The organism is Micromonospora sp. NPDC005173 (genome assembly GCF_040608515.1).
In the GTDB taxonomy this organism is placed as follows: Bacteria; Actinomycetota; Actinomycetes; order Mycobacteriales; family Micromonosporaceae; genus Micromonospora.
Genome location: NZ_JBEXIK010000010.1, coordinates 1 through 113347, shown reverse-complemented (window position 1 = coordinate 113347; position 113347 = coordinate 1). Strand labels below are relative to the sequence as shown.

Below are 113347 nucleotides of genomic sequence, written 5' to 3'. Positions count from 1 at the left end.
TGAAGCCCATCCGGTTGACCACGGCCTCGCTGGCCGGCAGCCGGAACAGCCGCGGCCGGGGGTTGCCCGGCTGTGCCCGCGCGGTGACCGTGCCGACCTCGACGAAGCCGAAGCCGAGCGCCGGCCAGGCCGGCAGCGCGGCCCCGTCCTTGTCCATCCCAGCGGCCAGCCCGACCGGGTTGGGGAACCGCACGCCGAACACCGTGCGCGGTGCCTGGACCGCGTACCGTGCCCGCAGCGCCGCCAACGCCATCGGCCGCCGGGACAGCACGGCCAGCCGCCGCAACGTCCACTCGTGCGCCGCCTCCGCGTCCCCACCGCCAACCCGGAACAACTGCGGCCGCACCACCCGCTCGAACACGGTCACTGGGCGGCTCGAAGGGTGGCGTGCAGGTCCTGCAGGGGGCGGACCTGCATGTCGCCGCGGATCCGCGCCTCGATGCCCATCACGGCCGCGGCGGCGCCGGGGACCGTGGTGATGCAGGGGATGTCCGCGGTGACCGCGGCACTGCGGATCTCGTACCCGTCCGAGCGGGCGCTGGCGCCCGAGCCCTGGGGCGTGTTGATCACCAGCGCCACGTGGCCGCCGAGGATCAGCGACACCGCGTCGTCGCCCTCGCCGGCCTGGTAGTGCTTGCGGATCTGCTCGCAGGCGATGCCGTGCCGACGCAGCACCTCGGCGGTGCCGGTGGTCGCCACGATCTCGAAGCCCAGATCGGCCAGGCGCTTGATCGGGAAGATCATGCCACGCTTGTCCCGGTTGGCCACCGAGACGAAGATCTTCCCGGCGGTCGGCAGCGAGCCGTACGCGGCCGACTGGCTCTTGGCGAAGGCGTGCCCGAAGTTGGTGTCGATCCCCATCACCTCGCCGGTCGACTTCATCTCCGGCCCGAGCAGCGAGTCGATCCCCTTGCCGGAACGGGTACGGAAGCGCTTGAACGGCAGCACCGCCTCCTTGACCGCGATCGGCGCGTCGGCGGGCATCGTGCCGCCGTCCCCGGTCGCCGGGAGCAGACCCTCGGCGCGCAACTCGGCGATGCTGGCGCCGAGCGCGATCCGGGCCGCCGCCTTGGCCAGTGGCACCGCGGTCGCCTTGGAGACGAACGGAACGGTCCGCGACGCGCGCGGGTTGGCCTCCAGCACGTAGAGCACGTCGTCCTTGAGCGCGTACTGCACGTTGAGCAGGCCGCGGACGCCGACGCCACGGGCGATCGCCTCGGTGTAGCGGCGAACCTCGGCCAGGTGCGAGCCCGCGAGGGTGATCGGCGGCAGCGCGCAGGACGAGTCGCCGGAGTGGATGCCGGCCTCCTCGATGTGCTCCATCACCCCGCCGATGTAGACCTCGCCGTCGGCGTCGCAGAGCGCGTCCACGTCGATCTCGATGGCGTCGTCCAGGAACCGGTCCACCAGCACGGGGTGGTCCGGGGAGATGTCGGTGGCCCGGCCGATGTAGTCGCGCAGCGTCGGGTCGTCGTAGACGATCTCCATCCCCCGCCCGCCCAGCACGTAGGACGGCCGGACCAGCACCGGGTAGCCGATCTCGTCGGCGATCGCCTTGGCCTCGTCGTAGGAGGTGGCCATGCCGTGCGCCGGTGCGCGCAGCCCGGCCCGGGCGAGCACCGCGCCGAACGCGCCGCGCTCCTCGGCGAGGTGGATCGACTCCGGGGAGGTGCCGACCACCGGTACTCCGGCGTTCTTGAGCCGCTGCGCCAGCCCCAGCGGCGTCTGCCCGCCCAGCTGCACGACCACCCCGACCACGCCCGGCCCGCCGGCCGCCCGGCCGGAGGACTCCTCGGCGTGCCAGACCTCCAGCACGTCCTCGAAGGTCAGCGGCTCGAAGTAGAGCCGGTCGGCGGTGTCGTAGTCGGTGGAGACGGTCTCCGGGTTGCAGTTGACCATGACGGTCTCGAAGCCGGCCGCCCGCAGCGCCTGCACCGCGTGCACGCACGAGTAGTCGAACTCGATGCCCTGCCCGATCCGGTTCGGGCCGGACCCCAGGATCAGCACCTTCGGCCGGTCCGACGGCACGACCTCGGTCTCCGAGTCGTAGCTGGAGTAGTGGTACGGCGTGGTCGCCTCGAACTCGGCGGCGCAGGTGTCCACGGTCTTGTAGACCGGGCGCACGTCGAGGCGGTGCCGCAGGGTCCGTACGCCGTCCTCGGCGGCCAGCTCCGGCCGCAGCGCGGCGAGCTGCCGGTCGGACAGGCCGGCCCGCTTGGCCCGGCGCAGCAGCTCGGCGTCGAGCACCGGCGCGTCCACGATCTCGGCGCGCAGCTCGACCAACGCGGCGACCTGGTCCAGGAACCACGGGTCGATCCCGCCGGAGGCGGCGGTGACCTCGGCGATCGACGCGCCCAGGCGCAGCGCCCGCTCGACGGTGTACAGCCGGCCGTCGTGCGGGATCCGCAGCGCGGCGAGGGTGTTCTCCGTCGTCGCGTCGGCCGGGTCCGGCACCGTCCAGAAGCCCGCTTCCTTCGTCTCCATCGAGCGCATCGCCTTGTTCAGCGCCTCGGTGAAGTTGCGCCCGAGGCTCATGGCCTCGCCCACCGACTTCATCGTGGTGGTCAGCTCCGGGTCGGCGCCGGGGAACTTCTCGAACGCGAACCGCGGGATCTTCACCACCACGTAGTCCAGGGTCGGCTCGAAGGCCGCCGGGGTCTTCAACGTGATGTCGTTGGGGATCTCGTCGAGGGTGTAGCCGATGGCCAGCTTGGCGGCGATCTTGGCGATCGGGAAGCCGGTCGCCTTGGAGGCCAGCGCCGAGGAGCGGGACACCCGAGGGTTCATCTCGATCACGACGATCCGGCCGTCGGCCGGGTTGACCGCGAACTGGATGTTGCAGCCGCCGGTGTCCACACCGACCTCGCGCAGCACCGCGATACCCAGGTCACGCAGGTGCTGGTACTCCCGGTCGGTGAGCGTCATGGCCGGGGCCACGGTGACGCTGTCGCCGGTGTGCACGCCCATCGGGTCGACGTTCTCGATCGAGCAGACCACCACCACGTTGTCGTGCCGGTCGCGCATCAGCTCCAGCTCGTACTCCTTCCAGCCGAGCACGCTCTCCTCGATGAGCACCTCGTGCACCGGGCTGGCGGAGAGACCGTCGCCGGCGATGCGGGCCAGGTCCTCCGGGGTGTGCGCCATGCCGGAGCCCAGGCCACCCATGGTGAACGACGGCCGGATCACCACCGGCAGGCCCAACTCGGCGACGGTCGCCTCGACCTCGTCCATCGAGTGGCAGACCCGCGAGCGGGGCACCAGCGCGGCCGGGTCCTCGATGCCGAGACGGACCCCGGCCTTGGCCACGATCTCCTTGAACAGCTGGCGGTCCTCGCCCCGGTTGATCGCGTCGATGTTCGCGCCGATCAGCTCCACGCCGTACTTCTCCAGCACGCCGGCCTCGTGCAGGGCGACCGCGGTGTTCAGCGCGGTCTGCCCGCCGAGGGTGGCCAGGATCGCGTCCGGCCGCTCCTTGGCGATGACCAGCTCCACGAACTCCGGGGTGATCGGCTCGACGTAGGTCGCGTCGGCGAACTCCGGGTCGGTCATGATCGTCGCCGGGTTGGAGTTGACCAGGCTGACCCGGATCCCCTCGCTGCGCAGCACCCGGCAGGCCTGGGTGCCGGAGTAGTCGAACTCGCAGGCCTGCCCGATCACGATCGGCCCGGAGCCGATCACCAGGATGTGCTTGAGATCGGTCCGCTTAGGCATTGCTGCGCCCCTCACTGTGCTGCGAGTCGAGGCCGCGGCCTTCGATCAGCTCGGCGAAACGGTCGAAGAGGTAGTCCGCGTCGTGCGGGCCGGCCGCCGCCTCCGGGTGGTACTGAACGGTGAAGGCGGGCACGTCCACGGCTCGCAGCCCCTCGACCACGTTGTCATTGAGGCAGACGTGGCTGACCCGAACTCCGCCGAAATCGGTGTCGATCACCTGGTCGGGGACCACCGCGCCCTGCCCCGCGCCAGGCACCTGGACGGCGAAGCCGTGGTTGTGGCTGGTCACCTCCACCTTGCCGGTGGCCCGGTCGAGCACCGGCTGGTTGATCCCCCGGTGGCCGTAGCCCAGCTTGTAGGTGCCGAAGCCGAGCGCCCGGCCGAGGATCTGGCTGCCGAAGCAGATGCCGAACAGCGGCACCCGCCGGACGAGCGCCTCCCGGGCCAGCGCCACCGGGCCGTCGGCGGTGGCCGGGTCGCCGGGGCCGGGCGACAGGAAGATCGCGTCGGCGCCGGTGGCGAGCAGCTCCTCGATGCTCGACCCGGCCGGCAACACGTGGGTGGTCACCCCACGCGCGGCGAGCCGGCGCGGCACGTTGCGCTTGATGCCCAGGTCCAGCGCCGCCACGGTGAACCGGTGCTCCCCGACCGCCTCGACGACGTACGGCTCGGCGGTGGTCACCTCGGCGGAGAGGTTCGCGCCGACCATCTGCGGCGACTGGCGAACCCGGGCCAGCAGGCCGCGCGGGTCGTCGTCGACGCTGGAGATGCCCACCCGCATGGCGCCCCGCTCCCGCAGGTGCCGGGTCAGCGCCCGGGTGTCCACTCCGCTGATGCCCACCACACCCTCGGTGGCGAGCCGGTCCTCAAGACTGCCGGTGGCCCGCCAGTTCGAACCGATCCGGGCCGGGTCGCGCACCACGTACCCAGCCACCCAGATCCGGCTGGACTCGTCGTCCTCACCGTTGACCCCGGTGTTGCCGATGTGCGGGGCGGTCTGCACCACCACCTGCCGGTGGTAGGACGGGTCGGTGAGGGTCTCCTGGTAGCCGGTCATGCCGGTGTTGAAGACCGCCTCGCCGAAGGTCTCCCCGACACTGCCGTACGCCTCGCCGTGGAACGTACGCCCGTCCTCGAGTACGAGGATCGCGGAACGTCTGCGGGTCACTTGATTGCCTTTCCGTCCAGGACCGTCGGCTCGCCACGCAGGAAGGTCGCCACGATGCGACCCGGCAGCGTCATGCGGGCGTACGGGGTGTTGCGACTGCGACTGGCCAGCTCCGCCGGGTCGATGGTGCGGCGGGCGGCCGGGTCGACCAGGGTCAGGTTGGCCGGCACACCGGGTGCCGGGTCGACACCGTGGCCGGCCAGCCCGGCGATCCGGGCCGGGGTCCGCGACATCCGCTCGGCGATCAGGTCCCACTCGGGGCCGAGCACGTCCAGCGCGATGGAGAGGGCCGTCTCCAGGCCGAGCATCCCCGGCCGGGCGTACGCCCACTCGCACTCCTTGTCCTCCACGGCGTGCGGGGCGTGGTCGGTGGCGATCACGTCGAGCACCCCGTCGGCGAGCGCGGCGCGCAGCGCGGCGATGTCCGCGGCGGTGCGCAGCGGCGGGTTGACCTTGAAGACCGGGTCGTAGCTCTCCGCCCGCTCGTCGGTGAGCAGCAGGTGGTGCGGGGTGACCTCGGCGGTGACCCGTACGCCGCGCGCCTTGGCCTGGCGCAGCACCTCGACGCTGCCGGCGGTGGAGACGTGGCAGACGTGCAGCCGGCTGCCCACGTGCTCGGCGAGCAGCACGTCCCGGGCGATGATCGCCTCCTCGGCGACCGCCGGCCAGCCGATCAGCCCGAGTCGGGTGGAGACCTCACCCTCGTGCATCTGGGCGCCCTCGGTGAGCCGGGGCTCCTCGGCGTGCTGGGCGATGATCCCGTCGAACGCCTTGACGTACTCCAGGGCCCGGCGCATCAGCTTCGGGTCGGCGACGCAGTGCCCGTCGTCGGAGAAGATCCGCACCCGGGCCGCGGAGTCTGCCATCGCGCCCAGCTCGGCCAGGCGCTCGCCGGCCAGCCCGACGGTGACCGCGCCGATCGGCTGCACGTCGACCAGCCCGGCCTCCCGGCCGAGCCGCCAGACCTGCTCGACCACGCCGGCAGTGTCCGCGACCGGGGAGGTGTTGGCCATCGCGCAGACCGCGGTGTAGCCGCCCAGCGCGGCCGCGCGGGAGCCGGACTCGACGGTCTCGGCGTCCTCCCGACCGGGCTCGCGCAGGTGGGTGTGCAGGTCGACCAGGCCGGGCAGGGCGACCAGGCCGGTGCCGTCGAGCACCGTGGCGTCCGGTGCGGACAGCCCCGGGCCGACCTCGGCGACCACGCCGTCGCGGATCAGCAGGTCGGTCGGTGCGGAGCCGACGACACTCACGCTGGTGATCAGGTACGCGGTCACCGGTTGTTCCCTCCGAGCAGCAGGTACAGGACGGCCATCCGCACGGAGACCCCGTTGGTGACCTGTTCGACGATGGTGGAGCGGGGAGAGTCGGCCACCTCGGGAGTGATCTCCATCCCCCGGTTCATCGGGCCGGGGTGCATGACGATCGCGTGCTCGGGCAGCCGGCGCATCCGCGGCCCGTCCAGGCCGTAGCGGCGGGCGTACTCGCGGGCGGAGGGGAAGTAGGAGTCGTTCATCCGCTCCCGCTGCACCCGCAGCATCATCACCACGTCGACGTTGGGCAGCACGGAGTCGAGGTCGTAGGAGACGTCGGTGCCGGGGGCGAGCGCCGCGGAGATGTCCACCGGGATGAGGGTGGGCGGGCCGACCAGGGTGACCTTGGCGCCGAGGGTGGAGAGCAGCAGCACGTTCGAGCGGGCCACCCGGGAGTGCAGCACGTCCCCGACGACCGCGACCGACAGACCGGCCAGCCGGCCCAGCCGGGCCCGCATGGTGTACGCGTCCAGCAGCGCCTGGGTGGGGTGCTCGTGGGTGCCGTCGCCGGCGTTGACCACCGACCCGTCCACCCAGTTGGCCAGCCGGTGCGGCGCACCGGAGGCAGGGTGCCGGACGACCACCGCGTCGGCGCCCATGGCCTGCAGAGTCAGCGCGGTGTCCTTCAGGCTCTCGCCCTTGGTGACGCTGGACCCCTTCGCGGAAAAGTTGATCACGTCAGCGCTGAGCCGCTTCGCCGCCGCCTCGAAGGAGATCCGGGTGCGGGTGGAGTCCTCGTAGAAGAGGTTCACCACGGTCCGGCCGCGCAGCGCGGGCAGCTTCTTGATCTCCCGGCCGGCGACCGTGGCCATCTCGGCGGCGGTGTCCAGGATCTCGGTGGCGGTGTCGGCGTCCAGGTCCGCACCGGAGAGCAGGTGCCTGATCATGACGTGGTCCCCCCGTACAGCTTGACCTCGTCGGCTCCGTCGGTCTCGGCGAGCGTGACCCTGACGCTCTCGACGAGCGAGGTCGGGATGTTCTTGCCGACGTAGTCGGCCCGGATCGGCAGCTCCCGGTGGCCGCGGTCGACCAGGACGGCGAGCTGCACGGACGCCGGGCGGCCCACGTCGTTGAGCGCGTCGAGCGCGGCCCGGACGGTGCGGCCGGAGAAGAGCACGTCGTCGACGAGGATGACCCGCTTGCCGTCGATGCCACCGGCCGGCAGCTCCGTCGGGCCGACCGCGCGGGTGGCGTGCCGGCGCAGGTCGTCGCGGTAGAGCGTGATGTCGAGCACACCGACCGGGACGGCGACGTCCTCGAAGGTGCTGATCCGGGCGGCGAGCCGCCGAGCGAGCGGGGCACCCCGGGTGGGAATCCCGAGCAGCACCGTGTCGGCGGCGCCCTGGGTCTTCTCCAGGATCTGGTGGGCGATGCGGTCGACCACGCGTTGCACGTCGGCGCTGGCGAGGATCACCTTCACCGAGGGTTGTCGCGGTGGTGACGAGCGGGCAGCCGGTGGGTATGCCACGGCGGACCTCCTTCCCCGCCTCACTGGACGGGTCGTTAAAGGATGTCGGGCACCTCCGGCCGGTCCGCGGACGGACCTGGGCCGGGGCTTCACGCCACGTTACCAGTGGTCACCGGGCCGATGGACGGCGGCCGCTGAGCATCGGATCAGGCCCGGCGAATGGGGATAACTCCCCCGGTGCTCCCCAACGGTAAGGTCACGACCACTTGACCAGGTGTCGCAATCCCCGTACCGTCACGCTCCGTAGCGATCGACGGGAGAACCCCGAGCAGCACTGGGAGTGTCCGAATGCCCTCTGAATACGCCAAGTCGCTGGGCGCCCGCCTGCGCTCCATCCGCCAGCAGCAGGGTCTCTCCCTGCAGGGCGTGGAAGAGAAGTCGAACGGGCGGTGGAAGGCCGTGGTGGTCGGCTCGTACGAGCGCGGCGACCGGGCCGTGACGGTGTCCCGCCTGGCCGAGCTGGCTGAGTTCTACCGCGTCCCCGTCTCGGAGCTGCTGCCCGACGGCAGTGGTGTCCGTCACGAGCCCACCAGCAAGATCGTCCTGGACCTGGAGCGGCTCTACGACGAGGCCTCCGAGGACCTGGCCTACGTCGCCCGCTACGCCCGCGCCATCCAGCAGCAGCGCGGCGACTACAACGGCCGGGTGCTCTCCATCCGCGCCGATGACCTGCGGGCGCTCGCGATCGTCTACGACGCCTCGCCGTCGGGTCTGATCGAGCGGCTCACCGAGCACGGTGTGCTGGTCGCCGACCCGCGGGCGTTCTTCGCGTCCTGAGCCGTCGATCCACAAGAAGGGCCCGTGCCATCCGGCACGGGCCCTTCTCGTGGTACGGGTGCTGAGCGGGTGCGCTCAGCGGGTGGCGTACTCGGCGATTCGGCCGAGGATGCCGTTGAGGAAGCGCGGCGAGTCGTCGGTGGACATCTGCCGGGCCAGCTCGACGGCCTCGCTGATCGCCACCGCGTCGTCGATCTCGTCGACGTAGAGCAGCTCGTAGACCGCGATCCGGGCGAGGTTGCGGTCGACCACCGGCATCCGCTCCAGCGTCCAACCCTCGGCGTAGCTGGCGATCAGCTCGTCGATCCGGTTCAGGTGCTCGGCGACCCCCTCGATCAGGCCCACCGCGTAGCCCAGGTGCTCCGGCCGGGGCTGCTCGATCCGCTGCAGGTAGCCGGCGAGCACCTCGACCGGGGGCCGGTCCCGAAGGTCAGCCTCGTAGAGGACGTCCAGCGCCCGCTTGCGCGCCTTGCGACGCGCGGGCATCTGCTGCTTGGGACCCTCAGCCATCAGGAGCGGCCGAGGTAACGGCCGTCGCGCGTGTCGACCTTGATCTTCTCGCCGGTGGTGATGAAGAGCGGCACCTGCACGGTCGCGCCGGTCTCGACGGTGGCCGGCTTGTTGCCGCCGGTCGACCGGTCACCCTGCAGACCCGGCTCGGTGTAGGTGACCTCCAGCACGACGCTGGTGGGCAGCTCGATGTAGAGCGGGACGCTCTCGTGCGTGGCGACGGTCGCCTCGGCCTCGGGGAGGAGGTAGTTGGCCGCCTCGCCGACGGTGCCCCCGGGAACGGTGATCTGGTCGAAGGTCTCCAGATCCATGAAGACGTAGTCCTCGCCGTCGGCGTACAGGTACTGCATCGTGCGCTTGTCCACGGTCGCGGTTTCGACCTTGGTGCCCGCGTTGAAGGTCTTGTCGACCACCTTCCCGGACAGCACGTTCTTCAGCGTGGTGCGCACGAACGCACCACCCTTACCGGGCTTGACGTGCTGGAACTCGACGACGGCCCAGAGCTCGCCGTCAAGGTTGAGTACCAGGCCGTTTTTGAGGTCGTTGGTGGAGGCCATTTCCTGCCTTGATCATCAATTGGCGGACAGACCCTACGAGTCTACTAGCTGCGTCGAATCGCCCGGCCCCCGCTCGGGACGGCCCCTCAGCGGGCGGCCAGATGGTGCAGGGCGAGGCGATAACCGTCAATGCCGAGCCCGCAGATCACCCCAGTGGCCACCGCGGACACCACCGAGTGCCGCCGGAAGTCCTCGCGGGCATGGATGTTGGAGATGTGCACCTCCACCAACGGCCCCCGCAGCATCGCGCAGGCGTCCCGCACCGCGTACGAGTAGTGCGACCAGGCGGCCGGGTTGAGCACCACCGCGGCGCCCTCGTCGGCGGCGGCGTGCAGCCAGCCGAGCAGCTCGTGCTCGGCGTCAGTCTGCCGGACCGTCACGTCGAGCCCCAACTCCTTGCCGGTGTGCTCGCAGAGCGCCACCAGGTCGGCGTAGCTGGCCGCGCCGTACACAGCAGGCTCGCGGGAGCCCAACCGGCGCAGGTTCGGCCCGTTGAGGACGTAGACCTTCACGCCGGGCCACCTTTCGTTCGCGACTGCGGGGCTCGCAAACCCGGCACACTCCTCGCGCTCACGCGACACCCACCTCCCGGTAGGCGGCCGCGAGCAACTCGTCGTCCGGACCCTCCAACATCGCCGGGCGGGCCAGCCCGTCCAGCACCACGAAGCGCAGCTGACTGCCCCGGGCCTTCTTGTCCACCCGCATCGCGGCCAGGAGCTGCGGCCAGGCGTCGGCCGGGTAGCTCACCGGCAGGCCGAGCGCGGCCAGGGCGCTCCGGTGCCGCTCGGCGGTCGGCGCGTCCAGCCGGCCGGCGAGCCGGGCCAGCGCGGCGGCGTACACCAGGCCGACGGCGACAGCGTGGCCGTGCCGCCAGCGGTAGCCCTCGACCCGCTCGATCGCGTGGGCCAGCGTGTGCCCGTAGTTGAGCACCTCCCGCAGGCCCGACTCACGCAGGTCGCCGGAGACCACGTCGGCCTTGACCCGGATCGCCCGCTCGATCAGCTCCCGGGCGACCGGCCCGCGCGGGTCGGTGGCCGCCGCCGGCTCACGCTCGACCAGGTCCAGAATCGCCGGGTCGGCGATGAAGCCGCACTTGACCACCTCGGCCAACCCGGCCGCCAGGTCGGTGGCGGGCAGGCTGTCCAGGGTGGCCAGGTCGGCCAGCACCCCGACGGGTGGGTGGAACGCGCCCACCAGGTTCTTGCCGGCGGCGGTGTTGATCCCGGTCTTGCCGCCCACCGCGGCGTCCACCATGCCCAGCAACGAGGTGGCCACCGGCACCCAACGCACGCCGCGCAGCCAGCAGGCCGCGACGAAGCCGGCCAGGTCGGTCACCGCGCCGCCGCCGACCCCGACCACCGCGTCGGTCCGGGTGAAACCGGCCGCACCGAGCCGGTCCCAGCACTCGGCGGCCACGTCGATCTGTTTGCCCGCCTCGGCGTCGGGCACCTCGATCGGCAGCGGCTCGACGCCGGCCGCGCGCAGCCGCTCGCCGATCGCGTCGGCCAGCGCCTTCAGCGGGGGCGCGTGCAGCACCGCCGCGCGGGTCGCGCCGGGCAGCAGCCCAGGCAGCGTGTCCAGCAGGTCTCGTCCGACCAGCACGTCGTACGGCCGCTCGCCGCCGACCGGGATCCGGGTCACCTCGTCCATCGCCGGCAGCCTAGTCCAGCGGAGGGCGCGGTGAGGGCAGCTGCCCACCTGCTGGCCGGGCGGCCCAGTCGGCCAGCAGGCGGGCATGCTCGGCCACCGCGGCGCGCAGCGCGTCCGGGTGCCGCACGGTGAACGGGCAGCCCAGCCCGGCGAGCAGCGCGGCCGCGCCGGGCAGGCTCTCCGCGCGGCCCCGCAGCAGCACCCCGTCGGTGGTGGCGGTCAGCTCGGCCACGCTGGGCGGGACGCGACGGCGGGCGGCGACCAGGTCGGTCTCCAGCAGCACCTCGATCTCGTGCGTGTACGGCACGCCGGCCAGCGACCGGGTCACCCGGGCCACCGGGTCGAAGCCGTCCGGCACGGTGAACGTCGCCGCGCCGGGCGTCACGGCGCCGATCCGGTCCAGCCGGAACGTGCGGATCTGCCCACGCCGGTGGTCGTGGCCGGTGACGTACCAGCGGCCGGCGTGGAAGACCAGCCCGTACGGGTCGAGCTCACGGTGCGACTGCTCGCCCCGCCAGGAGCGGTAGTCCAGCGCCACCCGCTGCCGGTGTCGGGCAGCCGCGGCCAGGGTGAGCAGGGTGCCCGACGTCGGCCCCCGCTGCGCCTCGGGGCGCCACAGGGTGAAGCCGAGGTGCTCCTGCACGGCGGCCAACCGGTCGGCGAGCGCCGCCGGCAGCACCCGCCGGATCTTCGCCAGCGCGGTGGCGGTGGCCGGCTGCTCGGTGCCCAGCCCGACCCGTTCGGCGACGACCAGGCCGAGCAGCACGGCCACCGCCTCGTCGTCGGTGAGCATCAGCGGCGGCAGCTTGAACCCGGGGTGCAGCCGGTAGCCGCCGTGGCGGCCCCGGTCGGCGGTGACCGGGATGCCCATCTCGACCAGGGTGGCCGCGTACCGGCGCACGGTGCGCTCGTCCACGCCGAGCCGGCCAGCCAGCTCGGCGGCGGTCGCCCGATGCCGCGTCTGCAGCAGTTCGAGCAGGGCCAGCACCCGAGCCGCAGGATGTGACACGGACCACTCCTCTAAACCGGGCGGATTCTGTCCGGTTGCAATCGTACGGTCGTGGCCACAACCGAGAGAAGGAGCGACAGATGGCGACGTTCGTGCTGGTACCGGGGTTCTGGTTGGGTGCCTGGGCATGGCGGGACGTGACCGGTGCGCTGCGCGCGCAGGGGCATGAGGTCTACCCGATGACGCTGACCGGGTTGGCCGAGCGGGCCCATCTCGCCGGGCCCGAGGTGAGCCTGGAGACGCACACCGTCGACATCGTCCGGTTGATCGAGGTCGAGGACCTGCGGGAGGTGCTGCTGGTCGGGCACTCCGGCGGTGGCATGCCGGTCGCTCAGGCGGCGGACCGCATCCCGGACCGGATCGCCCGGGTGGTCTACGTGGAGAGCGGGCCGCTGCCGGACGGCACGGCGCAGTTCGACACGGTGCCACCCGAGGAGCAGCAGGCGCTACGGGACGCCATCGGTGCTGGTCACCTGCTGCCGCCGCCGGCCTGGGATCCGGCGGCCGACCCGGCCAACCTGGCCGGGCTGGACGAGCCGACGCTGGCCCTGCTGCGCGCCCGGGCCACTGGGCAGCCGCTGCGGGCGGCGACCGACCCGGTGCGGCGCACCGGTGGTCGCCCGGTGCCGACCGCGCTGGTCGCCAGCACCTTCCCGCTGGCGGTGGTGGAGCAGATGATCGGACAGGGGCACCCGTTCTTCACCGGGCTGGCCGGTGGTCAGCTGTTCGAGCTGCCCACCGGGCACTGGCCGATGCTCAGCGAGCCCAAGGCCCTGGCCGACGTGCTCGACGCCATCGCCCGCAGCTGAGGCAGTGCCTGCCACCGGCCCGCCACACCCGACCATGAGGGGCGAAATGCGCCGGCCGGGGTGAAACGGCGGGCGGTGACAGGCCTGTGGGAGGGTGTGTCGGCGCGGTGATCGCGTCCATGGTGATGCCCGGCGGACAGTTGCGGGGCAGGGGTGAGGAGTTGGGCATGTCGACGGTGAAATGGGCTACCGGCGCGGCGATGTTGACGTGCGCCGGGGCGCTGGTGGCCTGCCAGGCCGAGCCGCCCGCAGACCCCGCCGCCTCCGCCGGGCCCTCCGCCTCGGCACCCGCGACGGCGACGGTGGCTGCACCGTCGCCGTCCACCCCGCCGCCGTCCACCTCGGCAGGTCCGACCGACGCCGTCCTGTCCGGTTCACGGGAGATCGCCATCGTCCGGGTGCAGTCATTCGAGTCCGGAGTGTCGCTCTACGGCCAGCTCGTCGAGGCCGACGACGACAGCGGCCGCCAACGGTTCGTCCCGACGCCGATCGGTGGCGACAGATACCTGATCAAGGCGTACGGCCAGCCCAACAGCCATCCCGCCAACGATGAGCCGTCCTGCTGGCAAGTGCGCAACCCTCGCACCACAGAGTCACTGACCGTCGAGGGGGCGGTCTGCGACACCGCCAACCCGGGTCAGCAGTTCACGATCACCGCCAGCGGCAAGGGTGCGTACGCGATCAGCAACGAGTCGGCGTACCTGCAGCACTCCGCCACCAGCGGCCTGATCCTCGAAGAGCTGGGCGACGCCCCGCTGCGGAGCACCTTCCGGTTCGTCGACAACGGCCCCGCCCGCCGTCCGGCCGGCGGCTGATCGGGTCAGCGGGGCAGCAGCGCGGCGATCTCGGCGACGATGTCCTCCGGGGCCCGACCGTCGGTGCGCACCGTCGCGGTGGCCACCTCGGTGTAGAGCGGCCGGCGCTGATCCATCAGATGCTTGAGGGTGGCCCGCGGGTTGATCGCCAGCAGCGGCCGACCGGCGCCGAGCCCGACCCGCTTGACCGCGTCGGGCAGCTCGACCGAGAGGTGCACCACCCGGTGCCCGACCAGGGCGGCGCGGTTCTCCTCGGCCAGCACCGCGCCCCCGCCGAGGGCGAGCACCCCGGTGCTGGCCGCCAGCGCCGCGGCCACCGCGGCCCGTTCGAGGGTACGGAAGTGCTCCTCGCCCTCGTCGATGAAGATCTCCGGGATGGGCTTGCCAGCCATCCGCTCGATGTCGGTGTCGGTGTCGCGGAACTCCACCCCGAGGGCCTCGGCGAGCACCCGCCCCACGGTGGTCTTGCCGCAGCCGGGCGCGCCGACCAGCACGATGACCGGCGCCATCAGCGGATGACCAGCGCGTCGAGGTAGCCGGTCAGGTTGCGGCGGATCTCGGCGACCGAGTCCCCGCCGAACTTCTCGGTGGCCGCCTCGGCCAGCACCAGCGCGACCATCGCCTCGGCGACCACCGCCGCGGCGGGCACCGCGCAGACGTCCGAGCGCTGGTTGATCGCGGTGGCCGGCTCGCCGGTGGTGACGTCCACGGTGGCCAGCGCCCGGTTCAGCGACGAGATCGGCTTCATCGCGGCACGGACCCGCAGCGGCTCGCCGGTGGTGATGCCGCCCTCGAGCCCGCCGGCCCGGTCGGTGACCCGGCGGACGCCGGTGGCCGACGGGATGATCTCGTCGTGCGCCTCCGAGCCGCGGGACCGAGCCTGTTGCCAGCCGTCGCCGATCTCCACGCCCTTGATCGCCTGGATCGACATCAACGCGGTGGCCAGCCGGGCGTCGAGCTTGCGGTCCCACTGCACGTGGCTGCCCAGCCCCGGCGGCACCCCGTACGCCAGCACCTCGACCACGCCGCCGAGGGTGTCGGCGTCCTTCTTCGCGGCGTCCACCTCGGCGACCATGAGGGCGCTGGCCTCCGGGTCGAGGCAGCGCAGCGGGTCGGCGTCGATCCGGGCGGCGTCCTCCGGGGTGGGGCGCAGCCCGGGCTTCGCGGCCACTGGACCCAGCTCGACGACGTGCGAGACGATCTCGATGCCGAGCGCCTGACGGATCAGTGCCTTGGCGACCGTGCCGACGGCGACCCGGGCCGCGGTCTCCCGGGCGCTGGCCCGCTCCAGGATCGGCCGGGCGTCGGTGTGGCCGTACTTCTGCATGCCGGCCAGGTCGGCGTGGCCGGGCCGGGGGCGGGTCAGCGGGGCGTTGCGCGCCTGCCGGGCGAGCTCGTCGGGGTCCACCGGATCGGCGGCCATCACCGTGCGCCACTTCGGCCACTCGGAGTTGCCCACCCGGATCGCCACCGGGCTGCCCAGGCTGACGCCGTGCCGCAGGCCGCCGAGCACCTCGACCTCGTCCCGCTCGAACGACATCCGGGCACCACGGCCATAGCCCAGCCGCCGGCGGGCCAGCTCGTCGGCGATCTCGGTGGAGGTCACCTCGATACCGGCCGGCACCCCCTCCAGCAGCGCGACGAGGGCGGGACCGTGCGATTCACCTGCAGTCAACCAGCGCAACACAGCGGTCAGTCTGTCACGACGGGCCACCGGCTCGGTGCGCTGCCCGCCGCGTCCCGCCCTGCGGACGCCTCCAGCTTGACGGGAAACCCTAAGATCAGGTCGGTGCGCCGGGAAGTCTGGTCGGCAGTGACTTCGTCGACCCCTGATTCAGGAGTTCCGGTGCTGCTCTTCGCGTTCGCCGCCGTCCTGCTGCTGGCTGTCCTGTTCTCCAGCCTGGCCCACCGGACCATCCAATCCACTGCGGTGCTCTTCCTGTTCGCCGGCTTCATGCTGGACCCGGAGACAACCGGGTTGCTGGAGGTCACCGCCCACACGCCGATCGTGTCGACCCCGGCCGAGCTGGCCCTGTTCACCGTGCTCTTCACCGCCGGCATGCGGGTCGGCTGGGCGGACCTGCGGTCGGCGGCCCCTGCCGACTGCCCGGCCCGGCGCTGGGTTGGTGCCTGCCGCTGACCCTGGTCATCACCGCGGTGCTGGCGTACTTCGTGGTGGGGTTGGACTGGCCGAAAGCGCTGCTGCTCGGGGCGATCCTCTCCCCCACAGACCCGGTCTTCGCCGCCGGCCTGGTCGGCAACGACCGGCTGCGCCACCTGCTCAACGTCGAGGCCACCAGGCCATGCCGTGGGAGGACAGTTTGCCGTAAGCGCGTCTTAACCGTCAGCTAAGGAAGTCGCTCCTGGTCGCGCTCCGCAGGGCGGCCCGCATCACCTCGACCGGGGCGACCACCCCGGTGAACTGCTCGAACTGGCCGACGGCCTGGGCCAGCAGCAGGTCCAACCCGGACACCACCCGCAGGCCGGCCGCGAGGGCGGAGGTGGCCAGTGGCGTCGGCCACGGGTCGTAGAGCGCGTCGAAGAACACGCCTCCCGGCCGCCAGGTCACCGCCTCGGCCAGCGAATCGGCGACGCCTTTCGGCACGGTGGAGACGACCACGTCGGCGACCAGGTGCCGGGGCGCGTCGGCCCAGCCCCCGGCGGTCATCGCGACGCCGAGCACGCCCGCCACCGTCCGCAGCTCGTCGACCGCCTCGGCCCGACGCGCCACCACCGTCACCGAGGAGCAGGCCAGCCGCGCGGCGGCGGCGAGCGCGGCGCGGGCCGTCCCCCCTGCGCCGAGGACCGTCATGGCGGCACCGGCGCCCACTCCGGCGTCGGTGAGCACCCGCACCATGCCGCCGACGTCGGTGTTGTCCGCGTACCAGGAGCCGTCCGGGCGGCGTACCAGCGTGTTGGCCGCGCCGACGGCGACGGCCACCGGCGAGGCATCCGCGGCCACCTCCAGCGCCGCCTCCTTGCCCGGCATGGTCACCGACAGCCCGGCCCACTCCGGTCCCAGGCCGGCGACCAGGGCCGGCAGCTCCGACGCCGCGCATTCGATCCGGGTGTACGACCATCCGGTCAGCCCGGCGGCGGCGTACCCGGCGGTGTGGATCACCGGGGAGAGGGAGTGCGCGATCGGCTTGCCCAGCACCGCGGCCCTACGGGAGGACACGACCACCGCCGGACACCTCACGAGCCCCTGTGTGGGTGCGCATCATTCCCCCGCCCTGCCGCCCATCTCAGCTCGACCCTACCCGGCAGCGCGGCCGGCCTCAGATGATGCCGGCCTCCCTGGCCTTGGCCTCGTTGCGCTGCTGTTCCTCGTAGGTCTCGGCGAAGGCGGAGTGGCCCTGCTTGTCGATCGCCACGAAGTAGAGCCACTTGCCCGTCGGCGGGTTCATGGCCCCTTCCAGGGCCTGCTTGCCCGGGTTGTTGATCGGGGTGGGGATCAGGCCCCGCAGCTTGCGGTTGTACGGGTTCTTCGGGTCGTCCAGCTCGGACTGCGTCATCTGCGCGGAGGTCTTGGTCGGTTTGCCGATCGACTCCAGGTAGTAGTTGACCGTGACGTCCATCTCCAGGCAGTTGCAGGGGAACTCGCCGTACACCCGGTTGTAGGCCACTCGGGCGACCTTGCCCAGGTCGTCCTTGTTGCCCGCCTCGGCCTGGGCCAGCGAGGCCACGATCAGCGCCTCGTACGGGCTGACCTTGCGTTCCTTCTGCACCCGGTCGGCGAACTTCATCTCGCCGCTCACCGAGAGGAAGTTGTCGACCATCAGCTTGAGGATGCTCTCCGCGGTGGCCTTCGGCGGGATCTCGTACGTGTCCGGGAAGAGGAAGCCCTCGACGGACTTGGGGACCTTCTTGCCGTCCTCGCGCGTGAACCACCAGTCCGGGATGCCGAGCTCCAGCGGGTTCTTCGCGGCGGTCTCGAAGTCCTTGACCGGGATCTTGGTCTTCTCGGAGAGCAGCTTGTAGATGTTCTTGCTGGTACGCCCCTCGGGGATGGTCAACCCGTTGACGATCTTGTTCTTCAGGTCGAGCATCGCGGTGACGGCACTCGCGCCGCTCATCTGCTTCCGCAGCTTGTACGTGCCCGGCTGGATGTTCTTGCTGCGCGAGTTGGCCTCGGCGGCCTCGATGAACGCCTTCTGGCTCTTCACCACGTCGGCGGCGACCAGGGCGTCGGCCATATCGGCGAGCAACGCGCCGTTCTTGATCTCGACGGTGATCTCGCCGGTCCCGGCGCCGTTGTAGTCGGGCGTGACGAAGTAGTTCTGAATCCGGTCGAAACCGTAGAACGCGCCGCCGCCGATGCCGCCCAGCAGGACCAGGGCCATCAGCAGTGCCAGGAACGTCTTGCCCCGGCCTCCGGAACCGGAGCCGCCCTTGCGCTTGCGGACGAAGCCGCGGCGGTGCCGGCCCTTCTCCCCCCGCTCCGGCTCGTCGAACCCAAGGTCCAGATCGTCGATCATTACGTCCGCCTCCGCTGCGCGTCCAGCCAGCTCTGCAGAATTTCCACCGCGGCCGCCTGGTCGACAACCGCTCGTTGACGCTTGCCCCGAACGCCACGCTCAGCAAGCCTACGAGAAGCGACCACGGTCGACATCCTCTCGTCAGTGAGCGTTACCGGGACGGGCGCTATCACGTCGACCAGTCGGTCAGCGTACGCCTTCACATGGATGGCTGCCGGGCCGTGTTTGCCGGCCAGATTGACCGGAAGGCCGACGACGACCTGCACGGCCTCATGTTCGGCCACCAGCGCGGCCAGCTCGGCGAGGTCACTGGGCACCGCGTCCGGCGCCGTCGTGAGGTCGCGGGCCAGGGTCACCAGCGGCGTGGCCAGCACGCCGTCCGGATCCGAACGGGACACCCCCACCCGGACCTGACCGACATCCACCCCGATCCGGACCCCGCGCGTCAGCTCAGTCACCGGCGGTCACCCCCGGGACTCGACGAACCAGGGCGGACCGATCGGCCCGCCCTGGTCGAACATGATGAACCATCACGCCTCGGTGATCGCCTTCTCGACGGTGTGTAGCAGGTTCGGCGCCTCGGCCGCCGGCAGGCCGCCACCCTGGGCTAGGTCGGGGCTGCCCCCGCCGCGCCCGGAGAACGCCGCCTTCACCAGGTCCGAGGCGGCCAGGCCCCGGCTGCGGGCGGCCTGGTTGACCGCCACCACCAGGGAGGCCTTGCCGTTCGAGCGGGCCGCCACCGCGACCACCGCCGGCCGGGCCGGGTCGATCTTGCCGCGGATCTCCTGGGCGAGGGTCCGCACATCGTTACCGGCCGCGCCCTCCGGCGCCTCGGTGCCCACGTACGCCACCCCGCGCACGTCCTTGGCCTGCGCGGCGAGCGCCGCCGCTCCGCCCAGCACCAGCTGGGCGCGCAGCTTCTCCAGCTCCTTCTCCGCATCCCGGAGCTGGGTGACGGTCTGCTCGACCCGGTCGGCGACCTGCTCGTTGGGCACCCGGTACAGCTCGGCCAGCCGGGAGACCAGCAGGTGCTCACGGGCCAGGAAGCCGAAGGCGTCCATGCCCACCAGCGCCTCGACCCGACGGACGCCGGAGCCGATCGACGACTCGGAGAGGATCTTCACCAGGCCGAGCTGGGCCGAGCGGGCCACGTGCGTGCCACCACAGAGCTCCCGGGCGTAGTCGCCCACCTCGACGACCCGCACCTCTTCGCCGTACTTCTCGCCGAAAAGGGCCATCGCCCCGATCCGCCGCGCCTCTTCCAGCGAGGTGATGAAGGCGTGCACCTCCAGGTCGGCCAGGAGCACCTCGTTGACCTGCTGCTCCACGTCACGCAGCACGGTCGGCGACACTCCCGTCGGAGTGTTGAAGTCGAACCGCAGCCGACCGGGCGCGTTCAGCGAACCAGCCTGGGTGGCCGAGTCGCCGAGGAAGTTGCGCATGGTCTGGTGCACCAGGTGGGTCGCGGTGTGCGATCGGGAGATCGCCCGCCGCCGGGTGGTGTCGATCTCGGCGTAGCCGGTCTCGCCGGCACGCACCTCACCCCGGATCACCCGGGCCCGGTGCACGATCAGGCCGGGCACCGGCTGCTGCACGTCGAGCACCTCGACCTGTCCGCCGCCCACGGTGATCATGCCCTGGTCGGGCTGCTGGCCACCGCCCTCGGCGTAGAACGGGGTCGTGTCGAGCACCAGCTCGATGGTGTCGCCCTCGGTCGCCGCCTGGCGCGGGCCACCCTCGCCGAGCAGCGCCCGTACCGTCGACTCGCGGGCCACCTCGCTGTACCCGGTGAACGTCACCGGGCCACCCGAGTCCAGCACCGACCGGTACGCCGAAACGTCGGTGTGCCCGGTCTTGCGGGCCTGCGCGTCCGCCTTCGCCCGCGTCCGCTGGTCGGCCATCAGCCGGCGGAAGCCCTCGTCGTCGACCGTGAGGCCCTGCTCCGCAGCGATCTCAAGGGTCAGGTCGATCGGGAAGCCGTACGTGTCGTGCAGCTGGAACGCCTTCGCCCCGGACAGCGCCGCGCCACCCGCGGTGCGGGTCTCGGCGATCGCGGTGTCCAGGATCGTGGTGCCGGCGCGCAGGGTGGACAGGAAAGCTTCCTCTTCGGCGTACGCGTACTGCGCGATCCGGTCGAAGTCAGTCGCCAGCTCCGGGTACGACGGCGCCATGCAGTCCCGGGCCACCGGCAACAGCTCGGGCAACGCCCGATCCTGCCAGCCCAGCAGCCGAATCGACCGGATCGCCCGGCGCATGATCCGGCGCAGCACGTAGCCACGCCCCTCGTTGCTCGGGGTCACGCCGTCGCCGATCAGCATCAGCGCGGTCCGCACGTGGTCGGCGATCACCCGCAGCCGTACGTCGTCCGGGTGCGACTCGCTGGCCACGTGGCCGGAGTGCGCGCCGTACCGCTTGCCGGTCAACTCAGCCGCCCGGTCCAGAATCGGCCGGACCTCGTCGATCTCGTAGAGGTTGTCGACGCCCTGCAGGATCGAGGCCATCCGCTCCAGGCCCATGCCGGTGTCGATGTTCTTCGCCGGCAGCTCACCCAGGATCGGGTAGTCGTCCTTGGTGGTGCCCGGGCCCCGCTCGAACTGCATGAAGACGAGGTTCCAGAACTCCATGTAGCGGTCCTCGTCGACCGCCGGGCCGCCCTCCCGGCCGTACTCCGGGCCCCGGTCGTAGAACAACTCGGAGCACGGGCCGCACGGCCCGGGAATGCCCATCGACCAGAAGTTGTCGGCCTTGCCCCGGCGGACGATCCGAGCGGCCGGCACCCCCACCGACCGCCAGATCTCGAACGCCTCGTCGTCGTCGAGATAGACGGTCGGCCAGACGCGCTCCGGGTCGAGGCCGTAGCCGCCCTGGTCCTGTGGCTTGGTGACCAGGTCCCACGCGAGAGGAATCGCGCCGTCCTTGAAGTAGTCGCCGAAGGAGAAGTTGCCGTTCATCTGGAAGAACGTGCCGTGCCGGCTGGTCTTGCCGACCTCATCGATGTCCGGGGTACGGATGCACTTCTGCACGCTGACCGCCCGCTGGTACGGCGCGCGCTGCTGACCGAGGAAGTAGGGGACGAACTGCACCATGCCGGCGTTGACGAACAGCAGGTTCGGGTCACTGATGGCGGGCAGCGGAGCGGACGGCACCACGGCGTGGCCATTCGCCTCGAAGTGCGCGAGGTACCGCCGCTTGATTTCCGCCGTCTTCATCGCTGGTGTTCCTCCGGAAAGATGTATCGATCGCCGATCCGCGGGTCTTCCCGCAGCTCGGCGAACTGGTCGTCGAACGCCTCGCCCTGGGCGAACGCCTGGTGGATCTCCTGCTCGCGTTCGGCCATCCCGACGCGGACGTCCTCCACGAAGCTACGCAGCGATTCGACCAGCCCGCCAGCGGATTCCGACAACGTGCTCGCGATGCCGGCCGGGGTGTACGCCTGCGCGGTCCGGGTCGCCTTGCGGACCACCACCACGCCGACGGCGAGCCCGATGCCCAACCAGAACAATCGCCTCATGTCTCGCTACCTCCTGGTGCGCCGGCCGGTCAGCGGTTGCCGCGCCGGGCGGCCCGCCGCTGCTGCTTGATGGTGTCGCGCACCTCGCGCTCGGTCTCGGCGTGCCGGCGGCTGGCCGCGGCCTTGCGCACGCTGTAGCCGAACGCGGCTACCTTGACCAGCGGGTTCGCGGCCGCGGCAGAGACCACGGTGGCCAGGTTGGCGACGTTGGCGGTGATGTTCTGCGCGTGGCTGGTCATGGTGTCGACCTTCGCCAACTGGAGGTTCACGCCGTCGAGCGAGGTCTGCACCTGCTCCAGGGCGGTGTTGACGTTCTTCACCGTGGTGTTCACGTCGCCGAGCAGCGGTGCGGTCCGATCGTTGAGGTCGTTGATCATCCGGGTGGTGGCGTCCACCGTGTGCCGCAGCCGCAGGATGGGCAGCGTCAGGATGAGCACCAGCACCGCGAACGCGCACGCCGCGATCAGCGCCGCAACCGCTCCAATGTCGCCCACGCCTGTCCTCCTCAAGCAGAGTTCCGGGGACCCGACGTCCCCGGAACGCACAACCGTGGTACCCGTACCGGGCCGGCCCACCGAACCGTCACCGATCAACGGCAGCGGACGGGCCTACCAGCCCCAGACCCTACCGTCCGTGATGGAAACCGGCTCACGACGGTGAGGGTGTCAACTCACCCAGCGGGTCCGCGCTGACTGTCGGGAACGGATCCTCTCCGGTCAGTGACGGATCGGTGCTCGGCTGTGGCTTGGTCCGCTCGTCGTCGATCGCGTTGCGCACCTTCACCGATACCAACGAGCCGGCGCACTCCGCCGCAGCGGCCGACGGGCCGGGAGACGGCACGATCGCCGGCTCGCCGTCGACCGGCGGCGGCACGCAGGTCGGCTCGCGCACCCACAGGTCGAGAGTCAGCTCATCGCGACGCCAGCAGGTGTAGCTCCCCTTCGTCTCCTGCTCGGGGCAGCGGGTCACCTTCCACGGTTGCCAGCCGTCCTGTCGCAGCGCGTTCTCGTAGACCCCCGCCGTCTCCTCCGGCGACTTCTCCGAGGTGACGGTGCGCTCGCGCAGTCGACAGTCGAGCAGGCACCAACGACTGCCGCTGACCTCGTCGACCGTCTTCGCCGCAGCCCAGCCGGGCACGTTCAGCTGGTCCAGGTTGTCGAAGACCGGGTCCCGGCTCAGCGTACGGATGCCGAAGAAGAGCGGCACCGCGCCGAGCAGGACGACGCTGACCAGCGCCAGCACCGCCGCCCGCAGCCGGCGCCGCTCGCGCAACTGCCGGCGCAGCTCGGACCGAGCGCCCGGGGCGGCGCCGTCGTCGTCGGGCACGTCCTGGCCGGCTGGGCGCAGCGCGGGCCCGTCGGCCGGCGCGGGCACCGGCCGGTCCACCGGTCCGCCCACAGTGGGCACCACGGCGGCGGCCCGGGCCACACCGACGGGCTCGCCGGGGCGGCCGGGCGGCGGCACGGGTGCGACACCGGAGGGCTCGGGACGACCGGGCTCCCGGTTCGGTGGCAGGGCACGGCCGGCGGCGCGATCGGCCGGCGCGGGTCGAACGGCCGGCGCACCGCCGCGGGCCACCGCGGGAGCCCCGGGACCGGTGCCGGGCTCGCCGCTCACGGGCGGGTGCCCGGCGCCAGCGGGGCGGACGGCGGCGCGAGCCGGACCGTCCGGGCGCTGCCGCGGCGGGCCATCCGGGCCGATGCCCGGTGGGACGGCGGCACGGGCCGGGCCGTCCGGGCGGGCGGCGCCACGGGCAGTGGTCTCGGCACCCGGGCCGGGCCGGGATGGCCCGTCGGGACCACGGTGTCCGGCGCCGGTGGCCGGCGCGTCGCCGGGGGCGGGCCGGGCACGACCGGGCGGGGTGGAGCGGGCGGCGCCGCGGGCCGGTGCGCCCGGACCGGCGGCACCGCCACCGGGCGCGGGTCGCCCGCCGCCGGCGGGACCGGCGTACGGGTCGTCGCCACGGTCGCCCGTCGCGCCGGGCCGGACGGCACGGCGACCGGTGGGGGCGTCCGCGGCCGGGTCGGCCGGCGGCCCGGCGGGCCGGCGGCCGGCGCCGCGCTCCGCGGCCGGGTCCGGCACGGCGAGCCGGCCGGGCGAGTGGTCGGTGAGGTCACCCGCACCTGCGGGCGGCCCAGGACGGCGGCCGGCCGGCGGCGGGGTGCCACCGCGCCGGTTGACCACCGGCAGGGCGGGGTCGGTGTGCGGCAGGCGGCCTGCCTGGCGCAGCCAGTCGGCCGGCCGCTCCGGGCGGTCGGTCCGGGGCTCGCCTCCGGCCGGAGCGCGGCGCTCCTGCTCGTCCGGGACCGTCCGGCGGCGCCCGGTGCCGTCGGCCGGGCCGATGGTCGGCGCGGCGCCGGTGTGGCCGGACGCGTCGGGCACCGCCGGGGCGTTGCCCGAACGGGGCACCGCCGGCTCGTCGGGTTCGGCCGCGCGGCGGTGCCCGCCGGAGGACGATCGGGCGCGGTCGGCCGGCCCCTGGCCGGACGTCTCCGTCGCGCCGGGGTCGACTGTGCCCGGGCGACGCCGGGCGTTCCGCGGATCACGGTCGACGGCGGGGTCGGGTCGCAGTCCACCGGGGACCGGCGGTACGGCACCGGTCGGCGCCGCGTCGAAGCGGGTCCCGCCGGGGGCGGTGGGTGAACCGGCGGCCCGCGCCGGATCGGTCGTACGCCGACCGGCGGGCCCGTCGTCGGTGGGCAGTGGACGGCCGGGCTCGGTGGTCTCCGGGCCGGGTCTGCGACCCAACGGCCCGGCGTCGGGCCGGCGTAGCGGCGGCATCGCGTCAGCCCGACCCGATGGGGGGACGGCGGCCGGGCGGCGACCGGTCGGTGCGCCGGTGCCCGGCGGGCCGGCGGGCGGGCCGGCCGGGGCAGCGCCCGGGCGGGGCCGGGCCGGGCCGGCCGGTACGCCCGAGGTCGGCGGTCCGGGTGGGCCTGCCGGCTCGCCACCGGCCGGGCGGGCGGCGGTGGGAGGCGCGAGCGGCGGCCCGGCGGCGCGAGGACCGCTGCCGGGTGCCGGCTGTGCCCCGCGGCGGGCCGGCTGGCCCGGGGCGGGGACTCCGGGGCCGGCGGCCCGGGGTCGGTCGGCGGGTGGCCGCTCGTCCGGGCGGCGGCCCGGCGGCGGCGCGTCGCCCGGCCATGGTCCGCCGGCCGGCCGGCGCGCGGCGGGACCGTCCGGGTCACCACGGCGCGGGGTGGGTGGCACCGGGCCGTCCGGCGGCACCGGGACACCCCCGCGTGGCCCTGCGGGCTCTACCGCGGCCCCGTCGGGGCCCAGCTCGGAACGTTGCTGCTTGGCCGACCGCAGGTCGTCGATCCAGCCGAACTCCCCGCCGGCTACCGGCTCCTCCGGCTCGGCCTCGGCCCGGCCTCGACCCCAGCGGCGGCCCTTGGCGCGGGGATCGCGCCGCTCATCCGGGCCCTCGTCCGGGCGGTCCGCACCACGCGACTTCACTGTTGACCCTCTCCTGCGGCGTTGGTGCCGCTGTCTTGCATCGTGCCGGGACCGCCCGTGCCCGTCGTCGGGCGACCGTTCTCGTCGGCAAGCGCCGGCCCGTTCTGCGCCGTTACGGGCGGCCCGGCCGGCGGGGCCTCCGGGCGGGCGGGCGGGGCCGGCAGCCCTCGCACGATCCCGCGCAGCAGCGGCAGCCGGGTGGCCACCGACCGCTCCGCCCCGTGCGGGCTGGGCCGGTAGTAGTCGGTGCCCACCAGGTCGTCCGGGACGTACTGCTGGGTGACCACGCCACGCTGGTCGTCGTGCGGATAGCGGTAGCCGGTGCCATGGCCCAGCCCTCGGGCACCGGCGTAGTGCGCGTCGCGCAGCCCGCGCGGCACCGGGCCGCCCCGGCCGGACCGCACGTCAGCGATCGCGGCGCCGATGGCGGTGGTGGCCGAGTTCGACTTGGGCGCGGTGGCCAGGTGGATCACCGCCTGGGCAAGGTTGAGCTGCGCTTCGGGCAGCCCGACGTACTCGACGGCGTGCGCGGCGGCGGTGGCCACGCTCAACGCGCCGGGGTCGGCCATGCCCACGTCCTCGCTGGCGAAGATGACCAACCGGCGGGCGATGAACCGGGCGTCCTCCCCGGCGACCAGCATCCGGGCCAGCCAGTGCACCGCGGCGTCCACGTCCGAGCCGCGCATGCTCTTGATGAACGCGCTGACCACGTCGTAGTGGGCGTCGCCGTCGCGGTCGTAGCGCACCGCCGCCACGTCGACCGCCTGCTCGGCGGTGGCGAGGTCGATCCGGCTCGCGCCGAGCGCCGTGGCGGAGGCCGCCGCCGCCTCCAGTGCGGTCAGCGCCTTGCGCACGTCGCCGGACGCGAGCCGGACCAGGTGGTCCTCGGCCTCGTCGGCCAGGGTGAGCGCGCCGCCAAGGCCACGCTCGTCGGTGACCGCACGGCGCAGCAGACTCCGCACCGCCTCGTCGTCCAGCGGTTGCAGGGTGAGCAGCACGCAGCGTGACAGCAGTGGGGAGATGACCGAGAAGTACGGGTTTTCGGTGGTCGCCGCCAGCAACGTGACCGTACGGTCCTCGACGGCGGCAAGCAGCGAATCCTGCTGAGTCTTGCTGAACCGGTGCACCTCGTCGATGAAGAGCACGGTCTGCGGGCCGCCCGAGCGGCGCTGCCGGCGGGCCGCCTCGATCACCGCCCGGACGTCCTTGACGCCGGCGGAGAGCGCCGACATGGCCACGAACCGGCGGTCGGTGGCCCCGGCCACCAGGTGCGCGATGGTGGTCTTGCCGCTGCCCGGCGGTCCCCAGAGGATGACCGACATCGGGGCGCCGCCGGAGACCAGTTGCCGCAGCGGCGCGCCGGGGGCGAGCAGGTGGGCCTGCCCGATCAGCTCGTCGAGGGTCGCCGGGCGCATCCGGACGGGCAGGGGCGAATCGGCTGCTACCGGAGTGAAGCCGTCGACACTGGCGGAACCGTCGGGCGCGCTGCGCGACCCGGCGGGTGCACCGAGGGAGAAGAGGGCGTCGGACTCCATCACGAAGACAGTACCGGGCCGTGCCCGCGACGCCGGAATCGCGCCGCGGGCCGGGCCACTGGTGATCGGTTCCGGTCAGCCGCGACCGGGGCGCCGGCCCCGGTACCAGCGGCCGCCGCCACCGCCGCGCGGGCCGTTGCCCACGCCGCCCAGGTAGAGCGAGAGCAGGAACAATCCGAGGAGCACGAGCGTGTTCCAGTTGAACAGGTCCGGCGCTCCGAAGTTGGTGTCGAGCAGGTCGATCAGCAGGGCAAAGCCGAAGACAATGGCGGCCAGAATGGCGAGCATGTCGGTCCTCCGGTGGGGGTTCCCAGTAGGTCGGCCCCGGATGTACCCAATCGGTCGACTCGTCAATCTCCACGATGGATTCGGCCTGGCCGTGGCGGCCCGGCGCAAGCGTTCGACCCCCGGCTCCTAGGCTGGTCGCATGATCATCGACGACCAGGTGGTCCTGGACCGGACCGCCATCCTGGCCGCCGTCGGCCACCACCCGTTCGCCCGGCACGCACTCGGGCGGGGCGCGCCGGCGCACGGCTACCGGCGCGACGGCACCGTGCTGTGGTTGGTGCCGCCCGAGCACGGGCCGGCCGGCTGCGCGATCGGCCCGGCCGGGCCGGCGATCGAGGTCTGTGTCGCACTGGTCGCCGACGGTCTGCTGCGCCCGGGGCAGCGGCTGCACCTACCCCGGCACGATCCCGCCCTGCTGGCGGGCCGGCTGGCGGTGACCCGGCACGACGACTGGGACTTCCACTGGACCGACACGCCACCACCGGCACAGGCGGACGAGCAGCGGGTGGTACGACTCGCCGAGGCCGACCATCCGGCGCTGGAGGCGCTGATCGACGAGGCGTTCCCGAGCACCACCGCCCGCCCGGGAGACGCAGAGGTGGTGGACTGGTACGGCATCCGGATCGGCGGCCGGCTGGTGGCGTGCGGCGCGGACCGCAGCCGGGGCGACATCGGGTTCCTCGCCGGCCTGACCGTCGCCCCCGACCAGCGGGGTCGAGGGCTGGGCGCGGCGCTGACCGCCGGGATGACCCGGGCGCTGCTGGCCCGCTACGACACCGTCGGACTCGGCGTCTACACGGACAACCTCGGGGCGGCACGGCTCTACCGGCGGCTCGGCTTCACCGAAACCCTCCCGCTCAGCTCGCTACGGCTGGGCTGAGCGGGAGGGCTCCCCTGGTATCGCCGCGGGTAGCGGACGGGCGCCCTTCTTAACGCCCGGCGGTCTGCGGCTCGGTGGGTTCGGGTACCGCGGGCGGGTCGGCGGTATCCGCCGCGGGCCGACGGCCGGCCCGCCATGCCGGCAGGTAGAGCGGGGCGGCGATGGCCAGCACGACCGCGCCGACGACCATGGCGGTGCTGATGCTGGTGGCGGCGGCGAGCGCGGTCAGGGCCACCCCGCCGAGCGCGCCGGCCGGCTGCGCCATCATCGAGTTCAGCGAGAGCACGCTGGTCCGGTACGGGCCGTCGACCTGCCGGTGCAGCAGCCCGCTGTGCAGCGGGTTGGACGCGCCGTGCACGGTGTAGCAGGCCAGGTAGGCCACGAGCACCCCGACCGGCCCGGCGAAGAGCCCCATCCCGACCACCGTGACGCCCTGCAGGATGCGCAGCAGAGCCGCGCCGGGCGCTGCGCCGGGCCAGCGCAGCAGCAGCGGGGTCAGCGCCGCGCCGGCCGCCGAGGCGAGCCAGGCGGCCGAGTTGGCCGGGCCGAGCAGCGCGGCGGCCCGTTCCGGGTCGCCGACCACCTCGGCGAGCCGGACCGGCAGCAGCGACTCGAAGGTGATCATGCCGAAGCCCCAGAACAGCTCCACCGACACCAAGGCAAGCAGCACCCGCGAGCGACGCAGTAGCCCGACGGCCTCGCCGATCATCCGGGGCGCCTGTGACACCGAGGCCCGCAGCGCCGCGACGCCGGTGGCCGGCCGCTGCTCCACCAGCAGGACGACCAGCGCGACCAGTGCCGCCGACTGGGCGACGACGGCGGCCAGCACGGGCACCGTGAGCGCGCTGACCGGTCCGATCGGGCCCAGCGCGACCAGGCCACCGCCGAGCAGCGCGCCGGCGCCGATGGCCACGCCGCTGACGGTGCCGGCGTGCCCGAGGCCCCGTTCGTACTCGGCCTCGGGGTCGGCGGCCAGGGTGGCGTCGACGTACCAGGACTCCAGCGGGCCGCTGTCCAGTGCCCGGTAGACCCCCTGCAATGCCCAGACCAGGAAGAACATCCAGAACGAGTCGGCCACCGCGAAGAGTGACAGCGAGACGAGGTTGAGCGCTCCGGCGGCGAGCAGCACCGGGCGGCGGCCGAGGGCGTCGGCGAGCCCGCCGGTGGGCAGCTCCAGCGCAAGCACCAGCAGCCCCTGCGCGGTGAAGACCAGGCCGATCTGCGGCAGCGACAGGCCGCGCTCCTGCATCAGCAGGATCATCACCGGGATCATCAGGCCGGTCGGCAGCCAGCGCAGGCCGTAGAGCGTCAGGTAGCGACGCCGGACCTGGCGTACGGTCAGCGTGCTCATCGGGGCCCTTCCAGCAACGGGTAGGCGGCCAGGAAGACCTGCACGGGGCGGGCCTGCGGATCAGCGGAGTCGACGAGGCAGGCCTCGCGGTTGTACCGCTCCAGCACCTGCCACACCTCCGCCTGGAGCGCCTTCAGCCGGTCTGGCGGGATCGTCATGAAGATGTCGCCCATGCCGATGGCGTCCCGCCAGGCGGGGGACCACTCGTGCTGAATGGCGAACCAGCGTTCGGCGTGCTCGACGAGAAGGCGTACCTGGTCGCCCTGGATCCACTCGATCGCAGCCCGGGCGTCGGGGTCGTCGTCGAAGTCGGTCGGCTCCCAGTTCGTGACGTCGTGTGCGGCCTGCCACCAGCGCTGCCGGCCGCTGCCCCGGTCGGGGTCCTCGGTCACCAGCCCCACCTCGGCGAGCTGGCGCAAGTGGTAACTGGTCGCGCCGGTGTTGGTGCTGAGCAGCTCCGCCAGGGTGGTGGCGGTGGCGGGCCCGTTCACCCGCAGTGCCCCGAGCAGCCGCATCCGAAGCGGGTGCGCCAGCACCCGGACCTGCCGCTTGTCGATCCGTACCTCACGCGGCGCCGGTCTCGGCGTCTCTCCGTCGTTCACCATGACTGCACAATAACTCTGCACACTTCCTATGCACAAGAGTTATGCATAGGAAGTGTGCAGCTGCGGGACGGTGGGCTCAGCGAGCCAGGATCTCGCGCACGCCGCGTAGCCGGGTACGCAGCAGGCCGGCAGCGCGGGTGGAGTCCAGGCGTACGTCGGTGGGGCCGACCACACCGGCGGCGGTGCTGGTGGTGGTCTTCAGGCCGGCCGCATCCAGGTCGAACCGCTCGGCGACCAGCAGGCCCAGCTCGGCGCGGCTGACCGCGTCCGGACCGGCCACGTTGAGCGGGCCGGCGTACGCGCTGTCGACCAGCTCCAGAAGGGCGGCGGCCAGGTCGGTGACGTCGACCGGGCAGCGGATCTGGTCGGTGAACAGGGTGGCCCGGCCGGCGAGCGCGTCCCGGGAGAGCTGGATCTGCTTACTGCCCTCCCCCAGGATCAGCGAGGTACGTACCAGTGCCGCGCCGGGGTCGACCGCTCGCACGGCAGTCTCGGCCGCGGCCTTCGCGGCGCCGTACGCGTTCACCGGCGTCGGCGGGTCGTCGTCGGCGTACGGCTCGGGCCGGCCGGCGTGCAGCGCGTCGCTGGACACGTGCACCAGACGGGCGCCCATCTCGGCTGCCGCGACCGCCACATACGCGGCCCCGTCGGCGGTCACCGTCCAGTCGTCGTACCGGTAGGGGGTGGAGACCACCGCGTCCGGACGCACCTCGGCGACCAGCGCGCGCACGGCGGCCCGGTCGGTCACGTCCAGCCGGCGCGCCGTGACGCCCGGCGCGCTGATGTCGCCGGAGTGGCACGTCCCCACCACCGACCAGCCGGCGTCCACCGCCCGCCGACACACCTCACGCCCGAGAAACCCACTCGCCCCCACCACGAGCACCCGCATGCCACCACTCCCCCGCCAACGATCAAGAGGTTTGCGTCACCTCGACGGGGCGAGCATGACGCAAACCTCTTGATCAACCAAGCAGGTGGGCGGCGGTCAGACCGGGTCGGCTACTGGGGCGGCCGGGCCCGCGGTGCCGGTGTGGGCGGTGGCTGGGGGCTTCGGCTTGGCGTCGATGCCGGCCTCGGTGCGCTGCTGGGCGGTGATCGGCGTCGGCGCGCCGGTCAGCGGGTCGAAGCCGCCCCGGGTCTTCGGGAAGGCGATCACCTCGCGGATGGAGTCCGCGCCGGCCAGCAGCATGCAGACCCGGTCCCAGCCGAAGGCGATGCCGCCGTGCGGCGGGGCGCCGTACTTGAACGCCTCCAGCAGGAAGCCGAACTTGTCCTGCGCCTCCTCCGGGGTGATGCCGAGCAGATCGAAGACCCGCTTCTGCACGTCACCCCGGTGGATACGGATCGACCCGCCGCCGATCTCGTTGCCGTTGCAGACGATGTCGTACGCGTACGCCAGCGCCCGGTCCGGTGCCTCCTCGAACCGGTCCACCCACTCCGAGTTGGGCGAGGTGAACGGGTGGTGCACGGCCGTCCAGCCGCCCTCGTCGGTGCGCTCGAACATCGGCGCGTCGACCACCCAGCAGAACGCCCAGGCGCTCTCGTCGATCAGCCCGGCCCGCTTGGCGATCTCGATGCGGGCCGCGCCGAGCAGCTCCTGCGCCTCCCGGGTGGTGTTGCTGGCGGCGAAGAAGACCGCGTCGCCCGGCTTGGCGCCGACCGCGTCGGCAAGCCCGCCCAGGTGCTCGGCGGAGAGGTTCTTGGCCACCGGGCCGCGCGCCTCGCCGGTCTCGGCGTCCAGCACCACGTACGCCAGGCCGCGCGCGCCACGCGCCTTGGCCCAGTCCTGCCAGCCGTCCAACTCCTTGCGGCTCTGCGCCGCTCCGCCCGGCATCACCACCGCGCCGACGTAGCCGCCCGCGTCGATCGCACCGGCGAAGACCCGGAACTCGGTGCCGCGCAGGTAGTCGGTCAGCTCGGTCAGTTCCACGCCGTAGCGCAGGTCCGGCTTGTCGGAGCCGTACCGGGCCATCGCGTCGTGCCAGGTGATCCGCGGGATGGGTCGGGTGATCTCGTGCCCGGCCAGGTCCTTCCAGAGCGCCGAGACGATCGCCTCGCCGAGGTCGATCACGTCGTCCTCGGTCACGAAGGACATCTCGATGTCGAGCTGGGTGAACTCCGGCTGCCGGTCGGCGCGGAAGTCCTCGTCCCGGTAGCAGCGGGCGATCTGGTAGTACCGCTCCATGCCGCCGACCATCAGCAGCTGCTTGAACAGCTGCGGCGACTGCGGCAGGGCGTACCAGCTGCCGGGCTGGAGGCGGACCGGCACCAGGAAGTCGCGGGCGCCCTCGGGCGTCGAGCGGGTCAGCGTCGGCGTCTCGATCTCCAGGAAGTCCCGCTCGTGCAGCACGCCCCGGGCAAGGTGGCTGGCGCGCGAGCGTAGCCGCAGCGCGTTCGCCGGGCCACTGCGGCGCAGGTCCAGGTAGCGGTACTTGAGCCGGATGTCGTCACCGGCCTCGACCTGGTCGTCCACCGGCAGCGGCAGCGGGGCCGCCTCGGAGAGCACCTCCAACTCGACGGCGGTCACCTCGACGTCACCGGTGGGCAGCTCCGGGTTCTCGTTGCCGGCCGGCCGGCGGGTCACCTCGCCGGTGACCTTCACGCAGAACTCGTTGCGCAGCGCGTGCGCGTCCTCTTCCCGGAACACCACCTGGACCACGCCGGAGCCGTCGCGCAGATCGACGAAGATGACGCCGCCGTGGTCGCGTCGGCGGGCCACCCACCCGGCGAGCGTCACCGTCGCGCCGGCGTCCGTCGCGCGCAGGCTTCCGGCATTGTGGGTACGGATCACGGCTGGCAACTCCTCATCGTGGAACAGTCCTCACCGGCATTCTGTCAGGGGCGGCCGGCCTCCTTTGGGGGCACCCGGCAGGCCGGAGCGATTCGCCGGTGGGCAGACGGACGAACCGTGCTCGGCGGGCTGGCGTGTTGGTTAACGTGGCGAAATGCGCGCCGTACCGAACTGGGCCGTCGCCACGGCGGTGGCCGCGCCCCTGCTGCTGGTGGCTGGCTGGACGGTCGCGGAAGGCCGGCAGCCCGCCGGCTACGACCCGGTCCGGGACACCATCAGCGAGCTGGCCGGGCACGACGCCACCGATGCCTGGATCATGATCAGCTGTCTGGTGCTGCTCGGCTGCTGCTACCTGGCGATCGCCGCCGCGCTGCACGCGGCCGGGTTGCCCAGCCGCTTCCTGCTCGCCGTCGGCGGGGTGGCCACCATCGCGCTGGTGGCGTTTCCCCGGCCGACGGTGGGCGGTTCCGTCAGCCACGGCATCGCGGCGACGGTGGCCGTCCTCGCCCTGGCGCTCTGGCCGGCCGGCTCGGCGCTGTGGCTGCCGCGCGGCCGGGACGCCGCGCATCCGGCCGCGCCAGAGCCGCCCTGGGCGTTCCGCCGGGGGGTGGGGTTGAGCGCCACGGTCGTACTGCTGGCCCTCTTCGGCTGGTTCGCGTTCGAGGTGACCAGCGGGTCCCGGACCGGCCTGGCCGAGCGGGTGACGGCGGTGGCCGTCTCGCTCTGGCCGCTGCTCGCGGTCCTCTCCGCCCGCCGGGCGCACCTCGCGTGGGCCGCCGGCGGCGCCGTACCCGTCGGCCCGGACCTACCGACGGTCGGCGTCGTGCCCCCGGATCCGCTGGGACCAACTCACGGGCCCGCTCCTCGACGGCCCGATTGGCTGCCGTGAGTCGTCGCCCGACATGGCCCGGCGGCGGCGACGTCGGCCCATCCGCTCGAGCGCGAGGCGCCGGTCGCACCGCTACGATCGCCCGATGTCGGCCGTTCCCCGCTGGGCCCTGCTGTCAGCCGGTGGCGCACCGCTGTTTCTCATCGGGGGCTGGACGCTGGCGCAGGCCGCCCAACCCGACGAATTCGACCCGGTCCGGCAGACCATCAGCGCGCTTGCCGCCTCGAACGCGGACCATCGCTGGATCATGACGATCGGGCTGGCCGGCCTGGGCCTCTGTCACCTGATAACCGCGCTCGGCCTGGTCACCGCCGCGCCGGCGGGCCGAGGGCTGCTCGCGCTGGGCGGACTGGCCACCCTGGTGCTGGTCGCCTTCCCGCAGCGCCCCGCGGGCGGCTCGATGACGCACGTCGTGGCCGCTGGTGTGGCGTTCGGGGCGTTGGCTGTCTGGCCGGCCCTGGCCGTGCCCCGCCGAGCGGCCCTCGGCCGGGATCACCGCCATCCGCCGGACGGGTCAGCGCCGAGCGGACCCGCACGCTGGACAGCGTTCGCGGTGGCGGCGGTCCTCCTCGGGCTGCTCGGCTGGTTCGCCGTCGAGCTTTTCGCCGACGGCGCACGGATCGGGCTGACGGAGCGGCTGGTGGCGGCTGCCGAGGCGGCCGTACCGCTGGCCGCCGTGCTGGCCGCGCTGGCCTCGGAGCGGCGGCGGTGACCGTCCGGGCCCCGCTGACCGTCACCGCCGACGCCGGGCCACGCGAACGGGCCGCCGGAGGGTTTCCGGCGGCCCGCGAGCGGTGAGTGGATCAGAAGACGCTGACGCCGTAGCGGCTCAGCGCCTCGGTGACCGGCTGGAAGAAGGTGGTGCCACCGGTGGTGCAGTTGCCGCTACCGCCGGAGGTCAGGCCCAGGGCGGTGCTGCCGCTGAACAGCGAGCCGCCGCTGTCGCCCGGCTGGGCGCAGACGTTGGTCCGGATCAGGCCGGAGACCGAGCCCTCGGCGTAGTTCACCGTGGCGTTGGTCGCGGTCACCGAGCCGCTACGCAGGCCGGTGGTGCTGCCGGAGCGCTGCACCGACTGGCCGACGGAGGCGTTGCCGGCGCCGGTGATGTCCCGGTAGCTGCCGTTGTAGAGGTAGACGTTGCCGGCGGCGTTGGCCGAGTTGCTGTGCCGCACGATGCCGTAGTCGTTGCCCGGGAAGCTGGTGCCGGTACGGGTGCCGATCAGCGCGGTCTGGCCGGAGTTCGAGTACCAGCTCGACGAGATGTTGGTGCAGTGCCCGGCGGTCAGGAAGTAGTAGGTGCTGCCGCTGCGCACGTTGAAGCCGAGCGAGCAGCGCCCGCCACCGCCGGCGTAGATGGCCTGTCCACCGGAGATCCGGGTGCTCAGCACGCCGGCCTCGGCCTCGATCCGGACCGCGCCGTTGGCTCGCGCCGCGGCGGCCTTGACCCGCTCCAGCTTCGCGCCGGTGACGGTGCTGTCCACGGAGACGACGACCTGGTTGGTGACCGGGTCGCTCCACCAGGCGGTGCCCGGGATCTTGGCGGAGCCCTCCAGGTCCGCGGTGGCCCGGTTGAGCTCGGCGGCGCCGCGGGTGACGTACCGGACGGTGGCGCCGGCCTTGCTCGCCTTACGGGCGGCGGCCGCGTCGGTCACGGTGACGACGGACTTGCCGCTGGCGTCGATGTACGAGCCGGCGGAGCTGTCGCCGAGCTGTGCGGAGAGGGCGGCGGCGGCGTCCGGAGAGGCGGCCGGGGCGGCCTGGGCGGGCGCGCCGACGAGTGAGCCGACGACCAGGGATCCGGCGACGGCGACGGTGGCCGCGACGCGGAGTGAGGACCTCGTGGGTCGCATGTAATAAACCTCCTGGGCGGGGGAACGGGTCTCGCCGGGGGCGGCGAACCCGAGGGGGGCAACCCGGCCGATCTGGGAAAACCGGCCGAGCAAACTGAAGTATTCACATACTTAAGATCATTGACAAGACTTGGTTTCGCCCGGATTTGCCGATCTTCGCTGGCCACGTAGCCGCAACACCTCGGACACGCTCGCGAACGCCCACCGTCACACCGCATCACCGCCGGTCCCTTTCGGACACGACCTGCCATCGGACGCCCGCGGCGCGGCACCGGGAACCGTCCGGCATGAGGGTGAAAGCCCGGCGGTACGACAGTCGGGCTGCCTCGCCACCGTCGGGTGCACGGCCGCCGATACCCGGCGGCCCTCGCCGGACGCGTCAGGGGGTACGGCGGCGGGCGCCGGGACCGGGGCGGGGCAGCACGTCGTGGTGCCCGCTCACCTCGTGCCCGTCCACGCAACGCAGCTCGACGCGCACCTCCGCACCGCAGTCGCGGTGACCCACGCTCAGCGGCGAGCCCTCCGGGTCGGCGAGGTACCGGTCGCCCCACCCGAGCACGGCGACCAGCACCGGCCACAGGTCCAGGCCCTTCTCGGTCAGCCGGTACTCGTGGCGCAGCCGGCTGCCCGGCTCCCGGTACGGCTCGCGGCGCAGCACGCCCTGCTCGACAAGGGTGCTCAGCCGGTTGGCCAGCACCTGACGCGGGATCCCGGTACGCACCCGCATGTCGTCGAAGCGGCGTACGCCGTTGAACACCTCGCGGAGCACCACCAGGGTCCACCGCTCGCCGAGGATCTCCATCGCGCGGGCGATGGTGCAGTTCTCCACCGACCAGTCCAGTGCCGCGGGTCTCATCCGCCCAGGCTAGGTCTGATTGACAGACTCAGCAACGTGCTGCGAGGCTGCGTCCATGACACAGACGCAGGAGCCGACGCGCAGCCGTACCTTCACCTGGTCGGATCCGGCGACCAACGCCGCGCAGCTCGGTCAGCGCGGCGGCCTCGACCTGCTCCGGGCGATGATCGCCGGTGAGCTGGCCGCGCCGCCGGTGATGCACATGATCGACATGGCCCGGATGGAGGCCGACGAGGGACGGGTCGCCGTCGAGCTGGTCCCGCAGGAGTTCCACTACAACCCGCTCGGCACCGTCCACGGTGGTGTCATCTCCACCCTGCTCGACACCGCCGCCGGGTGCGCCGTGCACACCACGCTGCCCGTCGGCATCGGCTACACCTCGCTGGACCTGAACGTGAAGTTCCTCCGACCGGTCACCGTCGACAGCGGCATCCTGCGCTGCGAGGGCACGGTACTCCAGCGCGGCCGCCGCACCGCCCTGGCCGAGGCCCGCCTCACCGACGCCAGCTCCCGCCTCATCGCGCACGCCACCAGCACCTGCCTCCTCTTCCCCATCCCCGCCGACTCCCCCGCCTGACCCAGGTCGATCATGAGGTTGACGGGTGATCGGGAGATCGAACAGCCCGCCAACCTCATGACCAACGAGGTCGGCGCGTGGGTGGGGCAGCGCGGGTGGGGTGCGGTGGGGATTTAGCGGAGGGCCAGGCGGGCGGCTCGGGCGTCGCGCTTCTCCTCGAAGCGGGTGGCGGCGACCTGCAGGGTGTCGAGTTGGGCGGCGAGCTGCTCGCGGGCGGCCTCGCCGTCGGCGTTCAGGCCGGTCACGTTGAACACGTCCCACTGGCGCAGCACCGGCATCAGCACCTCGTCGCGGTGCTGGCGCAGGTCGTAGATGCCGGCCAGGGCGATCGCCACCGACTTGCGGGCGAAGCCGTCGATGCCGTTGCCCGGCATCTGGAAGTCGGCCACCACGTCCGCGACGGCCCGCATGGCCTGGCTCGGGGCCAGCTCGAACGAGGCGGCGAGCAGGTTGCGGTAGAAGACCATGTGCAGGTTCTCGTCGGCGGCAACCCGGGCCAGCAGTGCCTCGCAGGCGGGGTCGCCGGTGGCCTTGCCGGTGTTGCGGTGCGAGATCCGGGTGGCCAACTCCTGGAACGAGACGTACGCCAGGGAGTGCAGCACCTCGTCGTCGTGCACGTTGACGTAGCCGGTGGCCATGTGCGTCATCCGGGCCCGCTCCAGCGCCACCGGGTCGACCGCCCGGCTGACCGTCAGGTAGTCGCGGATCGCCGTGCCGTGCCGGCCCTCCTCCGCGGTCCACCGGTGCACCCAGGTGCCCCACGCGCCGTCCCGGCCGAACAGGGTGGCGATCTCGTGGTGATACGAGGGCAGGTTGTCCTCGGTCAGCAGGTTGACGATCAGCGCGGTGCGCGCCACGTCGGGGATGGTGGAGTCGGTCGGCGACCACGCCTCACCGCCGAGCGGCCCGTCGAAGGTACGCCCTTCGCTCCACGGCACGTACTCGTGCGGGAACCACTCCTTGGCCAGCGAGAGATGGCGGTCGAGGTTGCGCTCAACCACCGGCTCCAACTCGACGAGGAGAGCGGTCTGGCTCAGTGTGGTGCTCATGGTCACGAGAAACTCCCTACGGTGGCGTAACTTACGCTACCGTAGGTCCCCGCGGCCGAACGCGCCAGTGGTGAGATTCAGCTGACCATCGGCTTGAGGTCCTCCCGGGGCGGCATCCACTCCCCCGCGGCAGCCGTGACCTGCTCGCCGGAGCGGATGTCCTTCACCTCGTCCGGCGCGCCATCGGCCCCCGGGAACCAGACGTACGGGATGCCGCGCCGCTCGGCGTAGCGGATCTGCTTGCCGAACTTCGCCGCGCTCGGCGACACCTCGGTCGGCACCCCGCGCCGCCGCAGCGCCTCGGCCACCCGGTTGCTGGCCGTACGCCGCTCCTCGCTGGTCACCGCCACCAGCACAGCGGTCGGCACCTCTCGGGAGATCGACAGCTCGCCCGCGCCGAAGAGCAGGCCGAGCAGCCGCGTCACCCCGATCGAGATCCCCACCCCGGGGTACGAGGTGGCACCGGAGCTGGCCAGATTGTCGTACCGGCCGCCGGAGCAGATCGAGCCGAACCGCTCGTAGCCGCGCAACTGGGTCTCGTAGACAGTGCCGGTGTAGTAGTCCAGGCCCCGGGCGATGCGCAGGTCCGCGACGCAGAGGCCGGGCGAGTGCTCGGCGGCGGTCTCCACCACCCGGACCAGCTCCTCGATGCCCTCGGTCAGCAGGGGGTCGTCGACCCCGAGCGCGCGCACCGCGTCGGCGAACGAGGCGTCCGGCGCGGAGATCTCGGCCAGCGCCAGGCACGCCTTGGCCTGCGCCTCGCTCGCCCCGGCGGTCTGGGCCAACAGCTCGGCCACCTTCGCCGGGCCGATCTTGTCGAGCTTGTCGACCGCGCGCAGCGCCGCCTCCGGGTCGGTCAACCCGATGCCCCGGTAGAAGCCCTCGCAGATCTTGCGGTTGTTGACCTGGATCGTCACCGGCGGGATTGGCAGCGCGCGCAGCGCGTCCCCGATCACCAGTGGCATCTCCGCCTCGTGGTGCGGGGCCAGGGTGTCCCGGTCGACGATGTCGATGTCGGCCTGGACGAACTCCCGGTAGCGCCCCTCCTGCGGCCGCTCACCCCGCCACACCTTCTGGATCTGGTAGCGGCGGAACGGGAAGGCCAACTTGCCGGCGTTCTCCAGCACGTACCGGGCGAACGGCACGGTGAGATCGAAGTGCAGGCCGAGCTGGTCGTCGCCGGCCGCACCGTCGGCGTCGGCGTGCAGCCGGCGGATCACGTAGACCTCCTTGGAGGTCTCCCCCTTGCGCAGTAGCTGGTCCAGCGGCTCCACCGCGCGGGTCTCCAGCGGGGCGAAGCCGTACAGCTCGAAGGTGGCCCGGATCCGGTCGAGCACGAACTGCTCGGTCATCCGCTGGCCGGGCGTCCACTCGGGGAAGCCGGAGATGGGCGTGGGCTTGTTCATCACGTACTCCTTGCGGTTCCGCGGCAATGCGCGGTGACGCCGTGGGTCCGCACGGCGCAGACGACGGTTTAGAGGCCCCTGGTGGGCGCGGCCGGCGACGTGCCAGCCACCTCGACGAGGTACGGGTTGCTGGCGCGCTCACGGCCGATGGTGGTGCTGGGGCCGTGGCCGGGCAGGACGACGGTGTCGTCGGCCAGCGGGAGGATCTTGTCGCGCAGGCTGGTGAGCATCGCCGGCATGCTGCCGCCGGGCAGGTCGGTGCGGCCGATCGAGCCGGCGAAGAGCACGTCGCCGGAGAGGCAGATCTCGCCGGCCTCCCAGCCCGACCCGGCGCCGGGCAGCCGGAACAGCACCGACCCGCCGGTATGGCCCGGGGCATGGTCGACGGCGATCTCCAGACCGGCCAGCGTGAGGGTCGCGCCGTCGGTCAGCTCGGCCACGTCCTCCGGCTCGGTGTAGCTCAACCGGCCGCCGAAGAGCGAGCTCAGGTCGGTCGAGAGACCCTTGGCCGGGTCGGCCAGCATCTCCCGGTCGCCGGGGTGCACGTACGCGGTGATGCCGCGGGCACCGCAGACCGGCGCCACCGAGAAGGTGTGATCGAGGTGGCCGTGGGTGAGCAGCACAGCGGCCGGATGCAGGCGGTGCTCGGCGAGCAGCGCGTCGAGCTGGTCGAGCACCCCGATGCCGGGGTCGACCACCACGCACTGCTCCCCCGGCGCGGTGGCCACCACATAGCAGTTGGTGCCGAAGGCGTCCGCGGGAAAGCCGGCCACGAGCACTGGCGCTGTCCTTTCCGTCGAGCTGTCGTCCTGCCCAGCAGCCTAACCGGCGACGCGATCCGGTTTGCCGCGTCCGTCCCTCCCGCCCCGCCGGGCACAGTGACATCGCCCGATAAGGGCTGCTGGCGGCGGGGTGGACCTCGTACACCACATTCCCAGTCGCTAGCCGTACACTCTGGCGGGCGTGTGGCGCGGCACACGTGACGCCTGATGGGCCGGGACGCCCGGCCGCCGGCGACGACCAGGTAGAGGAAGGGGAGCACGGGTGGCTTCCAGCAGGGACCGGCAGCGCAAACTGGCGCGGGCCAAGCTCGACCGGCAGTTGGCCCGCCGAGCCGCCTCCACGCGGCGCCGTCGGCAGATCCAGGCCGGTGTCGGCGCCGCTGTGGTCCTCGTGCTGATCGTGGCCGGCTCGGCCTGGGCGCTCGGGGCCTTCGACTCCGACCCGAAGCAGAACACGGCCGCGGAGGACATCTGCCTCTGGACGCCGCAGGACGCGACGGCCAACACCAACCTCAAGGACGTCGGCACGCCGGAGACCAAGGGCCTGCCCACCGACGGCACCCGGGCGATGACCGTGACCACCAACCAGGGCGCGCCGATCACCGCGGAGTTGGATCTGACCAGCTCCCCGTGTGCCGCGGCGAGCATCACCCACCTGGCGAGCCGGTCGTTCTACGACAACACCAAGTGCCACGAGATCACCGCCGACGGCGCGCTGCGCTGCGGTGACCCCAGCGGCACCGGCCTCGGCGGGCCGACCTACTCGTTCTACGACGAGGACGTGCCGACCGTGCCGTCGGCGTCGCCGTCGGCCAGCCCGGCGCCCGGCCAGCCGCCCACGTACCCGAAGGGGACCGTGGCGATGATCTCCAACCCGCCGGGCAGCGACGGCAGTCAGTTCCTGATCTTCTTCAAGGACTTCACCACCACCGACCCCAAGTTCCCGGTGATCGGCCGGGTGACCGGCGGGCTGGACGTGGTGGAGAAGATCGGTGCCCTGCCGACCGTGGACAATGGGACGGGGGCCCAGGTCAAACCCAAGACCGACGTGGTGATCCAGAGCCTCACCGTTGGTGAGCCGGTCACCGCCGCGGCACCGTCGCCGTCGGCCTCCGGCGCCCCGGCCAGCAGCCCGAGTGCCGGCTGACCGGTCGCCCCACCCCACCCGAGCGGCACCCAGCAGCAGACAGCCAGGAGGATCCAGGCGTGACGTCCACCAGAGATCGGCAGCGCGCCGCGGCACGCGCCCGGCTCGAGAAGGAGATGGCCGAGCGCTCGGCCAAGGCCCGCAAGCGCCGGCAGACGCAGGCGATCATCGGCGCGGGCGCTGCGCTGGTGCTCGTGGTCGCCGGCACCGTCTGGTTGGCGATGAGCCTCGGCGGTGACGACGACAAGACCGACACCGCCGCCCAGGCGCCCGGCGCGTCCGAGTGCGTGTACAACCAACTGCCCGCGGACCAGCGGAGCCCGCAGATCAAGGACGTGGGGCTGCCGAGCAACCAGCAGTCCGGCACCGGCGTGCAGACCATGACGATCGACACCAACCTGGGCCCGATCACCGCCAAGGTCGACCGGTCGCTGGTGCCGTGCACGGCGGGCAGCTTCAGCTACCTCGCGGAGAAGAACTTCTTCGACAACACCAAGTGCCACCGTCTGGTGACCGAGGGCATCAAGGTGCTGCAGTGCGGTGACCCGAGCGCCACCGGCAACGGCTGGCGGGAGACCGACGGCATGGGCGGCCCGAGCTACAAGCTGCCCGAGGAGAACCTGCCCACCGACAAGCGTCCGCCGTACCCGGAGGGCGTCATCGCGATGGCCAACTCGGGCCAGCCGGGCAGCACCGGCAGCCAGTTCTTCATCGTGTACGGCGACTCGCCGCTGGACCCGGCGTACACCGTGCTCGGCACGGTCACCGGTGGCCTGGACATCGTCAAGGACGTGGCCAAGACCGGCGACGACGGGGCGTTCGCCCAGCAGGCTGGCGGTGGCCACCCGAAGAAGGAGGTCATCATCAAGGACCTCGCCATGAGCGCGCCGCAGGGCTGACGCCCGAGAAGACGACGAAGCGCCCGCCGGCTGAGCCGGCGGGCGCTGTCGTGTCCGGTAACTCTGTCGTGTCCGGGATCGGCGCCGCCCGGGGACGGCGGCTCGCGGTCAGGCGCCGGAGGTGACCCGGTACGCGTCGAAGACGCCGTCGACCTTGCGGACCGTGGCCAGCAGGTGGCCCAGGTGCTTCGGGTCGGCCATCTCGAAGCTGAACCGGCTCACCGCCACCCGGTCCCGGGTGGTGGTGACGGTGGCGGAAAGGATGTTGACCCGCTCGTCGGAGAGCACCCGGGTGACGTCGGCCAGCAGCTTGTGCCGGTCCAGAGCCTCCACCTGGATGGCCACCAGGAACGTCGAAGCGGAGGTGAGCTTCCAGCTGACCTCGACCACCCGCTCGCTCTGGGCCCGCAGGTCCTCGGCGTTGGCGCAGTCGTCGCGGTGCACGCTCACCCCGCCGGAGCGGGTGACGAAGCCGAACACCGAATCCGGTGGGACCGGGGTGCAGCAGCGGGCCAGCTTGATCCAGACGTCGCTGACGCCCCGGACCACCACGCCCGGGTCGTTGCTGCTCTGCCGGCTGCGCGGCGGCCGGGTGGCGACGGCGGTCTCGGCGATGTCCTCCGCCGCGCCCTCCTCGCCGCCGTACGCGGCCATCAGCTTCTGCACCACCGACTGCGCGGAGACCTGGCTGTCGCCGACCGCCGCGTAGAGCGAGGCCACGTCGGCGAGGTGCAGGTCCCGGGCGATCGACATCAGCGCGTCAGAGGTGAGCATCCGCTGCAACGGCATGCCCTGCTTGCGCATCGCCTTGACGATCGCGTCCTTGCCGGCCTCGATCGCCTCCTCGCGGCGCTCCTTGTTGAAGTACTGCCGGATCTTCGTACGCGCGCGAGGGCTCTTGACGAAGCCCAGCCAGTCCTGAGTCGGGCCGGCGGTCTCGGACTTCGAGGTGAAGATCTCGATCACGTCGCCGTTGGACAGCGTCGACTCCAGCGGCACCAACTTGCCGTTGACCCGCGCCCCGATGCACTTGTGCCCGACCTCGGTGTGCACCGCGTACGCGAAGTCCACCGGCGTCGAACCCGTCGGCAGCGGGATGACGTCACCCTTCGGGGTGAAGACGTACACCTCCTGGCTGGACAGGTCGAAGCGCAACGCGTCCAGGAACTCGCTCGGGTCGGCCGCCTCCCGCTGCCAGTCCAGCAACTGCCGCAGCCAGGTCATCTCGTCGATGTGCGCCGGCGGGCCGACGATCTGCGTGCCCTTGTGCTCCTTGTACTTCCAGTGCGCGGCGATGCCGAACTCAGCGGTGCGGTGCATCGCGTACGTGCGGATCTGCATCTCCACCGGCTTGCCGGTGGGCCCGATGACCGTCGTGTGCAACGACTGGTACATGTTGAACTTGGGCATCGCGATGTAGTCCTTGAACCGACCCGGCACCGGCTGCCAGTTGGCGTGGATCACGCCCAGCGCCGCGTAGCAGTCCCGAACTGTGTCGACCAGGATCCGCACCCCGACCAGGTCGTAGATGTCGTTGAAGTCGCGACCCCGCACGATCATCTTCTGGTAGATCGAGTAGAGGTGCTTCGGCCGACCGGTCGTCTCCGCCTTGATCTTCGCGGCCTTGAGGTCGGTCTGCACCTTCTGGGTCACCTGCCGCAGCAGTGCCTCACGCTGCGGCTGGTGCTCCCCGATCAGCCGGTTGATCTCCTCGTACCGCTTCGGGAACAGCGTGCCGAAGGCGAGATCCTCCAGCTCCCACTTGATGGTGTTCATACCCAGCCGGTGGGCCAGCGGGGCCAGGATCTCCAGCGTCTCCTTGGCCTTCTGCTCCTGCTTGGGCCGGGGCAGGAAGGTCAGGGTGCGCATGTTGTGCAGCCGGTCGGCCAGCTTGATCACCAGCACCCGCGGGTCCTTGGCCATCGCCACGACCATCTTGCGGATCGTCTCGGCCTTGGCCGCGTCGCCCAGCTTGACCTTGTCCAGCTTGGTGACACCGTCGACCAGCAGGGCGACCTCGCCGCCGAAGTCGGCGCGCATCTGGTCGAGGGTGTACTCGGTGTCCTCGATCGTGTCGTGCAGCAGCGCGGCGACCAGCGTGGTGGTGTCCATCCCCAGGTTGCCCAGGATGGTGGCCACCGCGAGCGGGTGCGTGATGTACGGGTCGCCGGACTTGCGGTACTGCCCGGAGTGCCATCGCGCGGCCGTGTCGAAGGCGCGTTGGAGCAGCCGGGCGTCGGCCTTGGGGTGGTTTACCCGGTGGCTCGCGATGAGCGGCTCCAGCACCTCGCTGACCTGCGAGGTCTGCCACGGCGCGTTGAACCGGGCCAGCCGGGCCCGGACCCGGCGGCCGGTGGGCGCGTTGGACAGCCCGAAACCACCGCTGGGCGACGGGTCGATGCCGGCATCGGTCGGGAACGGGACCACGACACCGTCGGCACCGGGGGACGCCTCGACGGCACCGATCGGAAGCACCGTGCCCTCGGCCGGAGCCCTGCCTGAGCCGTTACCGGTGCCCGTCACCCGGGCCGGCGCGTCACCGTTCCGGTCGGTCACCGAGCCGTCAGCGTCGCCTGTCGGGTGCACCGTGCCCTCCACCGGAGGGACGACATCGTGGGACACCGGCCTCCTCACCGCTCGCCGGAAACACACCGGCCGTACGTCGGCCGGCCTGGTCTCGCGCCGCCGGACGGCGTACCGCCGGCGTCAGCAAAGGGCAATGCTACCCGCACGGACGGTCCCCTGCCGCTCCGCCGGACGGTCGGCGCCCGGTCCGCCCGACGGGTCGCTGTTCAAACGGTCAGCAGGGCATGGACGGGACGCGGGGCCAGCCGCTCGCGGGCGCCCAGGAAAGCGAGCTCCAGCAGAACAGTGAAGCCGGTGACGGTCCCCCCGGCCCGCTCGACCAGGTCCAGCGTCGCCTCGGCGGTGCCGCCGGTGGCCAGCACGTCGTCGACCACCAGCACCCGGTGCCCGGCGGTGAAGGCGTCCTCGTGCACTTCCAGGGTGGCCTCGCCGTACTCCAGCGCGTAGGAGACCGAGTGCGCCGGGCGGGGCAGCTTGCCGGCCTTGCGCACCGGCACCACGCCCACCCCGGCCGCGTACGCGACGGCCGCCGCGACGACGAACCCGCGCGCCTCGATGCCGACCACCACGTCGAAGCCATCCCGCCCGTGGTACGCGACGATCCCGTCGACCACCTCGCGGAACACCTTGCCGTCGGCGAACAGCGGCATCAGGTCCTTGAACATGACACCGGGCTGGGGAAAGTCGGGCACATCCAGCACCCGGCTGGCGATCAGCTGGGCGGCCTCCGGGCCGCTGTCCCCGCGCGCCGCGGTGCTGTGGGTCTCCGTCACGGCTGTTCCGCTTCCTCTCCAACGACGACGGCGTCCGGCAATGCTGCTCGCACAGCATGCCGGACGCCGTTCGGGTGTTTCCTCCCGGGTCTGCCCCGGGGGCCGTCAGCGCCGCTTGGCGCCACCCGGCCGGTTGCCGCCGCCACCCGGGCGACCGCCCCGGGCACCGGTCGGCCGCTTGCCGGCCGGCCGAGCGCCCACCTTGGGTGCGGCACCGGCCAGCGCGGCGGAATCCGCGTCGAGCTGGGCGTCGGCCGTGTCGGCCTGGGCCGGGCTCGGGGCACCCTTCGGGGTGACCTCGCCACGGGCCAGCGCGCCCCGGCGGGCCAACACCCGCTTGTTGTGCGCCTGGATCCGCGGGTCGTAGTTCTTCAGCAGCGCCAGCAGCGGCGTGGCCACCAGGATGGAGGTCACGAACGCCACCGCCATACCGACGAACAGCACCAGGCCGAGGTCCTTCAGCGTGCCGGCGCCGAGCAGGCCGGCACCGATGAAGAGCAGACCACCGACCGGCAGCAGGGCGACCACCGAGGTGTTCAACGACCGCATCAGGCTCTGGTTGACGGCCAGGTTGGCCGCCTCGGAGTACGTCTGGTTGTTGTTGGCCGTGATGCCCCGGGTGTTCTCCTGGACCTTGTCGAAGACCACCACCACGTCGTAGAGCGCGAAGCCCAGGATCGTGAGGAAACCGATGATCGTCGACGGGGTGACCTCGAAGCCGACCAGCGAGTAGATGCCGGCGGTGAGGATCAGGTTCATGAACAGCGAGGAGACGGCGGCGACCGCCATCCGCCACTCGAAGCGCAGGATCAGGTAGACCATCACCAGCGCGATGAAGATGACCAGGCCGAGGACGGCCCGCTCGGTGACCTGGCTGCCCCACGCCTCGCTGACCTGGTTGCCGCTGACCTGGTTGACGTTGATGCCGAAGTCCTGCGCGATGCGCGTCTGCACCGCGTTGGCCTGCTCGGCGCTGAGCTGCCCGGTGCGCAGCTCGTAGGAGTCGCCGCCGGGGCCGCCGACCTTCTGCGCGGTGGCCACCTCGATACCGGTGTTTTCGGCGGCGAGAGCCGAGTTGACCTCCTCCTCGGCCTGCTCCAGGGTGCCGACGCTGGCCGGCACCTGGAACGAGTTACCACCGGCGAACTCGATGCCGAGGCTGAACCCACGGATCGAGAAGCTGAGGATCGCGATCAGGATCAGGATCCCGGCGACGCCGAACCAGAGCTTGCGCCGGCCGACGACGTTGAGACCGGCCTCGCCGTTGTAGAGGCGGCTCGCCAGACCGTTCTGAGCCATCTCAGGCCTCCTTGGCGCGCGGGTTGCGGGGCTGAGTCTGCTGGCTGCGGGCCGGAAGTGCCCGGCCCAGACCGCTGACCCGCGGGGACAGGAACGCCCGGGTCCGGGCGAACATCGTCATGATCGGGTGCCGGAAGAGGAAGACCACGACCAGGTCCAGCACGGTGGCCAGGCCGAGGGCGAAGGCGAAACCCTTGACCGTGCCGACCGAGACCACGTAGAGCACCACCGCGGAGAGCAGGGTGATCGCGTTGGCCGAGATGATCGTCTTACGGGCCCGGATCCAGGCCCGGGGCACCGCGCTGCGCGGACTGCGCCCCTCCCGGATCTCGTCCTTTAGTCGCTCGAAGTAGATGACGAACGAGTCCGCCGCCACGCCGAGCGAGACGATCATGCCGGCGATGCCGGCGAGGGTGAGCGTGAAGCCGATCTGCCGGCCGAGCACCACCAGCGCACCGAACACGAGCAGCGCCGAGAGGATCAGGCTCAGGAAGATGACCGAGCCGAGCAGCCGGTAGTAGAAGAACGCGTAGATGATGACCAGCAGCATGCCGATGCCGGCCGCGAGCAGACCCGCCCGCAGGTGGCTGGCGCCCAGGGTGGCGGTGACGTTCTGCCGCTCCTGCTGCTCGAAGGTCACCGGCAGCGCGCCGAAGCGCAGCTGGCCGGCGAGCGTGCTGGCGTCCTTCTGGGTGAAGTTGCCGGTGATCTGGGAGTTGCCGGTCAGCACGCCCTGGATCTCCGGCGAGGAGACGATCTCGTTGTCCAGCACGACGGCCACCCGGCACTTGCCGTCCTGACCCAGCGCGGTCGCGTCGCAGGCCTGGCCCTCGTTGTTGAACGCCTCACGGGTAAGAGCGGTCCACTTGCCCTGGCCGTCACCGGTGAAGTCCAGGCTGACCACCCAGGAGCTGGCTTGGTCGAGCACCGCGTCGGCGTCGGACACGTCGGTGCCCAGCACCTTGCCCTGGTCGAGCAGGTACTTCGAAGCGCCGTCCTCGCAGGAGACGACCTGCTGCTTCGGGTCGGAGATCGACGCCGGCGGGCGCTTGTCGAGCTGCGCGCAGCCGATCGTCGGCACGTTGAACTGCATCTGCGCCGGCAGGACGGCCACCTCTTGCGGCGACAGCGTGCCGAACGGCTTGAGCTTGTCGGCCAGCGACGGGTCGGCAGTCAGGTCGGCGGGGGCCTGCAAGCCGTTGGCGGCCTGCCACGAGGCGGCGCCGACCTTCTGCTCGACGGCCTTGCGCTGCTCCTCGATGCTGGCCGGCACCGGCTCCTCGCTGGCGCTCGGCGACGGCGCGGCGGCACTCGGCGAGGCCGATGTGGCGGGGGACGGCGTGGCGCTGGCGCTGGGCGCCGGGGCCATCCCGCCCTGCCCACCGCTGGGTGACGTGGTCACCTGCGGCGCGGCGCTGCCGGACGGGGTCGGCAACGCGCTGCCGGATGGCGCGGGGCTGGCGCTGCCCGACGGGACGGGCGTGGCGGCCGGCGGCGGCACGGCGGCCGTCCCGCTGCCGTCGGCGGCCTTGAGCACCTTGCGGAAGCGCAGCTCGGCGGCGCTGCCCACGTCGGTGAGGTCCCGGTTTTCACCGGGCAGGGAGATGACGATGTTCCGGTTGCCCTCGGTGACCACCTCGGCCTCGGCCACGCCGAACGCGTTGACCCGGCTCTCGATGATCTGGCGGGCCTCCTCGAGGTTTTCTGCCGTCGGGGGCTTGCCATCAACGCTGTTGGTCGCCTCCAGCGTCATCCGGGTGCCGCCGATCAGGTCCAGGCCGAGCCGAGGCTCGAGCCGGTCCTTGAAGCTGCCGCTGGCGCCGCCCGCGAAGAACACCAAAAGGTAGAGGACGACGAAGATGAACCCGAGCACGGCGAGCTGCCGGCCGGGCCGCATCTGTCCCTGAGGTGGTGCCACGGTTGTCCTGTCTCCCTGTACGGTCGCGCCGCTGCGCGCGGCGGCGGCGGGTGTCGGGCCGGGGGTCCCGGTCGACGGGTCTGACCTGGGCCGGCGAGGTGCCGACACGATGGCCGGACGCGCCGACGCGAGACGCCGACGGTCACGGGGACGTGCCGATGCCCGGCGTCGACCCAACTATCCAGTTTTCACGTCGCGTCCGCTGCCCCATCGGGCGCGGTGGCCCCGGGGACTGGTCGACCGGCCGTACGCCGGACCCGCCCCCGGAGGAAGGATCACTCCTTGGTGGAGTCCGCGTCCTCGGTGACCGGCTCGCTCGGCAGCTCCGCGCGGGTGATCACCCGGGCGATGGCCGGCCGGGCGTACCGGGTCTGCACGCCCGGAGCGACCTCGAGCAGGACACTGTCGTCCTCGATGCCGGTGACGGTGCCGTAGAGCCCGCCGATGGTCACAACCTCGTCGCCGGGGCCGAGGTTGGACTGCATCGACTCCGCCTCGCGGCGGCGCTTCTGCTGGGGTCGGATCATCATGAAGTACATGACACCGAAGAGCAGGGCGATCATCAGGATCGGCGTAAAGCTGCCGGCCCCGCCGCCCGCTGCTGCGTAATACACGGTTACTGAACCTTCCCATTGGCCACCTGCCCGGCACGTGGGGTGCCGGAGCGGAGGCGGATTCTCACGTCCTGTACAGACCGCGGCGAAGTCTAATCCCTGCACCTGAGAACACCGAATGCGGCACAGATCACGTTCACATCACGCCTGATCGGCATCCGACGAGAACAGATCGGGCGCCGATGGGATATCCGCCCCAAATCTACCATTCGGCGGCGTACGCCCCAGATGCCGCCAGGCGGCCTCGGTGGCCACCCGACCCCGCGGGGTACGGGCCAGCAGACCGGCGCGGACCAGGAAGGGCTCACAGACCTCCTCGACCGTGTCCGGCTGCTCCCCCACTGCCACGGCGAGGGTGGACAACCCCACCGGACCACCCCGGAACGAGTCGACCAGCGCGGTCAGCACCGCCCGGTCGAGCCGGTCCAGGCCCAGCGCGTCCACGTCGTACACGATCAACGCGGCACGGGCGGTGGCGAGATCGACCACCCCGTCGGCCCGCACCTCCGCGTAGTCGCGGACCCGACGCAACAGCCGGTTGGCGATCCGCGGTGTGCCCCGGGACCGGCCGGCGATCTCGGTCGCGCCCTCGGCGGTGATCGGCACTCCGAGAATCCGTGCCGAGCGGTGCAGCAGCGTCTCCAGGTCAGCCGGGGCGTAGAAATCCAGGTGTGCCACGAAGCCGAACCGGTCCCGCATCGGCCCGGTCAACAGGCCCGACCGGGTGGTCGCGCCGACCAGGGTGAACGGCTCGACGTCCAGCGGGATGGCGGTGGCGCCCGGTCCCTTGCCGACCACCACGTCGACCCGGAAGTCCTCCATGGCGCTGTAGAGCAGCTCCTCGGCAGGCCGGGCGATCCGGTGGATCTCGTCGATGAACAGCACGTCGCCCTCGGCGAGGCTGGTCAGGATGGCCGCCAGGTCACCGGAGCGCTCGATCGCCGGGCCGCTGGTCACCCGGATGCCCGCGCCCAACTCGGCGGCGACGATGTTGGCCAGGCTGGTCTTACCCAGGCCGGGCGGGCCGGAGAGCAGGATGTGATCCGGCGGCGAGCCCCGCCGCATGGCGCCCTGCAACAACAGGTCGAGCTGGTCGCGGACCCGGTCCTGAGCGATGAACTCGGCCAGCCTCCGGGGCCGGACGGTGGCCTCGGCGTCCCGCTCCGCGTCGCTGACGTACGCCGAGACAAGCCCTTCGGTCTCACTCACCGGGTGCGACCCAGCAGGCGGATGGCCTGCCTGAGCAGGACCGGCACGGGCGGGGTCTCGCCATCGACGGTCTCCGCCACCGCGGCCACCGCCTGGTCGGCCTGCCCGGCCGTCCAGCCCAGCCCGACCAGCGCCTGGCGGACCTGCTCGGGCCAACTGCCCCCGGTCACGCCGCCCACGCCGTCGGCGCCGATCGCCACCGGGCCGATCCGGTCGCGCAGCTCCAGCACCAGGCGCTCGGCGCCCTTCTTGCCGATCCCGGGCACCCGGGTCAGCGCGGCGGTGTCGGCGTTGGCGATCGCCTTGCGGACCGCGTCCGGGGTGTGCACGGCCAGCACCGCCTGGGCCAGCCGCGGGCCGACCCCGCTGGCGGTCTGGAGCAGCTCGAACAGCGCCTTGGCGTCGTCGTCGGCGAAGCCGTAGAGGGTCAGCGAATCCTCCCGGACCACCAGGCTGGTGGCCAGCCGGGCGGTCTGGCCGACCCGCAGGTCGGCCAGTGTCCCCGGGGCGCAGTGCACGGCCAGGCCGACCCCGCCGACCTCGATCACGGCCTGGTCCGGACCTGTCGCGGTCACCGTGCCGCGCACGCTGGCGATCATCGTGCCCCTCCTCGTCGTGCCCGGTCGGCCGCCGCGGCCAGTTTGGAACGGGTGCCGCCCCGCCACACGTGGCAGATGGCCAGGGCGAGCGCGTCGGCGGCGTCGGCCGGCTTGGGCGGCTCGGCCAGCCGCAGCAGCCGGGTCACCATCGCGGTCATCTGCGCCTTGTCGGCCTGACCGGAACCGGTCACCGCCGCCTTCACCTCGCTGGGGGTGTACGTCTGCACCGGCAACCCGGCGCGCGCCCCGGCCAGCACGGCGATGCCGCTGGCCTGCGCGGTGCCCATCACCGTGCGCACGTTGTGCTGGCTGAACACCCGCTCGACGGCGACGCTCTCCGGCTGGTGCTCGGCGACCAACTCGCTCAGCGACCGGTCCAGGTGCAGCAGCCGCAGCGACAGGTCGTCAGCCGGGTCGGTGTAGATCACGTAGTAGGCGACCAGGGTGCAGGGCCGACCGGGCACGCCCTCGACCACGCCCACCCCGCACCGGGTCAGCCCCGGGTCGACACCGAGCACCCGCACGCCGCCCCTCCCCAACCATCACCAGTACGTGTGTTCGACACACTACTGCCCGCCCTCCCACCCGCCTCAACAGACACGCCCGCCCCAGTCGATCATGGATTTGTGGTGGGCGACAGAGGCCGCAAATCTGGATCGATCGGGCACCACAACACCATGATCGACGGGAGCGGGGGTGGCCACACAGCTTTGGTGCGGAGTATGTGTCGCTGCCCCATGTGCCCAGGGCCACACAGCTCGTAACTTCTTGCGCCATGACGGCAGAACCCGTGGCGGTCCCCCACGTCGTACAGGTCGACCTCGCCGGTCGTACCGCCCTGGTCACCGGGGGCGGCAGCGGCATCGGGCGGGCCTGCGCCCTGCGACTGGGCGCGGCCGGCGCCAAGGTGCTCGTGGTGGACCGGAACCTGGAGGCGGCCCAGGCGGTGGCCGCCGAGGCCGGCGGCCACGCCGAGGGGATGGACCTCGCCGACACCGCGGCGGTGGACCGGCTCGACGTGGACGTGGACATCGTCGTCAACAACGCCGGGCTCCAGCACGTGGCGCCGCTGCAGGACTTTCCCGTCGAGCGTTTCGAGTACATCCAGCGGGTGATGGTCGAGGCGCCGTTCCTGATCATCCGCCGCGCCCTGCCGCACATGTACGCCCGGGGCTGGGGCCGGATCATCAACATCTCCTCGGTGCACGGGCTGCGCGCCTCGCCGTTCAAGGCGGCCTACGTCTCCGCCAAGCACGCCCTGGAAGGGCTGTCGAAGGTGGTCGCGCTGGAGGGCGCCGCGCACGGGGTGACCGCCAACTGCATCAACCCGGCGTACGTGCGCACCGCGCTGGTGGAGAGCCAGATCGCCGACCAGGCCGCCAGCCACGGCCTCCCGGAGACTGAGGTGATCGAGAAGATCATGCTGGCCCGGGCCGCCATCAAGCGGCTGATCGAACCGGAGGAGGTGGCCGAGCTGATGGCGTACCTCTGCTCCGCGCCGGCGGCCTTCATCACGGGCGCGTCGATCGCGCTCGACGGGGGCTGGACGGCCAACTAGTGGGCCCGAGCACAATGTCGACCATGTCGTCGCCGGTGGAGTTCCTGGAACTGCTCGCCCGCGAGGCCGCGCCGGTCGAGTTCGAGGGACCGCTGGTGGCCGCGCGGGCCGCCGGGCTGCCCGCCGACCGACTGGCCGAGCTGGAACAGGCCAGGACGGTGGCGCTGCGGGTCCGCGCGCTGCTGGAGCGCCGGCGGCGCCGGGAGACCGAGCTGTCCGGCCTGTACGACACGGTCAGCGACCTCGCCGGGCTGCGCGACCTGGACGATGTGCTGCGGGCGATCGTGCACCGGGCCCGCAACCTGCTCGGCGCCGACGTGGCCTACATGACTCTCGACGACGAGGAGCGCGGCGACACCTACATGCGGGTCACCGACGGGTCGGTCTCGGCCCGCTTCCAGCGGCTGCGGCTGCCGATGGGCGCTGGCCTCGGCGGCCTGGTGGCCCAGTCCGGTGCCCCGTACGTCACCGCCAACTACGGCGAGGACGAGCGCTTCCACCACACCGGGGAGATCGACGCCGGGGTCGGCGAGGAGGGTCTGGTGGCGATCCTCGGGGTACCGCTGCGGCTCGGCTCCACCTCGATCGGGGTCCTCTACTCGGCCAACCGCTCGGCCCGCCCGTTCGCCCGCGAGGAGGTGGCGCTGCTGGTCTCCCTGGCCGCGCACGCCGCCGTGGCGATCGACACCGCCCGGCTACTGGCCGAGACCCGCTCGGCGCTGGCCGAGCTGTCGGCGGCGAACACCACCATCCGCGCGCACAGCAGCTCTGTGGAGCGGGCGGCGGCCGCACACGACCGGATGACGGGGCTGGTGCTGCGGGGTGGCGGGGTGGAGGACGTGGCAGCCGCGGTGACCGAGGTGCTGGACGGGGCGCTGCTGGCGCTGGACGCCGAGGGCCGGCTGCTGGCCCGGGTCGGCGAGATCGACGAGCCGGACCGGGCGGACATCGTCGAGGCGGTGGCCGCGTCCCGGACCGAGGGGCGCAGCGTGCGCCGAGGCCCGCTCTGGTACGCGGCGGTGGTGGCGGGCACGGAGAACCTGGGCGCCCTGGTGCTGCGACCGGACGACGAGCTGGTCGACGCCGACCAGCGGATCCTGGAACGGGCCGCGCTGGTCACCGCACTGCTGCTGCTGTTCCGCCGCACCGTGGCCGAGGCCGAGGGGCGGGTACGCGGCGAGCTGCTGGACGACCTGATCGCCCGGCCGCTGCGCGACACCGACGCCCTGCACGACCGCGCCCGCCGGCTCGGGGTGGACCTGGACGCGCCGCACGTGCTGGTGGCGGTGGGCGACGACGCGATCGCCGCCACCGGCTCTGCCCGGCAGCGGGTGTTCTCCTGGGCCACCACGTACGCCTCGGCCCGGGGCGGCCTGGCCGCGGCCCGCGACGGCCGGGTGGTGCTGATGCTGCCCGGGCGGGACGCCGGTGCCAGCGCCCGTGCGGTGGCCCGGGACCTGTCCCGGGTGACCGGCCGGCCGGTGACCGCCGGGGCGAGCGGCCCGTCGACCGGGCCGGCGTCGCTGGCCGGCACGTTCCACGAGGCGGACCGCTGCCTCACGGCACTCGGCGCGCTGGGCCGCTCCGGCCAGGGGGCGAGCACCGCCGAGCTGGGCTTCGTCGGGCTGCTGCTGGGCACGGTCGGTGACCGGGGCGAGAAGGACGTGGCGCAGTTCCTCACCGCCACCGTCGGGCCGGTGGTCGACTACGACGCCCGGCGGGGCACGGCGCTGGTGCGGACGCTGGAGGCGTACTTCGGGGTGGGCGGCAGCCTGGCCCGGGCCGCCGAGCAGTTGCACGTGCACGTCAACACGGTGACCCAGCGGTTGGAACGGGTGGGGCAGTTGCTCGGCGCCGACTGGCAGAAGCCCGAGCGGGCGTTGGAGGTGCAGCTTGCGCTGCGCCTGCACCGGCTCCGCGCCCCCGCCAGCTGACCCCCGGCCGGCAGGCCGGACCGGTCAGCCAGCGGGCCGGGTCAGCGGGCCTGGATGCCCTCCAACACGGTGTCGACGACCTGCTCTGGCAGGGTCCGCTCGTCCAGCTCCGGGTTCCACTGCAGCACGCGCTGGATCAGCATCGGCCCGGTGAGCAGCGCCATGGTCACCTCCAGGTCGAGGTCGGGCCGGAGCACCCCCTCGCTGACGCCCCGTCGCAGCACCTCGCGCATCAGCTGCCGGCGCGGGGCGATGATGTTCTGGTAGAGCTGGAACTGGTCCGGGCTGCGGTTCACCGCGGGCACCAGGCAGGGCATGATCTTCGCCGCGCGCGGGTCGACGTTCTTCCCGATCGCGCCGACCAGCAGGATCAGGTCGTCCCGGACGGTGTGCCCCTCGGGCTGCGGCAGGACGCCCTTGAGCCGGCGCAGCGCGTCCAGCAACAGGGCGTCCTTGCCGGCCCAGCGGCGGTAGATGGTGGCCTTGCCGACCCCGGCGCGGGCAGCGATCGCCTCGATCGAGAGCGCTTCGATGGTGCTGCCCTCGGCGAGCAGGTCGAGGGTGGCCTCGATGATCGCCTCATCGGCGCGGAGGCTCCGCGGCCGCCCGGGCGACCGCGGAGCATCAGCTGTGGACGTCATGTCGGACATTGTCCCCGAACCTAGGCCGTCCCGGCCAACTCGGGCTCGGCGGCCGGCGCCGCCGGTACGGCAGCCGCGGCCTCCCGGCCCGGCATCCAGCGCAGCACCACGAGGATCCCGAGCGCGGCGACCACCGCGGACAGCGCCGCCGCCCAGTGCATGGCGGTGACGAAGGCGTCGTTGGCCGCCGAGATCAGCGTCGGCGCCGCCGGGCCGAGTTGCCCGGCCGCCGCGTACGCCCCGGAGATCGACTCGTTGGCCGCCTCGCGGGCCTGCGCGGGCAGGCCGGTCAGCGCACCGTCCACGTCGGCCCGGTAGACCGCGGAGAGCACCGAACCGAGGACCGCCACGCCGAGCGCGCCGGCCACCTGGCGGACGGTGTTGCTCACCGCGGAGCCCACGCCGGCCTTCTCGCGAGGCAGAGCCGACATGATCGACTCGGTAGCCGGCGGCATGATGTTGGCCATTCCGACGCCCTGGAAGAAGAACACGACCAGCACGATCCAGATCGGGGTGGTCGCGTCGACGAAGGCGAACGCGGCAAGTGCCACCGTGGTCAGCGCCAGCCCGACGGTGGCGACCGCCCGGCCGCCGTAGCGGCGGACCATCGCGGCGCTGCGCGGCGCGAAGATCAGCTGGGCGCCGGCGAAGGGCAGGAAGAGCAGGCCGGTCTGCAGCGGGCTGTAGTCGCGCACCAGCTGCAGGTAGAACGAGCTGAAGAACATCACGCCCATCGCGGCGAAGAACACCAGGCCGACGATGGCCACGGGTGCGGCGAACCGGGGCAGCGTGAACAGCCGGACGTCCAGCGACGGGTGGTCGCTGCGCCGCTCGTGCTGCACGAACCAGGCCAGCACCGCCAGGCCGACCAGGATCGAGCCCCAGGCCACCGGCCGGCCGAAGCCGTGCTCGCCGCCGTCGATGATGCCGTAGGAGAGGGCGACCAGGCCGATCACGGAGAGCAGGACGCCGGGCACGTCGACGCGGCCCGGGCGCGGGTCGCGCGACTCGGGGACCAGCAGCGCGACCAGGATCACGCCGGCGGCCACCACCGGCACGTTGATCAGGAAGACCGAGCCCCACCAGAAGTGCTCCAGCAGGGCGCCGCCGAGGATCGGGCCGATCGCCACGGCGAGCCCGACCGCACCGGCCCAGACGCCGATCGCCCGGCCGCGCTCACGTGGGTCGAAGACGTTGGAGATGATCGACAGCGTCACCGGCATGATGGCCGCGCCGCCGACCCCCATCAGGGCGCGGGCCGCGATCAGCTGGGCCGGGCTCTGGGCGTACGCGGAGAGCAACGACGCCAGCCCGAACAGCGCCAGGCCGATCATCAGGAAGCGCTTGCGGCCGGCGCGGTCGCCGAGCACCCCGAAGGTGAACAGCAGCCCGGCGAAGACCAGAGTGTAGGAGTTGATGGACCACTCCAGCTCGCCCTGGCTGGCGCCGAGGCCGTGCACCGGGTCGGCCAGGGTGCGCAGGGCGACGTTGAGGATCGTGTTGTCGAGGACGACCACGAGGAGGCTGATCACCAGCACCCCCAGGATCGCCCACCTCCTCGGGTGTCCGGTGTTGTCGTGCAGCTCCATGCCCGGTTCTCCCCCCGGTTTCACCCGCCGCGCAATACGATACGGGCCAGACTCGTAACTGCGGACAGCGTAAGGCCGGCATTAACGATACGGAACGGATCCGTATCGTATGTGGTGGGCGTCACGCTCGGCCCACGCCCGCTCGGTGCGGTCGGGAGGTCACCAGGCATGCGGCGGCCCGGCTCCCGGCGGTACACGTCCAGCCCGACCCGGACGCCCTCGCACGGCATCCGCCAGCATCGGATCGGTCAGCACCAGACGCACCCCCGGGTAGGTGTTCCCTACTACCCGGGGGTGCGCTGAAACAGCGCGCGGTGGACGCGCCGTCGCGGGATTTACCGGCGGCGCGCCGCCAGTCTGCGGGCCAGCGCGGCGGCGCTGCCCCAGATGCCGCGCCGGAACAGCACCACGACGAGGACGAAGATGCCGCCGGTGACCAGGCCGATCGCCTCGAACCCGGAGAACGACAACCAGTCCTCCAGCCGGACCACGATCCCGGCGCCGAGCACCCCACCCCAGAGCGTGCCGATCCCGCCGAGCACGACCACGATGACCGCCTTGCCGGAGGTGGTCCAGTGCAGCACGTCCAGTGAGACGAAGCGGTGGCCGACCGCGAACAGCCCGCCGCCGAGCCCGGCGATGAACCCGGAGAGCACGAACGCGGTGAGCTTGTAGCGGTGCACCGGATAGCCCAGCGCCCGCGCCCGGGCCGGATTGTCCCGGATGCCGACCAGCACCCGACCGAACGGCGAGTGCACGATCCGCCAGGCGGCGGCCAGCCCGAGCAGCACGATCGGCAGGATCGCGTAGTAGAAGTAGTAGTCGTCGGTGAGGTCCCAGCCGAACAACTCCCGGGGCACCCCCTGCAGGCCGTTCTCGCCCTGGGTCACCGAGCGCCACTCGTTGGCGACGTAGTAGACCATCTGCGCGAAGGCCAGGGTCACCATGGCGAAATAGATGCCGGTCCGCTTGACCGCCAGGTAACCGATCGGCACCGCCAGCACGGCCGCGGCGAGCGCCCCGGCCAGCACCGCCAGCGGGAACGGCAGGCCGGCGTGGATGGCCACCAACCCGGTGACGTACGCCGAGGTGCCCCAGAACGCGGCGTGCCCGAAGGACATCAGCCCGGTGAAGCCGAGCAGCAGGTCCACGGCGACCGCGAACAGCGCCCAGCAGAGGATGTCCACCGCCACCGCCGGGTAGAGGCCGTTGGGCAGCCAGGCGGCGGCGGCCAGCCCGACGGCGAGCAGCGCGTACCGCACCCAGCCAGGGGCGCGGGCCACGGCGACCAGTCCGGACGGTGGCGCCGCTCGGGGCGCGTCCGCCGGGGTGTCCACAGTGCTGGTCATGCCGGCGCCTCCTCACGACCGAACAGGCCGGCCGGCCGCCAGAGCAGCACGACGGCCATCACGATGAAGACGATCGTCTGCGACACGATCGGAAAGTTGGACAGGTACGCCTCGCCCCACGCCTGGACCAGGCCGATGCCGAAACCGGCGGCGACCGAGCCGAAGATCGAGCCCAGCCCACCGATCACCACCACCGCGAAGACCACGATGATCAGATCGGCGCCCATCAGCGGGTTGACCGCGCGCATCGGCGCGGCCAGCACGCCGGCCAGCCCGGCCAACCCGATGCCGAAGCCGAAGACCGGCGTCACCCAGCGTCCGACGTCGATACCGAACGCCCGGGTCAGGTCGGGCCGCTCGGTGGCCGCGCGGACCACCATGCCGATCCGGGTCCGGGTGAGCACCCACCACACCGCGACGCAGAGCAGCACCGCGAAGCCGAGGATGAACACCCGGTAGGTCGGGAAGTCGAAGAGCCCGAAGTTCACCGTCCCGCTCAACAGCGACGGGGTGGCGTACGGGCTGGACTGCACGCCGTAGCGCAGCTTCACCAGATCCTGCAGGATCAGCGTCAGGCCGAAGGTGAGCAGGAAGTTGTAGAGCGGGTCGAGTCTGGTCAGTCGGTGGATCACCGCCCGCTCCAGCGCCATGCCGAGCAGGCCCAACCCCACCGGCATGATCACCAGGGCCGCCCAGAACGGCACGCCCGCCTCGGTGAGCAGCACGTACGCGCCGAACGCGCCGAGCATGTAGAACGCGCCGTGGGCGAAGTTGACCACCCGCAGCATGCCGAAGATGACCGCGAGCCCGAGGGCGAGCAGGGCGTAGAACGCCCCGCTCACCAACCCGTTGAACGTGTTCTGCGCGAATCCGGACACAGCGTCACACGCTCACAGCTTGCAGTCCGCTGACGGCGCGCGGAACGCCTCCGCGGCGGGGATCGTCTTGAGCACCTTGACGTAGTCCCACGGCTCGGTGACCTCGGACTGCGGCTTCACCTGGGCCAGGTACGCGTCGTGCACCACCCGGTGGTCCTCGGCGCGGATCTTGCCGTTGCGCAGGAAGACGTCCTCGATTGTCTTGCCTTCCAGGCCCTTGACGACGGCGTCCGCGTCGTCGGTGCCGGCGGCCTGCACCGCCTCCAGGTACTGCAACGCCGCCGAGTAGTTGGCCGCGTGCGCGAAGGTCGGTCGGGTGCCGGCCTTCTGCTGGAACCGGTCGGCGAACTCCCGGTTCTTCGCGTCGAAGTTCCAGTACCAGGCGTCGGTGTACGTGGTGCCGGCCAGCGCCGCCGGGGTGAGCGAGTGGATGTCGGTGAGGAACATCAGCCCCACCGCGAGGCCGACGCCCTTGTCCCGCAGCTTGAACTCGTTGTACTGCTTCACCACGTTGACCAGCTCCGCACCGGCCTGCATGGTGCCCAGCACGTCCGGCTTCGGGTTCAGGTTCGGCGCCTTGAGCAGGAACGTGGAGAAGTCGCCGCTGGTGTTCGGGAACGGCGCGCCGTCCTTGCCGACGACCTTGCCGCCGGCCGCCGTGATGGCGGTGGAGAAGCTCTTCTCCATGTCCTGACCGAAGGCGTAGTTCGGGTACAGGATGTACCAGTTCTTGCCGATCTGCTCGGTGGTGGTCTTCCCCGTGCCGTTGGCCAGCATGTACGTGTCGTAGGCGTAGTGGAAGGTGTACTTGTTGCAGCTCTTGCCGGTCAGGTCGGTCGTCGCCGCGCCGATGTTGAAGTAGAGCTTCTTCTTCTCCTTGGCCACGTCGGCGACCTTCAACGCGGCCGAGGAGGTGGGCACGTCCAGGATCAGGTCGACGCCCTTGCGGTCGTACATCTCCTGGGCCTTGGAGTTGGCCACGTCCGGCTTGTTCTGGTGGTCGGCGGTCTCCACGGTGATGTCCTTGGTCACCGCCTTGTCGCCGTACTTGGCGGTGAAGTCGGCGATGGCCATCTCCACCGCCGTCACCGAGTTCTTCCCGGACAACTCCGAGTACGCCCCCGACTGGTCGTTGAGCACGCCCAGCACGATCTTGTCGCCGGTCAGCTTCTGGTCGCCGCCCGCCTGGGGTCCACCGCCGCCACAACCAGCGACCAGCACCACCGCGGCCGACGCCGCGGCCACACCCACCGTCCTGCGCATGCCCACTCCATCCATTCCGCGCTTCGTCGCGCGGATCGTTGTTGAGAGAAAAATCAGATCCCGAGGTACGCCAGCAGCTCGCGTTCCCGCGAGCGCACCTCGGAGTTGTCCATCGCCTCGGCGACGCGTCCCTCGGCCAGCAGGTAGTGCCGGTCGGCGACACCGGTGGCGAAGTGCAGGTTCTGTTCGACCAGCAGCACGGTCACCCCGTGCCGCTTGGCCTCCCGCAGCAGGTCACCGACCTGCTGCACGAGCAGTGGGGAGAGCCCTTCGGTGGGCTCGTCGCAGAGCAGCAGCCGGGCACCCATCCGCAGCACCCGGGCCAGCGCGAGCATCTGCTGCTCGCCGCCGGAGAGCATGGTGGCCGCGGAGTCGCGCCGGGTGTAGAGGGCGGGGAACGCCTCGTACACGCGCTCCAGCGACCACGGGTCGGGACCAACCCGGGGCGGCAGCGTCAGGTTCTCGGTGACGGTCAGCGTGGCGTACGCCCCGCGGTCGTCGGGTACCCAGCCCAGCCCGAGCCGGGCCCGCCGGTGCGCCGGCAGCTTCCCGACGTCGCGCCCGTCCAGTTCCACCGTGCCGCGCTGGCCGGAGTGCAGGCCCATCACGCAGCGCAGCAGGGTGGACTTGCCGGCGCCGTTGCGCCCGACCAGGGTGACCACCTCACCGGCGGCGACCTCCAGGCTGGCGTCCCGCAGCACCTGCGCCTCGCCGTACCAGGCGGAGAGGTTCTCAATGCGCAGCATCAGCGGCTCCCAGGTAGGCGGTGATCACGCGTTCGTCCGCGCGGACCTGCTCGTACGGGCCCTCGACCAGGACCTTGCCGGCCTGCAGCACGGTGACCGTGTCGGCGAGCCGGCCGACCACGCTCATGTTGTGCTCGACCATCACCACGGTCCGGCCCTGGCGGACCCGGCCGATCAGCTCGACGGTGCGGTCGACGTCTTCGAGGCCCATCCCGGCGGTCGGCTCGTCGAGCAGCAGCACCTTCGGGTCCAGTGCCAGGGCGATCGCCAGCTCCAGTGCGCGCTTGCGCCCGTACGCCAGCGCCTCGGACGGGGCGTCCGCCAGGTCGGCCAGCCCCACCATGGCCAGCAGTTCGTCGGCACGCTCGGTGTAGCGGCCCATCAGCTTCGCCGAGCGCCAGAACCGCCAGCCAAGCCCGCTCGACGACTGGAGGGCCAGCGCCACGTGCTCCCGGGCGGAGAGCTGCGGGAAGAGGCTGGTGATCTGGAACGAGCGGGCCACGCCGAGCCGGGCGACCTGCTCCGGGGGCAGCCCGGTGACGTCCCGCCCGGCCAGCTCGATCCGCCCGCCGCTGGGTCGCAGGAAGCCGGTGAGCAGGTTGAACAGGGTGGTCTTGCCGGCGCCGTTGGGGCCGACCAGCGCGTGCACACTCTCCGGCGCGACGTCGAGGTCGACGTCGTCGACCGCCCGGAAGCCCCGGAAGTCTCTGGTCAGCCCTCGGGCCGACAGGAGCGCTTGCCCGGTCATCGCCTCATCCTCCGCATGGTCGCGGCGACGGTCGATTCGGTGACCGTGGTCACAGGGCCGTCGCGTGGAGGAAACGTACGGCCGCCCCCGCGAGTCGAGCCATGTCGATGGCATCCATATTCGGCCGGCAGGAGACGTGCGCAAACGCCACTCCCCGGCGTCGCCGCCTTGACCGAGCCGCCTAGGTTGATGATCCACACAGCCCAGCGAAAGGCCCCCAACCCATGCCCGTCGGCTTCACCATGGCGATCGTCTTCGCCGTCGCCCTGGCGATCAGCGCCGTCCTGGCGCTCGTCGCCCCCAGAAGCGCGGTGAAACGGACGGCCGCCCTCGCGGCGCTCGGCCTCCTCGCCGTCACCGTGCTGATCGGCGTCGCCTCCAGCGCCCACTCGGTGCCCATCCGCTCGGTCGGCATCGTCACCAGCTTCGGCAAGCCCACCGGCGAGGTGACCGGATCCGGCCTGAAGTGGGTGGCCCCCTGGCAGAAGGTCGGCGAGTGGGACGCGGGCCGGCAGAAGTACGACCACATCGGCGGCAACAACTGTGTCCGGGTCCGCACCGGCACGCTCGCCGACGCCTGCGTCGAGGTGCTCATCGAGTGGCAGGTCAAGCCGGAGAACGCGCCGAAGCAGTTCATGGACTACAAGGGAGACTTCACCAGCTTCCGGGGCCAGCGGGTGGGCGTGCAGCTCGACAGCGCGGTCAACGACGCGTTCGCCGCGTACAACCCGCTGGAGAAGATCGACGCTCAGACCGGTGACCTCAACGTCGACCTGAAGCCGTTCGCGGCGAACATCAAGGCCAGCGCGGACACCCGGCTCGCCACCGACGTGGACATCCTCTCGGTGACCATCACCCGGGTGAACCACGACGAAAAGACCGAGAGCAACATCAAGGCGTTCCAGGACAAGCTGGCACAGACCCGCAACCTGGAGCAGGACCGCAAGAACGCCGAGATCTCGAAGCAGATCACCGAGACCAACGCGAAGGTCGACAAGGTGACCCGCTGCCTGGAGATCGCCGAGAAGAACGGCGCCAACCCGGGTCTCTGCATTAACCCGGGCATCGTCACCGGCAAGTGACCGGGACCGGCCCCACCCGCACCGGGTGGGGCCGGGTCACCCGACGATCGTCACGCGCTGACGGCGTAGTCCGGCAGGGCCAGCCCGCCGGCCTGGCTGAAGACGAGCCGCGCGGTGAGCTTCCGCAACGGGCGGGAGGTCATCGCGCGCACAGCTGTGTCGCGCAGGCGAATCGCGGTCCGGGTCGCCGGCAGGAAGCCGGAGATGCCTCCACCCGGAATTTCCTGCCCGCGCGCCACGTGCGCCCGCAGCGTCTCCTCGTAGCGGCGGTACGCGACGACGTGGTCACCACGGGCGGCCGCCAGCTCACCGGCGAGCACGTACGCCCCGACCAGGGACAGGCTCGTTCCCTGCCCGGTCAGTGGGGACGGGCACCAGGCGGCGTCGCCGAGCAGCGCTACCCGCCCGGTGCTCCAGGTGTCCATCCGCACCTGCCCGTACCGGTCGAAGTAGAAGTCGGGGGCGTCGGGCATCGCCGCCAGCAGTTCCCCGGTCCGCCAGCCGACGTCGGCGAAGCGCTCGGCGAGGAACCGCTGCTGGGCGTCCCGGTCCCGGCGGTCCAGGTCGATCGGCGGGGAGACGAAGCTGAACAGCGCGCTCGTTCGGCCGTGCCGGTTCGGTCGGGTGGCGACCACCCGGCCGCCCGGAGCGTTGTGCATCTCGAACCAGCCGCTCTCGTTCCGGTACGGAGTGGTGAAGTAGGCCAGGTAGGCCCCGAGGGGCCGGACGTACGCCGACTCGGGGCCGAAGGCCAGCGCCCGGGTACGCGAGTGCGAGCCGTCTGCCCCGACGACCAGGCCCACGGTGCGCGGGGCGGATCGCGCGAAGGTGAGCCGCACCCCGTCCCCGGTCTGCGTGAGCGTCTCGATCGAGTCGTCGAAGAGGTACTCCACGTCGGCGCGGGTCTCCTCGTACAGCAAGCGGGCCAGGTCGCCGCGCTCGATCTCGATGTCCGCCACGACGCCCTCGCCGTCGAAGGCGTGCACCGGCATCCGGCTGCGCACCCGACCCCGCGCGTCGACGTACGCCATGCCCTGCTCCCGGACGCACTCGGCCCGGATCCGGGCGGTCAGCCCCATCCGTTCGACGACCTCACGGGCGGTCCCCCGCACGTCCACCGCCTGCCCGCCGGGGCGGAGCCCGGCCGCCCGCTCCACGACGGTGACGGCGAAGCCGTGCCGGCGCAGCCAGAAGGCCAGCGCGGGGCCGGCCACACCAGCGCCGGAGATGAGTACGGTCCTGTCGTTCATCGCACCGCTCCTGAGATTGCGTGTACACCGTCAACCCGGCCGTCGCCGAGGTCCGGACGGGAGGTCTCCCCCGCGCGCTGAACCGTAGTTTCCACCGTGCTCAGCGGGCCCGTTCCGACCTAGTACGCTCGGCCGGGGAGGGTCGCTGGGAGCGGCTCGTACTAGTACGCTGCACCGGAGGTGTTCCATGACCGGTTCCGAGCCGCCGTACCGGCGGATCGCCGCGGGGATCCGCCGCCGGATCGACCTCGGCGAGCTGCGTCCGGGCGATCGGGTGCCGTCGGCCCGGCAGCTCACCCGCGAGCACGGGGTGGCCATCGCCACCGCCACCAAGGTCCTCGCGCTGCTACGCGACGAGGGGATGGTGCTGACCCGGCCGGGGGCGGGCACCGTGGTCGCCCCGCCCCGCGCGGCGGTGCCGCAGGCGGGTCGGAGCGGCGACGGCGCGGAGCGGGATCTGACCCGGGAGCGGCTGATCCGGGCCGCGATCGCGCGGGCCGACGCGGGCGGCCTGGCTGCTGTGTCGATGCGGCAGATCGCCGCCGAGCTGGGGGTGTCCACGATGTCGCTCTACCGGCACGTGCGCGGCCGGGACGAGCTGATCCTCACGATGGCGGACACGGCCCTGGCCAACGCGCCACTGCCGGCCGTCGCGCCAGCCGGCTGGCGGGCCCGGCTGGAGCTGCTCGCCCGAGCGCAGTGGGCGACCTACCGGCGGCACCGTTGGCTGCCGCACGTCATCTCGATCGCCCGCCCGCAGGTGCTGCCCCATGCCATGGCGCACACCGAGTGGGGCCTGCGGGCCACCGCCGGTGCGGGCCTCGACCGGCACGTGCGCTGGCACGTCGCCATCACGCTGATGGCGTACGTACGCGGCATCGCGACGAACCTGGAGATGCGGGCGCAGGCGGAGCAGGACAGCGGCCTCACCGACGAGCAGTGGGTGGACCGCCAGGTGACCACGTTCCAGCACGTGATCGCGAGCGGCGGCTACTCCACGATGGCCGCGCTCACTGACGAGGGCGACCTGGACCTCGACCTGGAGAGCGTCTTCGAGTTCGGCCTGCGGCGGCTCCTCGACGGGTACGCCGCGTTGATCGAGCAGCGGCCGCCGGCCGGACCTCAGCTCAGCCCGGGAAGCTGACCACCCAGCGGGCGCCCTCGCCCCGCGCCAGCCGATCGAACGCGGCCGGCGCCTCGTCGAGGGTGACCACCCCACTGACCAACGGTGCGAGGTCCAGGGTGCCGTCGAGCGCGGCCCGGGCCAGCTCGGGCACCTCGCGGTCGGGGTCGGACGAGCCGTACACCGAGGAGCGCAGCGTACGGGCGGAGTGGAAGATGTCCAGCGCGCCGAGGCTGACCATGTCGTCCCTGGCGCCCATGCCGACCACGGTCACCGCTCCCCCGCGCCGGGTGAGCCGCCAGGCCGCCCGGATGGTGGCGGCGCGACCGACGCACTCGAAGGCGTGGTCGACGCCCCGACCCTCGGTGCGCGCCCGCACGTCCTTGGAGAGCCGGTCGTCGGAGAGCAGGAAGTCGGTCGCGCCGGCGGCGAGCGCCAGGTCGCGCTTCGCCTCGGCGACGTCGACGGCGAGGATCGGCGTGGCGCCGGCCCGGCGGGCCGCGGTGAGCACGGCGAGCCCGACCCCGCCGAGCCCGATCACCGCCACCGACTCGCCGGGGGCCACCCGGGCGGTGCTGCGGACCGCGCCGGCGCCGGTGAGCACCGCGCAGCCGAGCAGGGCGGCCCGCTCGGGGGGCAGCCCGGCGGGGATCGGGATGACGGCGCTCTCGGGCACGACCACCGCCTCGGCGAGCGCGCCGAGGCCGAGGGTGAGGTGCAGCGGGGTGCCGTCGTCGGTCTCGCCGCGCGCCACGGTCGGCGCGGTGTTGGCGGCGCAGAGCCACGGCTCGTCGTGCTGACACCACCAGCAGGCCCGGCAGGCGGGCGCCCAGTTGAGCACCACCGGAGTGCCGACCGCCAGCCGGCTGCCCGGCCCGGCCTCGGCCACCACCCCGGTCGCCTCGTGCCCGAGCACCAGCGGGAACTTCGCGGCGAGGGTGCCGTTCACCATGGACAGGTCGGAGTGGCAGACGCCGGCTGCGTGGATCGTCACCCGCAGCTCGCCGGGGCCGGGCGCGGGCAGGCGTACCTGCTCGACCCGCAGCTCGGCGCCGGACCCGCGCGCGACCAGCGCCCGCACGGTGACCGGGCCGCTCATCGCTGGATCGCCTTCAGCTCGCAGAACTCGGCGAGGCCGTGCACGCCCAACTCCCGGCCGAGGCCGGACTGCTTGTAACCGCCGAACGGGGCGAGCGGGTTGAACGGCGCGCCGTTGATGTCGACGGCGCCGGTGCGCAGCCGCCGGGCCACCGCCAGCGCGGCGTCGGTGTCGGCCGACCAGACCGCCCCGGCCAGCCCGTACTTCGAGTTGTTGGCGATGGCCACGGCCTCGTCGGTGTCGTCGAATGGGATGACGGCGAGCACCGGGCCGAAGACCTCTTCCTGGGCGAGCGCGCTGTCCGGATGGACGTCGGCGAAGACGGTCGGGGCGACGAAGTGCCCCCGGGCGGGCACCGGGGCGTCCGGGCCGCCGACGACCAGTCGGGCGCCGTCGGCGAGGGCCCGGTCGACGTGGCCGCGGACCCGCTCGGCCTGGGCGGCGGAGACCAGTGGGCCGAGCCGGGTGGCCGGGTCGAACGGGTCGCCGAGGCGGTAGCCGGCCACCGCCGCGGCGATCAGGTCGAGCGCCTCGGCGTACCGGTCGCGGTGCACCAGCATCCGGGTCCACGCGGTGCAGGTCTGGCCGGAGTTGATCAGGGCGTTGCCGACGCCTACCTTGACGGCGGTGGCCAGGTCGGCGTCGGGGAGGATCACGTTGGCGGACTTGCCGCCCAGCTCCAGCGCGACCCGGGCGATCCGGTCGGCGGCGAGCCGCATGATCCGCGCGCCGGTGGCGGTGGAGCCGGTGAACGAGACCAGGTCGACGTCGGGGTGCCCGGCGAGCGCCTCGCCGACCACCGGGCCGGTGCCGGGGACCAGGTTGAGCACACCCGGCGGCAGCCCGGCCTCGGTGACCGCGTCGAAGAGCAGGTACGCGGTCAACGGGGTCAGCTCGCTGGGCTTGAGCACCACCGTGCAGCCGGCCGCCAGCGCGGGCGCCAGCTTCGCCATCACCTGGTGCAGTGGGTAGTTCCACGGGGTGATCGCGCCGACCACCCCGATCGGTTCGCGGACGACGAGGGAGTTGCCGATGCTCTCCTCGACCGGCGGGCGGGCGGCGAGCGCGACGTGGTCGCGCAGCACGGTCAGCGGCAACCCGACCTGCACCCGGGTGGCGAGCTTGAGCGGCGCGCCCATCTCCACGGCGATCGTGCGGGCGAGGTCGTCGGCGCGCGCGGCGAGCGCGGTGTGCAGCCGGTCGAGGTGAGCGGACCGCTCGGCGGGGGCGGCGGCCGACCAGCCGGGGAAGGCGGCGCGGGCCGCGGCGACGGCGCGGGCCACGTCGGCCGGGGTGCCGGCCGGCACCTGCCCGATCAGCTCACCGGTGCTCGGGTTCTCCACTCCGATCACGTCACTGGCGGTGGACTCGGTCCACTCGCCGGCGATGTGCAGGTGGCGCCGGAGGCGCAGGGCGTCGGGCAGCACCTGCGACGGCGGGGCGGCGAGGTCCATGTCGTCCCTTCGGGGGTGGGCGATGGGCGAGGAAACTAGCGCTGGGAGTTTGGACGCTACCCGCTGGGCCGGGCGGACTCCACCGGGTCGAGTGGGCCGACGGTGCGGGCGTACTCGGCGGCCAGGCCGTGCAGCAGGGCGTCCAGGCCGAGGGCGAAGGCGCCCTCGTCCACGCTCTGCTGGTGCTCGGCGAGCCGGTGCGCCTGGCGCAGGTGCGGATAGTGCGCGGCGTACAGCTCGGGGTCCTCGACGAAGCCCCGGGCGAACGAGCCAAGCGCCGACCCGGCCACGAAGTAGCGCAGCGCCGCCCCGATGTGGGTGGCCCGGGCCGGCGGCCAGCCGGCACGCACTAGCCCGCCGTAGACCGCGTCGGCCATGGCCAGCGCGGCGGGCCGACGCCCGGGCCCCTGAGCCAGGAACGGCACGATGTTCGGGTGCGCGGTGAGCGCCCGTCGGTACGACCAGGCCCAGTCGCGCAGCGCGGCGGCCCAGTCCCGGCTGGCGAAGCCGCTGGTGTCAACGGCGGCGGCGACCGTGTCGGCCACCGCGTCCAGGATCTCGTCCTTGGTGGCGAAGTGGTTGTAGAGCGAGGGACCGCGCACGCCCAGCTCGGCGGCGAGCCGGCGGGTGGAGAACGCCGACAGGCCCTCGGCGTCGATCACCGCCGCGGCGGTCTCGACGATGAGCTGCCGGGTGAGCCGGGGCTGACGTGGTCGGGGCACTGCGCTCCTCGCGGTCTCGGCAGTAGGGTCTGGACGCAGCAAAACTTGCACCGCTAGTTTAAGGGTGACCGGCTGCGCCAACGCCAGGAGGACCACCGTGGACTTTTCGCTGACCGACGAGGAGCGGGCGGTACGGGACACCGTCCGGTCGTTCATCCGCCGCGAGGTGATGCCGCTGGAGGCGGAGGTGCTCCGCCGGGAGCGCGCGCACCAGCCGGGCCTGGACCACTCCGAGGTGCGCGAGCTGCAACTCAAGGCCCGCAAGTTCGGGTTCTGGGGCCTGGCCACGCCGGAGGAGTACGGCGGGATGGACCTGCCGGCCGTACTCCAGTCACTGATCTGGACGGAGCTGGGCCACACCGTCGTGCCGTTCCGCTTCGGCGGCGAGGCGGACAACATTCTGTTCCACGCCACCGAGGAGCAGAAGCGGGAGTTCCTCATCCCGACCATCGAGGGCGAGCGGCGCTCCTGCTTCGCGATCACCGAGCCGGGCGCCGGGTCGGACGCGGCGAACATCCGGCTGTCCGCCCGCCGCGACGGCGACGACTGGATCCTCGACGGCGAGAAGACCTTCATCACCGGCGGCAACGACGCCGACTTCGCCATCGTGGTGGCGGTGACCGACCGGGAGAAGGGCGCCCGCAACGGCGGGGCCACCGCGTTCCTGGTGGATCGGTCAATGGGCTGGCGCTCGGAGTTCATCCAGACCATGGGCGAGGGCGGCCCGGCGTCGCTGATCTTCGACGGCGTCCGCGTGCCGCACCGCAACATCCTCGGCGAGATCGGGCAGGGCTTCACCCTCGGCATGGAGTGGATCGGCAAGGGCCGCTACACCATCCCGTCGCACGCCATCGGCATCGCCGAACGGGTCCTGCAGATGGCGATCGACCACGCCAACACCCGGGAGACCTTCGGCGCGAAGATCGGCACCAACCAGGCCATCCAGTGGATGATCGCCGACTCGGAGACCGAGCTGGAAGCCGCCCGCTGGCTGGTGCTGAAGTCGGCGTGGACGGTCGACCAGGGCATGGACCCCCGACACGCCTCGTCGATGGGCAAGCTCTACGGCGCCGGCATGGTCAACCGGGTGGTCGACCGGGTGCTCCAGATCCACGGCGGCATGGGCTACACCCGAGAGCTGCCCATCGAGCGCTGGTACCGGCAGGTCCGGCTGTACCGGATCTTCGAGGGCACCGACGAGATGCAGCGGCTGATCATCTCGCGGGACCTGCTGCGCGGGTACACGAAGATCGGCGGTCACCTGGCCTGAGCGGGCGTGGCGCTGACCGGCTCAGCCGGTCAGCGCCGTCAGCGCGGCGTCCACATCGGCCTCGGTGGAGTAGAGGTGGAACGACGCCCGGACCCGCCCGGCCCGTACCGCCGCGCGGATTCCGGCCACCGCCAGCCGCCGCTCCGCGTCGGGCACGTCGACGGTGACGATCGCGCTCTCCCCCGGCGGGCGGCCCAGCCCGGTCAGGAACCGGTTGGCCAGCGCCACGTCGTGCGCCTGGATCGCCGGCACGCCGATCTCGGCGATCAACTCCAGGGCGGGCGCGGCCCCGACCCAGCTGAACCAGGCCGGTGAGATATCGAACCGGCGAGCGTCGTCGGCCAACCGCAGCGGCGGGCCGTAGTAGGAGGCGTGCGGGTCGCGGCCCGCGTACCAGCCGGCGGCGTCCGGGCGCAGCCGGTCACGCAACGCCGGGGCCAGATAGGCGTACGCGCAGCCACGCGGGCCCATCACCCACTTGTAACCGCTCACCACCACCACGTCGGCCAGGCTCCCGTCGAACGGCAGCCAGCCGCACGCCTGGCTCGCGTCCACCACGATCAGCGCACCGTGCGCGCGGGCCGCAGCCACGATCTCGTCGTACGCCGCGACGTGGCCGTCGGCCGACTGCACCAGGCTGAACGCGACCAGGTCGGTGTCGGCGTCGATCGCGTCGACCAGCCCTTCCGGCGGCACGGTGCGGACGTTGACGCCGCGCTCCTCCTGCACCAGCCAGGGGAAGAGGTTCGAGGTGAACTCGACCTCGGGAACCAGCACCGTCGTACCGGCCGGCAGCGACGCCGCGACCGGAGCCAGCATCTGCGAGGCGGTCGCGCCGACCGCCACGTCCTCGCCCGGCACCCCGATCAGGCCGGCGAACGCGGTCCGGGCCCGGTTCACGGAGTCCCCCCAGCCCTCCCAGGACGTCCGGCCGACCCGCCAGTCGGCCAGAGCCTCCTGCATCGCCGTCCAGGCCGGCTCGGGCGGCAACCCGTAGGAGGCGGTGTTCAACCAGCCGGGCTCCGGCTGCCAGAGCTTCTGTGCCTGCTCAATGTCCACGCGACCGACGCTAGGCGGAGCGCCCTGGCATGGGCACGGCCAATTGGCGACCGGCGGCCTGCGGCACACCGATGAGCTACCCGTCGGCGGCGGGCGGGCATCGCCGTAACAAGCGTGATGACTCTGAGGTATGGATATGACACTGAGGTATCACGCTCGCCGCCGACACCCTGCCGGTCGAGCAGCGCTGTCGAGCTGCTCGGATCCGGCGTCATCCAAGCGCATCCCACCCTCGGGCTCACGCCTTCCCGTCTCGGTCGGCCGAATCAGGGGCGGGCGGGTGGATCCGGGCGAGGCCGTCGGCGAGACTGGCGAGCCACCGATCGGCCTCCACCAGATGCCGGACCGAGGACCGCGAGTCGACCTCGCCGAGCAACGGGCGGATTCGGTCGAGTTCGTCGACGCAGCCGGGCGGGGTGGGCACCGGCCCCGAAGGCCGGCCGTGCTCGACCTGGTCGGCGAGGTCGTCGTACGCCGAGCGCAGCTCGCCGGCGGACTCCCGCAGCAATGCCGTGGCCGGCGGCCAGCCGGCGAGGCAGCCGGGCGGGTTGCGCCGCAGCAGCGACTCAGCGCCGGACATCACGTGGTGCCCGGCGCCCAGGACCGCGTCCCAGTCCACCCGCCGGCTCGACGGATCGTGCCGCTCCGAGTGGTACTGGCAGTGCGACGAGTCGACCAGGATCATCCGTTGACCGACCCGGTGGAAGGCACGGTCGGGCGGAGGACCGCCGAGCAGCGCCTGGACGGTCTGCTCGACCGCGTCTCCGCTGGCCGCCAGGTAGCGGGCGGCGTTGCGCCGAAGGTCGTGGCTTGCGCCGCGCGGCCACATCGCCACGCCGACCAGCACGCCGATCACCGCGCCGAGCACAACGTCGACCAGGCGGGCCTCGGCGAGCCGCCATCCTTTGGGGCCGAGTTGGGCGAAGACGAACGTCAGCAGCAGGGTGAACAGCGCCTGTTGCCAGACCGGACCCAGCAGGCGACCGACGCCGAAGGCCAGCATCAGCGCGAACGGCAACGCGACGGCGTAGACGATCGGCTCGTCGATGACGAACATCAGCAGTCCGCTGACGATGGCGCCGGCGATCGTGCCAAGCACCGCGGGCCGCAGCGCGGTGCGGGTGTCGGCGGCCGAGGTGCGTAGGACGGTGAGGGTGGCCAGCAGCACCCAGAAGCCGTGGGTGAGCTGCAACACCCCGGCGGCCACCCGGGCGATGGCCAGCGCCACGGCCAGCCGCAGCGAGCTGTGCAGGTGTTCGGAGCGGGGCGCCAGGTGGGCGCGGAACTGCCGCCAGTACAACGTCCATGGACTGCGCCTCGCGTACTCGAAGAGCCCTGAGTAGGTATCCCCGTCGTCGAGTCGCGATCCGCTGGCCACCCGGGTCCCGACCGTGAAGACCCGCACCTGGTCGGCGAGGGCCAGCGCGGTGGCGTCCCGGCACAACCGGAACACGTCCGGCACGTCGCGACCGCCGTCCTGCCCAGCGGGGTACGCCCCCTCGGCCCGCCCGATCGCGGCGTCCAGGTCGCCGAGGTCAACCGGCGGCGTACCCGGCGACAGGCTCCGGCCGGCGGCACGGGTCGTGTCGGCGCACGACCGCAGGAGCCGCGCCGCCGCCAACTCCGGAGTCGGCGCCGGTGGGCCGTCAGCCGTCAGCCGGTCCGCCTCTGCGAGGACCTCCCGCAGCGCCGACGCGCAGATCCGCAGCGCCCGATCACGAGCGCCGGCGGCGATCGGTGCCCAGGCCGCGGGAGTACGGCTCAGGGCGAGCCCCGCCACCGCGCCGTACGCCTGCTCGCGGTGCGTCTCCCGACCGCCGTGACCGCCGTGCGGGTCGGTCAGCGCGTCCGACGTGGCATTGAGGAACGCCGCGACGCCATCCGCCGCGTCGGTGAGTCGTTGCCGGTAGGAGACCGGAACCGGATCGGGCCAGAGGACCACCTCGGCCACAGCGAGCAGCACGATGGCGAGCGTGACCCCACCCAGCCGCTGCGGCAGGGTGCCCGGTTGGTACGGCGGGAACGACGCCAGGATGTAGAAGAGCTGGAACGCGCTGCCCAGCCCGACGAGGCGCGGGTTGCCGACCCCGGCGAACGCCACGACGAACCCGATGACCAGCATCCCGCCGGCCGCCGCCCAGGTGCTCCACGCCAGCAGCGTGCCCACGGTGATCAGCGCCCAGACCACCGGCAGCGACGTGATCAGGATCCGCGCCCGCTGGCGCGCCGGGCCGGGCAGCTGCGCGAACGACCCGGCGGCGACCGTGCCGAACAGGCCGTACGTCGCGAGCACTGGGTTCCCCGCGCCGTAGCGGCAGGCGTAGAAGACGAGGGAGGCGACGAGTGTCAGGCGTGCCGCACGCCGCAGGACGGCATCCCCCGGGTCACGACGACGAAGCCGGCCCAGGAGGCTGGTTCCGAGCACGCCTGGTCCCCCGGGTTCGTCGCCACGCCCCTATCCCCGGTTGACCATCTTCCCCGGTGGCGGCGGCTTTCGCTGCGAATCGTCAGCTATGCCGCCCACTCGGCCCGGGGGCTCAGCTGGCCCGCCTTTCTGGTTGGCGTTCCCGTTGCACTGGGGCCGGGTCGCCGTCGGAGCGGACGTGACCGTCGGCAATGGACGCGGCGACACTGACTGCGTCGGTCCGGCACCGCGATGGCGGGCATCATCGCCGCTGACAGCAGCCTACTTCTGGTTGAACGTCTGCTTCGCGTTGAACACGCAGGTCCAGATCATCATCGGCGCGCCCGCCGCGTGGCCGTCGACGTCCAGACACCTGCCGGTCAGGCGGTTGAAAAGTGAGCGGCGCCCGTCCTTCTCGATCCACTCCCACTTCTGGGCATGCACGGTGGTGCAGTTGGCGGACTGCACGGCAACGCCGTCGCGCTTCTCACCCCAGGCGACGTCCAGGCAGAGGCTGCCTACCCGGATGGTGCCGTCGGACGAGAAGGACCACCACTGGTTCCGCACCTCCTGGCACTTGCGCAGCGTAACCCGCACGCCGTCGCGTTCGCCGCTGTTGAGGCAGAGCCCGGTCTCCTTGCCGACGATCTGCTTGGCGCCGGCCGGCCGGACCGGCGCAGCGGGTGGTGGAGCCGCCGTCGCCGAGGGCTGCTGCCCTGGGATCCCCGCAGCGGCCGTCGAACCACTGCCCGACCCGGTCGACGGGCGCCCCGCACCTCCTGCCGGTGGGGCACTCGCCGATCCGGACGGCGGACCGGCGGCTAGCGGCAGCCCCTGGAAGCCATCCGTGATCAGCTCGAAGATCCCCCGGCTGACCGACCACTCGGCGTCCGAGGTGGTCCAGCCGATCGTGTACGCGTGTCCATTGCGATCGACGAAGGCGCGGCTCGTCGCCCGCATCGGCGTGCCGTTGGCATCGGTGTACGTCCACTCCCACTCGGCCGCCCGCACCTGGTAGTTCAGCGCGGCGAGCCGGACCCGTCGGTAGTTGCCGTACCGTTGACGCTCCGACTTTTCCCGCGTTCGTAGCCCGGCGACCAGATCCGCGGGGATCGGCCGGAGTTCGTCGAGGACGAACTGCCGGCTGCCGCCCGACTCGCGGAATTCGACCCCCTCGCCAACGCGTTGCGACCGCCAACCGTCCGGCACCGGCACGAGGAAGCGGGGGTCGTCCCGGTGGTAGCGCCAGCCGGCCGACGGCGGCGGCAGCACCTGGGACACCGCCTCTTCGGCGATTGGAGAGGGATTGGCGGTCGGCGCCGCTCTGCCCGCTTCGCCGAATGGCCGGCCGCTCAGCAGCGACGCGCTCACCACCAGCACGACCAGTACGGCAGCGGCGATCGAGCCGACCAGCCAACCCCGACGCCGCCGGGCCGGGCCGCTGGTCGGACCGGCCGCGGGGTCCGGCGGCGCGGCCGACTCGGGAATTGACGAGCTCGGGTCGGACCCGGACGACGTCGCGGAGACCACCGGCAACGAGTCCGTCGTCACAGCAGGAGGCGGCGACGTGGCGCTCGCCGGTGGGTCGGTCGACGGATCGACCGGCCCGCCGGACCCGGCGGTGACGAACTCGGGCACGATCGATCGGGGCGTACCGTCGCCGGTGTTGATCCGCGTGAACGGCACGGCCGGTCCCGATGCGGCGGGCGTCGGGCCGACCGGGCCGACCGGGTTGCCCTGGTCGGCGGCGTGCCGCAGAAGGCGCTCCGCCTCCTCGGCGCTGATCCGTTGATCCGGCTCTCGACGCAGCAGTCCTTCGAGGAGCGGGGTCAGTTGGCCGGCTCGCTGGGCCGATGGTGGCGCCTCGGTGGCGAGCGCCGCCAGCGTCGCCATCGGAGACGAGCGGTGATACGGGGTGCGGCCCTCGACCGCCGCGTAGAGGGTGGCGCCGAGCGACCAGAGGTCGGCGGCCGGGCCGACCTCGCCGTCGGTGGCCCGCTCCGGTGCGAGGTACGCCGGTGAGCCGAGCACCATCCCGGTCTGGGTCATCCGCGGATCGCCGGGGAGGGTGGCCAGCCCGAAATCGGTCAGCACCACCCGGCCGTCGTCGGCGAGCAGTACGTTGGCCGGCTTCACGTCCCGGTGCAGTACGCCGGCCCGGTGTGCGGCCCGCAGCGCACTCAGCACGCCCAGCCCGATCCGCGCGGCGCGGGCCGCCGACATCGGCCCCTCGGCTTCGAGTACCTCATGCAGGGATCGGGACGGGACGAGCTCCATCACGATCCACGGGTCGTCGCCCGAGTGCAGCACGTCGAAGACGCGTACCACGTTGACGTGGCCCAGGCGGGCGACGGCCCGCGCCTCGCGCATGGACCGTTCGCGCATCTCGCGGCGTTCGTCGTCGCGCAGACCGGGCGGCGCCACCAACTCCTTGATGGCCACGTCTCGCTGGAGCATCTCGTCCCGGGCCTGCCACACGCGGCCCATCCCGCCCTGGCCGAGCGGACGGACCAATCGGTAACGATCGGCAATCATTTGTCGAGAAGCGTCGGGCCCGACAGGAAATGTACCCGGCAATGATTACATGCCCAATTTCTGCGGCAGGCGAGAACCCGACAGTTACGTGTGTCACACGTCGGCTCGGCGGTTCCCACCCCACCATTTCGACCAACTCCACCATGGACACCAGCATTGTTGCCCAGCGCGATGTTACCAACACGTAGATCGACTACGCGGCCATGGACACCGAATGAATCGAATCCACAGTAACCAAACATGCGTGGCTCCCGGTCCCTCCGGAATCAACCCAGGCAGCGTGAACAGCCCGTCTACGGGCTGAGGGCTCCGGTGCCTGCTGGTGTTGCTCGCCCGCCAGTCTCCCCAACTGATTCACGCCACCGCACCGCGTCGCCTGTGGACGGCGAAGCTCTGTGCAGACGCGGGAGCAATGGCGAGTGGTTTATCGACTAGCGGGATAAGACGTAGCGGTGTCTGACGACACGGTGTTGTCCGCGGAGAAATCAAAAAGGCCGATCCAACGAATCGGCTATGGTGCAGAAGATGACCGGGCTGATCATCATCTTGATCAGGTTGACGAAGCCGGTGCCGATCGGCGTGAGTTCCTTGCCGAAATGCCGAACAGGCCGAGTTCCCCGCGCCGTAGCGGCAGGCATAGATGACGACGGAGGCGACGAGTGTCAGCCGTGCCGGCGCCGCAGGACGGCATCCCCCGGGTCACGGCGACGAAGCCGGCCCAGGAGGCTGGTTCCGAGCACGCCTGGTCCCCCGGGTTCGTCGCAGCACCCTCCCCGGCCAACCATTCTCCAACGAGGTTCCCGGTGGCGGCGGGTTTCGCGGCGAATAGCCCGCCGAAGTGACCAGGCCACCGACTAGCCTGGCGCGATGCTCACCTGGCTAGTCGATCTCCTACCGATGACGTTGTGGTTGCCCGGCAACCTGTACGCCAGTGGCCGCCTGCACTTCTGCGTCGGATGGAGTGACGAGCGCACCATCGAGTGGCAGGGGCGTCAGATCATGGCGGGCAAGCCGGGCGGTGCCGAGCGGATCAACGAACGTTACTTCCGGTAGACGGACGATGGCGTTGAGCCTTGGGCACGGTGGCGACATCTTTGCGGGAAGTTATCGATCCGCGCCTTTGCGAGCCGATCGCCCGGATGCCGTCGCGTCCCGCCCGATTGCCGGCTCTTCACAGTTGAGGGTGTAGTCGCTGGTTGGATGGTGGCTGGCGCGTCGATCCCGGGGTAGGTGTGGAGGTCTTCCGAGGATGGAGGTTCCTAGTACGGCAGCCGCCATTGGCGGTCTGACCTGGCGGGATGTGGTGGGGGTGTGCAACGTGGACGCAGCCGCCTGTCGATCATGTGTTTGTGAGGACTACAAGATCGAAGGCGGCTGCTGCTGCCAGGTTAGCCGCCAGGCGCGCGGTGCGGGCACGGGCCGGCCTGTTGGAGCGGTTGCGGTCGTGTTTCGTTCGGACGCAGACGTGGCAGCATGCGGGTAGGTACGTGTCGGCGCTGGTCAGTCAGGTTCCGAAGCGCAACGGGTGGACCATCGCCGAGCAGGTCGGGGATGCCACGCCGGACCGTACGCAGCGGTTGCTGAACCGGGCGGTGTGGGACACGATGGCCGCGATGAGCCAGGTCCGGCGGTTCGCCGCTGCTGGTCTGGACGAGGCGGCGAGCCGTCGGCGGCGGCGTGGGCTGGTGATCGCGGCGTTGGACGAGACGGGTCAGCCCAAGCAGGGCGTCGCGACGTGTGGGGTGAAGCGGCAGTACATGGGGTGCGCGGGCAGGGTCGCGAACGGGATCAACACGGTGCACCTGTCCTACGTTCGGGAGAAGACGGGACACGCGTTGATCGGCGCGCGTCAGTGGATCCCGGCTGAGCACATCACCGACCCGCAGGCCTCGGCCGGTATGGGACTGCCGCCGGAGGTGGAGTTCCGCACCAAGGGCCAGTTGGCCATCGATATCTGTGCTGATGCGTTCGCCGACGGCCTGGTGTTCGACGTCGCCTGCGGCGATGAGGTGTACGGCAACTGCACACAGTTGCGGGAGTTCTTCGAGGCTTACGGGCAGGCGTACGTGCTGCGAGTCGCCTCCACCTTCATGATCAACCTTCCCTCCGGAGACAGGATGACCTGCGCGCAGGCCGTCACCCTGCTGGCCGGGGACACACGTCGGTGGGAGGTCCGCTCGGCCGGTACCGGGTCGAAAGGACAACGTTGGTACGCCTGGGCGTGGATCGCCACCGCCTCGCCCCGCCATCACCTGCTGGTCCGCCGTCACTTGCGCAGCGGTGAACTGGCATTTCACTACTGCCATGTGCCGCAGGGGCAGATCCTGACCAAGACGAGGCTGATCCGCGCTGACGGGCTGCGCTGGCCGGTCGAGGAGGACTTCGAGTTCGGCAAGGACCACTTCGGCCTGGACCAGTGCCAGGCCCGGCTCTATACCGCGATCGCGCGGCATACCGTGCTGGTCATGGCCGCCCTCGCGGTCTGCGCGGTCACCGCCGCCCACCTCGCCGACCGCACCGACACCCAGGCGCCGCCGCCGAGCACACCGGACCAGCCGCCACCACCCGAGCCCGGACTGATCCCCCTGACCGTCCCCGAGGTCAAACGACTACTCGCCAACGCCCTCTACCATCCGAAACCGCCCGGCCACGACACGCACTGGCTCACCTGGCGACGCCGTCACCAAGCCCGCGCCCGCTGGTTCCACCAACGCACACGACTAAACCGCGACTACGCCCTGGTCAGCTAGCAATTGGCGGCTGCCGTACTAGGCCGCCCATCTGGAAGACCTCGACGTGCCTGACGCTACCTTCGGCTGCCCTGACCTGACCACGTTCTGCCGCCTGGATGAGCTCGGCCTGGTCGTGGTCGGCCAGCGTCTGGAGCCCGATCGCGCGGTCCTGGCGTGCCGGGTCCTGGAGGCCGATGACGGCACTGAGGGCTGGTGCCGACGCTGCGGGTGTGTAGGAAGACCCCGGGACACCGCGGGAGCTGGCGCACGAGCCGCTGGGCTGGCGACCGACCACCCTGCTGGTGACGATCCGCCGGTACCGGTGCACCGGGTGTGGGCATGTGTGGCCCCAGGACACCAGCCGCGCGGCCGAGCCGCGGGCCAGGCTGTCGCGTCGTGGACTTGCCTGGGCGCTGGAGGCGATCGTGTGTCAGCACTTGAGCATCGCTCGCGTCGCCCAAGGGCTTGGCGTCGCGTGGAACACCTCTAACGACGCGGTCCTGGCCGAGGGCCGACGGGTGCTGATCAACGATCCCGGCCGGTTGAACGGTGTGAAGGTCATCGGGGTCGATGAGCACGTGTGGCGCCACACGCAGCCGGAGGCCCGATCTTGTGTCACCGTTCGCAGTGGACTTCTTCGCGTACCCGCTCAGATCGGTCAACGACGCACCCGATAGCGCAGGTGAAGCACCCGGTTGCTCTGAATCACCACGTCAGGATCCTCCAACAGGTGCTGCGCGTGGACCGACCCGAAGTAGCGCTTGCCGGACCCGAACACGACGGGTACGACGTCCATGCGCACCTCGTCGATCAGGCCCGCAGCAAGCACCTGGCCACCGACGTCGCCGGCGGCGACCTCGACCATGCGGTCACCCGCAAGCTCCTGCGCCTTGGCCACGGCTGCCTCGACGCTGTCGACGAAGTGAAACGGCGCCTCGGGGTCCCAGCCCTCGGGCTTCGGCCGGTGCGTCACGACGACCACGTGGTCGATCCCGCCCGGAGGCTTCCCGTCCCAGCCGTCCGTCATGTCGAAGACGTGGCGGCCGGCGATTGTCACCCCGATCTGGTCCCAGTACGGCCGGGTGTAGTCGTAGGACGTCTGCGACACCTTTAGCACGCCGCTCTCGTCCAACGGGACGTCACCGCTGGACAACCAGTCGAACAGCGGTCCGGGCTGGTCATTCTCGTCCGCGATGAAGCCGTCCACCGACACCGAGCTGTACATGACCACCTTGCCCACGGGGCTCTCCTTTGCTTTGGGGTGCCCCCAAATTAGCGTGTCGTGAGCTGTCTCTCTTGTAAGAAATCAATCGGCCGGCAGCGGCCAGCCGTCCAGCGCGTGGCCGGGATGTTCGCGCAGGAATCGCCGCCGGACTTCGACGTACCGGGTCGGCGTGAGCCCGGTGAACGCCCGGAACTCGTGGCCGAAGTGGGCCTGGTCGAAGTAGCCTGCGCCACCGGCGAGGTCGCCCCAGTCGATCGGTCCGGCGGGGTTGATCGCGAACACGGTGGCGGTGAAGCGGTAGGTGCGGGCCAGCCGCTTCGGCGTGACGCCGATGAGCTCCTTGAACCGCTGTGCCAGATGAGTGCTGCTGACACCGGCTGCCACCCTCAGGTCGCCGATCGCCACCGCCCCGCTGGTCGCCGCGATGACGCTGCTCGTATGGCGGACCAGCCCCAGGCCGGCGGTCTCGCACAGCCGTCGCATCAGCTCCTCCTCGAGCAGCGTCAGCATCTCGTGCGGTCCGTCCGCCGTGGCCAGCCGGTCTCGCAGCTCAGCAATGGCGGGCCGGCCCCAAACCTGCTCTACCGTCACCGGCCGGTCACACAGCTCGGCCGCGGGCATCGGCAGGAACGGCGCCAGCCCCCACGGCTTGAAGTGCACGCCGACGGACCGGGTCCGGGATGGGTAGCCGAACTCCCACGCGCGGGTGGGCATGGTGACCACGCAGCCGTCGGCGTACTCGGCCGTCTCGATGTCGGTGCCGGCGCGGATGCGGAACGGCGCCCCGAGGTTGACGATGAGCAACGCCGCCGGACTTGCCGGCAGCGTCAGCCGGGCGTACGGCGGCGCACCCTCCAGGTAGTAAAGGTCGTCGATCAGCCCGTCCAGCGGCGGTCGCGGCACTCTGGACACGTACTCCACGCCCACAGCATCGCCGCCACCGTGTTCGCGATCAACCCCGCCGGCATCGCGCGCCGAAATGGTCCAGCCGCGCTGCCGCCAGCATCGAGCCGGCGCCGATCCCGGACGAGCGCCGGGCCGCGGACATTTGTGTGGGATACGCGTGCTGCGTGAGCGATGGAGGATTCTCGGCCCTCCAGTGTCGCCCCGCATGGGGGAGGCGCTAAACCACCTCTGCTGCGTTACCGTGCCCTGCTACGCGGCCGCGGGCTGTTCGCCGCCAAAGTCGACCTCGTCCAGCGCGGGTCGAACACGCCCGGCGGGATGTGGAGTTCGTCGGTTGCGTAGGCGCCGAACCGGAGGATGTGGGAGGTCAGGTAGGGCGAGAGCTGGGCCAGATCCTCAGCCGTCACCTGCCACCCCTCGGCAACCAGCTGCCGGATGACCTCCATCATGTCGATCGCGATGTGGAACACGATCAGGTTGCACAGCAGCGAGTTCCATTTGACCGACTTTTCCTGCTCGGCCGGGTCGTTCTCGGCGATCACGCCCTGGTTGCCGAACCGGGGTCCAGGCGGAAAACCCGTTGTAGGCCTCGGCCTTGTTGGTGGCCGCGGTCACCCGTGCCCGCAGCCCCGAGTCGGCGAGGAACCGCAGCAGCGCCACGGTCCGCATCACGCGCCCGACCTCCCGGAACGCCTTGTAGATCTGGTTTTTGCGCGAGTTCGACGAGAATCGGCGCATCAGCGTCACCGAAGACACTTTGCATTGTGAAGAGCCCGATTGCCTGACCGGGTCAAGGGTTCGGCGGCGAGAGAGCACCGATACAGCCGAACTCGGATCGTTACGCCACGGGAGCCTTCGATCCACCTACGACGGCCAGGGTGGGTTCATGGGGTTAGAAGCGCACACGACATTGGCGCAGCGTGGCCGGCGGGCGCTCGCGGGCGTCTTGATTCTGCTGTGCTGCCTACTCACGGCCGGATGCTCGCCTGCCCAGATTTCGGTTACTGCCGTTTTCCTTGACGATGGCCACCCGACGGCCCTCTTCCACCCTTGTGGCCGTTCCGACGTTGTTGTGGTTTCGACAGTTGAGAAAATGACCGGGTCCGCGCCGGCCACCGGTCTTCCGCTCGGGTGGAGTGTTGCCGACGCCAAGGGCGACGACTCAGTCACACAGATTCGACTCCTGGAGACTCCGCCCGGCTGGAAACTGCGCATCACCGAGCCGGGCGGCGAGGTGCGCTTCAAGAACGTCGAGCCGGGAGCTCGCCTGCTGACCGCCTTCGCAGAGGATCAGCACTATGGGGTCTGGGCAGACACCGACGGGGCAGAGAGTCGAGATGCCGTGGTTCGGTTCACACTCGGCGACCTGCGCTCGCTCACCGACGGAGAGGTATGGGCAGTACCGGATCCGTTCGGAGAGCCCCTGGCCATGACCCGCGAGGAGTGCCGCCAGTACGCGGCTGCCAGCTGCTGACAGCGCACGTGGCACCATCTGCGGATGTCGACGAAGGAACGGCCTGTAGTGGTTGCGGTTTGCGGGTCCCCGGGAGCCGGAAAGACGACCGTTGCCTCCGCGACAGCGCGCCGCCTCGGTGTGCCGTTTCTGACCCGCGACGAGATCAAGACCGGAATCGGGCTGTCCTCCGCTGCGGTCCAGGACGGCGGCCTTCGCCTCGATCCGGATTTTCACATCGCCGGCGGTCCCTTCAGCCGCCGCGCCGAGGCCGTAATGGTCGACGCAGCCCGGCTGTTCGCGGCCGCAGGGGCGAGCTTCGTGGTGGAGTCCTCGGTGTTGTCCCACGAGCTGCTGGATGCGATGGTCGCCTCTGACGCTCGGGTGCTCGCTGTTCACGTCGTCGCCGACGAGTCGGTCATCGGCGAGCGTCTGCGGGCTCGGGCGGCCGGAGGCGAGGCCGTCGACCAACAGCTCGCGTCTCTGTTTGAGCAAGGCGACATGAAGCGGTCGGTCTTCGCGCCACCCGACCGAGTCGACGCCGTCATCGATGTCGACACCTCACACGATCGGGCTCCGGACATCGACACCATCGAGGCGGCAGTCATCGCCCTGCTTCCGTGACCACCTCGTCGTCCGTACCACTCAGATCCGCGAAACGGCGGTACGGTCGCCAGGTGGAGCGCGCGGAACTGTTCTCCCTCCTTGTCGACGACAGTCCGGCGCACGAAGCGTGCCGTAGGGCTCTCGAAGAGGGAAGTCCTTTCCGCATCGACGACGACCTTGTCCCTGCTGACAACCTGGCGCGCACGTACCGAAGGCGGCAGGCCCACACCAGGGAGCGGGGAATCCCCACCCGCGGCTTCGTAGCGGCCGTCGAGACGCTTCACGCACTCGGGGAGCAACCGCTGCGGCTCGGCCGCGTCAATCAGTCGGATCCTCCCTACCACTTCCAACTGTTCCTGGCGGCTGACGGCACCTCGGTCCTCGCATGCATCGGCGTGGACCAACAACATCAAGCTCGCCGGCTTCCCGGTGAGAGCCTCTGGTACTCCAACGGAACTTGTTAGTGAGAGTCATCTGCTGGTTGCGACGCTCCCGCCCTGCCTACGCGGTCGACGGTGTCGAGCCGCGGCGTAGCAGCGGCGGCTGGGACGTGTTCGACGGCGACGCTCTGGCCAGGCTGCCCGCGGTGACCGAGGCCGCCACGCGCCTGCCGCAGGACCCCACACTGGAGGATCTGCCGGACTATCTGGCGATCGCCACGAAAGACGGCCGGGAGTGGACCCTCAGCTTCGACGACGGCATGCTCATCGTCTTCGACCTGTCCCGCCCCGGCACCGACGTCTTCGAGCAGGTGCTGACGGCCGCGCCATGGACCGAATCGGTCGAACGCGTCGACCGCGAGGCCTTCCTGTTCACCACGACCGGGGCGCTCACCGCCGACGTGGTGCTGGCGCACTGCGTCGACGTCTGCGGCGAGGTCTTCCGCGGGCTCGGCGATTCGCCGCCGGTGACACTCCGCTGAGGCGCGTCGCTACCTACTGTGACTGCGGTTAAGCGAACTCGGGGCGGCCAATGAGTGTGATGTCGCTGCTGGTCACGATAACCAGGGTGCATCCAGATGGGGAGAACCCGGCGGCGCGAAGCTCCGAGTAGTCGGAGTGGAAGACGTGCCACCAGGTCTTTCCTGGTGGGCCGTCGTAGCGTCCACCGTCGGCGGAGAGCAGGACCCGATGGTTCGGCCACTCGGGTGCCACCACGTCGATGGTCCAGCCGTCGTCGGTCGTTGTGTGTAGCCCGCCGCCGAGCAGTCCTGCGATTCGGATCCGGCTTCCCGCCAGCACCCCGATGCCCGGGCAGGACAGTTCTGGCCCCGACGGCTCGGCATCATCGGGGTCAGGGTTGCGGTCGCGGGCGATTTTCGCGCCAGTCTCGGCGTCGAACAGGCCGAGGCCGTCCATCGAGACCACCATCAGCAGGTCGCCGCCGGTCTGCGGGTGGGTGCCAAAGCCCACACCTTGTAGCCCGCCTACGGGTACGTATTGCCAGGCCTGATCCACATGCCGCCACGGTGGTGGTGGTGGTGCTACGACCGTGGCGACCATGAACTTCGCCCGCAGGTGCTGTTGATAGTCCGAAAGCATCCGTTGTCCTCCGACGCCGAGGTCCGGACGGCTTCGGGGCCTGCTGCACATCCGGTCGCGTTGAGTGATGCCCTGGCACTACACCACGCCATCGGTGTCACGCATCATCCGACCCTGACCCTAGATGCGCTGCGTCTGGTCGAGCACCTTGAGCCGCCGCGCCAGGCCGACCAGTTCAGCCGACGGCTTGCATCGTTGGATCGCGCGGCGGCAATCGAACTGGAGATGAAGTGGGTGCCGTAGAGGACTGGCGTAAACGCAGGGGTCGCGCCGGCCCTGGCCTGGCGCGACCCCTGTTGGTTCCGGACTCCGGAGTCAGGCCGGCACACCGACCGGCGTTGCCGCCTCTTCGGACCGCCGCGTCGCCGACTCATCCTCGTCGTCGTGCTCGTCCAGCATCGTGGCCTCGTCGAACGGGTCGTCGCCGCGCAGCACCCCAGCCGCCCGATCCCGATCGAACTCCCCGGTCCAGGTCCCCACCAGCACCGTCGCGACCGCGTTACCCGCGAAGTTCGTCAACGCCCGAGCCTCCGACATGAACCGGTCGATGCCCACGATCAGCCCAACCCCGTCAACCAGGTCCGGCCGGTGCGACTGAAGGCCACCGGCCAGCGTGGCCAGCCCAGCGCCGGTAACCCCGGCAGCACCCTTGGAAGCAATGATCATGAACAGCAGCAGCGACACCTGCTCGCCGATCGACAGCGGCTTGCCCAGCGCGTCGGCGATGAACAGCGACGCCATCGTCAGGTAGATCGCCGTGCCGTCCAGGTTGAACGAGTATCCGGTCGGCACCGTGATGCCCACGACCGGCTTGCTCACCCCGAAGTGCTCCATCTTCGCGATGAGCCGCGGCAGCGCCGACTCCGACGATGAGGTCGACAGGATCAGCAGGAACTCCCGGCCCAGGTAGCGCAGCAGCGAGAAGATCGAGATCCGGGCCACGAACCACAGCAGCGAGCCCAGGAAGACCAGCACGAAGATCAGACAGGTCGCGTAGAAGCCCACCATGATCTGCGCGAGGCTCTTGAGCGCGTCGACACCAGTCGCGCCGACCACGGCGGCCATGGCACCGAACGCGCCGATCGGCGCCAGCCACATGATCATGGCGAGCACCTTGAACACCACCCGCTGGATCACCCCGATAGCGTTCAGCACCGGCTCACCGCGCCGGCCCATGGCCTGGACGGCGAAGCCGACCAGCAGGGCGACCAGCAGCGTCTGGAGCACCTCTCCCTCGGTGAGCGCGGAGAGCAGCGTGGTCGGGATGACCCCGAGCAGGAAGTCCACCGTCCCGCCGGCCTCGTCACCAGCGGCGGCCTTGCCCGCACCGGCGAGGTCCTGCCCCAGATTCAGGCCGGAGCCCGGGTGAATGAGGTTGCCGACCACCAGGCCGATGGCGAGCGCGACGGTCGACATGGTCAGGAAGTAGCCGAGGGCGAGGCCGCCGACCTTGCCGACCTTCGCGGCCTGCCGGACGGAGCCGACGCCCAGCACGATGGTGCAGAAGATGACCGGGCTGATCATCATCTTGATCAGGTTGACGAAGCCGGTGCCGATCGGCTTGAGTTCCTTGCCGAAATCGGGGGCGACGAGGCCGACCACGATGCCGGCCAGCACGGCCACGATGACGGCCAGGTAAAGGTACCGGGTACGGTCCCGGCGGACCGGCGGTGCCGGTGTGGTGGTGGATGCGGTGGTGTCCATGTCGACAATGTGAAGCGCGTCTCACACGTTGACAGCCTTGCGGTCATTCTGTTCACCGCGAAATCACCGGTGACGCCGTCCAGCGACACAGGCGCAACGAGGAGGTGGTGGAGGTGGCCCGACGGCAGTGGAGCATCGCAGGGCAACTGTTCGCCCTCCAGGCCGTGGTGGTGACGCTGCTGGTGCTAGCCGGCGCGGCGGGGGCGTTCTGGCTGGCCCGCAGCGACTCCCAGCAGGCCGCACAGGAGGAGGTGCTCGCGGTGGCACAGACCGTGGCCCGCTCTCCCGACGTCCGCGAGGCCCTCACGACCGCCGACCCGGCCGGCACCCTCCAGCCGTACGCCGAGTCGACCCGGCTCGCGACGGGCACCGACTTCGTGGTGGTGATGGCCCCCGACCGGACCCGCTTCTCGCACCCGACCCGGGAGCTGATCGGCCAGCCGTTCGTCGGGGAGATCGAGCCCGCCCTGGCGGGCCACCCATTCACCATCACCAACGTCGGCACGCTCGGCGAGTCGGTGCGCGCGGTCGTTCCGGTGTACGACGACCAGCGGCGGATCGTCGGGCTGGTCTCGGTGGGTATCACCACCCGGGCCATCAACCGGAAGCTGCTCGGTCAACTGCCGGTGCTGCTGGGTGTCGCCGCACCGGCGCTCGCCCTCGCCGCGTCCGGCTCCTGGCTGCTCAGCCGCCGGCTGCGCCGCCAGACGCACGGTCTCGGGCCGGCCCAGATGACCCGGATGTACGAGTACTACGACGCGGTCCTGCACTCGGTGCGGGAGGGCCTCGTCGTGTTGACCACCGACCGCCGGGTGGCACTGATCAACGACGAGGGGCGCCGGCTGCTGGGCCTCGACGGGGACGCGCCCGTGACCGACCAGCCGGTGGCCGAGATCGACCTGCCGCCCGCGGTGGCCGAGCTGCTCACCTCCCGGCGGGACGCCCTCGACGAGCCCATCCTGGCCGGCGACCGGGTGCTGGTGGCCAACCAACGGACCACCCGCTTCGAGGGCGCGGTGCTCGGCACCGTGCTGACCCTGCGCGACCAGACCGAGCTGCGCGCCCTGGCCAGCGAGCTGGACTCGGTCCGCGCGCTGACCGAGGCGTTGCAGGCGCAGACCCACGAGTCGGCCAACCGGCTGCACACCGTGCTGACCCTGGTGGAGCTGGGCCGCGCCGACGAGGCGGTCCGCCTCGGCACCCGGGACCTGGCGCTGGCCCAGCAACTGACCGACCGGGTGGTCGGCGCGGTGACCGAGCCGGCGTTGGCCGCGTTGCTGCTCGGCAAGTCGGCGCAGGCCAGCGAGCGCGGGGTGGACCTGGTGATCGAGCCGGACTGCCGCCTCGACGACAGCCCCCTGCCGACCGGCGACCTCCTCACCGTGGTCGGCAACCTGGTCGACAACGCCCTCGAAGCGGTGGCCGGTACGCCAGCCCCCCGCCGGGTACGCGTCTTCGTCGGCGCGGTCGACGACGAGCTGGTGGTACGGGTCGCCGACAGCGGCCCCGGGCTGGCCCCGGACCGGGTGGCGGACGCGTTCCGGCGCGGCTGGTCCACCAAGAGCACCGGCCGGGGCCTCGGCCTGGCGCTGGTCGGGCAGGTGGTCCGCCGGCACGGGGGCCGGGCCGAGGTGGGCCGCTCGGACGACGGCGGCAGCCTGTTCACCGTCCGACTGCCGGTCGTCGGGGCCCGCCGATGACCGACATTCGGGTGCTGGTCGTCGAGGACGAGCCGCTGCTCGCGGAGGCGCACGCGGCGTACACCGAGCGGGTTCCCGGTTTTGTGGTGGTCGGGGTGGCGCACACCGCACGCGCGGCGATGGCGGCGCTGCGCGCCAACGACGGCGGCGACGTCGACCTGGTGCTGCTCGACTTCCGGCTGCCCGACCTGCACGGCCTGGACGTCTGCCGGGCGCTGCGCGCGGCGGGCAGCAGCGTCGACGTGCTCGCGGTGACCTCGGCCCGGGACCTCGCGGTGGTGCGCACGGCGGTCTCTCTTGGAGTGACCCACTACCTGCTCAAGCCGTTCACCTTCGCCGCGTTTCGCGACAAGCTGGAGCGGTACGCCGACTACCGCGCCCAGGCGCTCGCCGACGGTGAGGTGGCCGCCCAGCACGAGGTGGACCGGATGTTCGCCACCCTGCGCGGCACGGCCGGGCACAGCCTGCCCAAGGGGCTGGACGCGCAGACCCTGAACCGGGTGCGCGCCGCCCTCACCGACGGAACCCGCGCGGACGTGGGGCTGTCGGCGACCGAGGTGAGCGCGCGGACCGGCATCTCCCGGGTGACCGCCCGCCGCTACCTGGAGTACCTGGTGACCGTCGACCGGGCGGCGCGCCGGCCCCGCTATGGCACGCCCGGTCGACCGGAGGTCGAGTACCGGCCTCGGTGAACGGCCCAGGCGGACAATCGGGCTGGCCAGCGCTGGTCGCCGGTATCAGCAGTTGACCTTCGTGTTCAGGCAATCTGGCGGAGGTCGTCGCCATAGTCGAAGATGATCCGCATCCGGGCGCCGAGTGCTCGTGCGTAACGGCTCAGCGTCGCGACCTCGTTGGCCTCCAGATCGCCATTTTCAATCTGGCTGACTCGGCCGGGCGTGACACCCATCAGCTCGGCCACCTGCCGCTGCGTCAGACCCAGCCGCTTCCGCTCTTCAGCAAGGTGGAACGCGCTGATCCAAGCTTCGGTGCGGGCACGTTCTGCGTCGAGCGCTTCATCGTCTCCGTCGTGCAGCTCAGCCCGGATGTCGTCCCAGTCATGGAAGCCGCTCATCAGCCCTCCCTCCGTTTCCTCTCGAAGGCAAGCCAGCCCTCGTACGCGATCTCAGCGACTGGAATCGCTTTCTCGTACCATCGATTCCAGTCCCCTGCCTTGTTGCCGGCCACCAACAGCACTGCCTGGGACCAGGGATCGAAGACGAACAGCACTCGAACAGCGACGTCCCGTCCAGACCTCGGTCGTAGTTCCTTGAGGTTGCTGATGCTCGAACCTCTGAGGGTGTCGACCAGGGGACGCCCGAGGCCCGGCCCGGTCTCCGCGAGCATGTCGATCGCTACGTTGACCGACCGGTACGTCGCCGGGTCAGCCTGCCGCAGAGACCGCAACCAGTCCCGGACATCGGTTGTCGTCCTGATCGCCCAGCGACGTGGCGGCTCATGAGACATAGGAAAACTATAGCCTTACCTATACACGATGTCCCAGCGGAGCCGGGTCTGTTGCCCAGGGCGGCGGTCGACGAGCCGCCACAGCTTGACCGCTCGCCACAAGATCGAAGCGGGCCGCCCTATTGCCGTGGCGGGGGGAAGATCCGTTGCTAGACTCGGCGGAGTTGGGTGTCAACGGTTGACGAGGGAGACCAGACATGGCGGGTGACGACGACATCTCCGGGTGATACCGGATGTCTCAGGCCACCGTTCGGCGCGCGTCAGCGCAGCCGCCGTGGCCATGCCGTCGTTCCACCGGTCCCCGTTTCGTCTCGGGCAGCTCCGGCGCGCCCACCCCACCCTTTGAGGTCACTCGCATGTCCGATGCGTTCATCGTCTGCTCGAACCTGTCCTTCTCCTGGCCGGACGACACTCCGGTCTTCTCGGAGCTGTCCTTCACCGTCCCCGGCGGCCGCACCGGCCTGGTGGCTCCCAACGGCGCCGGCAAGAGCACGCTGCTGCGGTTGATCGCCGGAGAGCTGCGCCCCAGCGGCGGCAGCGTCACCGTCGACGGTGTGCTCGGCTACCTCCCGCAGACCCTGCCCCTGGCCGGCGACCTGACCGTGGCCGAGGTACTGGGCGTCGCCGAGCGGATCGCGGCGCTGCACGCCATCGAGGCCGGCGACGCCAGCGAGGAGCACTTCGCCACGATCGGCGACGACTGGGACATCGAGGAGCGCACCCGCGCCGAGCTGCACCGGCTCGGCCTGGGTGAGCTGTCGCTCGACCGACGGCTGCACACCCTCAGCGGCGGCCAGGTGGTCTCCCTCGGCCTGGCCGCACAACTGCTCCGGCGCCCCGACGTGCTGCTGCTCGACGAGCCCACCAACAACCTGGACCTGGAGGCCCGGCACAAGCTCTACGACGTGCTGTCGGAATGGACCGGCTGCCTGCTGCTGGTCAGCCACGACCGGGAACTGCTGGACCGGATGGATCGCATCGCCGAGCTGGACCGTGGCGAGATCCGCTGGTACGGCGGCAACTTCACCGCGTACACCGAGGCGGTGCGGGCGGCACGGGAGGTGGCCGAGAGCAACATCCGCAACGCGGAGCAGGAGGTCAAGCGGGAGAAGCGGGAGATGCAGCAGGCCCGCGAGCGCGCCGACCGGCGAGCCAGCAACGCCAGCCGCAACCTGAAGAACGCCGGCCTGCCGAAGATCTTCGCCGGCACCATGAAGCGCGGCGCGCAGGAATCCGCCGGGCGGTCCCAGGAAACGCACTCCAACCGGGTCGGCCAGGCCCAGGCGCGGCTCGACGAGGCCGGCCGGGCGCTGCGCGAGGAGGACCGGATCGTCGTGGACCTGCCGGACACCACCGTCCCGGCCGGCCGCACGGTCTTCTCCGGGCTCGGCATGCGGGTCCGCTTCGACGACCGGGAGCTGTTCGCCGGCGACGGCGCCGACCTGGTGATCCGGGGGCCGGAACGGATCGCGCTCACCGGCCCCAACGGCGCCGGCAAGTCGACGCTGCTGCGCCTGCTCGACGGCGACCTTGAACCGGCGGACGGCGAGATCCGGCGGGCCGACGGCCGGATCGCGTACCTGTCGCAGCGGCTGGACCTGCTGGACCTCGACCGCACGGTGGCGGAGAACTTCGCCGCGTACGCGCCGAGCCTGCCGGACGCGAAGCGGATGAACCTGCTCGCCCGGTTCCTGTTCCGGGGCGCCCGGGTGAACCTGCCGGTCGGGGTGCTCTCCGGCGGCGAGCGGCTACGCGCCACCCTCGCCTGCGTGCTCTGCGCCGAGCCGGCACCGCAACTGCTGCTGCTCGACGAGCCGACCAACAACCTGGACCTGGTCAGCGTCGCGCAACTGGAGAGCGCGCTGACGGCGTACCAGGGCGCGTTCGTGGTGGTCAGCCACGACGAACGGTTCCTGGCCGAGATCGGCGTGCAGCGCTGGCTGCGGCTGGCCGACGGCCAGCTGCGGGAGATCGCGGCCCTCGACCGGGGCTGAGCCCGGCGGCGTCCGCGGCCCGGTCAGCTCACGTTGGCCGGGCCGAGGACGCTCTTCAGGTCCCCCATCAGCGCGGTGGTGGCCGCCACCCGGAACGGACCCAGCCGCAGGGTGGTGGTGCGCCCGCCGTTGAGCAGCTTGATGTGCACCTCGGTGTCGCCGGGGTGCAGCACCAGGGTCTCCTTGAGCTTCTCCACCAGCGGTGGCGTGCAGCGGTGCACCGGGATGGTGAGGGTGACCGGCTTGTTGGTGGCACTGGTGCTGACGTCCGGCATGGACATGTCCATTGCCATGATCCGCGGGGTGTCGTCGCGGCGGTCCACCCGCCCCTTGACCACGACGATGGCGTCCTCGGCGATGTACTGCCCGATCACCTCGTACGTGTTGGGGAAGAACAGCGTCTCCACCCCGCCGGCCAGGTCCTCCAGCGTGGCCGAGGCCCAGGCCCGGCCCTGCTTGGTGACCCGGCGCTGCACCCCGGACAGGATGCCGGCGAGGGTGACCACCGCCCCGTCGGGCACCGCGCCGTCCTCTGCGAGGGAGGCGATGGTGGTGTCGGCCGCCGCGCCGAGGATGTGCTCCAGGCCGAACAGCGGGTGGTCGGAGACGTACAGGCCGAGCATCTCGCGCTCGAAGGCCAGCTTGTCCCGCTTGTCCCACTCGCTGTCGCCGATGGTGGGCATCACCGTCGTGCTGCCGGTGTCGGCATCGCCGAAGCCGGCGCCGAAGAGGTCGTACTGGCCGACCGCCTCCTTGCGCTTGACGTCGGCGTACGCGTCGATGGCGTCGGCGTGCACCGCGAGCAGGCCCTTGCGCGGGTGCTCCAGCGAGTCGAAGGCGCCCGCCTTGATCAGCGATTCGATCGTCTTCTTGTTGCAGACCACCGCGTCCACCTTGGACAGGAAGTCGTAGAAGTCGGCGTAGTCGCCCTTCTCCTCCCGGCAGCGCATGATCGACGCGACCACGTTCGCGCCGACGTTGCGCACGGCGGCCAGGCCGAAGCGGATGTCCTTGCCGACCGGGGTGAACGGCCCGGCCGAGGTGTTCACGTCCGGTGGCAGCACCTGGATGCGCATCCGGCGACACTCGGACAGATAGAGCGCCATCTTGTCCTTGTCGTCGCCGACGCTGGTCAGCAGCCCCGCCATGTACTCGGCCGGGTAGTGCGCCTTCAGGTACGCGGTCCAGTAGGAGACCAGCCCGTACGCGGCGGAGTGCGCCTTGTTGAAGGCGTACCCGGCGAACGGCACCAGGACGTCCCAGACCGCCTGGATCGCCTCGTCGGAGTAGCCGCGCTCGCGGCAGCCGTCCCGGAACGGGATGAACTCCTTGTCGAGGATCTCCTTCTTCTTCTTACCCATCGCCCGGCGCAGCAGGTCGGCCTGACCGAGGGTGTAGCCGGCGAGGATCTGCGCGGCGCGCTGCACCTGCTCCTGATAGACGATCAGGCCGTGGGTGGGCGCCAGGATCTCCCGCAGCGGCTCCTCCAGCTCCGGGTGGATCGGCGTGATCTCCTGGAGGCCGTTCTTGCGCAGCGCGTAGTTGGTGTGCGAGTCGACGCCCATCGGGCCGGGCCGGTACAGCGCCAGGACGGCGGAGATGTCCTCGAAGTTGTCCGGCTTCATCAACCGCAGCAGGGAGCGCATCGGCCCGCCGTCGAGCTGGAACACACCCAGCGTGTCACCGCGGGCCAGCAGCTCGTAGGCGGCCAAGTCGTCCAGTGGCAAGGCCAGCAGGTCGAGCTGCTTGCCGTGGTTGAGCTTGATGTTCTTGACCGCGTCATCGATGATCGTCAGGTTTCGCAGGCCGAGGAAGTCCATCTTCAACAGCCCGAGCGACTCGCAGGTCGGGTAGTCGAACTGCGTGATGATCGCCCCGTCGGCGTCGCGGCGCGTCAACGGGATGTGCTCGATGATCGGCTCGGCGGACATGATGACGCCGGCCGCGTGCACGCCGGTCTGCCGGATCAGCCCCTCGATGCCCTTCGCGGTGTCGATCACCTTGCGCACGTCCGGGTCGGACTCGTACAGGCCGCGGATCTCGCCGGCCTCGGCGTAGCGGGCGTGCTTCGGGTCGAAGATGCCGGTGAGCGGGATGTCCTTGCCCATCACGGCCGGCGGCATCGCCTTGGTGATCCGGTCGCCGACCGCGTACGGGAACCCGAGCACCCGGGCCGAGTCCTTGATCGCGGCCTTCGCCTTGATCGTGCCGAAGGTGGCGATCTGGGCGACCTTGTCCTCGCCCCACTTGTCGGTGACGTACTTGATCACCTCGCCGCGCCGACGCTCGTCGAAGTCGATGTCGACATCCGGCATCGAGACCCGCTCGGGGTTGAGGAACCGCTCGAAGATCAGGCCGTGCAGGATCGGGTCGAGGTCGGTGATGCCCAGCGCGTACGCGACGAGGGAGCCGGCGGCCGAACCGCGGCCCGGCCCCACCGCGATGCCCTGGTTCTTCGCCCACTGGATGAAGTCGGCGACCACGAGGAAGTACGACGGGAAGCCCATCTGGTTGATGACGCCCAGCTCGTACTCGGCCTGGACGACGTGCCCCTCCGGGATGCCGCCCGGGTAGCGGCGGGCCAGGCCGGCGAAGGTCTCCTTACGGAACCAGGACTCCTCGGTCTCGCCCTCCGGGACCGGGAAGCGCGGCATCAGGTTGTGGAACTCGAACATCCCGGTCGGGTCGACCTTCTCGGCGACCAGCAGGGTGTTGCGGCAGCCCTGCTGCCACAGCTCCGAGGAGTCGACCCCGCGCATCTGCTCGGCGCTCTTGATGAAGTAGCCGCCGCCCTCGAACCGGAACCTGTTCGGGTCGTCGATGTTGCTGCCGGTCTGCACGCAGAGCAGCACGTCGTGCGCGGTGGCCTGCGCCTCGTGGGTGTAGTGCGAGTCGTTGGTGACCACCGGCGGGATGTCGAGCTTGCGGGCGATCTCGGTGAGACCCTCGCGGACCCGGCTCTCGATGGAGAGGCCGTGGTCCATGATCTCCAGGAAGTAGTTGTCCTTGCCGAAGATGTCCTGGTAGCTCGCGGCGACCTTGAGCGCCTCGTCGAACTGACCCAGCCGCAGCCGGGTCTGCACCGCACCGGAGGGGCAGCCGGTGGTGGCCATGATGCCCTCGGCGTGCTCGGCGATCAGCTCCATGTCCATCCGGGGCCACTTGACGTAGTGCCCCTCCATGGACGCGCGCGAGTTGAGGGTGAAGAGGTTCTTCAGGCCCTGCGCGTTCTTCGCCCACATGGTCTTGTGGGTGATCGCGCCGTTACCGGAGATGTCATCGCTCTTCTGCTCCGGCCGGCCCCACTTGACCCGCGCCTTGTGGTAGCGCGACTCCGGCGCCACGTACGCCTCGACGCCCAGGATCGGGGTGATCCCGGCGGCCATCGCCTGGTTGTAGAAGTCGTTCGCGCCGTGCATGTTGCCGTGGTCGGTGATCGCCACCGCCGACATGCCGAGCCGGTTGGCCTCGGTGAACAGGTCCTTGAGCCGGGCCGCTCCGTCGAGCATCGAGTACTCGGTGTGCACGTGCAGATGCGCGAACGAATCGGCCATGCGTGGCGCCCCCCGGCGGTGTGGATCTTGATGGTCGGAACCGACCGGGACCTACCCTACCGAGGTGATCTCGGCGGCTCCACCGTCCGCGCCGAGGGTGGCCCGCGTCTCCTCGCAGCGCCTAGTCTCGGGGGATGGCGAGGTACTACGACGTGCACCCGGAGAACCCGCAACCCCGGGTCATCCGCCAGGTGGCCGACCTGATCCGCGACGGCGGGCTGGTCGCCTACCCGACCGACTCCTGCTACGCGCTCGGCACCCAACTGGGCAACCGGGAAGGGCTGGACCGGATCCGCGAGATCCGCCACCTCGACGATCGGCACCACTTCACCCTGGTCTGCAGTGACTTCGCGCAGCTCGGCCAGTTCGTCCAGATCAGCAACTCGGTCTTTCGCCTCGTGAAGGCGTCCACCCCGGGCAGTTACACCTTCATCCTGCCGGCCACCCGCGAGGTGCCACGCCGGATGTTGCACCCCCGCAAGCGCACGGTCGGTGTCCGCGTACCCCGGCACACCGTCACCCAGGCGCTGCTGGCCGAGCTGGGCGAGCCCCTGGTGTCGAGCACCCTGGCCATGCCCGGCGAGGAGGAGCCGATGACCCAGGGGTGGGAGATCAAGGAACGGCTCGACCATCTTCTCGACGCGGTGCTCGACGCTGGCGACTGCGGCAAGGACCCGACGACGGTGGTCGACCTGTCGGGCCCCGAGCCGGAGATTCTGCGCCAGGGTGCGGGCGACCCGTCGCGCTTCGAGTAGCGCCGCTCAGGTCGTCGCCGGTGCCTGGGCCGGATGCCGTCGGGCTCTCAGGAGTTCGCCGACGGCGACGCAGAGCAGCACGAGGCCGGCGGCAACGCTCACCGCCAGACCGGGCAGTGCACGGCGAGCGGCCCGAGGGCGATCGCCGCGACGAGACCGACGACGTGGGACAGCGGCACGCGCTGGTAGACCTCGTGCTCCAACACCGCCCGGCCGCAGAGGAAGAGCCCGGCGCCGCCCAGGATGAGCGCGGTCATGGGGGTGCCCGGCTGCTCCCCCGGCCACGCGATGTCGCGTTCGACGCCGGCGGCTGTGCCGACCACCCCGGCCACCATCAACCAGTGGGCGTACGGATTGGTCTGCACCAGCCGGCCTCGGTGAGGTGACGACTCGATGGCGGCGCGGAGCGTCGCGCCCGCTCCTCGTGCGTAACTCCACCACAGCACCACGGCCGTCAGGAACGCCGTGCCGAAGGCGCCGATCCGGCCCGCGGTGAACGGCTGGTGGCTCAGGCTGAGGACGCTCACCAGGATGAGTTCGCCCAGGGTGAGGATGTAGATCTGCTGGTACCGCTCGGCGAGGTGCTCGGGCGCCACCTGGTACTGCGGCAGGGGTAGCCGGCCGGGGATGGGGAAGCGGAAACCGAACGCGATGTAGTCGACGGCCAGCGCCGCCAGCCACACGACCAGCCGCCACCCGGGGTCGGACACAGGCCGCCGACCACCCAGAGGGTCCCCGAGACGAGGCTCCAGACCAGGGCGCGCACAGAACGCTCCTGCTCCGACCGGCCGCGCAGGGACCGGATGAGCGTCAGCCCGCGGCCCAGGTTGATCGCGGCCCAGGTCCCGCCGAAGATCAGCCCGTGGTCGCCGAACGCGGCCGGCAGCGCGGCCGACATCAGCATGAGGCCGAACATGACGCCCAGGATCAGGTACGGGATCGGTCGCTTCCGCGGACTGTAGGTGTCGGTGATCAACGTGGTGGTCACCCATACCGCCCAGAGCGTCGAGAGGACGAGTAGGCCCTGGCTGATGCCGGTCCAGGTCTGGTCGGCTGCCATTTTGCCGACGTCAACGCCAGGCCGGCGACGACGGCGAGGTCGAAGAACAGCTCCAGCAGATCCGCCCGCTGCGAGCCGCTCGGGATGCGGGTCAACGGCAGACGTGGCTCCTTGTCACCGGCTCTCCGCCATGGGGACAGCTTCACATCCAGGGCCGGACCGCCAGCCACATTCGCCGGACCCGAGCGGACACGATGTTATCGGTCTAGACAACACTGTGTGCCACACAGTATGGTGTGACACATGGTTAGCGAGGACGTTCTGAGGACGCACCTACAGGAGTTGCGTCGAGGCACCGTCGTGGTAGCCAGCCTGGTCGCGCTGCGCCGACCGGACTACGGCTACGCACTGCTGCAACGGCTCACCGACCACGGCTTCCCGGTGGACGCCAACACGCTCTACCCGCTGCTGCGCCGCCTGGAGGACCAGGGCCTGCTGACCAGCGAGTGGAACACCGAGGAAAGCCGGCCGCGCAAGTTCTACCGAACCAGCGACGAGGGCGAGTCGATGCTGAACCGGCTCCTCGACGACCTCGCCGCCGTACAGACCTCCATCACCGGCCTGATCCAAGGAGTAGACCGATGAACACCCTGACCGACCGCTATCTCGCCGCCACCCTGCGCTCGGTGCCCACCCAGCGCCGGGACGAGATCGCCACCGAGCTGCGCGCCTCGATCGAGGACATGATCGAGGACCGGACCGGCGGCGGCCAGGACACCACCACCGTCGAGCGGGAGGTGCTCACCGAGCTGGGCAACCCGGACCTGCTGGCCGCCCGGTACGCCGACCGCCGGCTGCAGCTCATCGGCCCGACCTACTACATCGTCTGGCTGCGACTGCTGAAGCTGCTGCTCAGCTTCGTCCCGGCGATCGTCGGCACGGTGGTCGCGGTCATCGACGTGGCGGACGGCAAGGGCTTTGGGGCCATCGGCAGCGGCATCGCCATCGCCATCGAGGTGGCCGTGCAGATCGCCTTCTGGCTCACCCTGACCTTCGCCCTCATCGAGCGCTTCCAACCCGTCGCCGGCCTGCCCGACTGGACCGTCGACCAGCTTCCCGACGTCCCCGTGCACCGGGACATCTCCCTCGCCGACACCATCGCGTCGGTGGCCATGCTGGTGCTGACCATCGGCTACCTGCCCTTCCAGCACTACCAGTCCTGGGTGCACGAGACCGACGGTGGCAACATCCCGATCCTCGACCCGGCGCTGTGGTCGTTCTGGCTGCCGGCGCTGATCGCGGTGCTGTTGGCCAGCATGGTGTTCGAGATCGTCAAGTACCGGATCGGGCGCTGGACCTGGACCCTGTTCGGGGTGAAGGCCCTGCTCAACCTGGCGTTCACGGTGCCGGTGGCGTGGTTGGCGCTCTCGGACCGGCTGCTCAACCCGGCCCTGGGCGATCGGCTGAGCTGGCTGGCGGAAGGGGACAACCGGAACACCCTCGGAGCTGCCATCGCGGTGGGCGCGGCCGTGGTGCTGGTCTGGGACCTGATCGACACCGCCACCAAGAGCCGCCGCCGGTCGGCGCGGGCGTGAGCAGCAGCCGACCAGGCGGCCCGGCGCGGACCCCGCGCCGGGCCGCCGCCCGTCCACCGGACCAGGCCACCGTCGTACGGACCGGCGAGCGGCCGTGGCGGTGGGCGTGGCCGGCGTGGCATCGTTCCCGGATGACCGTGGCACAGCGTGACGAATGGCGTCGCCCGGCTCCGACGCCGGAGCAGCGCCGGATCGATCTCTGGATCGGGCTGGCGGTGACCCTGCTGGCACTGGTGAGCCTCACCCTGGCGCGCAGCACCGGGGCGTTCCTGCTGGGCCCGCCGCCGTCCGGGCCGGAGCAGGTGCTCTGGACCGTCGCGGTCACCCTGCCGCTGGTCTGGCGGCGGCGCTGGCCGGCCGCCACCCTGCTGGTCGTCTCGGTGGCGTTCATCGCCGCGCAGGCACGGTCGGCTCCGGAAACCCAGCTCTCCTCGTGGGCCCTGTTCTGTGCCATCTACACCGTCGGCGCCTGGGGACGGGACCGCCGGCTCGCCCGCCAGCTGCGGATCGGCGTGATCGCCGCCATGTTCGCCTGGATGGGTATCTACTACGCGGTGAGCATCGGCCACATCCCGCCCGGTGCCTTTTCCGACGCGGTCGGGCCGGTGCCACCGGTGCTCGCCGCGATGGTGAGCGGCGTCCTGATCAACGTGTTGTACTTCGGCTTCGCGTACTTCTTCGGTGAGACCTCCTGGGTGGCCGCGCGGCGCGAGCACGAGCTGCGCGCCCAGGCCGAGGAGCTGCGCCGGTCGCAGGCCGAGGCCCGTGAACGGGCGGTGCTCGGCGAACGGGTGCGCATCGCCCGGGAGCTGCACGACGTGGTCGCACACCACGTGTCGGTGATGGGGGTGCAGGCGTCCGCGTGCCGCCGGGTGTGGGACCGCGACCCGGGCAAGGCCCGGACGGCGCTGAGCGCCATCGAGCAGAGCGCCCGCACCGCCGTCGACGAGCTGCGCCGGATGCTCGGCGTGCTGCGCGCCCCCGACGGCGACGCCGCGGCACCGCCGCCGTCGACCGGGACGGTCGACCGGATCGACGAGCTGGTCGAGCGGGCCCGCGCTGCCGGCCTCACGGCCACCGTCGGGGTGTACGGCGAACCGGTCCCGCTACCCGCCTCGGTCTCCCAGACGGCGTACCGGGTGGTGCAGGAGGCGGTGACCAACACGCTGAAGCACGCCGGGGCCAGTCTGCTCGACGTGCGGATCCGCTACCTGGCACGAGAGGTGGAGTTGGACGTGAGCGACGACGGACGGACCGGCACTGCGCTCCACGCGGACGGACTCGGCCTCATCGGCATGCGGGAGCGGGTAGCCGCCCAGGACGGCGTCCTGGAAGCCGGCCCGCGCCCCGGCGGCGGCTGGCGGGTCCGCGCCCGACTACCGCTGCCCGCCGAGACGTCGAGGCTGGGCGAAACCGCCGCGGCCGGCGCGGGGTGGTCGGCGTGACCGCCCCGCCGGCCGACGCCACGCTGCCGGGCGCGGACGACCCGATTCGGGTGCTGCTCGCCGACGACCAGCACCTTGTCCGCACCGGCTTCCGGGTCATCCTCGAGGTGGAGGACGACATCGAGGTGGTTGGCGAGGCGGCGGACGGCGCGCGCGCCGTCACCATGACCCGGGCCACCCAACCGGACGTGGTGCTGATGGACGTGGAGATGCCCGGGATGGACGGGCTGGAGGCCACCCGGAGGATCACCGGGGACGGGCCCGACGCGCCAGCGGTGCTGATCCTCACCACCTTCGACCGCGACGACTACCTGTTCGCCGCGCTGCGGGCCGGGGCCAGTGGCTTCCTGCTCAAGAACGGCACACCGGAGGAGCTGATCGAGGCGATCCGGGTACTGGCCAGGGGCGACGGTCTACTCGCCCCGGAAATCACCCGTCGGGTGATCTCCACCTTCGCCCGCCCCGGCGACCCGACGGGCACCGCCCACCAGGGGCCGGCCGCCGAGGCCGCACTACGCGAGCTGACCCCGCGCGAACGGGAGGTGCTGGTGCTTCTCGCCGCCGGATCCAGCAACGCGGAGATCGCCACGACGATGCACCTGGGCGAGGCGACGGTGAAGACACACGTGAGCCGGGTACTGGCCAAGCTCGGCCTACGCGACCGGGTGCAGGCGGTGGTCTTCGCGTACGAGAACGGGGTGGTCCGCCCCGGCGGCTGACCAGCATCCGCCGCGAGGTGGACCCGCCGGCTCAACCGCCGGGCGGACGGCGGACCGACGTGTTCTCTCTACCGTGGGTGCGTGACCAGAACGCTCCGCCTCGACGGCGTCGACCGCAGCTTCGGCGACCGGCAGGTACTCAAGAACGTCTCCTTCGAGGTGGCCGCCGGCCGGATGACCGGCTTCGTGGGCGCCAACGGCGCCGGCAAGACCACCACCATGCGGATCGTCCTGGGCGTGCTCGCCCCGGACGCCGGCGAGGTCACCTGGCAGGGTGCCCCACTGACCCGGGAGGACCGGCAGCGGTTCGGCTACATGCCGGAGGAACGCGGCCTCTATCCGAAGATGAGCGTCCGGGAACAGGTGACCTACCTGGGCCGCCTGCACGGGCTGAGCGCGGTCGCGGCCCGGCGCAGCACCGACACGCTGCTGGAACGGGTCGGGCTCGACGAACGCGGCGACGACCTCCTGGAGACGCTGTCACTGGGCAACCAGCAGCGCGCCCAGATCGCCGCCGCGCTGGTGCACGACCCCGAGGTGCTGGTGCTCGACGAGCCGTTCTCCGGCCTGGACCCGCTGGCCGTCGACACGGTCGTGACGGTGCTGCGGGAGCGGGCCAAGGCGGGCGTGCCGGTGCTCTTCTCCAGTCACCAGCTCGACGTGGTCGAGCGGCTCTGCGACGACCTGGTGATCATCGCGGACGGCACGATCCGGGCCGCCGGCAGCCGGGAGCAACTGCGCGCGACGTACACGGTGCCCCGGTTCGAGCTGGTGGTCGACACCGACGCGGGCTGGCTGCGCGACCAGCCCGACGTGACGCTGGTGGACCTGGACGGCGCCCGCGCGGTCTTCGACCTCGCGCCGGGCGCCGACGAGCAGGCGGTGCTGCGGGCGGCCCTGGCCCGGGGCCCGGTGCGCGCCTTCCGCCCGGTCACCCCCTCGCTCACCGAGATCTTCCGAGAGGTCACCCAGTGAACACCTACCCGGCCACCCGGCTGGTCGCCGCCCGCGAGATCCGGGTCAAGCTGCGCGACCGTACCTTCCTGTTCGGCACGCTCTTCTTCCTGCTGATCGCCGCGGCCGGCACGATCCTGCCGCCGTTGCTCTCCGGCGGGCCGGCGAGTGTCGCGGTCACCCAGGACGCCGCCGGCCCGCTGCGGGCCGCCGGCCTCGACGTCCGCGTGGTGCCCGACGACGGCGCCGCCGAACAGGCCGTCCGCGACGGCGACGTGGACGCCGCGGTGGTCTCCGGCCCGGCGGTGCTCGCCATGGACGAGGCCCCCGACGACGTGGTGCAGGCGTTGAGCAGCGCTCCGCCGCTACGGCTGCTGGACCCGGACGCGGTCGACCCGGTGGTGGCGTTCCTGGTGCCGTTCGTCTTCGCGTTCGTCTTCTTCCTCACCTCGCAGACCTTCGGCCTGCAGATCGCGCAGAGCGTCACCGAGGAGAAGCAGACCCGGATCGTGGAGATCCTGGTCGCGGCCATACCGGTACGGGCGTTGTTGGCCGGCAAGGTGATCGCCGGCGGCATCCTGGCGCTCGGGCAGATCGCGCTGATCGCCCTTGTCGCCGTCGTCGGCATGCAGATCGGGGACAGCGGCGACCTGCTCACCCTGCTCGCCCCGGCGATCGGCTGGTTCGTGCCGTTCTTCCTGCTCGGCTTCGTGCTGCTGGCCGCGATGTGGGCGGCGGCCGGAGCACTGGTCAACCGGCAGGAGGACATCGCCGGTGTGTCGACGCCGGTGCAACTCGCCGTCATGCTGCCGTTCTTCGCGGTGATCTTCTTCAACGACAACCCCACCGCCATGAAGGTGCTGTCGTACCTGCCGATCTCGTCGCCGACGGCGATGCCGCTGCGGCTCTTCACCGGGGACGCGGCCGGCTGGGAGCCGATCGTCTCGCTGGCCATCCTGCTGGTCGGCGCCTGCGCCTTCGTGGTCGCCGGGGCCCGCATCTACGAAGGGTCGCTACTGCGGACCAACGGCCGGACCTCCCTGCGCGCCGCCTGGCGCGAGCGGGAGACCATCGGCTGACCGGTGACCGGCCAGGGCGGGCGTCGGTGTCCTGATCGGACACCGGCGCCCGTTCGCGCTCAACGGGCGGGCGGCACCCGGTCCCAGCCGGCGGGCAACCGAGGCACCGACCAGGACGGGTCGGGCCGCCAACACGCCCACGCCGGGTCCCACCAGCGTTGGCCCGCGTCGAGCAGCGCGGCGATCCGGTCGCCCTCGCCGCGGATGGCTTCCGCCATGCCCGGGTAGCGCCCCTCGACGAGGCGCTGCGCGAACATCTCCACGTCCTTCCAGACGTACCGGTCGGCGTCCGCACCCCACCACAGGTCCAGCTCGTGGTCCAGGGTGTCCACCCCGATCGGGGTACGCCGCAGCGGATCCTGGAGGTTGAAGTACCAGCCGGCGAAGTCGCGCTCCGGGCCCGTCCAGAAGACGTCCACCGAGTGCGCCTCGCCGGGGCGTTGCAGCATCAGCTTGCCGTGCCCCTGCCAGGCCCGGTGCCCGGCGGTCTGCCACGGGTGCCGCCCGCACGGGAAGGTGCCGGACTCCGGGAAGCCGAACTCGGCACCCGGTGGCAGGTAGAGGGCCAACAGGTCGGGCGAGTCCTCGACGCAGATCGTCGGGCAACCGAACCAGACCTCGCCGAGCAGAACCTCGCGCCGGACGACCACCTCGCCCGGCGCGAACCGCACGGTCAGGCGTCCACCGCGGCCATCACGTCGTCGCTGACGTCGAAGTTCGCGTAGACGTTCTGCACGTCGTCGCAGTCCTCCAGGACGTCGATCAGCTTGAAGATCTTGCGCGCGCCCTCCTCGTCCAGCGGGATGTTCATGCTGGGGATGAGGGAGGACTCCGCCGACTCGTACTCGATGCCAGCGTCCTGAAGCGCGGTGCGGACCGCGATCAGGTCGGTCGGCTCGGAGACCACCTCGTACGCCTCACCGAGGTCGTTGACCTCCTCGGCGCCGGCGTCGAGGACTGCCATCATCACGTCGTCCTCGCTCGTGCTCTCCTTGGGGACGATCACCACGCCCTTGCGGGAGAACATGTACGACACCGAGCCGGCGTCGGCGAGCGAGCCGCCGTTACGGGTCAGCGCGGTGCGCACCTCAGTCGCCGCCCGGTTGCGGTTGTCCGTGAGGCACTCGATCAGCATCGCCACGCCGTTCGGGCCGTAGCCCTCGTACATGATGGTCTGCCAGTCGGCGCCGCCGGCCTCCAGGCCGGAGCCGCGCTTGACCGCGCGGTCGATGTTGTCGTTCGGCACCGAGCTCTTCTTCGCCTTCTGGATGGCGTCGTAGAGCGTCGGATTGCCGGACGGGTCGCCACCGCCGGTCCGCGCGGCCACCTCGACGTTCTTGATCAGCTTGGCGAACATCTTGCCGCGCTTGGCGTCGATGACGGCCTTCTTGTGCTTGGTCGTCGCCCACTTTGAGTGGCCGGACATCTGTTACCTCCGTTGCTACCCGCCGTCTGCATCGAGGGCACCGCGCACGCCCCGCTTCCGCCGGCGCACGCGGAGGTGCCGGTCAGCTCTGGTGGAAGCCGTGGCGGGCAGATGGCGCTGCCGAATCTCGGCAATCCTACCGACGTCCCCGGGGTCGCTGTCATGCACCGCGCGTGGCGGCTCCGCCCCGTCCGCTCCAATCGGAGCAGACGGGACGAAAATCCCGGACGGCTACGACGACCCCAGCAGGGCCCGGTCCGCCGGGCGCAGCGCCCGGGACCAGGTCACCACCTCGGCGAGCATCGTCGACAGCTCCGCCTCCCGGCCATCGCCCGGCGCGAAACGGCCGGCGGTCCGGTCACCAGGGTCGGCCCCGGTGAAGTCGAAGTCGGTGAAGATCGACAGTGCCACACCCGTCGGCACCACCACGGTCCGCACCTCGGTGAGGATCGCCCGCAGGTGGTCGGCGGCCCGATTGCCGCCCTGCGCGCCGTAGCTCAGCACTCCGGCCACCTTGCCGGTCCACTCCGCGTACAGGTAGTCGATGCCGTTCTTGAGCGCGGCCGGTATCGAGCGGTTGTAGTCCGGGGTGACGAAGACGAAGGCGTCGCAGCCGTCCACCACGGCCGCCCAACGCCGAGTGTGCGGGCGCCTATAGTCGCCGAACAGCGCCGGCACCGGCTCGTCGAGCAGTGGCAACGCCTGCTCCGCGAGGTCGACCAGCGTGAAGACGGCGTCCCCGGCGCGTACCGCCTCGTGCCGCTCAGCCACCTCCAGGACCCAACGGGCGACCGCCGCGCCGCGTCGGCCGGGCCGGGTGCTGCCCACGATCAGACCGACCCGCAGCGGTCCTGTGCTCTGTGCGATTCTCATGACCACGATCGTGCGGGCGACGGGACGGGGCGGGGAGACCGCCGCGAGGATGGCCTTGCCAGGGTCACCCTCCGGCCGGCGCCGGCTGCCAGACTGGTTCGGTGATAGACGGAGAGCTGGGCGCGTTCCTGCGCAGTCGCCGCGAGGCGCGGCGACCGGCCGAGGTCGGCCTCGCCGAGGGTCCCCGCCGACGTACCCCCGGGCTGCGCCGGGCCGAACTGGCGACGCTGGCGCAGGTCAGCGTGGAGTACCTGACCCGGCTGGAGCAGGGCCGCGACACCCGGCCGTCGCCGGAGATCCTCGCCGCGCTCGCCGACGCCCTACGCCTGGACAGCGCCGACCGGGAACACCTGCGGCAGCTCGCCTCGGCCCAGCACGCCCGACAGCTGTGCTCGGGCGACCGGCCGACGGTTTCCCGCACCGTCCGGCCAACGGTCCGCGCGATGCTCGACGCGCTGCGCGACACCCCGGCGTACGTGCTCAACCGGCTCGGCGACGTGCTGGCCTGGAACGAACCGTTCGACCTGCTGGCCCGCCCGCTCGGCCTGCTGGACGGAACGCGACCGAACCTCATCTGGTGGGTGCTGACCGACGAGCGGGCCCGTGCCTACTACCCGCAGTGGTCGGCGCTGGCCGACCAACAGGTCGCGGAGCTGCACCTGCTGCGCCGAGGCGACCCGGCCAGCGACGCCTTCGCCGAGCGGCTGGCCCGTACGGTGGGCGCGCCGTTCACCGACCGCTGGCGGCGGCGGCCGGTCACCGCCGCGCGTACCGGCCTGCTGACGGTGCGCCATCCGGAGGCGGGGCTGTTGCGCCTCAACGTCGAGACGCTGGAGCTGGCCGAGGTCGACCCGCAGCGACTGGTGGTGCAGTTGCCCGCCGACGCCGCCACGGCGACCGCGCTCGACCAGTTGGCGGGTCGCCGCCCGGGGCAGCTGCGCGCGGTCGCCGGCTGAGGCGACGGGTCACGCCGTCAGGAGACGGTGCGGATCATGTCCACGAAGTACGCGTGCACGCGCAGGTCACCGGTCAGCTCCGGGTGGAACGAGGTGGCCAGCAGATTGCCCTGCCGGACCGCCACGATCCGGTCCGAGGCCGGACCACCGGTCACCTTCCCGATCACCTCGACGCCGTCACCGACCCGCTCGACCCACGGCGCGCGGATGAACACCGCGTGGAACGGCTCGCCCTCGACTCCGGCGATCTCCACCGGCGCCTCGAACGAGTCGACCTGCCGGCCGAACGCGTTCCGCCGCACGGTCATCTCGATGCCGGCGAAGCCACGCTGGTCCGGCCGGCCATCGAGCACCTCGGTGGCCAGCATGATCATGCCGGCGCAGGACCCGTAGACCGGCATGCCGTCGGCGATCCGCTTGTCGATCGGCTCGCGCAGCTCGAAGATGTCGGCGAGCTTGCTCATGGTGGTGGACTCGCCCCCGGGGATGACCAGCCCGCCGACCGCGTCCAGCTCGGTTGGACGGCGGACCGGGCGGGCGTCCGCGCCCACCGCGGCCAGTGCCGCCACGTGCTCGCGGACGTCCCCCTGGAGCGCGAGCACACCGATGGTGGGGGCGCTCAGGGCGCTCACCAGCCCCGCTCGGCCAGACGGTGCGGCTGCGGGATCTCGTCCACGTTGATGCCGACCATCGCCTCGCCGAGACCGCGGGAAACCTTGGCCAGCACGTCCGGGTCGTCGTGGAAGGTGGTGGCCTTGACGATCGCGGCGGCCCGCTGAGCCGGGTTGCCGGCCTTGAAGATGCCGGAGCCGACGAAAACGCCCTCCGCGCCGAGCTGCATCATCATCGCGGCGTCGGCCGGGGTGGCGATCCCACCGGCGGTGAACAGCACCACCGGCAGCTTGCCGCTCTCGGCGACCTCCTTGACCAGCTCGTACGGGGCCTGAAGCTCCTTGGCCGCGACGTACAGCTCGTCGGTCGGCAGCGAGGAGAGCCGGCGGATCTCCTGGCGGATCTTGCGCATGTGGGTGGTGGCGTTGGAGACGTCACCGGTGCCCGCCTCGCCCTTGGAGCGGATCATGGCCGCGCCCTCGGTGATCCGGCGCAGCGCCTCGCCCAGGTTGGTCGCACCACAGACGAAGGGGACCGTGAAGGCCCACTTGTCGATGTGGTTGGCATAGTCAGCCGGGGTCAGGACCTCGGACTCGTCGACGTAGTCCACGCCGAGCGACTGGAGGATCTGCGCCTCCACGAAGTGGCCGATGCGGGCCTTGGCCATCACCGGGATGGAGACCGCCGCGATGATCCCGTCGATCATGTCCGGGTCGCTCATCCGGGACACCCCGCCCTGCGCGCGGATGTCGGCGGGCACCCGCTCCAGGGCCATCACCGCGACGGCGCCGGCGTCCTCAGCGATCTTGGCCTGCTCGGCGTTGACCACATCCATGATCACGCCACCCTTGAGCATTTCGGCCATGCCCCGCTTGACGCGGGCGGTGCCGACGACGGGGGTGGTTCCGGTGTTCGCGGCGGTTTCGGACACGGGTCAGCGCTCCTCGGGACGTGCTCTGGGGGTGGCAGGAAAAATGCTACGCGGAGGTCAACGCCGTTCCGACAGCCAATCAGACCCCCGGTGGCCTGCGTAGTGGCAACCGTCACCGGCCCGCCGAGCGGCTCGCGATCAGTTCGCCGGCACGTCCGTGGGAACGGCCAGGGTCGGGTCGTCGATGTCGAAGTAGCGCGGCCACTCCCGGCCCCGCCCCATCCGCAACAACCGCACCAGCGGTCGGCTGCGCGCCGACCGGGCGTCACGGACCAGGTCGGTGTGCACCTGCCGGGACAGCGCGAGCCGGCGACTGGCGGCGATAACCGCCCCGCAGTCCGGATCGGCCGGATCGAGCTGCACCGCGCGGAGTTGCCGGGTCAGGTCGTTCTCGGCGGCCTCCCGCTCGTCCGGGTGGGCGTCCAGGGCGATCCGGGCCGCCGCGTACAGCTCGACGCCGAAGTGCCGCTCAGCCAACACGGCGGCGGCCGCCGCCCGGCGCAGCAGGTGGGCGTCGAGGGCCCGGGCCGCCAGCTCCGCGCGGCCCTGCAGCCGCTCGACCCGCCCGGCGGTCCAGATCAGGTACGCCGCGACCAGCCCCACGACCACGCTCGCGGCCACCACCCACCACATGTGCGGCATCGTAGTGCTGCTCCGTTTCCGTCCGTCCGGGCGCGGCCGCGCCGGAAACCCCGGTCACCGCCCGCACCATGCGTCACACCGGCTCAGCCCAGCCCCACCCATTCCTGGTCGATGACCCGCCCGTCGGTTGCCTCGATCGCCGCTGCGTATACCTCCAGAACGCGGCGAGCAACCACCGGCCAGTCGAAATTCGCCACGACCTGATCACCGCAGGCGCTCAGCACGGCCCGGCCGGCCGGATCGTCGAGCAGATCGGCCAGCGCGTCGCGCAACCCCGCCGGGTCGCCGGTGGGGAAGAGCCGCCCGGCCCGGCCGCCGTCGAGGACCCGCCGGAACGCGTCCAGGTCGCTGGCGACCACCGTGGTACCGGCGGCCAGGGCCTCGGTGAGGATCATGCCGAACGACTCGCCGCCGGTGTTCGGCGCCACGTAGAGGTGCACGCTGCGCAGCATCCGCGCCTTGTCCGGCTCGGACACCAGGCCGAGGAAGGTCACCCGGTCACGCACCTCGGCCGGAAACCGGTCATACAGGTCGTCGGGGTCGCCGGGGCCGGCGACCAGCAGCCGCAGCTCGGGGCGGGTGGCGGCCAACGCCACGAACGCGTCACGCAGCACCGGGAAGCCCTTGCGCGCCTCGGTGAACCGGCCCAGGAAACCCAGCGTGCCGCCGGTGCCCGGGGTGCACTCCCCCGGCCAGCCGGGCAACGGCTCAGCGTCGGCGAACTTGGCCACCGCCACCCCGTTGGGGATCTCCACGGCGCCGCCGTCCATGTGCTCGACCTGTACCTTGCGGGCCAGCGCGCTGACCGCGATCCGGGCGGTGATCCGCTCCAGCACGATCTGCAGCACCCCCTGCGCGGCGGCCAGCACCCGCGAACGGGTCATCGCGGTGTGGAAGGTGGCCACCACCGGGCCCCGAGCGGAGAGCACCGCGAGCAGCGACAGGCTCAGCGTGAGCGGCTCGTGCACGTGCAGCACGTCGAAGTCGCCGTTGGTGATCCAACGCCGGACCCGGGCGGTGGAGACCGGGCCGAACGCGATCCGGGCCACCGAGCCGTTGTACGGCAGCGGCACGGCCCGGCCGGCGGAGACCACGTACTCCGGCAGCGGGGAGTCCTCGTCGGCCGGGGCGAGCACGCTGACCTGGTGGCCGAGCGTGATCAGCGCCTCGGCGAGGTCCATCACGTGGTTCTGCACCCCGCCGGGGACGTCGAAGGAGTACGGGCAGACGATGCCGATCCGCATACGTCAGCGCCCCTCGCTCGCGACTGCGGGGCTCCGCTGCGGTGCACTCCTCGCGCTCACCGTGCCCACCCCCTCAGGCCTGACCGGCGGCCGGCGAGGGCAGCGCGGTGCCGCCCCCCGTCCCCCGCTGGTCCAGCCACATCCGCTGCAACATGTGCCAGTCTTCCGGATGCTGGGCGATACCCGCCGCCAGACGGTCGGCGATCAGCTGGGTCAGCGACCGGACCCGCTGGTCCAGCGGCCCCTCCTCCGGCCCGGGTACCGGCAGCGGGCCGGCGAGAGATGCGCACGCCCTGTCCGGTTCGTACCACATCGATGCCACGTAGAGCGGGGCGCCGGTGTGCAGCGCGAGCAGCGCCGGCCCGGCGGGCATCCGCGTCTTGGCCCCGAAGAAGTCCACCTCCACCCCACGGGCGGAGAGGTCCCGGTCGGCCAGCAGCGGCACCACCGCGCCAGCGCGTACCCGGTCCAGCAGCACGTCGAACGCCGGACGTGGCCCGCCGTGGGTCGGCAGGATCTCCATCCCCAGGCCCTCCCGGAAGGCCAGGAAACGCTCGTAGACGCCCTCCGGCAGCCGCTCGGCGACCGTGGTGATCGGCCAACCGGTGGCTGCCACCCAGGCGCCCGCGGCGTCCCAGTTGCCGCCGTGTGGCAGCGCCACCACCGCGCCTCGGCCGGCAGCCACGTCGGCGGCGAGCAGCTCGGCGCCGTCGAGCCGGAAATTGGCCAGGATCTGCGCCCGGCTCATCGAGGGCAGCCGGAACGCCTCCATCCAGTACCGGGCGTACGAGCGCAGCCCGCGCTTCACCAACTCGTCCAGCTCGGCCTCGGGCAGCTCCGGGCCGACCACCCGGCGCAGGTTCGCGCGCAGTCGAGCCGTACCCCCGCCGGCGCGGCGGTGGGCGCGGTCCGCGCCCGCCTGGAACGCTGCGGCCACCAGCGGCCGGGGCAGCGCACGGATCACCCGCCAGCCCGCGACGTAGCCCAGCTCGGTGAGGTTCACGCGGCCCGGCCGCCGGTCGTCCGGCGCCGGGTCGCCGGCCATTCGCTCACGCCTGGCCGTCCGGCTGGAGCTGCTGGGCCTGGCGGTAGACGTGTGCCATCCGCTGCCCCACCGTGAAGATCGACACGGCGGCGAGCAGCCAGAGCGCGATCTCCAGCGCCGGGTCGACACCGACGCCGGTGAGGATCCCGCCGACCCCGACGATGAGCAGCCGCTCGGTTCGCTCGGCGATGCCCACGTTGCAGGTCATGCCCAGCCCTTCGGCGCGGGCCTTGACATAGGAGACCAACCCACCGGCGGCCAGGCAGAGCAGCGCGGCGGCCACCCCGGAATGGTCGTTCTGGGTGGCCAGCCAGTACGCGACCGCGCCGAAGACGGCGCTGTCGGCGACCCTGTCCATGCTCGAGTCGAGGAACGCGCCGAACCGGGTGGAGCCGCCACTCATCCGGGCCATCGTCCCGTCGAGCAGGTCGGTGAGCGCGAAGAAGGTGACGATTAACGCGCCCGCGACCAGGTGGCCGCGAGCACCGAAGCCGAGCGCGCCGACGAGCACACCGACGGTGCCCGTAACGGTGACGGCATTGGGGGTGACGCCTGCGCGGAGCAGTGCGCGTGCGATCGGCTCGACGACGCGGGTCATCCCCGCGCGGGCCGACACTTGGAAGATCTTCGCCATGGCGGTCCCCACGATAACGGTCCGCCCAGCTCCGGCGATACGGACGGTCCGGTCGACCCGCCCGGGGCAGGCTTGTGCCTACCCGGCAACGGGTGTGAGATCGAGCCTGGAGGTGAGCCAGCTCACCTGCCCGCCCGTCCCGTTCCCGCTGTGCAGCAGACCACCGGAGGATATCGCCGCGCACTTGCCTCGGGCCGCTTCCCGTCGCGCGGCGGTCGCCACCAACCACCGGCTGAGGGAGGTGCGCCCCATGGCGCAGAAGAGTCAGGAGAAGGGTCCCACCGGCGGCACGCCGGTGGTGACGGAACCCGGCACGGTTCGCAACGTGGTGCTCGTCGGGCACTCCGGAGCGGGCAAGACGACCCTGGTCGAGGCGTTGCTCGCGGCGACCGGCACGATCAGCCGGGCCGGCAACGTGGTGGACGGCACCACGGTCGGCGACCACGACCCGGCAGCCGTCCGCCAGCAGCGCTCGGTGAGCCTGTCCTGTGCGCCCCTGCTGCACGACGACATCAAGGTCAACCTGCTCGACACCCCGGGGTACGCCGACTTCGTCGGTGAGTTGCGCGCCGGCCTGCGGGCCGCCGACGCCGCGCTCTTCGTCGTCTCCGCCGTCGACGGGATGGACGCGGCCACCGCAGCGCTCTGGGAGGAATGCGCGGCGGTCGACATGCCCCGGGCCGTCGCGGTGACACGGCTGGACCACCCACGCGCCGACTTCGACAACGCGGTGGCGCTCTGCCAGCGGGTCTTCGGCGACAACGTGATGCCGCTCTACCTGCCGATGCTCGGCGACGACGGAGTCTCCACCGTCGGCCTGCTCGGCCTGATCACCCGCCGGGTCTTCGACTACACCGCCGGGCTTCCCGCGGACGTACGCGATCCGGACCCGGAGCACCAGCCGGCCATCGACGAGTCCCGCAACGAGCTGATCGAGGGGATCATCGCCGAGAGCGAAGACGAGACCCTGATGGACCGCTACCTCGACGGCGAGGAGATCGGCACCCAGGTGCTCATCGAGGACCTGGAGAAGGCGGTCGCCAGGGGCCACTTCTACCCGGTGATGCCGGTCTGCGCGGAGACCGGCGTCGGGCTGGACGCGCTGCTGGAGGTGCTGACCGCCGCGTTCCCGTCGCCGCTGGAGCACGAACTGCCGGCGGTGACCGGCGTGGACGGCTCACCGCGCCCGCCGCTGACCTGTGACCCGGACGGGCCGCTGGTCGCCGAGGTGGTCAAGACCACCGTCGACCGGCACGTCGGGCGGGTCTCGCTGGTCCGGGTCTTCTCCGGCACCCTGCGCCCCGACCAGACCGTGCACGTCTCCGGGCACGGCATGGCTGAGCGCGGGCACCCCGACCACGACGCCGACGAGCGGGTCGGCCACATCTACACCCCGCTGGGCGCCACCCTGCGCGAGGTGTCGCTCTGCGTGGCCGGCGACATCTGCGCGATCACCAAGTCGGGCAGCGCCGAGACCGGCGACACCATCTCGGCCAAGGACGACCCGCTGCTGATCGCGCCGTGGGAGATGCCGGAGCCGCTGCTGCCGGTGGCGATCGTCGCCCGGAGCCGCGCCGACGAGGACGCGTTGGCCCGCAACCTGGCCCGGCTGGTCGCCGGTGACCCCACGCTGCGGCTGGAGCGCAACCCGGAGACCCACCAGCTGGTGCTCTGGTGCATGGGCGAGGCGCACGCGGACGTCGTGCTGGACCGGCTGCGGGCCGGCGGCGTGGAGCTGGACACCGAGCCGGTCCGGGTGTCACTGCGCGAGACCCTGACCGTGCCGGCGAAGGGGCACGGCCGGCACGTCAAGCAGTCCGGCGGCCACGGCCAGTACGCGGTCTGCGACATCGAGGTGGAGCCGCTACCCCGGGGCGGCGGCTTCGAGTTCGTCGACCGGGTGGTCGGCGGCGCCGTGCCCCACAACTACATCCCGTCGGTGGAGAAGGGCGTCCGCGCCCAACTGGAGCGCGGCCTGGTCGCCGGCCACCCGGTGGTGGACCTGCGGGTGACCCTGGTCGACGGAAAGGCGCACAGCGTCGACTCCTCCGATGCGGCCTTCCAGACCGCTGGCGCCATGGCGCTGCGCGACGCCGCCGAGCGGGGCCAGCCGGCGCTGCTGGAGCCGATCGACGAGGTGACTATCCGGGTGCCGGACGGCTCGGTGGGCGCTGTGATGGGCGACCTGTCCGGCCGGCGCGCCCGGGTGCTCGGCACCGAGCCGGACCAGGACGTCGAGGGCCGCACCCTGGTCCGCGCCGAGGTGCCGGCCAGCGAGCTGCTCCGCTACGCCGTCGAGCTGCGCTCGATGACCGCCGGCACCGGCACCTTCCGCCGCCACTTCGTCCGCCACGACCCCATGCCCGCCCACCTGGCCGACCAGGCCCGCAAGGAACAAACCCCCTAACCGTTACCTTTCAGTGAGCAAACGTGACTCCTGATTGGCAGTCGTCCGTTGCCGGGCGACGTTGACCGGATGAGCCGGTCTAGACGCTTCACGGCCCGCCGCCCCGCCTGCGCATGCAGGTCTTACGGGTCTTACGTGGGCTCCACGTCCTGTTTTTGCGTCGCCCAGCAACTCCAGGTCGACGTGCCGCACGAGCGCGGCAAGATTACGTGCGGCGTTGACGTCCCGGTCCAGGGACAGCCTGCACGCGGTGCAGTGGAACGTGCGCTCGGCCAGTGACAGCTTGGGTTTCACCGTCTTGCAGGCGGAGCATGT

105 protein-coding genes and 4 pseudogenes (1 of these 109 cut by a window edge) are annotated in these 113347 nt (G+C 71.6%); 35 read left to right on the top strand and 74 right to left on the bottom strand.

Translation table 11 applies throughout. The features are described 5' to 3' along the window. The 6 genes in view from ABZV00_RS14535 to pyrR are tightly spaced (each overlapping or abutting the next) and all read right to left on the bottom strand, a layout consistent with a single transcriptional unit that may run on beyond the window. A protein-coding gene (locus ABZV00_RS14535; protein WP_355605812.1) for a quinone-dependent dihydroorotate dehydrogenase crosses the window boundary here: on the bottom strand, window positions 1–367 show its start. The gene continues 680 nt to the left of window position 1, outside the view; 367 of the gene's 1047 nt are visible here — the first part of the coding sequence; its start codon is at window positions 365–367; the stop codon falls past the left edge of the window. Continuing rightward, the gene (carB, locus tag ABZV00_RS14530; protein WP_355605809.1) at window positions 364–3711 is read right to left on the bottom strand and encodes a carbamoyl-phosphate synthase large subunit; all 3348 of its coding nucleotides are present in this window, start codon (window positions 3709–3711) and stop codon (window positions 364–366) included. The genes ABZV00_RS14535 and carB overlap by 4 nt, the downstream gene beginning before the upstream one ends. After that, the gene (gene carA, locus ABZV00_RS14525) at window positions 3704–4879 is read right to left on the bottom strand and encodes a glutamine-hydrolyzing carbamoyl-phosphate synthase small subunit (protein WP_355605807.1); all 1176 of its coding nucleotides are present in this window, start codon (window positions 4877–4879) and stop codon (window positions 3704–3706) included. Before carA ends, carB begins: the two co-directional genes overlap by 8 nt. Beyond that, window positions 4876–6153, bottom strand: a complete 1278-nt coding sequence (locus ABZV00_RS14520; RefSeq protein ID WP_355605804.1) for a dihydroorotase — start codon at window positions 6151–6153, stop codon at window positions 4876–4878. The genes carA and ABZV00_RS14520 overlap by 4 nt, the downstream gene beginning before the upstream one ends. Then, window positions 6150–7076: an aspartate carbamoyltransferase catalytic subunit gene (locus tag ABZV00_RS14515; protein ID WP_328414086.1), complete on the bottom strand. Its 927-nt coding sequence runs from the start codon at window positions 7074–7076 to the stop codon at window positions 6150–6152. The genes ABZV00_RS14520 and ABZV00_RS14515 overlap by 4 nt, the downstream gene beginning before the upstream one ends. Beyond that, window positions 7073–7657: a bifunctional pyr operon transcriptional regulator/uracil phosphoribosyltransferase PyrR gene (pyrR, locus tag ABZV00_RS14510; RefSeq protein ID WP_328414084.1), complete on the bottom strand. Its 585-nt coding sequence runs from the start codon at window positions 7655–7657 to the stop codon at window positions 7073–7075. The genes ABZV00_RS14515 and pyrR overlap by 4 nt, the downstream gene beginning before the upstream one ends. A gap of 288 nt (window positions 7658–7945) precedes the next feature. Between pyrR and ABZV00_RS14505 the strand changes: the two genes are divergently transcribed. Continuing rightward, complete coding sequence (locus ABZV00_RS14505; protein ID WP_007458348.1) at window positions 7946–8434, top strand: transcriptional regulator; 489 nt, start codon at window positions 7946–7948, stop codon at window positions 8432–8434. 75 nt (window positions 8435–8509) lie between these two features. Here ABZV00_RS14505 and nusB read toward each other — a convergent pair whose 3' ends face one another. From nusB to ABZV00_RS14480, 5 genes are all read right to left on the bottom strand, one after another. Continuing rightward, window positions 8510–8920: a transcription antitermination factor NusB gene (gene nusB, locus ABZV00_RS14500; protein ID WP_328426460.1), complete on the bottom strand. Its 411-nt coding sequence runs from the start codon at window positions 8918–8920 to the stop codon at window positions 8510–8512. 23 nt (window positions 8921–8943) lie between these two features. Continuing rightward, window positions 8944–9501 (bottom strand): elongation factor P, encoded by a 558-nt coding sequence (efp, locus tag ABZV00_RS14495; protein WP_210917934.1) that lies wholly within the window; start codon window positions 9499–9501, stop codon window positions 8944–8946. An 86-nt stretch (window positions 9502–9587) separates the two neighbouring features. After that, window positions 9588–10013, bottom strand: a complete 426-nt coding sequence (aroQ, locus tag ABZV00_RS14490; RefSeq protein WP_355605800.1) for a type II 3-dehydroquinate dehydratase — start codon at window positions 10011–10013, stop codon at window positions 9588–9590. Between the two features lie 58 nt (window positions 10014–10071). Further along, window positions 10072–11151, bottom strand: coding sequence for a 3-dehydroquinate synthase (gene aroB, locus ABZV00_RS14485; protein WP_355605797.1), 1080 nt, complete (start codon window positions 11149–11151; stop codon window positions 10072–10074). A 10-nt stretch (window positions 11152–11161) separates the two neighbouring features. Then, on the bottom strand, window positions 11162–12160 hold the full coding sequence (locus tag ABZV00_RS14480) for a YafY family protein (RefSeq protein ID WP_328414076.1): 999 nt from the start codon (window positions 12158–12160) through the stop codon (window positions 11162–11164). Window positions 12161–12240: 80 nt separating this feature from the next. Here ABZV00_RS14480 and ABZV00_RS14475 point away from each other — a divergent pair, with 80 nt between their 5' ends. Together ABZV00_RS14475 and ABZV00_RS14470 are read left to right on the top strand one after the other, a co-directional pair. Further along, window positions 12241–12969, top strand: a complete 729-nt coding sequence (locus ABZV00_RS14475) for an alpha/beta hydrolase (protein ID WP_355605794.1) — start codon at window positions 12241–12243, stop codon at window positions 12967–12969. Window positions 12970–13136: 167 nt separating this feature from the next. Then, window positions 13137–13784 carry a hypothetical protein gene (locus ABZV00_RS14470; protein WP_355605791.1) on the top strand — a complete coding sequence of 216 codons (648 nt, stop codon included), beginning with the start codon at window positions 13137–13139 and terminating at the stop codon, window positions 13782–13784. Between the two features lie 5 nt (window positions 13785–13789). Here the strand turns inward: ABZV00_RS14470 and ABZV00_RS14465 are convergent, their stop codons facing one another. Together ABZV00_RS14465 and aroC are read right to left on the bottom strand one after the other, a co-directional pair. After that, window positions 13790–14293 carry a shikimate kinase gene (locus ABZV00_RS14465; protein WP_355605789.1) on the bottom strand — a complete coding sequence of 168 codons (504 nt, stop codon included), beginning with the start codon at window positions 14291–14293 and terminating at the stop codon, window positions 13790–13792. Next, entirely contained in the window at window positions 14293–15471 is a 1179-nt protein-coding gene (gene aroC, locus ABZV00_RS14460; RefSeq protein ID WP_355605786.1) for a chorismate synthase, read from the bottom strand. Before aroC ends, ABZV00_RS14465 begins: the two co-directional genes overlap by 1 nt. 126 nt (window positions 15472–15597) lie before the next feature. On the opposite strand from aroC, the pseudogene ABZV00_RS14455 reads away from it, so the two are divergent. After that, window positions 15598–16079: pseudogene (locus ABZV00_RS14455) on the top strand (cation:proton antiporter); the annotation flags it as partial. A gap of 49 nt (window positions 16080–16128) precedes the next feature. On the opposite strand, the gene ABZV00_RS14450 reads toward ABZV00_RS14455, so the two are convergent. The 9 genes from ABZV00_RS14450 to ABZV00_RS14410 form a co-directional block, all read right to left on the bottom strand. Continuing rightward, a complete protein-coding gene (locus ABZV00_RS14450) occupies window positions 16129–16941 on the bottom strand; it encodes a shikimate dehydrogenase (RefSeq protein WP_355605968.1) in 813 nt (270 codons plus the stop codon). Between the two features lie 121 nt (window positions 16942–17062). Next, window positions 17063–18262 carry an endolytic transglycosylase MltG gene (mltG, locus tag ABZV00_RS14445; protein ID WP_355605783.1) on the bottom strand — a complete coding sequence of 400 codons (1200 nt, stop codon included), beginning with the start codon at window positions 18260–18262 and terminating at the stop codon, window positions 17063–17065. After that, window positions 18262–18720, bottom strand: coding sequence for a Holliday junction resolvase RuvX (gene ruvX / locus ABZV00_RS14440; RefSeq protein WP_328414012.1), 459 nt, complete (start codon window positions 18718–18720; stop codon window positions 18262–18264). Before ruvX ends, mltG begins: the two co-directional genes overlap by 1 nt. A gap of 72 nt (window positions 18721–18792) precedes the next feature. After that, complete coding sequence (gene alaS, locus ABZV00_RS14435; protein WP_355605780.1) at window positions 18793–21471, bottom strand: alanine--tRNA ligase; 2679 nt, start codon at window positions 21469–21471, stop codon at window positions 18793–18795. Further along, entirely contained in the window at window positions 21468–21773 is a 306-nt protein-coding gene (locus ABZV00_RS14430; RefSeq protein WP_328414009.1) for a hypothetical protein, read from the bottom strand. Before ABZV00_RS14430 ends, alaS begins: the two co-directional genes overlap by 4 nt. Before the next feature lie 29 nt (window positions 21774–21802). Further along, window positions 21803–22267, bottom strand: a complete 465-nt coding sequence (locus ABZV00_RS14425; RefSeq protein ID WP_355605777.1) for a DUF948 domain-containing protein — start codon at window positions 22265–22267, stop codon at window positions 21803–21805. Window positions 22268–22421: 154 nt separating this feature from the next. After that, the gene (locus tag ABZV00_RS14420) at window positions 22422–23120 is read right to left on the bottom strand and encodes a hypothetical protein (protein ID WP_328426456.1); all 699 of its coding nucleotides are present in this window, start codon (window positions 23118–23120) and stop codon (window positions 22422–22424) included. A 2105-nt stretch (window positions 23121–25225) separates the two neighbouring features. Then, a complete protein-coding gene (locus ABZV00_RS14415; RefSeq protein WP_355605774.1) occupies window positions 25226–26764 on the bottom strand; it encodes a replication-associated recombination protein A in 1539 nt (512 codons plus the stop codon). Between the two features lie 75 nt (window positions 26765–26839). After that, the gene (locus tag ABZV00_RS14410) at window positions 26840–27052 is read right to left on the bottom strand and encodes a hypothetical protein (protein ID WP_328414004.1); all 213 of its coding nucleotides are present in this window, start codon (window positions 27050–27052) and stop codon (window positions 26840–26842) included. Between the two features lie 139 nt (window positions 27053–27191). On the opposite strand from ABZV00_RS14410, the gene ABZV00_RS14405 reads away from it, so the two are divergent. Further along, window positions 27192–27932 carry a GNAT family N-acetyltransferase gene (locus ABZV00_RS14405; RefSeq protein ID WP_355605771.1) on the top strand — a complete coding sequence of 247 codons (741 nt, stop codon included), beginning with the start codon at window positions 27192–27194 and terminating at the stop codon, window positions 27930–27932. Between the two features lie 49 nt (window positions 27933–27981). Here ABZV00_RS14405 and ABZV00_RS14400 read toward each other — a convergent pair whose 3' ends face one another. The 4 genes from ABZV00_RS14400 to aspS form a co-directional block, all read right to left on the bottom strand. Continuing rightward, window positions 27982–29283 (bottom strand): MFS transporter, encoded by a 1302-nt coding sequence (locus tag ABZV00_RS14400; RefSeq protein ID WP_355605768.1) that lies wholly within the window; start codon window positions 29281–29283, stop codon window positions 27982–27984. Next, complete coding sequence (locus ABZV00_RS14395; RefSeq protein WP_355605765.1) at window positions 29280–29888, bottom strand: helix-turn-helix domain-containing protein; 609 nt, start codon at window positions 29886–29888, stop codon at window positions 29280–29282. The genes ABZV00_RS14400 and ABZV00_RS14395 overlap by 4 nt, the downstream gene beginning before the upstream one ends. Window positions 29889–29964: 76 nt before the next feature. Further along, the gene (locus tag ABZV00_RS14390; RefSeq protein WP_355605762.1) at window positions 29965–30777 is read right to left on the bottom strand and encodes a sugar nucleotide-binding protein; all 813 of its coding nucleotides are present in this window, start codon (window positions 30775–30777) and stop codon (window positions 29965–29967) included. A 96-nt stretch (window positions 30778–30873) separates the two neighbouring features. Then, entirely contained in the window at window positions 30874–32679 is a 1806-nt protein-coding gene (gene aspS, locus ABZV00_RS14385; protein WP_355605760.1) for an aspartate--tRNA ligase, read from the bottom strand. Between the two features lie 154 nt (window positions 32680–32833). Between aspS and ABZV00_RS14380 the strand changes: the two genes are divergently transcribed. Together ABZV00_RS14380 and ABZV00_RS14375 are read left to right on the top strand one after the other, a co-directional pair. Next, entirely contained in the window at window positions 32834–33568 is a 735-nt protein-coding gene (locus ABZV00_RS14380) for a DUF998 domain-containing protein (protein WP_355605757.1), read from the top strand. An 85-nt stretch (window positions 33569–33653) separates the two neighbouring features. Continuing rightward, window positions 33654–34280, top strand: coding sequence for a DUF998 domain-containing protein (locus ABZV00_RS14375; RefSeq protein ID WP_355605754.1), 627 nt, complete (start codon window positions 33654–33656; stop codon window positions 34278–34280). 91 nt (window positions 34281–34371) lie between these two features. On the opposite strand, the gene ABZV00_RS14370 is transcribed toward ABZV00_RS14375, so the two are convergent. After that, the gene (locus tag ABZV00_RS14370; protein ID WP_355605752.1) at window positions 34372–35418 is read right to left on the bottom strand and encodes a S1 family peptidase; all 1047 of its coding nucleotides are present in this window, start codon (window positions 35416–35418) and stop codon (window positions 34372–34374) included. A gap of 379 nt (window positions 35419–35797) precedes the next feature. Next, the gene (locus tag ABZV00_RS14365; RefSeq protein WP_355605750.1) at window positions 35798–36274 is read right to left on the bottom strand and encodes a helix-turn-helix domain-containing protein; all 477 of its coding nucleotides are present in this window, start codon (window positions 36272–36274) and stop codon (window positions 35798–35800) included. A gap of 55 nt (window positions 36275–36329) precedes the next feature. On the opposite strand from ABZV00_RS14365, the gene ABZV00_RS14360 reads away from it, so the two are divergent. Then, a complete protein-coding gene (locus ABZV00_RS14360; RefSeq protein ID WP_355605747.1) occupies window positions 36330–36851 on the top strand; it encodes a PaaI family thioesterase in 522 nt (173 codons plus the stop codon). 113 nt (window positions 36852–36964) lie between these two features. Here the strand turns inward: ABZV00_RS14360 and ABZV00_RS14355 are convergent, their stop codons facing one another. The 3 genes from ABZV00_RS14355 to ABZV00_RS14345 form a co-directional block, all read right to left on the bottom strand. Further along, entirely contained in the window at window positions 36965–37900 is a 936-nt protein-coding gene (locus tag ABZV00_RS14355) for an acyl-ACP desaturase (RefSeq protein ID WP_355605744.1), read from the bottom strand. Between the two features lie 77 nt (window positions 37901–37977). Then, complete coding sequence (gene hisS, locus ABZV00_RS14350) at window positions 37978–39306, bottom strand: histidine--tRNA ligase (RefSeq protein ID WP_328413980.1); 1329 nt, start codon at window positions 39304–39306, stop codon at window positions 37978–37980. 68 nt (window positions 39307–39374) lie between these two features. Then, window positions 39375–40085 (bottom strand): MBL fold metallo-hydrolase, encoded by a 711-nt coding sequence (locus tag ABZV00_RS14345; protein ID WP_355605737.1) that lies wholly within the window; start codon window positions 40083–40085, stop codon window positions 39375–39377. A gap of 265 nt (window positions 40086–40350) precedes the next feature. Here ABZV00_RS14345 and ABZV00_RS14340 point away from each other — a divergent pair, with 265 nt between their 5' ends. After that, complete coding sequence (locus ABZV00_RS14340; protein WP_355605734.1) at window positions 40351–41235, top strand: peptidylprolyl isomerase; 885 nt, start codon at window positions 40351–40353, stop codon at window positions 41233–41235. Between the two features lie 59 nt (window positions 41236–41294). After that, window positions 41295–42134, top strand: a complete 840-nt coding sequence (locus ABZV00_RS14335) for a peptidylprolyl isomerase (protein WP_328413975.1) — start codon at window positions 41295–41297, stop codon at window positions 42132–42134. Window positions 42135–42242: 108 nt separating this feature from the next. On the opposite strand, the gene ABZV00_RS14330 is transcribed toward ABZV00_RS14335, so the two are convergent. The 8 genes from ABZV00_RS14330 to ruvC all read right to left on the bottom strand — a co-directional run bounded on the left by ABZV00_RS14330 (window position 42243) and on the right by ruvC (window position 51656). After that, window positions 42243–44732, bottom strand: a complete 2490-nt coding sequence (locus tag ABZV00_RS14330) for a bifunctional (p)ppGpp synthetase/guanosine-3',5'-bis(diphosphate) 3'-pyrophosphohydrolase (RefSeq protein WP_355605966.1) — start codon at window positions 44730–44732, stop codon at window positions 42243–42245. A gap of 194 nt (window positions 44733–44926) precedes the next feature. Further along, window positions 44927–45493, bottom strand: coding sequence for an adenine phosphoribosyltransferase (locus ABZV00_RS14325; protein WP_328413974.1), 567 nt, complete (start codon window positions 45491–45493; stop codon window positions 44927–44929). A gap of 105 nt (window positions 45494–45598) precedes the next feature. Then, window positions 45599–46792: a protein translocase subunit SecF gene (gene secF / locus ABZV00_RS14320; RefSeq protein WP_355605730.1), complete on the bottom strand. Its 1194-nt coding sequence runs from the start codon at window positions 46790–46792 to the stop codon at window positions 45599–45601. 1 nt (window position 46793) lies between these two features. Then, window positions 46794–48710 (bottom strand): protein translocase subunit SecD, encoded by a 1917-nt coding sequence (secD, locus tag ABZV00_RS14315; RefSeq protein ID WP_355605727.1) that lies wholly within the window; start codon window positions 48708–48710, stop codon window positions 46794–46796. A gap of 275 nt (window positions 48711–48985) precedes the next feature. Further along, window positions 48986–49324 carry a preprotein translocase subunit YajC gene (gene yajC / locus ABZV00_RS14310; RefSeq protein WP_355605724.1) on the bottom strand — a complete coding sequence of 113 codons (339 nt, stop codon included), beginning with the start codon at window positions 49322–49324 and terminating at the stop codon, window positions 48986–48988. Between the two features lie 141 nt (window positions 49325–49465). Then, complete coding sequence (ruvB, locus tag ABZV00_RS14305) at window positions 49466–50533, bottom strand: Holliday junction branch migration DNA helicase RuvB (RefSeq protein ID WP_355605721.1); 1068 nt, start codon at window positions 50531–50533, stop codon at window positions 49466–49468. Further along, a complete protein-coding gene (gene ruvA, locus ABZV00_RS14300) occupies window positions 50530–51132 on the bottom strand; it encodes a Holliday junction branch migration protein RuvA (RefSeq protein ID WP_355605718.1) in 603 nt (200 codons plus the stop codon). Before ruvA ends, ruvB begins: the two co-directional genes overlap by 4 nt. Beyond that, the gene (gene ruvC, locus ABZV00_RS14295; RefSeq protein ID WP_355605715.1) at window positions 51129–51656 is read right to left on the bottom strand and encodes a crossover junction endodeoxyribonuclease RuvC; all 528 of its coding nucleotides are present in this window, start codon (window positions 51654–51656) and stop codon (window positions 51129–51131) included. The genes ruvA and ruvC overlap by 4 nt, the downstream gene beginning before the upstream one ends. Before the next feature lie 251 nt (window positions 51657–51907). Here ruvC and ABZV00_RS14290 point away from each other — a divergent pair, with 251 nt between their 5' ends. Both ABZV00_RS14290 and ABZV00_RS14285 read left to right on the top strand, forming a co-directional pair. Then, the gene (locus tag ABZV00_RS14290) at window positions 51908–52690 is read left to right on the top strand and encodes a 3-hydroxybutyrate dehydrogenase (RefSeq protein ID WP_355605712.1); all 783 of its coding nucleotides are present in this window, start codon (window positions 51908–51910) and stop codon (window positions 52688–52690) included. A gap of 14 nt (window positions 52691–52704) precedes the next feature. Next, entirely contained in the window at window positions 52705–54624 is a 1920-nt protein-coding gene (locus ABZV00_RS14285; RefSeq protein WP_328413959.1) for a helix-turn-helix domain-containing protein, read from the top strand. Between the two features lie 41 nt (window positions 54625–54665). Here the strand turns inward: ABZV00_RS14285 and ABZV00_RS14280 are convergent, their stop codons facing one another. From ABZV00_RS14280 to ABZV00_RS14250, 7 genes are all read right to left on the bottom strand, one after another. After that, on the bottom strand, window positions 54666–55274 hold the full coding sequence (locus ABZV00_RS14280) for a TetR/AcrR family transcriptional regulator (protein WP_328413958.1): 609 nt from the start codon (window positions 55272–55274) through the stop codon (window positions 54666–54668). Window positions 55275–55285: 11 nt separating this feature from the next. After that, window positions 55286–56854, bottom strand: a complete 1569-nt coding sequence (locus tag ABZV00_RS14275) for an MFS transporter (RefSeq protein WP_355605707.1) — start codon at window positions 56852–56854, stop codon at window positions 55286–55288. Window positions 56855–57189: 335 nt separating this feature from the next. Next, window positions 57190–58203: a branched-chain amino acid ABC transporter permease gene (locus tag ABZV00_RS14270; RefSeq protein WP_328426025.1), complete on the bottom strand. Its 1014-nt coding sequence runs from the start codon at window positions 58201–58203 to the stop codon at window positions 57190–57192. Next, window positions 58200–59081 (bottom strand): branched-chain amino acid ABC transporter permease, encoded by an 882-nt coding sequence (locus ABZV00_RS14265; RefSeq protein ID WP_109818387.1) that lies wholly within the window; start codon window positions 59079–59081, stop codon window positions 58200–58202. Before ABZV00_RS14265 ends, ABZV00_RS14270 begins: the two co-directional genes overlap by 4 nt. Window positions 59082–59093: 12 nt before the next feature. Then, the gene (locus ABZV00_RS14260; protein ID WP_328426020.1) at window positions 59094–60344 is read right to left on the bottom strand and encodes an ABC transporter substrate-binding protein; all 1251 of its coding nucleotides are present in this window, start codon (window positions 60342–60344) and stop codon (window positions 59094–59096) included. A gap of 53 nt (window positions 60345–60397) precedes the next feature. After that, window positions 60398–61090 carry an ABC transporter ATP-binding protein gene (locus tag ABZV00_RS14255; protein WP_328426018.1) on the bottom strand — a complete coding sequence of 231 codons (693 nt, stop codon included), beginning with the start codon at window positions 61088–61090 and terminating at the stop codon, window positions 60398–60400. Beyond that, the gene (locus ABZV00_RS14250) at window positions 61077–61838 is read right to left on the bottom strand and encodes an ABC transporter ATP-binding protein (protein ID WP_355605702.1); all 762 of its coding nucleotides are present in this window, start codon (window positions 61836–61838) and stop codon (window positions 61077–61079) included. The genes ABZV00_RS14255 and ABZV00_RS14250 overlap by 14 nt, the downstream gene beginning before the upstream one ends. 224 nt (window positions 61839–62062) lie before the next feature. Here ABZV00_RS14250 and ABZV00_RS14245 point away from each other — a divergent pair, with 224 nt between their 5' ends. Next, a complete protein-coding gene (locus ABZV00_RS14245) occupies window positions 62063–62920 on the top strand; it encodes an SPFH domain-containing protein (RefSeq protein WP_328426014.1) in 858 nt (285 codons plus the stop codon). Between the two features lie 50 nt (window positions 62921–62970). Here the strand turns inward: ABZV00_RS14245 and ABZV00_RS14240 are convergent, their stop codons facing one another. Beyond that, window positions 62971–64170 (bottom strand): FAD-dependent monooxygenase, encoded by a 1200-nt coding sequence (locus ABZV00_RS14240; protein ID WP_355605698.1) that lies wholly within the window; start codon window positions 64168–64170, stop codon window positions 62971–62973. Between the two features lie 187 nt (window positions 64171–64357). Here ABZV00_RS14240 and ABZV00_RS14235 point away from each other — a divergent pair, with 187 nt between their 5' ends. Beyond that, window positions 64358–65314: a TetR/AcrR family transcriptional regulator C-terminal domain-containing protein gene (locus ABZV00_RS14235; RefSeq protein ID WP_355605695.1), complete on the top strand. Its 957-nt coding sequence runs from the start codon at window positions 64358–64360 to the stop codon at window positions 65312–65314. On the opposite strand, the gene ABZV00_RS14230 is transcribed toward ABZV00_RS14235, so the two are convergent. The 3 genes from ABZV00_RS14230 to ABZV00_RS14220 are packed head-to-tail and all read right to left on the bottom strand — an operon-like array spanning window position 65298 to window position 68568. After that, a complete protein-coding gene (locus tag ABZV00_RS14230) occupies window positions 65298–66392 on the bottom strand; it encodes a zinc-binding dehydrogenase (RefSeq protein WP_355605692.1) in 1095 nt (364 codons plus the stop codon). The two genes, ABZV00_RS14235 and ABZV00_RS14230, sit on opposite strands and share 17 nt — an antisense overlap. Then, complete coding sequence (locus tag ABZV00_RS14225; RefSeq protein ID WP_355605690.1) at window positions 66389–67846, bottom strand: aldehyde dehydrogenase family protein; 1458 nt, start codon at window positions 67844–67846, stop codon at window positions 66389–66391. Before ABZV00_RS14225 ends, ABZV00_RS14230 begins: the two co-directional genes overlap by 4 nt. A 56-nt stretch (window positions 67847–67902) precedes the next feature. After that, on the bottom strand, window positions 67903–68568 hold the full coding sequence (locus ABZV00_RS14220) for a TetR/AcrR family transcriptional regulator (RefSeq protein ID WP_328426004.1): 666 nt from the start codon (window positions 68566–68568) through the stop codon (window positions 67903–67905). Between the two features lie 97 nt (window positions 68569–68665). Between ABZV00_RS14220 and ABZV00_RS14215 the strand changes: the two genes are divergently transcribed. Continuing rightward, entirely contained in the window at window positions 68666–69838 is a 1173-nt protein-coding gene (locus tag ABZV00_RS14215; protein ID WP_355605687.1) for an acyl-CoA dehydrogenase family protein, read from the top strand. Window positions 69839–69859: 21 nt separating this feature from the next. Here the strand turns inward: ABZV00_RS14215 and ABZV00_RS14210 are convergent, their stop codons facing one another. The 3 genes from ABZV00_RS14210 to ABZV00_RS14200 form a co-directional block, all read right to left on the bottom strand. After that, window positions 69860–70897, bottom strand: a complete 1038-nt coding sequence (locus tag ABZV00_RS14210) for an aminotransferase class V-fold PLP-dependent enzyme (protein ID WP_355605684.1) — start codon at window positions 70895–70897, stop codon at window positions 69860–69862. A gap of 238 nt (window positions 70898–71135) precedes the next feature. After that, window positions 71136–73322, bottom strand: coding sequence for an FUSC family protein (locus ABZV00_RS14205; RefSeq protein WP_355605681.1), 2187 nt, complete (start codon window positions 73320–73322; stop codon window positions 71136–71138). Window positions 73323–73583: 261 nt separating this feature from the next. After that, the gene (locus tag ABZV00_RS14200; RefSeq protein ID WP_355605678.1) at window positions 73584–75836 is read right to left on the bottom strand and encodes a serine/threonine protein kinase; all 2253 of its coding nucleotides are present in this window, start codon (window positions 75834–75836) and stop codon (window positions 73584–73586) included. An 867-nt stretch (window positions 75837–76703) separates the two neighbouring features. Between ABZV00_RS14200 and ABZV00_RS14195 the strand changes: the two genes are divergently transcribed. The 3 genes and pseudogenes from ABZV00_RS14195 to ABZV00_RS14185 all read left to right on the top strand — a co-directional run. Further along, window positions 76704–76889: a hypothetical protein gene (locus ABZV00_RS14195; protein ID WP_355605676.1), complete on the top strand. Its 186-nt coding sequence runs from the start codon at window positions 76704–76706 to the stop codon at window positions 76887–76889. Between the two features lie 434 nt (window positions 76890–77323). Next, window positions 77324–78586 carry an IS701 family transposase gene (locus ABZV00_RS14190; protein WP_355605673.1) on the top strand — a complete coding sequence of 421 codons (1263 nt, stop codon included), beginning with the start codon at window positions 77324–77326 and terminating at the stop codon, window positions 78584–78586. Window positions 78587–78632: 46 nt separating this feature from the next. Beyond that, window positions 78633–79164, top strand: a pseudogene (locus ABZV00_RS14185) (ISL3 family transposase); the annotation flags it as partial. A gap of 62 nt (window positions 79165–79226) precedes the next feature. Here the strand turns inward: ABZV00_RS14185 and ABZV00_RS14180 are convergent. The 4 genes and pseudogenes from ABZV00_RS14180 to ABZV00_RS14165 all read right to left on the bottom strand — a co-directional run. Next, window positions 79227–79808, bottom strand: coding sequence for a dihydrofolate reductase family protein (locus tag ABZV00_RS14180; RefSeq protein WP_355605671.1), 582 nt, complete (start codon window positions 79806–79808; stop codon window positions 79227–79229). Between the two features lie 66 nt (window positions 79809–79874). Next, a complete protein-coding gene (locus tag ABZV00_RS14175; protein ID WP_355605668.1) occupies window positions 79875–80714 on the bottom strand; it encodes a helix-turn-helix domain-containing protein in 840 nt (279 codons plus the stop codon). Between the two features lie 221 nt (window positions 80715–80935). Further along, entirely contained in the window at window positions 80936–81241 is a 306-nt protein-coding gene (locus ABZV00_RS14170) for a Tn3 family transposase (RefSeq protein WP_355605665.1), read from the bottom strand. 76 nt (window positions 81242–81317) lie between these two features. Beyond that, window positions 81318–81437, bottom strand: a pseudogene (locus ABZV00_RS14165) (Tn3 family transposase); the annotation flags it as partial. Here ABZV00_RS14165 and ABZV00_RS14160 point away from each other — a divergent pair. The 4 genes from ABZV00_RS14160 (at window position 81409) to ABZV00_RS14145 (ending at window position 83680) form a co-directional block, all read left to right on the top strand. Next, window positions 81409–82173, top strand: coding sequence for a hypothetical protein (locus tag ABZV00_RS14160; protein ID WP_355605987.1), 765 nt, complete (start codon window positions 81409–81411; stop codon window positions 82171–82173). The pseudogene ABZV00_RS14165 and the gene ABZV00_RS14160 overlap by 29 nt on opposite strands. A 24-nt stretch (window positions 82174–82197) precedes the next feature. Further along, a complete protein-coding gene (locus ABZV00_RS14155) occupies window positions 82198–82776 on the top strand; it encodes an AAA family ATPase (protein WP_355605663.1) in 579 nt (192 codons plus the stop codon). A gap of 53 nt (window positions 82777–82829) precedes the next feature. Continuing rightward, window positions 82830–83222: a hypothetical protein gene (locus tag ABZV00_RS14150; protein WP_355605660.1), complete on the top strand. Its 393-nt coding sequence runs from the start codon at window positions 82830–82832 to the stop codon at window positions 83220–83222. Window positions 83223–83344: 122 nt separating this feature from the next. Then, window positions 83345–83680, top strand: coding sequence for a hypothetical protein (locus tag ABZV00_RS14145; protein ID WP_355605657.1), 336 nt, complete (start codon window positions 83345–83347; stop codon window positions 83678–83680). A gap of 28 nt (window positions 83681–83708) precedes the next feature. Here ABZV00_RS14145 and ABZV00_RS14140 read toward each other — a convergent pair whose 3' ends face one another. Further along, a complete protein-coding gene (locus ABZV00_RS14140) occupies window positions 83709–84215 on the bottom strand; it encodes a hypothetical protein (protein WP_355605655.1) in 507 nt (168 codons plus the stop codon). 144 nt (window positions 84216–84359) lie between these two features. Here ABZV00_RS14140 and ABZV00_RS14135 point away from each other — a divergent pair, with 144 nt between their 5' ends. Next, a complete protein-coding gene (locus tag ABZV00_RS14135) occupies window positions 84360–84542 on the top strand; it encodes a hypothetical protein (protein WP_355605652.1) in 183 nt (60 codons plus the stop codon). A 72-nt stretch (window positions 84543–84614) separates the two neighbouring features. Here the strand turns inward: ABZV00_RS14135 and ABZV00_RS14130 are convergent, their stop codons facing one another. Beyond that, window positions 84615–86003, bottom strand: a complete 1389-nt coding sequence (locus ABZV00_RS14130) for a cation:dicarboxylase symporter family transporter (protein WP_355605650.1) — start codon at window positions 86001–86003, stop codon at window positions 84615–84617. Between the two features lie 113 nt (window positions 86004–86116). Here ABZV00_RS14130 and ABZV00_RS14125 point away from each other — a divergent pair, with 113 nt between their 5' ends. Then, window positions 86117–87703 carry a sensor histidine kinase gene (locus ABZV00_RS14125; protein WP_355605647.1) on the top strand — a complete coding sequence of 529 codons (1587 nt, stop codon included), beginning with the start codon at window positions 86117–86119 and terminating at the stop codon, window positions 87701–87703. Next, on the top strand, window positions 87700–88395 hold the full coding sequence (locus ABZV00_RS14120; RefSeq protein ID WP_328425970.1) for a response regulator: 696 nt from the start codon (window positions 87700–87702) through the stop codon (window positions 88393–88395). Before ABZV00_RS14125 ends, ABZV00_RS14120 begins: the two co-directional genes overlap by 4 nt. Window positions 88396–88460: 65 nt before the next feature. Here the strand turns inward: ABZV00_RS14120 and ABZV00_RS14115 are convergent, their stop codons facing one another. Together ABZV00_RS14115 and ABZV00_RS14110 are read right to left on the bottom strand one after the other, a co-directional pair. Further along, window positions 88461–88775, bottom strand: coding sequence for a helix-turn-helix transcriptional regulator (locus ABZV00_RS14115; RefSeq protein WP_328425968.1), 315 nt, complete (start codon window positions 88773–88775; stop codon window positions 88461–88463). Beyond that, complete coding sequence (locus tag ABZV00_RS14110) at window positions 88775–89167, bottom strand: type II toxin-antitoxin system RelE/ParE family toxin (protein ID WP_355605644.1); 393 nt, start codon at window positions 89165–89167, stop codon at window positions 88775–88777. The genes ABZV00_RS14115 and ABZV00_RS14110 overlap by 1 nt, the downstream gene beginning before the upstream one ends. Window positions 89168–89523: 356 nt before the next feature. Between ABZV00_RS14110 and abc-f the strand changes: the two genes are divergently transcribed. After that, entirely contained in the window at window positions 89524–91161 is a 1638-nt protein-coding gene (abc-f, locus tag ABZV00_RS14105) for a ribosomal protection-like ABC-F family protein (RefSeq protein WP_355605641.1), read from the top strand. 23 nt (window positions 91162–91184) lie between these two features. Here the strand turns inward: abc-f and dnaE are convergent, their stop codons facing one another. Next, complete coding sequence (gene dnaE, locus ABZV00_RS14100) at window positions 91185–94715, bottom strand: DNA polymerase III subunit alpha (protein WP_355605638.1); 3531 nt, start codon at window positions 94713–94715, stop codon at window positions 91185–91187. Window positions 94716–94849: 134 nt separating this feature from the next. On the opposite strand from dnaE, the gene ABZV00_RS14095 reads away from it, so the two are divergent. Then, window positions 94850–95470 carry an L-threonylcarbamoyladenylate synthase gene (locus ABZV00_RS14095; RefSeq protein WP_355605635.1) on the top strand — a complete coding sequence of 207 codons (621 nt, stop codon included), beginning with the start codon at window positions 94850–94852 and terminating at the stop codon, window positions 95468–95470. 98 nt (window positions 95471–95568) lie between these two features. Here the strand turns inward: ABZV00_RS14095 and ABZV00_RS14090 are convergent, their stop codons facing one another. Beyond that, window positions 95569–96180, bottom strand: a complete 612-nt coding sequence (locus ABZV00_RS14090) for a low temperature requirement protein A (RefSeq protein ID WP_355605633.1) — start codon at window positions 96178–96180, stop codon at window positions 95569–95571. A gap of 53 nt (window positions 96181–96233) precedes the next feature. Next, a pseudogene (locus ABZV00_RS14085) lies at window positions 96234–96530 on the bottom strand (low temperature requirement protein A); the annotation flags it as partial. A gap of 243 nt (window positions 96531–96773) precedes the next feature. Between ABZV00_RS14085 and ABZV00_RS14080 the strand changes: the two are divergent. The 6 genes from ABZV00_RS14080 to ABZV00_RS14055 all read left to right on the top strand — a co-directional run bounded on the left by ABZV00_RS14080 (window position 96774) and on the right by ABZV00_RS14055 (window position 102262). Beyond that, complete coding sequence (locus ABZV00_RS14080; protein WP_007458189.1) at window positions 96774–97115, top strand: PadR family transcriptional regulator; 342 nt, start codon at window positions 96774–96776, stop codon at window positions 97113–97115. Next, a complete protein-coding gene (locus ABZV00_RS14075) occupies window positions 97112–98065 on the top strand; it encodes a permease prefix domain 1-containing protein (protein WP_355605629.1) in 954 nt (317 codons plus the stop codon). The genes ABZV00_RS14080 and ABZV00_RS14075 overlap by 4 nt, the downstream gene beginning before the upstream one ends. 131 nt (window positions 98066–98196) lie before the next feature. Beyond that, window positions 98197–99510, top strand: coding sequence for a sensor histidine kinase (locus ABZV00_RS14070; RefSeq protein ID WP_355605626.1), 1314 nt, complete (start codon window positions 98197–98199; stop codon window positions 99508–99510). Window positions 99511–99533: 23 nt separating this feature from the next. Further along, on the top strand, window positions 99534–100229 hold the full coding sequence (locus tag ABZV00_RS14065; protein WP_328426450.1) for a response regulator transcription factor: 696 nt from the start codon (window positions 99534–99536) through the stop codon (window positions 100227–100229). 81 nt (window positions 100230–100310) lie between these two features. Continuing rightward, window positions 100311–101204, top strand: coding sequence for an ATP-binding cassette domain-containing protein (locus ABZV00_RS14060; RefSeq protein ID WP_355605624.1), 894 nt, complete (start codon window positions 100311–100313; stop codon window positions 101202–101204). Continuing rightward, the gene (locus tag ABZV00_RS14055) at window positions 101201–102262 is read left to right on the top strand and encodes an ABC transporter permease (protein ID WP_355605621.1); all 1062 of its coding nucleotides are present in this window, start codon (window positions 101201–101203) and stop codon (window positions 102260–102262) included. Before ABZV00_RS14060 ends, ABZV00_RS14055 begins: the two co-directional genes overlap by 4 nt. Before the next feature lie 59 nt (window positions 102263–102321). Here the strand turns inward: ABZV00_RS14055 and ABZV00_RS14050 are convergent, their stop codons facing one another. The 3 genes from ABZV00_RS14050 to ABZV00_RS14040 form a co-directional block, all read right to left on the bottom strand. Then, a complete protein-coding gene (locus ABZV00_RS14050; protein ID WP_355605619.1) occupies window positions 102322–102933 on the bottom strand; it encodes a DUF402 domain-containing protein in 612 nt (203 codons plus the stop codon). Between the two features lie 2 nt (window positions 102934–102935). Then, window positions 102936–103688 (bottom strand): YebC/PmpR family DNA-binding transcriptional regulator, encoded by a 753-nt coding sequence (locus ABZV00_RS14045; RefSeq protein ID WP_121654488.1) that lies wholly within the window; start codon window positions 103686–103688, stop codon window positions 102936–102938. Window positions 103689–103919: 231 nt separating this feature from the next. Then, window positions 103920–104561 carry an NAD(P)H-dependent oxidoreductase gene (locus ABZV00_RS14040; RefSeq protein ID WP_355605617.1) on the bottom strand — a complete coding sequence of 214 codons (642 nt, stop codon included), beginning with the start codon at window positions 104559–104561 and terminating at the stop codon, window positions 103920–103922. Window positions 104562–104662: 101 nt separating this feature from the next. On the opposite strand from ABZV00_RS14040, the gene ABZV00_RS14035 reads away from it, so the two are divergent. Continuing rightward, entirely contained in the window at window positions 104663–105517 is an 855-nt protein-coding gene (locus tag ABZV00_RS14035; RefSeq protein WP_355605615.1) for a helix-turn-helix transcriptional regulator, read from the top strand. A 17-nt stretch (window positions 105518–105534) separates the two neighbouring features. On the opposite strand, the gene pdxT is transcribed toward ABZV00_RS14035, so the two are convergent. The 6 genes from pdxT to pgsA all read right to left on the bottom strand — a co-directional run bounded on the left by pdxT (window position 105535) and on the right by pgsA (window position 110625). Continuing rightward, window positions 105535–106140, bottom strand: a complete 606-nt coding sequence (gene pdxT, locus ABZV00_RS14030) for a pyridoxal 5'-phosphate synthase glutaminase subunit PdxT (RefSeq protein WP_355605963.1) — start codon at window positions 106138–106140, stop codon at window positions 105535–105537. Window positions 106141–106145: 5 nt separating this feature from the next. Continuing rightward, window positions 106146–107060, bottom strand: coding sequence for a pyridoxal 5'-phosphate synthase lyase subunit PdxS (gene pdxS / locus ABZV00_RS14025; RefSeq protein ID WP_355605613.1), 915 nt, complete (start codon window positions 107058–107060; stop codon window positions 106146–106148). Between the two features lie 138 nt (window positions 107061–107198). Continuing rightward, window positions 107199–107702 carry a hypothetical protein gene (locus tag ABZV00_RS14020; RefSeq protein WP_355605610.1) on the bottom strand — a complete coding sequence of 168 codons (504 nt, stop codon included), beginning with the start codon at window positions 107700–107702 and terminating at the stop codon, window positions 107199–107201. Between the two features lie 83 nt (window positions 107703–107785). Next, a complete protein-coding gene (locus ABZV00_RS14015; RefSeq protein WP_355605607.1) occupies window positions 107786–108946 on the bottom strand; it encodes a glycosyltransferase family 4 protein in 1161 nt (386 codons plus the stop codon). 73 nt (window positions 108947–109019) lie between these two features. After that, a complete protein-coding gene (locus ABZV00_RS14010; RefSeq protein ID WP_355605961.1) occupies window positions 109020–109949 on the bottom strand; it encodes a phosphatidylinositol mannoside acyltransferase in 930 nt (309 codons plus the stop codon). 46 nt (window positions 109950–109995) lie between these two features. Beyond that, window positions 109996–110625 carry a phosphatidylinositol phosphate synthase gene (gene pgsA / locus ABZV00_RS14005; protein WP_328425930.1) on the bottom strand — a complete coding sequence of 210 codons (630 nt, stop codon included), beginning with the start codon at window positions 110623–110625 and terminating at the stop codon, window positions 109996–109998. Between the two features lie 250 nt (window positions 110626–110875). On the opposite strand from pgsA, the gene ABZV00_RS14000 reads away from it, so the two are divergent. Beyond that, a complete protein-coding gene (locus ABZV00_RS14000) occupies window positions 110876–113032 on the top strand; it encodes an elongation factor G-like protein EF-G2 (protein WP_355605604.1) in 2157 nt (718 codons plus the stop codon). Window positions 113033–113035: 3 nt separating this feature from the next. On the opposite strand, the gene ABZV00_RS13995 is transcribed toward ABZV00_RS14000, so the two are convergent. Continuing rightward, on the bottom strand, window positions 113036–113347 hold a 312-nt coding region (locus ABZV00_RS13995), incomplete at its 5' end, for a zinc ribbon domain-containing protein (RefSeq protein WP_355605601.1).

What these genes read in the sequence shown, in the direction of transcription:
- carB (WP_355605809.1), bottom strand. Translation starts at nt 3,711, where the DNA reads ATGCCTAAGCGGACCGATCTCAAGCACATCCTGGTGATCGGCTCCGGG.
- ABZV00_RS14515 (WP_328414086.1), bottom strand. Translation starts at nt 7,076, where the DNA reads ATGATCAGGCACCTGCTCTCCGGTGCGGACCTGGACGCCGACACCGCC.
- ABZV00_RS14505 (WP_007458348.1), top strand. Translation starts at nt 7,946, where the DNA reads ATGCCCTCTGAATACGCCAAGTCGCTGGGCGCCCGCCTGCGCTCCATC.
- nusB (WP_328426460.1), bottom strand. Translation starts at nt 8,920, where the DNA reads ATGCCCGCGCGTCGCAAGGCGCGCAAGCGGGCGCTGGACGTCCTCTAC.
- efp (WP_210917934.1), bottom strand. Translation starts at nt 9,501, where the DNA reads ATGGCCTCCACCAACGACCTCAAAAACGGCCTGGTACTCAACCTTGAC.
- aroB (WP_355605797.1), bottom strand. Translation starts at nt 11,151, where the DNA reads ATGGACGAGGTGACCCGGATCCCGGTCGGCGGCGAGCGGCCGTACGAC.
- ABZV00_RS14475 (WP_355605794.1), top strand. Translation starts at nt 12,241, where the DNA reads ATGGCGACGTTCGTGCTGGTACCGGGGTTCTGGTTGGGTGCCTGGGCA.
- ABZV00_RS14470 (WP_355605791.1), top strand. Translation starts at nt 13,137, where the DNA reads ATGTCGACGGTGAAATGGGCTACCGGCGCGGCGATGTTGACGTGCGCC.
- ABZV00_RS14465 (WP_355605789.1), bottom strand. Translation starts at nt 14,293, where the DNA reads ATGGCGCCGGTCATCGTGCTGGTCGGCGCGCCCGGCTGCGGCAAGACC.
- mltG (WP_355605783.1), bottom strand. Translation starts at nt 18,262, where the DNA reads ATGATCGACGATCTGGACCTTGGGTTCGACGAGCCGGAGCGGGGGGAG.
- alaS (WP_355605780.1), bottom strand. Translation starts at nt 21,471, where the DNA reads ATGAAGACGGCGGAAATCAAGCGGCGGTACCTCGCGCACTTCGAGGCG.
- ABZV00_RS14430 (WP_328414009.1), bottom strand. Translation starts at nt 21,773, where the DNA reads ATGAGGCGATTGTTCTGGTTGGGCATCGGGCTCGCCGTCGGCGTGGTG.
- ABZV00_RS14415 (WP_355605774.1), bottom strand. Translation starts at nt 26,764, where the DNA reads ATGGAGTCCGACGCCCTCTTCTCCCTCGGTGCACCCGCCGGGTCGCGC.
- ABZV00_RS14410 (WP_328414004.1), bottom strand. Translation starts at nt 27,052, where the DNA reads ATGCTCGCCATTCTGGCCGCCATTGTCTTCGGCTTTGCCCTGCTGATC.
- ABZV00_RS14405 (WP_355605771.1), top strand. Translation starts at nt 27,192, where the DNA reads ATGATCATCGACGACCAGGTGGTCCTGGACCGGACCGCCATCCTGGCC.
- ABZV00_RS14400 (WP_355605768.1), bottom strand. Translation starts at nt 29,283, where the DNA reads ATGAGCACGCTGACCGTACGCCAGGTCCGGCGTCGCTACCTGACGCTC.
- ABZV00_RS14395 (WP_355605765.1), bottom strand. Translation starts at nt 29,888, where the DNA reads ATGGTGAACGACGGAGAGACGCCGAGACCGGCGCCGCGTGAGGTACGG.
- ABZV00_RS14390 (WP_355605762.1), bottom strand. Translation starts at nt 30,777, where the DNA reads ATGCGGGTGCTCGTGGTGGGGGCGAGTGGGTTTCTCGGGCGTGAGGTG.
- ABZV00_RS14380 (WP_355605757.1), top strand. Translation starts at nt 32,834, where the DNA reads ATGCGCGCCGTACCGAACTGGGCCGTCGCCACGGCGGTGGCCGCGCCC.
- ABZV00_RS14375 (WP_355605754.1), top strand. Translation starts at nt 33,654, where the DNA reads ATGTCGGCCGTTCCCCGCTGGGCCCTGCTGTCAGCCGGTGGCGCACCG.
- ABZV00_RS14370 (WP_355605752.1), bottom strand. Translation starts at nt 35,418, where the DNA reads ATGCGACCCACGAGGTCCTCACTCCGCGTCGCGGCCACCGTCGCCGTC.
- ABZV00_RS14365 (WP_355605750.1), bottom strand. Translation starts at nt 36,274, where the DNA reads ATGAGACCCGCGGCACTGGACTGGTCGGTGGAGAACTGCACCATCGCC.
- ABZV00_RS14360 (WP_355605747.1), top strand. Translation starts at nt 36,330, where the DNA reads ATGACACAGACGCAGGAGCCGACGCGCAGCCGTACCTTCACCTGGTCG.
- ABZV00_RS14355 (WP_355605744.1), bottom strand. Translation starts at nt 37,900, where the DNA reads ATGAGCACCACACTGAGCCAGACCGCTCTCCTCGTCGAGTTGGAGCCG.
- hisS (WP_328413980.1), bottom strand. Translation starts at nt 39,306, where the DNA reads ATGAACAAGCCCACGCCCATCTCCGGCTTCCCCGAGTGGACGCCCGGC.
- secF (WP_355605730.1), bottom strand. Translation starts at nt 46,792, where the DNA reads ATGGCTCAGAACGGTCTGGCGAGCCGCCTCTACAACGGCGAGGCCGGT.
- ruvA (WP_355605718.1), bottom strand. Translation starts at nt 51,132, where the DNA reads ATGATCGCCAGCGTGCGCGGCACGGTGACCGCGACAGGTCCGGACCAG.
- ABZV00_RS14290 (WP_355605712.1), top strand. Translation starts at nt 51,908, where the DNA reads ATGACGGCAGAACCCGTGGCGGTCCCCCACGTCGTACAGGTCGACCTC.
- ABZV00_RS14285 (WP_328413959.1), top strand. Translation starts at nt 52,705, where the DNA reads ATGTCGACCATGTCGTCGCCGGTGGAGTTCCTGGAACTGCTCGCCCGC.
- ABZV00_RS14280 (WP_328413958.1), bottom strand. Translation starts at nt 55,274, where the DNA reads ATGTCCGACATGACGTCCACAGCTGATGCTCCGCGGTCGCCCGGGCGG.
- ABZV00_RS14275 (WP_355605707.1), bottom strand. Translation starts at nt 56,854, where the DNA reads ATGGAGCTGCACGACAACACCGGACACCCGAGGAGGTGGGCGATCCTG.
- ABZV00_RS14270 (WP_328426025.1), bottom strand. Translation starts at nt 58,203, where the DNA reads ATGACCAGCACTGTGGACACCCCGGCGGACGCGCCCCGAGCGGCGCCA.
- ABZV00_RS14260 (WP_328426020.1), bottom strand. Translation starts at nt 60,344, where the DNA reads ATGCGCAGGACGGTGGGTGTGGCCGCGGCGTCGGCCGCGGTGGTGCTG.
- ABZV00_RS14255 (WP_328426018.1), bottom strand. Translation starts at nt 61,090, where the DNA reads ATGCTGCGCATTGAGAACCTCTCCGCCTGGTACGGCGAGGCGCAGGTG.
- ABZV00_RS14250 (WP_355605702.1), bottom strand. Translation starts at nt 61,838, where the DNA reads ATGACCGGGCAAGCGCTCCTGTCGGCCCGAGGGCTGACCAGAGACTTC.
- ABZV00_RS14245 (WP_328426014.1), top strand. Translation starts at nt 62,063, where the DNA reads ATGCCCGTCGGCTTCACCATGGCGATCGTCTTCGCCGTCGCCCTGGCG.
- ABZV00_RS14240 (WP_355605698.1), bottom strand. Translation starts at nt 64,170, where the DNA reads ATGAACGACAGGACCGTACTCATCTCCGGCGCTGGTGTGGCCGGCCCC.
- ABZV00_RS14235 (WP_355605695.1), top strand. Translation starts at nt 64,358, where the DNA reads ATGACCGGTTCCGAGCCGCCGTACCGGCGGATCGCCGCGGGGATCCGC.
- ABZV00_RS14230 (WP_355605692.1), bottom strand. Translation starts at nt 66,392, where the DNA reads ATGAGCGGCCCGGTCACCGTGCGGGCGCTGGTCGCGCGCGGGTCCGGC.
- ABZV00_RS14225 (WP_355605690.1), bottom strand. Translation starts at nt 67,846, where the DNA reads ATGGACCTCGCCGCCCCGCCGTCGCAGGTGCTGCCCGACGCCCTGCGC.
- ABZV00_RS14200 (WP_355605678.1), bottom strand. Translation starts at nt 75,836, where the DNA reads ATGATTGCCGATCGTTACCGATTGGTCCGTCCGCTCGGCCAGGGCGGG.
- ABZV00_RS14195 (WP_355605676.1), top strand. Translation starts at nt 76,704, where the DNA reads ATGCTCACCTGGCTAGTCGATCTCCTACCGATGACGTTGTGGTTGCCC.
- ABZV00_RS14155 (WP_355605663.1), top strand. Translation starts at nt 82,198, where the DNA reads ATGTCGACGAAGGAACGGCCTGTAGTGGTTGCGGTTTGCGGGTCCCCG.
- ABZV00_RS14130 (WP_355605650.1), bottom strand. Translation starts at nt 86,003, where the DNA reads ATGGACACCACCGCATCCACCACCACACCGGCACCGCCGGTCCGCCGG.
- ABZV00_RS14120 (WP_328425970.1), top strand. Translation starts at nt 87,700, where the DNA reads ATGACCGACATTCGGGTGCTGGTCGTCGAGGACGAGCCGCTGCTCGCG.
- ABZV00_RS14115 (WP_328425968.1), bottom strand. Translation starts at nt 88,775, where the DNA reads ATGAGCGGCTTCCATGACTGGGACGACATCCGGGCTGAGCTGCACGAC.
- ABZV00_RS14110 (WP_355605644.1), bottom strand. Translation starts at nt 89,167, where the DNA reads ATGTCTCATGAGCCGCCACGTCGCTGGGCGATCAGGACGACAACCGAT.
- abc-f (WP_355605641.1), top strand. Translation starts at nt 89,524, where the DNA reads ATGTCCGATGCGTTCATCGTCTGCTCGAACCTGTCCTTCTCCTGGCCG.
- dnaE (WP_355605638.1), bottom strand. Translation starts at nt 94,715, where the DNA reads ATGGCCGATTCGTTCGCGCATCTGCACGTGCACACCGAGTACTCGATG.
- ABZV00_RS14095 (WP_355605635.1), top strand. Translation starts at nt 94,850, where the DNA reads ATGGCGAGGTACTACGACGTGCACCCGGAGAACCCGCAACCCCGGGTC.
- ABZV00_RS14080 (WP_007458189.1), top strand. Translation starts at nt 96,774, where the DNA reads ATGGTTAGCGAGGACGTTCTGAGGACGCACCTACAGGAGTTGCGTCGA.
- ABZV00_RS14075 (WP_355605629.1), top strand. Translation starts at nt 97,112, where the DNA reads ATGAACACCCTGACCGACCGCTATCTCGCCGCCACCCTGCGCTCGGTG.
- ABZV00_RS14070 (WP_355605626.1), top strand. Translation starts at nt 98,197, where the DNA reads ATGACCGTGGCACAGCGTGACGAATGGCGTCGCCCGGCTCCGACGCCG.
- ABZV00_RS14045 (WP_121654488.1), bottom strand. Translation starts at nt 103,688, where the DNA reads ATGTCCGGCCACTCAAAGTGGGCGACGACCAAGCACAAGAAGGCCGTC.
- ABZV00_RS14040 (WP_355605617.1), bottom strand. Translation starts at nt 104,561, where the DNA reads ATGAGAATCGCACAGAGCACAGGACCGCTGCGGGTCGGTCTGATCGTG.
- ABZV00_RS14020 (WP_355605610.1), bottom strand. Translation starts at nt 107,702, where the DNA reads ATGCCGCACATGTGGTGGGTGGTGGCCGCGAGCGTGGTCGTGGGGCTG.
- ABZV00_RS14015 (WP_355605607.1), bottom strand. Translation starts at nt 108,946, where the DNA reads ATGCGGATCGGCATCGTCTGCCCGTACTCCTTCGACGTCCCCGGCGGG.
- pgsA (WP_328425930.1), bottom strand. Translation starts at nt 110,625, where the DNA reads ATGGCGAAGATCTTCCAAGTGTCGGCCCGCGCGGGGATGACCCGCGTC.
- ABZV00_RS14000 (WP_355605604.1), top strand. Translation starts at nt 110,876, where the DNA reads ATGGCGCAGAAGAGTCAGGAGAAGGGTCCCACCGGCGGCACGCCGGTG.